Genomic DNA, 115343 nt, shown 5'->3' with positions numbered 1-115343 from the left:
ATTCACGATATTGATAACCCCTGGAGGTAATATGTCTTCGATTAATTCCATTAATACAAGAATTGAAGCCGGAGTTTGTTCAGCTGGCTTCAGTACTACACAGTTTCCAGCAGCTAGTGCCGGCGCAAGTTTCCATACTGCCATTAAGATCGGGAAGTTCCAAGGAATGATCTGCCCTACAACTCCAAGTGGCTCGTGGAAGTGATACGCTACCGTATTGTTATCGATTTGACTTAAGTTTCCTTCTTGTGCTCGAATCGCACCTGCAAAATAACGGAAGTGATCGATAGCAAGTGGTAAATCTGCATTTAGAGTCTCACGAACAGCTTTCCCGTTATCCCATGTCTCAGCAACGGCAAGTAGTTCTAAGTTTTCCTCAATGCGGTCTGCAATTTTATTTAAAATCACTGCGCGTTCTGCAACAGAAGTAGTTCCCCAACTATCCTTTGCAGCATGTGCAGCATCTAGTGCTAAGTCAATGTCTTCAGAAGTTGAACGGGCAATCTTCGTAAATACTTTCCCAGTTACAGGTGTTACATTTTCAAAATATTGACCCTTGACTGGAGCAGTCCATTTCCCATTAATGTAGTTATCGTATTGCTCTTTGAAGTGAACGACTGCGCCGTCCGTATTCGGAAACTTATAAACCATTCTTATCTCTCCCTTTGGTTAATTTGCGTAATGAATACGCTTACATTTCTCCCACCTTCTATTTTGTCAGATTATATGGAATATTTCAATAAAATGTTTTGAAGTCAAACAAAAACGCCTAATCGGTGGTTACCGATTAGACGTTTCGCATACTACTATTTCTCTTGTGAAGCGTTGTTTGGTCGTAGTAGCTCTATCCACTACTCTGAGGCCCGCCGCTTCAATCGCCGTATCCATAGACTCAATCGTCACGATAATTACTTTGTCCGCAAGTCGGGCGGCATGTCTAATTAAGTCGTGTTGTTGCGTTTCCGTAGAGTGCGTGTAGAGATTGTAGGGAAGATCTAAAAATGCCACATCATAGTGACCTTCTTCCTCTTGAATTGCTCGTATCTCTACATCAATAGGAACCGGGTAATTGTAGTGTTCAAGATTTTCACGCGCTCCGACACAAGCAAGTGGATTTTTATCTCTTCCTTTGACGAACATCCCCATTGATGCTGCCTCCACTAGAACCGTGCCAATACCACAACATGGATCGATTAAGGCAAGGTCGCGCGCATGGGGGTTCGCAATATTGACGAGCGTCCGTGCCGTTCTCGCATTTAAAGCCGTTGAATACCCTTGTGGTTTTGCTACGTGCTCCATCCAAACTGGCCGACTTCTCTCGAGTAGCCCGAAATACCATCGTCCCTCATAAACTGTAACGGCGTACACTTGATCAGGTGTCTTCATCTCTAGGGGACCCGGCATCTCATTCCCTATGGTACGTGCAAGTTGGAGGCGCTGTTCATTTAAAAATGATGTCGTCCCTTCGTGCTTCATGAATACAACTTTGTAAGACTCCTGTGCGTCTCCAAAGTCCTTTGCACTCTCAATGATTTCGTCAACACTTACCGCTGATTTTAAGACATGTAACTTCTCCCGAATGAACACACTTCGAGAAGGGTCGATGGATACAGAAGATCCGATCACTTTGCCCACAGTTGATTGACCGAAAAAAGCTCGAATCTCTATTTCTGCAAGTGCGCCCTCTTCTGGATTATATCCATACGTATAAATATAAAATGGTGCCATCATCTTACTGCCTACTTTCTATAATCCAATATTGGCGAAAAACTGGCGAATCACATCTGCCCCACCAACAATTGTTCCAATCGAGCCAAAGATATTCGTTAATACAACCACCAATAGAACACGTGTTACTTTGTTACGCCAGAAACCTTTCACGGTGAAGACATCTTCAGACAATCGTTCAAAGTCTCCCACTGTTGGCTTGCGCATAAACGCTTGAACAAGTCCCGACACCCATCCTGAAGCCAAAATCGGATGCAAGGCTGTGATAGGTGCTGCGAAAAATGCAGATAGAACCGCTAATGGGTGTCCAAAAGCAACAGCAGCTCCAATTGCAGCCATCGTGCCTGTCCAGAGTATCCAGCTCAGCGCTTGATTTGCGCCAGCTTCGGGATTCACAAAAAATGTTGCTACAATCAACGCGATGATAATGGCAGGCAAAGCCCAACCTAAAATCGTTGGGACAATCGATTTCGGTGGACGTTCAGACAGCTTTTCTAGGTCATGAGTATGGTGAATCTCTTTAGTAATACCTGGAACGTGAGCAGCTCCTAATACGGCAACTATCTTGTTTCCGGGTGCTGTTTTGATCTTTTGCGCCAGATATTGATCTCGCTCATCAATAAGGGGTTGTTTTAGACGAGGGAATGATTCGGTAAACTCCGCAAGAACTGCTTGCAACGTATCTTGCTGCTTCATTTTTTCCATCTCTTCTTCTGTAATTGTATCTTTCTCAAAAATCCCAAAGACAACACCTGCTAGAAGTTGCGATTTGCCCCAAAACCCTAAGTTTGCCCAAATACGTGCAAACGTCACTTGAATGTCTCGGTCAGCTAGTACAAGCTCAGCCCCGACTTCTCTCGCACTTTCAATACCTTGAATCTGTTCAGCTCCAGGAGTGACATCAAATTGCTTCGCCATACGATTTTGAAAAGACGAAATCGCTAAGTTCATCAAAAGCATAGTTGCCTTCTTCTCTTTAATGACTTTGAAGATGTCCATGTTCTTCCACTTGTCACCTTGTTGTATAGACTGGTAGCGCTGTTGATCCAACTCAATACACACTGCATCTGGGCGCTCTCTCTCAATCACTTCTTTCACTTCAAGAGCACTGGCTTTTGAAACGTGTGCAGCACCAATTAGAATAATTTCTTTCCCGTCTATTTCCAGGCGGGTAATCGTTTCTTCCATTCTAGTTGCCCACCTTTTCATATTTTCATATAATTTTCAGAAATTTCTTATTATTATGAAAGCGCTTTCTTTACTAAACCATTCAGCACTTGTTGTTCTTCAGGTGTCCAGCACGTTAAAAATTCTTTATCTGCGCTTACAGCCGTATCGTTTAGACGAGAAACTTCTTCCTCACCTTTAGAAGTCAGAGAAAGTAGTTTTAAGTTCCCAGATTTCTCCGTTTGCACAAGTCCGACCTTTTCAAGTCTCGTTATCATTTGGCTTACATTTCCTTTTGTTACAGAAAGTAGGTCACTCAATTGTTGTTGGTGCAATGGTTGATGTTCTTTAATTTTCCGTAATGCATTGAATTGTGTAAATGTAATAGAATGATCAGCAAATGCTGCCTCCATCGCTCTACTCCACTCCAAAGTCACACGTTGAAACTGTTCTTGTATCTCTAAAGAAGATGCTTGTTGCATCGTCGTCAAGATTTGATTTTTAATTTTTTTACGTTTCTTCTTCATTTTTACCATTTGAAATCCTCCTTGATGTTTATAATTAAACATTTTACATGACTCTTTTCGTAGATGCCACTAAAAAAAGACGCCTCAGAAATTGAGAGCGTCTTGAGATGCAGGTTCTGCCTGTGGTCTTCCTATGTAATATCCTTGGAACAACACATAACCAGCATTTTTTAACCAGTCATATTCTTCTTTTGTTTCAATTCCTTCTGCCAATGGAATTGTTCCGATCTTACGAGCCTGTTGCAAAAATGCGTTAGCAACCCGTTGTTTGTTCGCATCTGCATGCACGTCTGTTACGAACTGACGATCCAATTTCATGTAGTGCGGCTCAATTCCTTTTAAGAGTTCTAGTGTGCTGAACCCTTCTCCTACATCATCTAGTGCATACATAAACCCTTTTTCCTTGTAGTACGTCAGTATGTTCTTTAGATGTTGGACATCATCAACTTGTTCAGTCTCTACAACTTCAAATACTAATTGCTGCGGATCCACATTTAATTTGCTGGCAAGTTGCATTGTGCTGCGCAAGCAAAACTCAGGAGAGTAGATAGATGTTGGAATAAAGTTAATAAAGGCTTTCACTCGATCCAATCTAGCAGCATGACGAACAGCTGCCATTCGACACATACGGTCTAAAGCGTATAAACGTCCACGAGATTTTGCAGCTGCAAATGCTTCGTTAGGAAAAATAGGATTCCCTTCAGAATCTGTAAAACGCGCTAATAGTTCATATCCAAACAATGCACCATCTGAACGGACGATGGGCTGAAAATGACACTCCACTCGCTCTTGAAGAATAATTTCATCGATCCAACCCATTTCAAGAAAACCACTTAAATTTGAGAGTGGAGACCAGTCCGTTTGCTCTGTTTTGAACACTATATGTTCTAATTCAAGATGATCCTCAAAGAAGTTGACGACTTCCGGTACGTGATGTTCGGGAAGAGTCACTTCATTTTCATGGGAATTGACAGGTACTTCATTTCTTTCTAAGAAAGCTATTACAGCTGGAACTAATAGAAGATTATGTTGTTCTTTAAATCGAAAAGTGTAGTTTAGATTACTCACTTGACACCCCTGACACCCCATTGAGGTCACCCCTTAATTTTTATTAGCTGAATTTTATCATTTTTCTGTAAATCAAGTTACTGCTCGTTTTCTGACTGTCTAAACAATTTCTTGATTGCAGAACGATTCGTTTTCGGTACCAATACATACAGTACATCGCCTGCTTCAATAAAAGTGTCTCCACGAGGTGTAATTACACGGTTACCACGAATTACCGCGGTAATGAGTGTATCGGTCGGAAGCTCTACATTCTTTAGCTCTTGCCCGACAATTGTAGCATTCTCTTCAATCACGACTTCAATGATTTCTGTATTTGTTTTTCCTATTGAGACCAACTCTAAACTATGCGGTACTTGAATAGTTTTCGCGCCCACTAAACTCAATTTCTCTGCAAAGGGCGTTAAAGTGGCTCCTTGGAATAATGCAGAAAGTAAAACTACGAAAAATACAACATTGAACAATAAATCAGCATTCTCTAATCCCGCTAGTAGTGGATAGGTGGCCAATACGATTGGGACTGCTCCGCGTAAACCTGCCCAGGAAATGAAGAGTTTTTCCTTTGCATTAAATTGGCTAAACAACAAACTAATGTAAACCCCAAGAGGTCGTGCTACGAACATTAAAATAAGAGCAAGTAAAAGCCCCTGCCAAATCACGTCTCGTAACTGATTTGGAAATACGAGCAGACCAAGCAATATAAACATACAAATTTGCATCATCCACGCAAACCCTTCATTGAAACGGAAAATTGAGTGGCGATAGGTTAGATCCATATTTCCAAGGACCACAGCCATTACATAAACTGCAAGTAACCCACTTGCTCCGATCGCAGTTGTAAAAGCATATGTGAAAATAGCAAACCCCATTGCGAGAACAGGGTAGAGACCAGAAGAATCGAGATTGATCTTATTGATGGCCCATACCGAAAGTCGCCCAATTAAGAGACCGACTAGTAAACCGATTCCCATCTGCCAAAAGAATGAGCCAATTAATGAGAGCAACGGCCCCGCCTCTGCTTGGATCAAGCTAATAAATGTAATCGTTAAAAATACTGCCATCGGATCGTTCGTTCCGGATTCTGCTTCAAGTGTAGATGTGATGTTCGGTTTGATATTTTTATTCCCAAGAACAGCAAAAACAGCTGCAGCATCCGTAGATCCTACAATCGCACCAAATAACATCCCCTCTAACCATGAGAGACCTAGAACAAACTTGGCTACAACACCAATCCCGACTGTTGTAAGGAGCACTCCAATAGTCGCGAGTGAGGTTGCAGCAGGAAGAACCGTTCGCATCGTCCGCCATTTTGTTTGCATTCCTCCCTCAAACAAAATAACAATAAGCGCAAGGATCCCTACAAGTTGTGTGATTTTTGCATTATCAAAATAAATGTATTGACTTGCAATCATTCCTACACCAATAAAAAGAACAAGAGATGGTAATCCAAGACGAGATGAAAATTTAGTTGTCGCTACACCTACTATCAGTAAAATTGATAACACAAATATTGCTGAGTCGACGGTAAATGTCATTCGTCATCCCCTTCCTAAACATTTAGATACCTGTAATTATACCGCTCTAAGGTATAGGAAACAATTGATAGTCCTCTCGACTTAAAGCAATTATTGTAGGGATATATCGAATTGAGTTGACTTTAAAATCACTCAATAAGAAACGCCTCCTACGATTGCAGGAGGCTTACTAGTTATAAATTCTCCGTATTGATCCGCGGTTGAGGATCTACTACTTCCGTGTCTTCATTTTTGTCAGCATCCATATCATTTGAAGATAGCTTGAGTTTTTTATCCTCAAGTTCTCTGATCACTCGTTTTTTATGTTCATCTTCATTCGTGGTGTAGTCTTCATTTTTCTTTTCTTCTCCGAACATCCAATCACCTCACCTAAATTAGTTGTTACCAATTACATACCCATTTTCACTAAACTTTAATCGTTTATTAGTTTCTATCAAATAATTGTTTAAATAGTTTAAATAATAAAAAAATAAGTTGACTGTGTTTTGGGAAACCGCTTACAATCAAAGAGACTTTTTAAAAAGCAATGGGGATTGCTTGGTCTGATTTTGAGCGAACGCTCAGTTGTAAACTGAACGAACGCTCGGTCACATCTTGGAGAAAGTACATATGAACAAGGGGGAACACTATGAAAGCTTACAAAAAAGAAGTTCGCTTTACGATTTGGATGGCACTCGCCTTTGTTGTCATGGGGAATGCTGGCCTATTCTTCTCTATTTTTCCAACGGATGCCATGTTATTTGGCTTTCCAGTCACGTACATCATTCCTATTCTGATGGGTTGGTTCGGAGTCTTCTTCTTAACAATCATTGCTGGTAAAATCGGCAACCGGATTGATGATGAAATTGATGCGGAGATTGAAGGAGGCGTGAAACATGACTGATGGCACATGGCAGTTATCCAATCCGATTTTAGGGTTGGTCGTGGTAGCACTAACTTTCTTACTTTTTTATGTAGTAGGGTATTTATCTAACCGAAAAGCAAAGTCAGCAAAAGACTTGTACTTAGGTGGCGGAAATGTTGGAGCCTTTACAAATGGACTTGCCATGGCCTCCACTTATATGAGTTTAGCCACATTCTTAGGAATTACCGCACTTATTTTAAACTTGAAAGTTCCATTTATCATGTTATGGATTCAATTGATTTTAGCGATACCATTGATCACTATCATTTATGGAACATCACTTCGCCGTATGGGTGCCTTCACACCGACACACTTTGTACGTGAACGTTATGGAGTGAAAGCTTCTATCATCGCCGCTCTCTTTATGATTTTAGTCTCTATCATGTATGCACTTGGACAGATGATCGGGATTGCGGTTACGTTTGAAACGCTTCTCGGCATTCCGTATTTAACAGGTTTGTTTGTAGGTGGATTAATTATTGTAGGTTACATAACTGTCGGCGGAATGGCTGGTGCAACAAACAATGCCGCTATTCAAATGGTCATCATGACGCTTATGTTTATCGTACCTCTCGGCGCTATTATGAAAGCTATTGGAACAGAAGGTTGGTTCTTCCCACCACTTCTTTATGCAGATATGGTCCCTGCGATGCTGCAAGCCGTACCGGATTTCTTTGACTACCAGTACCCAACAAAATGGTATTTCTCAGTTATTCCTGCATTAACAATTGGTGCTTTAGGGTTACCTCACTTAGCAATGCGTGTTTATACATCCTCGAGCTTAAAGAGTGCTCGTAGCGCAATGGTGTGGTTTGCCTTTGTTCTTGGTCTTGTGTTCTCCGCTACGTATGCGATGGGCTTCACTGGCGTTTATGCAACAAGCGTTGAAGGTCTGAATATCGCGGAAGGTGATGCAGATAAATTAACAATCATTTTGAACCTTGCTTACAATCCGGAATGGGTCACTGCTCTTGTAATTGCAGGTGCGATTTCAGCGGGGGTATCAACACTAAGCGGAAACTTGCTAGCAATCGGAGCCCTTCTTTCTCAAGATATTATCAAGACGCTTAAACCGAATATTCACGAACGCTTAAACTATCGTCTGAGCTATATCGCAATCTTTGTAGGTGGGTTCATCAGTATCTTGTTAGCAATTGAACCACCTGCCTTCCTCGTTGTAAGTATATTATGGGCATTTGGATTAGCAGGTGTCACCAATGCACCTTTGATCATTGTCGGCGTTTGGTGGAAAGAAGCAAACAAGTACGGGGCCATGGCTGCTTCTATTGTCGGGGGAGCGATTTATATTGCCGTCTCACCTTTCGTGTTCCCAAGTCTTGCTTTGACTGGGCACGCTGTAACGGATGGCATGGGCTTATCAGGTGCAATGCTTGCTGTGCCAATCAGCTTTATCTTATTGATTGTTGTCTCATACATTACGAACCGTATTCCTGCACTTCAAAAGAATTTAACGCGCGATCGTGACGAGAAGTTGGTTGAATCGATTCACGGATGGAAAGATGTGCAGTCGTACCGCTACAACTCTACGATTGGGGCATTCATTACTGTAGCAATTTCATTAGCTGTAGCAATTTGGGCCCTTTTACCGTGGGGCATGTAAAAAAAGGAGGAACCATCATGATCTTACAACTGTTGACGCTACGTGATTCTGCGTTCAAGAACTTTTCCTCTTCTGAAAAGTCACACGTCCAGGGCGGCCTTGTGTTGCTCTTGACGGGGCTTTTATATGGGAGTCTTTTACTCATAGCCAACAGGTCTTACATCCTGAGTTTTGAAACACCTGCACTCAAATGGGCAATTGTCCCATTGATTTTCATGGTTTCAGGACTGATGATGGCATGGCTTACCCGAATAGGTCTGACTTTAGTTGTCTGGGCAGGTGCTCGAGGCTTTGGTGGCGAAGGTGTGATGGGGAGAATTCGTCCCTTCGTTTCCATCAGCTTGCTCCCAGGACTTCTAGCTGCCCCGCTTTTAACTGGATGGCAGATGAACGCACTCGGCATTGTACTTGCAACTATTGGCGTGTTTTGGATGCTTATTTTCCATTGGAAAACATTGCAGACGACACAGCAGTTCTCAAAAGTAAAAGCAGGTATTGCCGCCATTACTGTATTTGTTTTCTTCGTTAGTATTTATTATTTAGTCGTGCCAACAGGCGCTATCACATCATGAAACTGGAGGAATCACCTATGAACTTTGACCACTTACTTGCACCAGAACAGTACAATATCACAAGTGAATTAGAAGCCTACAGAAACGATGAATCACGTCTTGCTATTCGTTGGATGGATGATCAAGGAAACCGCCGAGACGTTTCGTACAAAGAACTTTTTAGTAAGATGAACCAGTATGCGCAAGCTTTTAAAAGTCGCGGAATCGAAAAAGGAGATCGTTTATTGATTATCCTTCCACGAATTCCAGAGGCCTACATGACTTATCTTGCTGCATTACGTGCGGGTATTGTCGCTATCCCGTGTTCGGAGATGCTTCGTAAAAAAGATTTAACATACCGCATGGAACATTCCGGTGCAAAAGGTATCGTTGCGTTTCACAAAACGACTGCTGAAACGAACTTAATTACAGAGAGCTACCCTGCGCTAGACAACAAGTTCATCGTTGGTGGTCAAGAAGATGGCTGGGTATCATTAGAAGATCTGGCTACTAGTCAGCCAGAAGACTATTCTGGGGAAGATACACATCGTGAAGATATGGCATTCCTCTCTTACACTTCAGGCACGACAGGAAATCCAAAAGGCGTGGTACATGTCCACGCTTGGGGATACGCTCATGTGCGCACAGCAGCAACAGAATGGTTAGGCGTTCAACAGGGAGATGTCGTCTGGGCAACTGCAGCACCTGGTTGGCAGAAATGGATTTGGAGTCCATTCTTATCGACTATCACACTTGGCGCAACCGCTTTTGTTTACCACGGTGGTTTTGATGCAGAGACCTATCTACAGATTTTGCAAGACGAGAAAATCAATGTTCTTTGCTGTACGCCAACAGAATACCGAATCATTGCCAAAGTAGAGAATCTAAAGTCCTATGATTTACATGCCCTTCGCAGTGCCGTATCTGCAGGAGAGCCACTGAACCGACAAGTCATCGAAGCTTTCCAAGACGCATTCAACTTAAACGTGCGTGATGGCTATGGTCAGACTGAAAACACATTACTTGTTGGGACTTTACAGGACATGGAAGTTCGTCCAGGTTCAATGGGGAAACCAACTCCAGGCAATCAAGTGGATGTCATCAATGAATTTGGGGACCCTGTAAAATCGGGAGAAGTGGGAGACATCGCAGTGCATAAGACAGCACCTGCTTTGTTCCGAGGGTATTACAATGATAAAGACCGCACGTCTGCTGCTTATCGCGGCGACTGGTACTTAACGGGTGACCAAGCAACGAAAGACGAGGACGGTTACTTCTGGTTTGAAGGGCGTAGTGATGATATCATCATCAGTTCTGGTTATACAATCGGTCCTTTCGAAGTCGAAGATGCTCTTACAAAGCATCCAGCAGTTCGCGAATGTGCGGTAGTAGCCGCTCCGGATGAGATTCGTGGAAGCGTCGTGAAAGCTTTTATCGTTCTTCGTGATGCCGATCAATACCCAGATAAAGACGCTCTTGTGAAAGAACTTCAAACGCATACAAAAGAAATCACAGCCCCTTACAAATATCCACGTATCGTAGAGTTCATTGATGAACTTCCGAAGACGACTTCCGGAAAGATTCGTCGAGTGGAACTGCGTACACCTGTGAAGTAATGAAAAACCAGTTTGGCCACTTAATCGGCCAAACTGGTTTTATGTTTTTGTTCATGCTCAAGGAGCCATTCTTTTCGCCATAGGCCTCCTGTGTATCCGACCATCTTGCCACTTGCTCCAATGATGCGATGACAAGGCAGTACAACTGTAAATGGATTTCGTCCATTGGCCCCACCAACTGCGCGCACGGCTTTCGGGCGGTTAATGGTAGTGGCAATTTGAAGATACGAACCCGTCTCACCATACGGAATCGTCTTCAAACTTTCCCATACTTCTCGTTGAAAAGGTGTTCCAGTTTGAGGAGCCATTTTAAACGTGAACGCCTTCCCTGTCCCCTGAAAATACGCATCTATCTCCTCATACGCTGTTTTTAGTGGAGTGGAAAGTCCATCTGTTACCGGATAGTCAAGTGTCTCTCCCTCTTCAAATAGCACACTATAGACGGCTTCCTCGTCTCCTGTAATCACCAATCGACCAATTGGTGTGAGGTAATCGACTTGTTGCATGTAGACCCTCTCCCTTTTCTTTGTTAGTTAGATTTAGTATACTATGAGCAACTGAAAGACACGAAAGTTTTCTAGGGTTCCGGAAGCACTGCTTTGACTGGTCCGAGAGAAAACGCATGGCTTGGCCATGTACACGGAGGGACAAAAGCCTGGGAGATACTGCGGAAGCAGTGTCTTTCAGGCTTTTACTTTTGAGAGGAGACGGAAAAAGATGAAAGAATGGGGTTTATTAATCATCGCTGCTGTATTTGAAGTCGGCTGGGTAATTGGATTGAAGCACGCGGCAAGTTTTGGAGAATGGGCATTAACGATTGTCGCAATCATAATTAGTTTCGGTCTATTAATACGATCTGGACGTTACTTACCCGTAGGCACAGCGTATGCAGTTTTTGTAGGACTCGGGACGGTAGGAACTGTCCTAATGGACGCAGCATTGTTTGGCCAGCCACTTGGATTTATGCAAGTGGCTTTAGTCGGAGTATTGTTACTTGGAATCATTGGACTTAAACAGACGACACAAGGAGCTGAATCATAATGGCTTGGATTGCTTTGATTGTTGCTGGACTACTTGAAATGACGGGCGTCGCTATGATGGCTCGTCTCCACGAAAAGAAGAATCTCTCTTCTGCCTTACTTTTAGTTGCTAGCTTTAGCGGTAGCTTCTTATTTTTATCCATCGCGATGGAAACATTACCAATGGGAATGGCCTATGCGATTTGGACAGGGATTGGCGCAGCAGGAGGCGCGATTTTAGGAATGATTTTTTACAAAGAGTCTGTCGCACCGATGCGCTTATTCTTTTTAGCATTGATTATTGCAAGTGTCATTGGATTGAAGCTTGTCAGTCCATAACAAAAGGCGGTCACCGTTCTCAGGTGACCGCCTTTTCTTGTTGTAAAAACTGCAGTAGCTCTAACGGATTTCCCGCTAGATCTTGTAATGTGTAGTCATCTAATACAGCCAAATAAGCTTGAAGCGCTTTTCCTAATGCGTGTTTTAATGAACAAACGGGCGTAATTGGACAACTATTCCGTTCTCGATCAAAACACTCTACTATATGAAAATCGTCTTCCATCTGCCGCACGACTTTTCCGACATTGATTGCTTGGGGGTCTTGAAGTAGTCGGACGCCTCCTCCTCTTCCTCGCGTACTCTCTATGTATCCAAGTTTCGCTAAATGCTGCGCTACTTTCATCAAATGATTTTTAGATATCCCATACGATTCGGCGATTTCAGGCACCGTCGCTTTTTCTCCTGTTGGTCGAATCGCTAAATAGATAAGCAGACGTAAAGAAAAGTCCGTATACATCGTCATTCGCATGTTTCTCACCTCTTTCTCTCACTATCGCACAGGTGAACAACTTGTGACAACAAATGTGTCTATTTTTTTAAAGTGGTATTTTTAATATTTGTTTCGGCGTTGAATAGGAGTATGCTGAAATCAATAAGAGAAAAGGAGCTGTTTTACACATGTTATCACTAGAAACAAGATCAATCATTAAAGCAACTGCACCTGTACTCGCTCAGCACGGCACTACAATTACAACTGAATTTTACCGTTCACTGTTCGAGGCACATCCTGAACTACTAAATGTATTTAACCATGCAAATCAAGCCAAAGGACGTCAACAGACGGCGCTTGCTAACACGGTTTATGCAGCCGCTGTTCATATTGATAATTTAGAAACTATTTTGCCATCTGTTGTGCAAATTGCGCATAAACACGTTAGTCTTGGAATCGTCCCAGAACAGTACCCAATAGTTGGGGAATATTTACTAAAAGCGATTAAGACTGTCCTTGGAGACGCCGCAACACCAGAAATCATTAACGCTTGGGCAGAAGCGTACGGCGTTATTGCAGACGTATTTATTTCTGTAGAAGCAGGCATGTACAAAAAAGCAGAACAGCAACAAAATGGCTGGAAGTTATTTAAAGAGTTCAAAGTCGTCGGTAAAGTTCAAGAGAGTGACGCAATCACTTCATTTTATTTACAACCTGCTGACGGCTCAAAAGTACCTGCATACAAACCTGGACAATACATCTCCGTTCGCGTTCATATCCCAGGTGAAACATATATGATGATTCGTCAATACAGTCTGTCTAAAGCGGCAGATGAAGAATCTTTCCGTATCTCTGTAAAACGTGAAAGCGACCAAGATCCAAACGGAAAAGTCTCCGTGTACTTACACGAACAACTTGAAGTAGGCGGCACGATCGAAGTGACGCCTCCAGCTGGGGAATTTGTGCTAAACGAAGATCGCAGCACACCTGTTATTATGCTTGCAGGAGGTGTCGGTATCACGCCACTAATGAGTATGACAGAACGCTTGTTGCAAAGTGCGTCTGCTCGTGAAATTACTTTCCTACACGCAGCGCGCAGTGAGAAAGAAGCTGCATTTGTAAAAGAACTTCAACAACTCTCTGCATCACATGAAGAACTGACGTATCAATCTTTCTTCTCAGATACAGACAACGCCTTCATCACACGTGATGTACTCGCTGAGCTTCCGAAAAGTGCAGACATCTACGTTTGTGGACCGGTCGGGTTCATGGAAAGTATGATTGCCAATCTTGTTGCACTTGGCTTCTCCGAAGAGCAAATTCATTATGAGTTTTTCGGCCCGGCTATGCCAGTCAAAGCGCTCACTACTGCTTAATTTTCTTGCCTTCTCTCCAAAACGTGAGAGAAGGCTTTTTTTCTATAGAAAGGTATACTAATAGAGATGACTTGAAAAGGAGGAACTGGAATGTATCGTGTAAAAGAAGATTTTATTACAGACTGGCAACGAAGCTCTGAAGGAACAACGGCTGTGTTGCGCGCGATGTCAGATGACAAACTCGGACAGTCGATCGTCGAAGGGCATAACTCTCTTGGCTGGCTCGGTTGGCATCTGACGACAGCGCTCAGCTATTTCATGGGACAGATTGGACATAAACTTCCTGCATTAAAATCAATGCAACAACCTCAAACAGCTTCTGAAATTGCTGATCAGTATGAACTATATGCGGCTCATATTTTAGAGCTTGCAGTACAAGAATTCTCAGATGCGTTTTTAACTACTGAAGTCAATATGCATGGAGCACTCACTACTAACGGTCAAGTTCTGCGCATGATGATTGATCACCAGACGCATCACCGCGGACAAATGACGGTTTTACTTCGTCAGGCTGGATTACCGGTACCCGGTGTAATGGGACCAACGAAAGAAGAAGCGAAAGCTTAATATGAATGCTTTAGAAGTCGTTGGAAGTTGTGTACAGTGTGGCAAAACTGTTTATTGTGACGCCGGTTTCTTACAAGGCGTGCAACTTGATGGTCAGCTGTACTGTCTTGCGTGCGCAGAAAAGCAATAGACAAGACCATAAAGAAGGAGTTTCTCGTTTATGAGAAACTCCTTCTTTGTGTGGTATATAGCACGATTGGGTGCCTGTCATCGCTTGACACCACAAATTGACCTCAAATCCCCATCTAACAGCATTCCTGTATTCCAGCAGTTCCCTAAAGGTGCCCTGTTATCTTTTTCTAACCGTTTCCAATTAAACCGTTGAGTGGAGGGCAGGGCTGCTTTCCGAGGGCGCGGCGTCGAGCCTCCTCGGCGTAGGAGCACGCCTGTGGGGTCTCGCGTTCCGACTTTTAATCCCACTGGAGTCATCCCTACCCTCCACTCAACTCAGTTACTGTCATAATGGAATAAACTTCCGTTTTGGACCTGGCAACGAAGTAAGACTAAGAGAAATTCAATGATTATACTAGTTAGTGGCAACTAAGCCCGGAACCCAGGTCGTCATTTCCCGGGCTATCAGGGTTTTCCCGAGACCCGGCAACGAAGATGAAAGTGGCCTTCTTTCATCTTACGTGGGGAGGCTCGGGGAAATCCTCCCAGGAAATGGCGACCTGGGTGGAGGGCTTTCCAGTTTAGAGTGGCGTTCTCCACATCTAAATGGAATCGAGTTACGAACGCCAGAAACACACTCCGGAATCAGCCGCACCCGCAAAGGCTGAAGAGCGCCTTCACGGCCACGTCTGATTTCCTCGGAGTTTCTAGAGTGGCGTTCTCCACATCTAAACTGGTTTAAATGGATTTCTCCATTCCATCAGCATCGCCATATTGTGGGATTCTTCATCCTCTAGATAGTCTCGTACAATTCGTACCGGAGTTCTACCACTGCGTAGCATAAAGGTGATGACTGGGTCTTTCAATTCTCCTTCAAGTACGCACTCAATGTATTGTTCTGGTGATAACTCATCTGCATATTGGTGATACCCTGACATCCTGCCCCCACCAAGCAACCGATCAAGACCGTCTGCTATGACACGTTCATACAACCCTTGCAGTAGTAACCTGCCAAGATCTAGACTTCTAAATTCCGGTCGTACACATAAATCAACAACATAGAGTGTGTTGCCATCCGGTTGATGGGGAGAAATATCCCCACCCCCTGTGACTTCTTCCCATGTATGATCCGGATCCTCATAAGAATAGTTCACACGTAAACCTGTAACTGATCCCGCAAGCTTTCCTTCTACTTCGGCGCAAAGAGCCCCTTCTGGATAAAGACGAAGGTGGTTCTCTAATTGCTCTCTGGTCCATAACAATTCATCAGGAAAAGGTGGCGGAAAGCTTTCACGTTGTATCTGGATCAATTCCTCAAAATCCTGTTCCGTATAGGTACGAACTAGTACTTTCCGCGGTGTTTGGTTTTGATAAACAAATTGTTTTTTTTGATACACCCTATCTCCCCCCTATCGATTTGCGCGAATCAAGACATTCGCAACATTCATACCAGACATGGTGACCATCGGTGAGCCACCCCCTGGATGGGTACTGCCTCCGACAAAATGGAGATTGTGAATATCACGACTCCTATTACGAGGTCGTAAAAAAGCATCTTGTTTTCGGTGACTTGAAAGCCCGTAGAGAGCTCCCCGATAGGCACCGAACGTTTCTGCAATTTCAGAAGGCGGAATGATGCGTTCCACTACTAAATGATCTCGAATCGGCAGCCCCTTCTTTTCAAGTAAGTCGTAAATATGCTCTTTGTATTCATGTATGTCATAGGGCTCTTTCTCCCCTTTTGGAAGTGGCGGAGCATTGACTAAGATAAACAAATTGTCCCCATCTGGTGAGCGATCACGGTCGGTCACGCTTGAGTTACATAAATAGATTGTCGGGTCTTCTGGCATCTCTTGTCGGGTGAATAAAGCATCAAACTCGGCTTCATAATCGTGTGAAAAGTAGACCGTGTGGTGATTCACATTTTTCAAACGAGTAGACAATCCGGCTAAGATGACAAAGGCTGAAATGGACGGTTCCATAGCATCTCTTTGTTTATCTGTAAACGAAGGACGATCGCGCTCTGCCACAAGTTCTGGATACGCTTTTAAAAGATCAGCATTCATCACAACCTCGTCACCCGACCACACCTGCTCACCTGCACAATACAGTGCAGTAATTCTCTTATCCGTGATTTCTACTTGATCGATTGTTGTGTTTGTGTGAAAACGGACACCTAGCTCTTTTGCTACTTTATGAAAAGCGCGCGCAATACAAACCGTTCCGCCTTTTACTGTGTACACGCCTTGGACCAGCTCAAGGTAGGCAATCATACTAAAAGTAGCAGGTGCTCGGTACGGTGAGGAACCGATGTACGTAGCATACCTGCCGAAAGCCTGCAGTACATTGGGATTGGAAAAATAGCGTTTGAAGAAGTGATCCATTGGTTCTAACGGGCGAACTTTTGTTAGTGCATACCCCAGATTTGGGGATAGATAGTCTGTCCAAGACCGAAATGTCTTTGGAAAGAAATGAGTCTCCGATAATTCATAGAGACGTGTCAGCTCTTTCAAGAAAGAAAAATAATTTTTGGCTCCAAGTGGATCTATTTTCTCTAGTTGTTCAATCATGAAGTCTTTATCACGACTAAAGACAAGAGACGATCCGTCCTGGAAATGATTCGTCGTATGATGCTTCAATGGGATGAGCGTAAAATAGTCATCCGATTTCCGTCCTGTTTGTTCAATTACCTGCCGGAATACATGCGGCATTGTAATCGTATTTGGACCAAAATCAAACCCATATGTGCGGAGTTGAACAGGCATCAATTTTCCACCGACATGCGTGTTCTTTTCAAACACATCGACTTCAAATCCGGCATTGGCAAGAGTAATAGCCGTTGCCAAACCTCCTAATCCTGCGCCAATTATGGCTACTCGCTTCATCCGTAAAACCTGCCTTTCCATTCCACTTTCTGCCCTTGCATAGAACGAATCATTGCGTTCGCCAGTAGAGCAATTAAAGCGAGTGCAGATGCAGGTAAGGCGAAGGCCAGATACAGCGGTTCTTTTGTTGTAGCGTAAACAATCAATCCTTGAATGCTAATCAATGCATACGGAATCAGTAAGCTTGGGTCTGCAACTACAACCGCACCAACTAGCAAGAAAAATGGAAGCACATAGAAGCTCGCATAAAACACCATAATAACAGCAGCAAGTGGTACCGATTTGCCAATCCCGTTAAAGATGTTTTTTGAGAAGCCTTTCCAAACGTCTTCATTTGTTTCGTACATCGTGCAACTAGCAAAAGCGGTAATATTGGCAAGCCACATTTTGTGCCCATGTGCTTTCATACGTTTTGAAAGCGCCATGTCCTCCACAATCTCGCCTTTTACTGATTCATGGCCACCGATTGCTTCATAGGCACCACGTTCAAAAAACATAAATCCACCGTGCGCTGCAGTAGCAGGAGGCCATTTTGTGAAACGCGCAAGCCCCATCGGAAGGTGAAATAAGACAATGAAGTGCTGCATCGGAACAAGCAGTTTGTTCAGCCATGTTGGTAATAGAAAGCGAGAAAAACCGGATACCAGTGCCAAGTTATTGTGTTGCATAAAAGCCAACACATCTTGTACTGCATTCGGTTCAATTCGTACGTCAGCATCGACATATAACAAGTAATCGCCACTTGCGTAACCTGATAGTTGATGGCAAGCATATACCTTCCCGACCCAGCCATCTAGCTTAGGAGCGCCAGGCTTAATTGTAAATCGACTGTCGTGTTCGGTACTCGCTTCAAGTGCTTCACGCGTTCCGTCCGTCGACTCATCGTCTAAAACAATCACTTCAAATTTGCTATACGTCTGTTTTTGTAGCGAACCAATCAACCCTTCCACATTCGCCAATTCATTGCGCATTGGGATGAGGATGGAAACGAGCGGTTCTCCTTTTGTTCGTGCATCTCGTTTCGGTCTTGGTAAGACGACGGCATGCAGAAGCGTTATTCCTATAAATAAGAGAAGAAGTGCGCTGAACCATAGATCCCATGTCATCTCCATTCCCCCTTATAGTGCACGGTATGTATCTAAACTTTCGGACACAACATCTTGTTTCAGTAGTTCCAGTTGCTTCTCTAAATGTTTTTCTAACGCTTTCATCTTCTGTTTACGAGTCTCCCCTGGAAGAGAAGTAAATAAAAGTGGTTCGCCTGCTAAAATCGCCACTTCCGCTTTTTTATGATGGCCAAACCAGTAGTACAGTGTAATCGGTATAATAGGGGTTTGCGGGAGTTGATTGGCTAAGTGCCCTACACCCGTCTCCAAGACAAGCGGGCGTATTTCTTGTGAAAACTCTTCTCCTTGCGGGAAAATCCACACACTGGACCCTTGTTCAATCACTTCTTTTGAATAGTTCAATGCTTCTATAATATCCCTACGAGACTGTTTGTTCACAGAGTACGCCCCTGTATAGCGAAAATACCAAAACTTTTTTAATCCTTTTTCGTGCATCATAATATGTGTCGATCGATCAATAACAGTATGGCGCAAATGATAATATAGCAAACCGTCCCACCAAGAGGAGTGATTGGCGATATATAGTGAAGGCGTGCCATCAAATTCTGGCCCTTTCCAATAAACAGCATGAAATTGTTTACGAATTTGAGGAAGCGTCACTTGGCGCATCACACGCTCAAATACAGGATTTCGCTTTGCTTTAATCATGTCGTGTCCTCCACTCTGCCCAACTATAGAGAATGACTGCGCCAACCAATGTTACGCCTATTGCAAGCCACAGACCGGCTGCCCCGGCAGTAACCATAAACATGAAAATCATCATACCGTATAAGTAATACACACGTTTTTCCCACTTCGGAAATGATTCAGTTGCAGGATTTTCAGAATCCATCACCCAAATTAGTGCTTGCAAAATGCTCGCCACAACAAACCAGCCCATAAAATTGGTCCACGGGATGTCATAATATAAACCACCCTCAAACCAAATCCAATATTCATTGGCTTTGAATGCTACCGGATCAATGATTAAATCCATCACAACAGCTGATAAACTTGAAATAATTACTGTGGCAATACCGGGTCGCTTTGTAATACGCATTGCGAGCGCGTGCGTCGTTGAAATAACGAGCAACCAAGCAAACCCGATTGTAAACGGAATATCAAAAATCTTTGCACCGAACCGTTCGGTGTAGTCGTACTCGCCAAACAGAATGCCATACGCAGAGCCCAAATATTCCATAAAAGATGAAAATATATAAATGATGAGTGTGATGACGAGTGCTTTTCCTGGAGAAAATAAAGCAAAGAAATAAAAAATCCCCATCACACCGGCCAACACTAAAAATACAGTATTCGCCCATTCTAACCACGACGGTAGGAGATCAAACCCTACCAGTATGACTCCCACTGCAAACCAGAAGAGAAATAACTGATATGCTCGATCTTTCCACTTTTCCATGAACACAGCTCCTTTGATGACTAGTAAAAAACACCCGAATCGGGTGCTTAGTGTAAAACAGCTAGAATTTCTGCTTTTTGCTCGTCGGATACAAAGTGTTTTGTATCAAACACACGATAGTCTTTCTCCCGAATTGTAGAAAGAATATGACGATAGAAATGAGAAGCACTCTTTAATGGGATTTGAGAGCGTTTTGGATACAGGTGAATAGACTGGTTCGCCTGGTCATAGTAGCGCTCTGCTAAAACAGCTAGCTCTTCCCACGACTGTATAAACCCTTTACTAATCACACCTTTACGCATACACCATTCGGATACTTCAAAGTGTGCCAAACGATCGGTTGGCATATAGATGCGCCCACGGCCAAGGTCTTCTCCAACGTCTCTTAAGATATTTGTAAGTTGCATCGCAAGACCAAGTGCAATGGCATCTTCGCGTAGCTCATTTTTACGAGCAGGCGCCAGGATTGGTAGCAACATCAGACCTACTGTACTTGCCACGTGATAGCAATACACTAATAGATCATCGATTGTTTTATAGCGATGAATAGTGAGATCCATTTCTTGACCTCTCAGTTGCTCTTTAAACGGCTCCGGGTCCATGTCATAGCGTTTAAACACGTCCGCCAGTGCAACCCACATTGGGTCCGCTTCATCATACTTGCCATCTAAGAAAGCCTGGAACTCCACCTCAAATTTATGCAGACTTGAAACTGGTTCGATTCCCTCATCCACCAGATCATCGACGCGGCGACAAAATGCATAGACTGCCCATACAGCTAGACGGTCGGCTTTAGGAAGTAAGGAAAAGGCCTTGTAAAATGTGCGGGAATTTTCAGCAATGACACGTTCACACTCTTGGTAGGCTTGCTTGACGTTCATCCGGTTGTCCCCCTTTTACAGTCAAATCATTTAACACAGTCTGTGCGGTCAAATAAGCACCTTGCATCACGATAGGAATTCCACCACCCGGGTGTGTAGAAGCACCTACAGCATACAAGTTATTGAATTTTGTTGGTTTTGCTTGTGGTCGAAATACTCCAGATTGGCCAAGTACAGGGGCAATTCCAAAGTTTCCACCTTGGAAATAGCCTTCTGCTTGGGCAGTAGCCGGTGTACGTATCTCCATCCACTCGGTGCGTTCACGCAAGTTTGGAAATCCATTTTCTTCTATACGATCTAAAATACGCTCTCGCCAATCATTTACATTCTCCCATTCAATGGCAGTACCCGATGGTACCGGAACGAGAATATAAAGAACACTTTTCCCTTTCGGGGCCAGTGAATCGTCCATGACACTTGGGTTGAATACATAAATTGAAGGTTCGTTTGGCAATTCTTTTGTTCGAAAAACAGAATCCATATGACCTTTGAAATCCGGCCCCATCAAGTACGAATGTACAAGTCGGTTTTCATACTTGCTATCGACACCAATGTACATTAAATAGCAACTAGAAGAAGGTATATAGGTACGATTCGGCACAGAAGGTAAAAGTTCCTTCAAAAATGGCATTTCTCCGTTAAAAACTACTGCGTCATGTGAAATGGATCCATTTTTCGTTTTAACGCCAGTAGCTCTCCCGTCCTCTAAGTGAATCGTTTCAACAGCACTATTTAAATGAATAGTCACACCACGCGCTCGTAGCGTCTTTTCTAATAAAGGAATTAATGAGGCATACCCGCCTTGCAAATAGTAAACTCCATGCTCATGCTCTGAGAAAGAGACAAGAGAATACATCGCTGGCACTTGATACGGGTTTCCACCAATATAAAGAGATTGTAATGCATACGCTTGTTGGAGGCGCGAATCTTTGAAATACCCTTTCATCAATCCACTTACAGATTGATATGGTTTTAATGCAAGAAGCTTTCGTATAGAGGTAAACGTCCAAAAGTCTTTTTTCACGGAAAACGATTTAGTTAAAAAGGATGTCATCCCAATGTCAAAACGTTGCTTGCCTTCTGTTAAGAACTGCTTGAATCCCTCTGCATCTTGAGGAAATAAGCGCTCGATTTCTTGTTGCTGCTGAATAGGATCTGCATATTTCGTGTACACTTCTCCGTCCGAGAACTGCATGGAATAAAGAGGGTCGCAACGCAATAAACGTAAGCCTGTCGTGTCCACCCCCGCTTTTTTCAACAGGTCTAAGAACATATCAGGTAGCAAGACAATCGTCGGACCTTCGTCGATTCTGTACTCTCCATTTTTCACAAAGGCTAATCGACCGCCTAGTTTTGAACTTTTTTCATAGATAGTAACTTCGTGTCCTGCTTCTGTCAGATAGAGAGCTGTCATGAGACCGCCTACTCCACCACCGATTAATGCAATCGTCATGCTGTTCCCTCCCAAGCAGGTAAAAGGCCTACAGGTATACGCTCTTTGCCTTCTTCCGCTAAAATTCCATTGGTTACTATGCGTGCAGACTCTAAAATTGTCGGTAAGCCACTGCCAGGGTGAGTACCACCACCGACTAACCAGACGCCGTCTAGTTCTTCAAATTTATTGTGTGGGCGGAATACCATCATTTGAGACAGTTGATGGCCCAAATTGAATGTTGCGCCTTTAAAGACAGAGATATCTTCTTCCCAGTGAACCGGGGTCAACACTTTTTCACTTACAATATGCTTAGATAGATCCTTGAATTCAGATTTCTCTTCAATTGTACGGATGACCAAGTCACGGAAGGCTTGCTGTTCTTCTTGCCAACCGATATTACTATCGTTGTTCGGGACAGGGGCTAAAATATAGAGTGCAGATTGTCCTTCTGGCGCTAATGTCGGATCTGTCACACTTGCATTTTGAACATAGATAGATGGGTCTGCAGAAAGTTTTTTTGTGTGCGTAATTTCTTCAACATTTGTTCTATAGTCTTTAGCAAAAATAATGTTATGATGCGGCAAATCATATACTTTATCGAGGCCTAAATAGAGCATGAATGTGGAGCAAGAGTATTTTTTCTTATTTAGATTCTCACGTGAGTATTTCTTTAAGACACCTTCATCAACAAGGTTTGTCATCACATGCCCAAAATCTCCGTTAACCACTATTTCATCGACTTCTACTTCTTCTCCAGATTCTAAGAGCAGTCCCGTTACTTTTTTGCCATCTAATTTAAACTTTTTGACGCCTGTGCCAAGGTGTACTTTCCCACCGTATTCTTCCACCACTTTCGCCATGGATGTAGACAACTGATTCACTCCACCGATTGGGTGATAGATACCGTATGCGTGTTCCATATAGGAAAGGATTGAAAATGCACCTGGACACTCCCATGGTGACATCCCTAGATATTTTGATTGGAATGTAAAAGCAAGTTTGAGCTCTTCATGATTGAAATAACGACTCAGTACATCATAGAGCGTTTTTCCAATTTCAAGCTCTGGCAATGCTTTCACAACAGAGGGACGCATATAATGAATCAGTTTATCCATACGTGATTGAAGAATAGGCGTTAAAGCGGCTAATTTCTTCCCACTCTCATATAAAAATTGATCATATCCTTCGTTATTTCCAGGATACGTAGCTTCAATGCGTTCTTTCATTTTTTTTCGGTCACGCGTCATATCGAGCGTTCTCTTCCCGTCGAACGTTAATTGATACATTTCAGGTAGTTCGATTAAGTCCATATAATCGTGCATATTACGGCCTGCCGCTTCAAACAATTCATCTACGATATGAATCATACTTAAAAATGTCGGACCCATATCAAAGCGGAAACCGTCCATCTCGATGGCAGCGTTGCGACCTCCCACAACCTCATTCTTTTCATATACATCTACTTGAAACCCTTTAGAAGCGAGTAACATAGCCGCCGCAAGACCACCTGGTCCAGCACCGACTACTGCTATTTTCTTGCTCATGATGGCCCCTCCTCTTTATACAATACTTGTACAATGATTATACAACCGTTTTTGATTTTTGGCTATTGATTCGCTGTAAAGTTTTGTTTTTTTGTCTAACCTTCGCATAATGTGACTGTAAAAGAAAATTAGACATAATGTATATACAAAAAAGAGAACTCCCATGGGAAGTCCTCTTGAAACTTATAAAAGTTAGTTAGAGCAGACTGTAGACAGAAAAGAAATGACAGACACTTGCTGCAAGTACAAAGACATGCCACACTGCATGGTGGTATAAAAACCCTCTCCACACATAAAAAATAGCACCTACTGTATAAAGCACTCCCCCAGCAATTAATAAGAAGAGACCTTCTTGTGTCATTGCGGCTGTGAGTGGGTTCCAAGCAAACACAATCAACCAACCCATCACAACATATAAGAAGGTAGACAATTTGACGAACCGTTTTACAAAATACAATTTAAATAACGTTCCTCCAATTGCCAGACCCCACACGATGCCAAACAATACCCATGCTAAAGGACCTTTTACTGCTAAGAATAAAAAAGGTGTGTAGGTTCCTGCAATAAACCAATAGATTGATGAATGATCTAGCCATTCAAACCAGTCTTTCGCTTTTCCTTGTGGAAAACTATGGACCAATGTAGAGGCCGAATACAAAATCAACATCGACACGCCAAAAATTGTGAAACTCACGACGTGCCAAGCGCTCCCCGTTTTTGCACCTGCAACAATTAGCACGACAAGTGCCGAGATGCTAAGTAGCATACCTAATCCATGAATAAGTGCATTCACGAACTCTTCTCTTTTAGTAAATGTATGTGTTGTATCCATAACCGTCATCTCCTTCTCTCTAGTTTAGAGGAAATAAACGCCAACACCTAGTGACCTCTGTCATCACTTTCTCTGACATCTGTCTGGTGAATCTCAATTTGCTTTTCTAAAACTTCTTGCAAAGAAGAAAACGAAAACCCTTTTCTAGATGCATGCTTTGTCGTCTGAGCCAAATCAAATCCTAAATCATAAGGACTTTGATTGTGTAATGAGTCTTCCGCGAACGAATAGTTCTTACCAAGATGTCGGGATATATACTCCAACAGTTCTTGCAATGAGATGGAATCATCTGTCCCCGCATTTATCGGGCCTTCATAATCGGAAAGCGCACAGGCTTTTAAAAACTCAGCTGCTTCCACAGAATCAATAAACCCGAAACGAGCGTCTGGATTTTTCGTCCCTATCGCTTTCCCCTCTTCTACAGCCCGAACATGAAATGCAAAGCGCTCCGTGTAATCATCTTCCCCAACCACATACGGAAAACGCACTGTTACAACCGGACAAGGTGCTTGTTGATAAAGGACTGCCTCCGCTGCTCGTTTGGCTTCTTGGTACCCTTCCATACCAGCATATTCATGGCGAGATTTATAGTAAATGTCAAAGTGACGTGGATCAAAGTCGGATTCTTTAAGATTCACACCCGCATTATAGACTGCTACTGAAGAGATGAAAATATACTTTCCAATTCTCGTTCCAAGTGCCTCTAAAACTTCTCGCACTTCTATCGGTGAATAGCACGTGTGATCAAAAACATAATCATATTCCTTATCTTCAAGTGCATGTTTTATCGTTTTATCATCAGTGCGGTCCAGCACCAATCGCTTTACTGAGTCTCCAAAGTCATCTGTCATGCGTCCTCTCGTTGCGATGGTGACATTCACCCCATCTTCCACTAGTAGCTTCACAAGACGCTTCCCGACAAATTGTGTACCGCCTAAAATCAATGCAGTTGTCATGGTAAACTCCTTTCTATAATAAAATTTGCTGTTTTGTATACGCGAGTTCGACCGGACCAGAAAATTCTTTTTTCGCTTCGGCAACAAGAATTTCTCTATCTCCGTATTGAGGCAAGTGTGTCAGTACCAAACGTTCAACACCCGACTGTTCCGCTAGTAAGCCAGCTTGTTGTCCTGTCAAATGACCTTGTATCTTTCCGGCATACTGCGGGTAGACATTTGATTCACTAACTAATACATTCGCTCCTTGTGAGAACGTCACAAGTGCATCTGTCCATTCGGTATCTGCCGTGAAGACGACAGCCTTTCCAGCCGCTTCGATACGAAAAGCTAAACAATAGACCGGATGCACAGTGGGGCAAGTGGAGACTTTAAAGGGGCCAATGGAGTAGCTTGCATACGCCTCAAGCTCCATTCCTGTTGTCACACCTTTGTAGCTGAGCTTTGAAAACTCTACAGAATCCTGTGCGTGTGCATAAATCGGGATCGGGTGATGAAGATTTCCTAATTGTTTATGAATCATTGCAGCATGTTGTAATACGCCTACGTCCGCGATATGGTCGGGATGATAGTGACTAATGAGAAATGCATCCAATTCATGCACGTCTTTCATAGTTAATAATGTAGACAATACAGCGCTCCCACAATCAACGATTAAACTAAAGCCATCCTGTTCAACTAAAAAAGAAGAGGTCGCTTCACCTTTTTCAGGATAACCACCCCACATACCGATTGTTGTAATCTTCATCTGTTCACCCACTCTTTTCTACTCGTTTTTTCTAGTGTACCCATTTTCCGAATTCTTTGCATTCTTCCTAGCTAGTGAAAATGGTATAATACTAAAATTACTAGAGATGTGAGGAGGATATTTTAGTGGATGCACTTCAAATTATGGACCAACTAGATCGTGTCCGCCCAGCCCTTCAACCAATCGTCAGTGCAATCACCCATGAAATTGCCGGCTACGAACTACTTGGCCGTTACAGAGAAGATGACCACTGGACGTCTCTCGGAGATTTTTTTCTAGATAGCGATATTCCAACAGAGTTTAAAAATGAACTGGATGACCATTTAATCGGTTTGGCTGTTGATTATCTTTTAGAGAATGACTTGCCTGGTTACCTATCGATTAACCGGTCCGCGCAGCAATTGATTGATGAGGAAGATGAGACATTTCTTGCCTTTCTACACGTGCAGGAAAAGAAGGGGTTTGCATTAAAGCGATTCGTATTAGAGGTAACAGAACATGACATTGAGGAAGAGTTCGAAAGCCTTAATCATCTTTTGCGCTATTATAAAACTTACGGAATCCGCTTAGCGATTGACCATATAGGTGGTGCCAGTTCAAACATTGATCGTATTCGTGCTCTTCGGCCGGACATCTTAAAAATCGACACCAGTTTGACTCGCTCTGCCAATCTCGAAAACTTCCAAGACATATTGCATACGCTATCGGTTCTTGCCCGACGAATCGGTGCGGTATTATCCTATGAAATGATTGAAGATGCCAATCAACTGTACTTTGCGTGGAAAAACAACGGTCACTACTACCAAGGCTTTTATTTAGGGAAACCGAGTTGCGAACAGCAAGAATCCATTCAACTCAACGTCTCTTTGCCTTCACAAATTCAGTCTTTTGTCGAACGAGAAAAAGAACTAATCACACAGCGATTGAAATTCACAGAAGCCTGTCATCACAAATTGAAAAAACTATCGAAGTGGCAAGATGAAGTGTATGCAGATCAATTACTCCAAGAAGCGCAGGAACTTTTTGATAAGCAAACTTTCCGTCTCTACATTTGTGATGCGAGTGGCAAACAGGTGTCCTCAAACTTCCGTTTGAAGGACGGTTCATGGAGATACGAAGAAACTGTGCGTGGCTCCAACTGGGCGTTCCGACCGTACTTTTTAGAAAATATGATGCGCATGCAGCGAACAAATCAAGGACGCTTATCCGATTTGTATTCCGATATTGAGACACGTGAATATGTACGTACGTTTAGTTTCCCGTTAACAGCGAATTACTTTTTATTTGTCGATTTAAGCTATGAATTTATAACGATGAACGATTTCTTATTTATGAATTAGAAAGGAATGAGTCTTTGTACGAATTAAATCGACCCACTAATTCTGTTTATTACGGCATCACACTGCGCGACGGTACATTACCTGAAGCAAACAATATGGCTCTGCATAGTTGTGAGAATCCGGCATCTGTCTTGGCAAACCGCAGGAATCTTGCCAATCAACTTGGTATACCTTTACATCATTTTGTACTTGCTAATCAAACGCACAGCAATCACTATTATGAAGTAAAAACTAGCGATAAAGGACGCGGTGTACTTGAGACCGCGACGGCGATTCCGGATACAGATGCGTTGTATACATATGAACCTTCTATTGTTTTAGGTACATTCACAGCAGACTGCGTCCCACTGCTTCTTTGGAGTTCGAAGTCAACATTGATTGCCAGCGTCCATTCCGGTTGGCAAGGTACTGTAAAAGAACTAGTACCCACACTTCTCGAACATCTGCTATCTGAAAAAGGAGAAGATGCGTCCTCCCTTCACCTCTACATAGGTCCCGCCCTAAGTGAGGAGCGTTTTGAGGTCGATACCGATGTAGCAGATCGTTATAAAGCACTTGGCTACGCAGATGCCTTTATTCGCTATAAAGAGTCCACGCATAAGTTTCACATCGACAATGGCCTTGTTGTCAGAGAGCAATGTCTACGAGCAGGTATTCCTGAAGAGAACATCATGCAATCAACTGTTTGTACGTACACTAGTGAACAAGGGTTTTCGTATCGCCAAAATCGACATGCAGGACGCCATCTAGGGTTTATTTACCGACTATAAAAAACGCACCCTTCCTTAGAGAGTGGGTGCGTTTTTCCATGTCAGTCCTTCTTGCCGTTCGATTACTTCTTCGAGTGTCGCATCCCATCCATCCACAAGCGGGTTCCAGACGCGAACATAGGTCATATTCTCTTTCGTATCATGCACCAGAAATTCATAGCACGTGACCCACTGAAGCTCGCCTTCATCAAAATCGAGTAGATGATTGACGGTCTCAACAAAGTCTCCTGAATGCTCCTCTTTATCTGCGAGTGCTTCTTGGACGCCTGTCAGTAAAAACTGCTCGCCTGCTTCCACTGCGTTCTCTTTTGCGTATCGAAAGGGGTCTCCAGTGTGTTCATCAAAATCTACATCTGCTTCATTGGGCAAGAACCTTGTATGCAATGGACTAAAAACAAGTTGCATATAAGTTTCTGCTTGTTCCTCTTCAAAGACTCCCGCTGCAAGTTGACGAGAGCCGTGTGACGTCAACGCGTACCCTTCTTTCCCTAGCTCAATCAAACCATTTCGAGTCATTTTCTCAAGCAAATCTTCAATAAACAATTCTTCCACATAGAGTAAGTCTGCAATGCCTCTAGCTCGTCGAACAGATACGGTCTCGATGACTTGCAAGATCATGCGCATCAAAATATCTAAACGAAACCTGCGTACCGGACTAAACGCAACTTCAAATGTATATACCGGTAATTGCCAACTGCGTTGTTCTTTTAAAGTGAGGACTGGATTTCTGAGCAATTGATTGCGTAGTTTAGTTTGGAACTCTGACATGGGTCAGCACCTCCTCCGGTAAGCGATGGCCACCTAGCTCCTGTACGGTTTGATAGACATGGGAATACATCTCTTTAGTAGCAGCACGTTTCACACGTTTTGTGAACATCTCACTACTTCCAATCAATACAAGAAGCTCCTTCGCACGAGACAGCGCTACATTTAACCGTCGGTAGTCGTTGGCAAATCCAATATCCCCTCTTGACTCTTGATGGTTTCGTACCATGCTTAACAGAATCACTTCCATCTCCATCCCTTGGAAGCGATCGACCGTTCCAGTTCGAATGTGAAGATGGGATAGTCGTAGTTCTTGCTGAATCAAACGGTCGAGCTGTTTTACTTGTTCTCCGTAGAAGCTGATGACACCGACTGACTTTTGATAGTCGTGTGGATACTTTCCGGCTTCTTTTGCCTTACCAATGGCTTCATTCAAATCGAGTAAGGCTTGTTTCGTCAAGCCGAGCTCTTTAGGGTTCCAAAGACTACGTCCCCCTTTCACTCGCTCTTCAAAGTACTCTTGTTGGTTCGGGGTATCAAGCCACACCACATGATTGTTTGCAGTGACCCATGGTAAATCGAGACCGTGGGCTCGCATCGCATCCGAGTCCACAAGTCCGCATTGGAGTTCGTCTTCTTCGTATTGATAGAACGGACTGATTGTTCTCATAATCGATTCATGCATTCGGTACTGAATCGCAAGCATCGTTTTATGTGTAGACGGTAAGTTTTTATATAAACGTTCAAATAGAGACTCTTTTAATAGATTCTCGATTTCTTGTTTTCCAGCAAACTCTGGTTGTTCTACTACCATCTTTCCTAGGACTTCTTCTAACGTATCATCGCCGAGCAGTGGCGGTAGTTGGTGATGATCTCCAACAAGAATCACTTTTTTTCCTTTTAACATCGGAAGCAGCAACTCTGGTGGTGTTGCTTTGGAAACTTCATCAATAATGACTACATCAAATGATGGATAATTTTCTACGAAGTCTTTACGCGCAGACGCTACACAAGTCGTTCCAATAACGTTTGCATATTTGACGTTCAGTTTACGGATCTCATCGACATCTTCTGCCGACGCATTTTCGAGGAGTTCCTGCCACTGTGACTGAAGCTGTTGGTGCACCGGTGCCTCTGCGTTCTCTTTTTCAAGCCTTCCAAGTTCGAACTGCAGAGAGAGCCACTCTTTCTGAACGGCTTCCAATTGCTCTTCTGGTGTAGTAACTAGTAAAGGCTCCAAAAGCCCTCGTTCTTGTTCAAGTTTGAGAATATCTGTATCGTAGCGGGATGAGCTCTCCAAAAACTCAGCTAGATTCACTTGCGCTTGTTCATACGCTAATTTAGCCGTCCCCGTGTTTTCTTGCGCTTGTTGATAGGTAGCATCAAATTCTTCCATCGTTCGCTTTATTTTTATAAGCTTTTCAAGCTCTCGTTCAGTTGTAAACATTGTGACATCTTCAAGTGCTTCTACTTTCTCTAGGTAGTGGTCCCCGTTTAGAGAAACCCATTGCTCTTGCCAGTCCTCCTGAACTTTCCTCAAAGTGGCAAATTGCTCTTGCAAGCCCGCTGTTTCTTTCAAGAGCTGTTCATTATGCAATTTGTGAATGTGTAGGAGTTCTTGCTTTAAAAGATCCAGTTCAGATTCTCCTCGTTCTACTAATTCGTCATAATAAGACTTTACGGCTGCCATATAACGCATGCGACCGTATAACCCCTGAACGTATTCTGCAATCCCAATTTGGTTAGGCAACTCGCCGAGCCTGATCCAATTCCTACCTTGATCCAAATAACTTTGCAGCTCTTCTTTTCGGTACACGGGTTCCTGTACTGGTCGAATTGGTCGCCGTTTCTCACCAAGTCGTGTTATGAAGTAATCCAGCGCCTTTTCGTAGAGTGCTACTAGTTCTTTAACAGGATGATACGTTTTAATTAAATCTCGAATTCCTTGAATACCCTTTAATTTAAACAACACACGAGATGTTGCATACTGCGGGTCACTTTCAAGCACATCTTGAAAAGATGCCACAGATTTTAAATTTCGTATAGTTTGTTGGTGCTCCTCTACAGAGTCGAGGCCAGCCTGCAGTTCCTGTAATCGTTGTTCAACTTCAGCGAACCTAGTTGTAGCTTGCTGAATTTCTTGGTGAATTTTCTTTAGTTCTACCAAACGTGCCATTTCACCGAGCAGCTCATTTTTTTGGGCAATTTCTTGTTCAAGGTCGACCATCTCTGGAAATGCTGCTGCTTGTTCATTTAATTTTTCAAGTTGCGCCATACGTTCAGACACTTCTTGATCTTTCATCTGCACTAACCCTGATAGCCGTATCCGATCTTCTTCGAGTTGCTGTACTTTCAGCTTTAACTCATCAAGTTGCAAAGTAAGATTGGCATGTTCAGCAACAGCCGTCTCTTTCTTTTTCACTTCTTGTTTCCATTGTTCGATTTCTAGAGAGACCTTTTCGAAGCGTGGACGAATCACTGCTAGTTCACTAGTTAACTGTTCAAGACGCTCTTTTCGCTCATTCACTGTCGAAGTGACCGTTTTTAACGTTACTTCCCTCCAATAATCTCCGATGTTCTCTTCTATAAATCGTTTTCCCTCTTCTTCAATACTCTCCGTTCGCCCTACACGTAAAATACGAATGTCTTTGTTTGCTAGTAAACGACTTAATGCATTATCTACTGCAAGATTTGATTGTGAAGCGACAAGTGTTCGTAATCCAGCCTTTGCGTTCTGCAAACAAATTTCGGAAATAACGGTCGTCTTGCCTGTACCTGGTGGGCCTTGTATGACATACAAGTCTTCTGCTGCGAGGGCACCTTCAACTGCACGGCGCTGAAATTCATTCAGTGGGTGAGAATAGGAAATCTTCGGAATTTCTTTTAAAGGTGCAACAGGTGGGCTTTCTTCAAACAAGATTTGTTCGAGCAAGGGGTTCTCAGCATGCCCTTTCTCAAGCTGTTGGAACCCTGAACGCAGTCTTCGAATTTGACTGACTGATGCGAAATTCGTAAATACCGCATCCGTCCCAAAACGATCGAGGGGTGTGCGACGAAGTACATCTTCCATATATGGGAGAACTGTCACTTCAATCGTGCGATCTCGCGGTGAGACTTTCGTCACCTTCCCGATCTCGCGACCAATACTTAGAAGTTTTACATCCATTTCCCGCAAATTCTTCCACTGGTCATTTTTCACTACAGCACCATAAAGGGTTAGTTTTCGGAAATCTTTTTGAAGCGACACAGATTCATAGCTCGCTCGTATGTCCGCAATATCTAACTGCTGTTCTTGGATGGCCAAATAGCCTTCCCAACCCGCAATTCGCCTCTTCACATAAGCGGTTCGCTCATTGGCATGGGGCAAGTCTGCGAGCCATTCCCGAAAGGCTAGTGGAATTGGGTTTCGGACGCGCACATCCGGCACGAACGTCAAATTGACTTCTCTTCTCCAATTTGTTGCACGGCTTGCTTTCTTTGGTGCCATCATAAAGTGGACAGCTGTCAGAACATTTTCTTCAAGCAGTAGAGTCAAAACAGGCACTTTATGGTCTGCTTGTGCGTGTGAAAACGCCGTAAAATAGAGCAGCACCTTTGTTGCGGTCTGCTCTGGGTCTTTATTCTTTTCGATGAGAACACTATATGTCTGCTGGTCCGATAAAAACCCCGTCTCACTCCATCCAAATCGTTTAAACGCGTCTTGGACAGACTTCGTGAGGCGGACAGGACATGAAAATGTACGAAGCGTTGTCATGATATCCCTCATTTATTTCTGCTTCCTTAATAGTACACTGAATAGGGAGGAGATGAAACCGTCAGAAGTCCTTAGTTTAAAGATGTCATTTCCCGGGAAATGCTTTACTCCCAATTTGTTTACCTACTATACATATGAAAAGGCACCCAAAATGGATGCCTTTTCTAGTACTAATTAGTTTAAATCTTCTGCTGCTTGTTCTTGAAGATCTTGAAATGCTTTCGATACACGTTCAAACTCAGCATCTTCTTCAATTTCATACAGCTCTTCTTCACTTTCTACACGAAGGAAGAAAACATCGATGTCTTCTTTCGAATCATCTTGTACATCTTCTGAGAATGCAACGGCTGCATAATTTACTTCTTCAACAGTAACGAGTCCAAGAACTTCAATTTCTACTTCTTGTCCGTTCTCATCTTCCATTGAAAAAACATCGCCTACTTGTACTGTACTCATGTGGGTTCCTCCTCGTAATCTATTTCACTTTCACAGCATAGCATAATTGCAGCTGTCTATACTTATCTTTTCCCTAGAGAAAATGCTTTAAAACGATTTATTGAAGGTTAGTTGGTTTCCCACGTATGCAAGTGTCTCTCGCAGGACGAATGGAAACTGCTCACCCCAACTTGTGTAAACGCTTTGTGGTGTGGGCGCAGCCATCACTTCCAATCCAAACACGTCTGCCATCATTAACGCACGTTTCATATGGAATGGGTCGCTCACTAAAAGAAAGTCACTAAGATTTAGCTCTTCTGCAAGTTCTTTTGTGAACAACATATTCTCTCGTGTCACAAGTGATCGGTCTTCTACAACAATCACGTCTTCTGGAACCCCTACAGATAACGCGTACAGTTTAGACGCTTCCGCCTCACTAATGAGACCCCCTTCTGTCAGGCCACCCGTGAATACGATGCGCTCCACCAGTTCATATTCATAGAGCCAAATCGCGTGATCAATGCGTTCTCGCAAAGCATAGGATGGTTCTTCACCGTCTAAACGTGTTCCTAAAACTAATGCTGCATCTGCTTTTGTATAGTCTGCTTCTGCCGTGAAGGTCCAAATCCCATACATCGAAACAACTATATAAACTACCAAACTCGTTAATACTAATTTTGCCGTAACGTGCATAATGCCCTCAAATCCCCGTCTCTATAGTCTCTAATTACTTTAGTATAGAAGATTATTGGGATTTATCTAGTGACGACAGACCTACATCATGTGTCTAAATCTTGAAACAGCTCTCGGAACATCCTATTAGGATTTTCTAAAAACAATTTTGTCACTTGATAATGGTCGGTTTCTTCAAACGTTGTTGGTGTAATAGCAGTTTCATCAAAGTTGAAAATAGTAGCTCCAGGATAACCTAGTAAGATTGGCGAATGCGTGGCAATCACGAATTGAGCAGTAGGCTCTAACTCCTTCATGATTCGCAGCAAGCTCAATTGACGAATCGGCGATAAGGCAGCCTCAGGTTCATCCAAAAAATAGATAGCTTTTTTATTGAATGCGTGTTGGAATAGCCGCATAAATGACTCCCCATGCGAGGCTTCATGAAGAGATTTATCTCCATATCTACTATATTTCCTCGGATCTTCAATAGAATCAATAAAACTAGCAAATTGATAGAAGGACTCTGCACGCAAAAAGAAACCTTCGTATATTTTCTTTGTCCACGATAGGCGGATAAAAGGAGCAAGTGGCACTTCATCCGCATGTATCGAAAAGGAGTGTTGCCTACCACCTCCTGCAGAATTGAAGCCAGCTACGTTCGCAATAGCTTCTAATAATGTAGATTTACCAGCACCATTCTCTCCCACAAAGAAAGTAATAGGCGTGTTCAGTTCCAGCTCCTCCAGTGTTCGCACAGCAGGAATGGAAAATGGATACTTTTCTACGGAGGGCACTTCATCTCGTTTATATATAATTTTTTTCAAATACATGCGTTAACCTCCAGTCATCATTCCTTATTTATGGCATAGACTAATTCGGTAGGTCAAACAATAAAAGCCGCCCACTTGGACGGCCCTCTGATTAGTACAATTCATCTAATACTTCCTCTATAGTCTCATTTCCATACACATCGTAAATCGTCATACCATCCGGACCCGCTTGTTCTGGATCTGCTCCATACTCGAGTAAGAGTTCTGCTACTTCACGGTCTCCATAGTACACTGCGTTCACTAAAGCAGTAGAAGAAGCGTCCGAAGTGTTCGGGTCTGCCCCTTGTTCTAACAAATAGTTTACAGTAGCTGGTTCTTGTCCATACACGGCATACATCAATGCGTCAGCTTCGTCTATATCTTTGTCAGACATAGATTCTCCTCCTGCAAGAGCCTGATCTATCCCTGCAATGTCTCCATTATATGCAGCTGTCATCAATAGTGTTTCACCTAGTGTCTCGTCAAACAAAGACTCTTCATAGCCTTCGCTAAATGAAGTATCCAAAGCGTTGGCGAATAAGCCACCTAATAATACCCCACTCGTCGTCAACAACACTATAGAACCAATATAGATCGCGCCGACAACAGCTGTAATAATCGCCATCCCACCAATGATTTTTCCAGTGTTCGGGAAATATGGGCGCTCTCCTGTTTGTGCAAATTGCGAAATTGCTTGCACTCGCTTTGGAATGCGAGGGTGTGTAGAAAGTACTTCCGCCAACCAAACGATTGCATTTGATTCCGTTTCAATCTGCTGGACGTAAGCATCCTCATTTACTTCTTTGTACATTCCTTTCCCCATGCCAAGCAACGTCAAGGCACGTTTAGCAGCAGCTGGATTTTGAATCATATACGCTGCATGGCGATCACATGTGTACTCACATGAACGACTATACGCTTGAGAGAGGAATGGGATGAAACCTGCAGGAAGAATTAAGAGATTCTTCCACACATGACGACGTTTGACGTGTGCCAACTCATGGGCAATGATGAAATCTAATTCATCTTGGCCTTGTTCACGCGCAAGTTCAAAAACTTCCGAGTATAAGACAACCATATCGCGCCCTAAGAAACGAGTAGCAAATGCATTTAATGCACCTTCAGATTGAACCACGAAAATATCTGGTGTTTTCGCTAGCCCCATATCGCGTGCTAATTGTTGGGTACGAGCATAGATTTCTGGGAATTGGTTTTGATGAATCCGGACTCCGTTACCTCGAATAGAACCGAGCATCATTAATTGTATGTATACTATGAATGCTGCAACAAGAAGTGCAATAGCGATTCCTACCACTGATACGATCGCTGCGATGTAGATCAAAATACTAAAAAGCAAACTAATGATAAAATATAGAGTTTCTCGACTGGATTGAATTTGACTGGATTGCATGTTTCTTCCTCCTTTTACTTTATCAGAATAGCATGTACACCTATGAAAATCATCACTTATTTTCGACATTTTCTAACAATTAATTTTCTCAAAATTCACCATTATCAATTAATCAATATTTTTTGATGAAATAGTTGACATACGGTTTTAGTGGTCGTATGATGAACATATCAAGAAAATTTGATTGATTACTAGAAGGTGAATTCGATGCAAGAAACGACATATTGCACACTTTCTTCCGATACGTTAGCTACTTTTGAAAAAAAGTTTAAAGCAATTAGTGATCAGAAGCGTTTGCAGATTTTAAACATCCTATCGAATAAAGGCGCTATGTGTGTAGGAGACCTTGCACCTCTCGTCGATATGACACAATCAAAACTGTCATACCATCTTAAAATTCTTTTAGACGCCGACTTACTTTTAAAAGAAACGAGCGGCACATGGAGTTTTTACGAATTGAACCAGCACGAATTAAATCAACTGCTCTCCGATGAGCTATGCTGTATGTTCAAACCGGAAAATTGATTTCCGGTTGTGCTTTTAATCAAATTGTCTTGTTTAATTAATAATTCAAACAATTTAGGAGGAATTACTCATGATGAATGTTTACACAATGCACCAGTCCGTGAAAGCACACCAAGATTCCGTTCAATTTTTAGCACAGCAGCGTTTGACAAACCAAACAGCAGCTCATTCTAAAAAATCGTCTTGGACACAGTGGTTTTCAATCAAATCTAAACGAACGGCTTAATTTTAAAGTTTTTATCAAATTGTCTTGTTTAATTAAAAATTCACACAATTATGGAGGAATAAAAATGATGAACTATTATACATTTGGAGAATCAGTAAAAGAACAACAATCAGAGACAGCTTTCCATGCAGAACAGCGTCTTGAAAACACAACAGCTTCATTTACAAGCAAAGTGAAAGGCTTGTCTAAATGGAACATCTTCAAGTCTACTCAAAAGTCTGCTTAATCCATGCGTATTGAACGATCAAGAAAGTTCGCTTCAAAGCAATCGTTTGGGCAGTGGTTAAAAGAAACTTTACGAAAATTGTTCTCACAATGAAGAACCTCCCTACATCATTCAAGATGCAGGGAGGTTTTTTTCGGTGGGTGTGGTTCGGGTCTTTCACGTGGCGTCATATTAATGATGAAATAACCCCCGATCAAAATGAAGATTACTACAGAATTCAGCAATGTATGAACAGGATTATCATGTTCAACGATGATTACTCGTGTCATCGCAGTAATACCAATATAGATAAAGTAGCGTAAAGGGAAATGATAGTCCTCTTTAAAATATTTCACTATCATTGCAATGAACTCAAAATATAAAAAGAACAATAAAATATCTGCTAAAAACAATTTATAGTTGTAGGATTCCATCGTCCATAGGAGTTGGATGAATTCAATCAGTGACCGCATGAGCAAAAAGCATAAAGTGATCGCCAAACCGATCAACGCACTATTTAAGAAAAGCTGTAACACTTTCGGTACCATTACTGCCAAAGGTTTTCCTTCTCTTTTCATCTCACTTCCTCCTCTACTCACCTCAACTGTACGCTTACTTCATGAAGCCATTATAAACGCCATGTAAACTTTCCTCACAATCAAAGGATTAGTCTAGTTATACGTGGATTTCATGCGCTCGTCAACACTTATTTTTGGTAAGCGTTTCCATTTCATGGGTTTGACATTACAATTTTACAGAGACCTGCTATACTGCCAAGACAAGAAGGAGGAGTTGCATGTTTACATTTGGTTTTGCCGATTTTCTCTCTCTGTTGATTTCAGCTTTCATTATTCTACCAATCGTTGTATTCATTCGTGAATTTGCCTATGTACTTGTTGGATTTTTCTTTGGCTTAAAAAATCCACGGATCACCATTGGAAGTGGCCCACGCTTACTAAAATTCGGAATGTTTGATATTCGAAAGTATTATCATCTCTATAGCTGGTTTTCATACGATGACCTAGCCCATAAAAATAGATGGATTTATATTGTTATCTATAGCGCGCCTATCCTTATGAATAGCTTTGTCGCCATTGGACTGAATCTTTTACTCGTGAATGGTGTCCTTGAAGTATGGCCTTCGTTTTGGGATCGGTATATTTTCTATAGTTTTTACTATGTGTTGTTCGATATCGTCCCTATGCGGATGGTAAATGGAAAACCGAATAATGGCTTACTCATTTATGAAATGGTCCGGTACGGGAAGAGAACAGATTATTGCCCTGACCCATTTTTACCAACAACATCGGATGCAGAAAAAGATTTACTACATTCGCAAGACAAGCGTCATTAGTTTTACAAACACTAAAGTCTCGTGTTACAAGAAAAGCGATGACGCTAGTTGACGTCATCGCTTTTTATTTCTACTCATATCTCCCACTTAAAAATGACGAACAACAATCTCAAGTTGTTTGAACCGACTGTTGAGCGCTTCTGCGAATTCTACCGCATGCTCTCCATCTCCATGAATGCAAATCGTATCTGCTTGAATGGGAAGTCGCTCACCTAGACGAGTCTTTACAATCCCTTCCACGACCATACGTTCAACATGTTCAAGCGCTTCGTTGGTATCTGTAATCAACGCATCTGGATGAGAGCGTGGGGTCAAGTTTCCGTCAGCTTCATATCTACGATCTGCAAATACTTCCTGCGCATACTTCATGCCCTGCTTTTCGGCTGCTCGAATCCAGTCACTACCCGCTAGTCCGACAATTACAAGTTGTTCATCACAACTTTTTACTGCACGGACAATTGCATCTGCTAATTCTTCATTGCGTGCGGCCATATTGTAAAGTGCGCCATGTGCTTTCACATGCTTAACAACCGCACCACAACTTTTTGCTATAGCTTGCATAGCACCGACTTGATAAACGGTATAATCAAACGCTTCTTGTGGAGAGATCTCGAGTGCTCGTCTGCCAAACCCTTGTAAATCCGGTAGCCCTGGATGCGCTCCAATACTGACATTGTTTAGTAGTGCCTGCTCTACTGTTATACGCATGACGTGTGCATCTCCCGCATGAAATCCACATGCAATATTAGCAGATGAAATATAGGGCAGGATGGCAGGGTCATTTCCCATTTGATAAGCCCCAAAAGATTCTCCCATATCACAATTTATATCAATAGAGCGCACGTGATTTCCTCCTCATCTCAATACTAGCTTGTACTTCTTTTGTCCAATGATGAACTGCATAGGATAGCTTGCGTGCCTGCTCGAACTCTACCCATTCAAACTGGACAGTATCCCCCGGTTTCTTCTGTGCCAGAACACACAAATCTGCTCGTACGACCTGCGCAATGCGCGGATACCCTCCTGTAGTCTGCCGGTCTGCCATTAAAACAATCGGTTGTCCGTCCGACGGTAATTGAATGGTGCCAAATGTGACAGGCTCTGAAATCATCTCTTCAGACACTTCCTTCTGAATGGCTTCTCCTGTAAGTCGATAGCCCATTCTATCCGACTGAGAAGAAACTGTATAAGGTATACTCGTAAACCGACGAATTTGTTCAGATGTAAACCGATTGATTTCTGGTCCTTTCATCACACGCACAAAATCGCGTTTCCACCAGTGGTCGGATACTGCATGCCACTCCACAGATAGCGATTGTTCTCTTTGCTGAGTAGTATACGGAATTGTATCGCCTTTCCGAAGTATTCTTCCTTCAAAACCACCTATGCCCGCTCGAAGAAACGTACTTTTGCTTTGCAAGACAGTGGGGACACCCCATCCCCCTGCAACAGCAAGATATACACGACAGCCTGATTTCAGTTTTGAAAAATGCAGCACACTACCTGCTGAGACATAAACAGGGCGCCCACTTTGAATAGCTTCACCACTTACTAAAGGCATCATGTTTCCTCCAGCGATAGCGATGAGTGCAGAAGTATGAAACTTGAATTTGGCACCTGAATAAGTAATTTCGAAGGTTGCTTCATCTGGCTCATTCCCCACTAGCAAATTGGCTAAAGTATGCGACTGGATATCCATGACCCCTGTCACGCTAACACCGTAGCGTTGATAGCCGTGCCGACCCAAATCTTGAATAGTAGTAAACGGACCAGGGTGTATGACTTCAAGCATTTTCATCCCTCCCTAACGCCACAAATCTTACTAAATCGCCTGGCTGAAGAAGGCTAGGCGGGTCTTCATTGGATAAAAACAATTCTACTGTTGTTCGCCCGATGATCTGCCAGCCACCGGGTGTAGAAATTGAATAGATACCTGTCTGAGACCCTGCAATCCCTACGCTACCTGCCACTATTTTTTCACGTGGTGTTTCTTTGCGAGGAGCAAAAATTTCTTCGGGTAATCCCGCCAAGTATGGAAATCCTGGTGCAAATCCAATCATCTCTACGGGGTATAAAACAGATGTATGTTTTTCCACAACTTGTTCTTCGCTCAGTCCCGTATGCTCGGCAACAAATGCCAAGTCCGGCCCTTCTTCTCCACCATAAACTACAGGAATATCAATTATTCTCGGTTGGTGATCCACATCAAAAATTGCGGTTTGTGCTAGGGCTTCCCACTCGTGTTCGAGTTTATTTATTATTGTCCTGGGTGATGTAGTATGCACATAGATACCGAGGGTGGTTGTAGTAGGAATGGTTTCACGAATTACATCCTGAAAACGAGTAGTAATTATTTTTTCAAAAGCTCGAATATGGGCACTCGTTGTTTCTGATTGATTGAAACGAATAATCCACAAGTCTTCCGACAGCCAAAATGACTTCACATCATCACCATCCCATCATTCAAAACTTTTTCTTATCTTATAAGATAAGTCTTCTCGTTACAATGTTTCTTATCCCAATTCTGAAACTTACAAGAGCAAATTAATTGGGCATCGTCCTAGAACTCATTATACTGAAGAGAGAGGAGGAGTTTTTATGTCACTGACTCAAGTAGGCTTCACAGATCAACCATTTGACCATCTCTATCTACTACCGATAGGCGCTGAACTACCCTCATCTGCATCTAAATCATTTTTAAATCAATTAAATGCAACCATTAAAGAGTTACTTCATGCATTCCCCATGGAAGATCAACATCGAATCGCAAAGCTGACTCAACTTCCCGTCGGCGTCTTTCCACTAGCAGTAGTTGGTGAGACGAGCTCGAACAAACAAATCAAGCTATAGTTGAGGTTCCTAAATCTGAAGTCGTTTATTTCTCTACGAAGGGATATGTGCTGATGGAAGAAGAAGTCGATGTCATTGAGGATTACTTAGCACGCGATGAAAATATGACATTCCATTTATTGATCCAAGTATTAAAAGGTGAAGCGACTAGCAAAGTACGTAGTTTAAACCTACACACTTCACCGATTTTTGGGCTCCTGCGACCGTGGCCTAAAAAATTGATTCCCCAGGCTATCAAGAGCTTTTGGTAATAACAAAAGACCTGTCCCATTTTTCGGGACAGGTCTTTATTGATTATTCTGCGTGTGCGTTCAAGAATTCTTTCACTTTGTCTGCATCCGCTTCAAATGTTAGACCAGTGTCTACTAAAGGTGAAACTGTAGATACAGCTGGTTTTTTGTTCCCTTGGTAGTACGTGATGAAATCTTGTTGATTGATTGAGTACAGAACCGCTTTACGTAGATCTGCTGATTCTGACACTTCACGACCTGACATGTTGAACTGTAAGTAGCTCACGCCGTTGCTGTCAGCTTGTTTCAATGTCAAGTTATCATCTGAAGACACTACGTCATACTTCGTATCTGGAACTGTTTGAAGAACGTGAATTTCTCCGTTACGAAGTGCCGATAATGCACTGTCGTTATCATCGATGAAACGAACATTTACTGAATCAATTAGTGGAGCATAGTCAGAATCTGCACGATATGCTGGATTTTTTACAAATTGTGCTTCGTAATCATTTTTCTGAACTAAGATATAAGGACCGCTCGCAAACAATTGGTTGTCATATGAACCGCCTTCTGTGATTGTAGACTGGTCTCCGTATGCGATATCACTGTTTGGATCAAAGCTTGCCACATCAAATGTGTTGATTGCAGATACTTGTTGCTCAGATACGATACCACCTGATTGGTGTGCAAGGTAGTTTAATACTTGTGGGAAAGGTTGAGTCGTTGTTACTTTTACAACTTGATAGTTTCCAGCAGCGTTGTCAACTTCGTCTTCAGAAGCAACTAGTGCTGTGATATCAGCCGGTAACTCTTGAGATAATGCTTCTAAAATACTGTCGCCATCCGGAGTAGATGCTCCTTCAAGTTCCGCAAGGTCTGTTACAACTTCTACAGTCTCCATGTTTTCATGCAAGCTGTATGTGCGGTGATCCGGAACAGATTCAGGATTCTTTGCACGGTTAAGGGAGAATACAACGTCCTCAGCAGACACTAAATCCCCTGTGTCGACCGCTTGCCCGTCTTCTACTGAAGCAAAGTTAATATCGTCACGTAGGATGAAGTAGTAGTTTGAATTATCATCTGTCATAGCATAGTTATACGACAAGGAATCTTCTGAAACCACTTCGTCTTCATCTGTTAAGTTCACTAAACGAACGTACATATTTGTGTTCAATGTATTGATAGAACCGTCATTTGCTTTAATTGGATCAAGCGATGTCAATGAACCGATTGCTTGGTGCAAAACCAATGTCTCAGATGCATTGAGTGATTCGTCGTTGAACGAAATCTTTTCCCATGCCTGTGCACGTGATTTGGATAAACGCACTGTATCAGGGTTTACTGCTGCAGAGTAGATCCCTTGTGCTTTATTTGAAATGTAAAGAGGTGCAATATACGCTTGGTCAAATACAAGTAATTCTTCAACTGCTTTATATGCCTCTACTGCTTCGTCGCCTGTTACAGCACTTGCAGCATCAATCAATTCATCTAGTTGCTCATCCGCAATGACACTAGATGCACCGTCTGACTTAAATAACCCACGTACTGCATAATCTGGGTTCCCTGTTACTGTCGTCCAAGATGAGATGGCCACATCATAATTCCCGGCATCTTTTTGAGAAGAGAATGAACCGTAGTCTGGCTGAATGTTCAATGTCACTTCAAAACCATTTTTTAATAGTTGGTCACGAACGATATTCATATCTTGCTCATTCGATGCCATCCCTAGTACTTCAATTACCGGTTTTTCAGCTGAAGCCGTTTCCGACACTCCACCTGACTCACTTCCCGATTTTGTTTCTACACAGCCTGCTAATACGAGCGTTGCTGCTGCAGCAACCGCAAAAAATTTCTTCATGTTGTCAATTCCTCCTATAGGTTAATTTGTTTTTGGATCAAGCGCATCGCGCAGGCCATCTCCAAAAAAGTTAAATGATAAAACAAGAAGCATAATACAGATTCCTGGGAAAATGGCGACATACGAATGAGTCTCTAGGTATGTGCTCCCCACCTTCAAAATATTTCCCCATTCTGGGATATGAGGTTCAATCCCAAGTCCTAAGAAACTAAGACTGCTCGTTGCAATAACAGCACCACCAATAGTAAGCGTCGCTTTTACAATCATTGGAGCTAACGAGTTTGGAACAATTTGCTTAAAGATAATGGACGCATCCGATGCCCCCAGTGCGCGAGCTGCTTCTACAAACTCAAAATTCGATAGTTGCATGACGGTCGCACGCATCGTTCGTGCGTAAGTAGGAATCGCTCCTACACTCAACGCAATAATCAAATTGACTGTATTCGCACCAAATGCTGCAATGATGGCAATCGCCAAGAGGATTCCTGGAATTGCATATAAAATATCGAGCAAACGCATGATAATGGAATCTGTCTTTCTGCCAAAGTAACCAGAAATTGCCCCAAGCGCTCCTCCAATAAGTGCCGGAATAACAGTCGATGCAAATCCGACAATTAATGAAATCTGAGCGCCGAATACAATACGAGAGAACAGGTCACGTCCGAAGTCATCTGTACCCAGTGGATAAAGTAAGGACGGGCTCTGTAAAATCGCACTGTAGTTATTCTGCGTTGCGAAATCATAATCAAACAGCCATTCACTCACGACAGATAGCGAAAAGATAAAGGTAATAAAGAACATCCCAAAGATCGCCATGGTGTTCCGCGTAATCTTTACCCACATGGAATTCCATTTCTCAATGGACGATGGGTTGTTAGAAATGATTTTTTTAAGCAATGAATACCCTAGCAAGAATGCAAAGAAGTTCCCCGTTAGAACAGTTGCTATGAGCAAGATACTTGGAATGAGCATCCATCTAGGAGCTGCATCTGCCGTTACAAATTTTGCAGTCAGTATGATTAACACGAAGTAAATGATAGCTGCTATCAGCAACACACCCATCGCAAGGAGGAACGTATCGACCACGTATGGCTTGAACAAGTTAAATGCAGAGACGCCTACTACAAACAATTGTGTAAGAAGTGCATAAACTGCAAATGTATACTCGGGTGTTTGGTTTCGACTCGCAAAGGAGAATGCAAAACCTGCAGCAAAGATATTTCCGACTACCACTGTAAGTACCAGTGGATATGCTAGAAGGCGTGTTGCTTTTGCAACTTCCCCTTTTGTTACTACGTCTTTTTTTATCTTCCGCGCAACAAATACGACATAGATAGTCGTGAGAGCATACACAATCAGAAAACTAACGACAGGGATACGAAACTGAGCTTCCGAGAAGTCGTAGCTGTATGCTAAAAACAAAAGTGTAAAAAGTAAGGTGAAAACCCATGTGAAATTGGCGTTACGATAGTCTTGCGAGAGTTTCAGACGCAGGGCGTCATTTGTGATTTGTTTCAATGTCGCCCCTCCTATCCTTTCTTCTTCATCGTCGAGCGAATACGTGGATCATAAAATGCGTACAAAATATCAATAATCAAATTCACAAGAGAGATAGCAATTGCGATATACACAACGCCACCAAGCAGTGCTGGAATGTCTGGAATGAACTGTTTATCTACGATGTAACTTCCGATACCACTAATATTGAAGACTTTTTCCGTAATGGCAGCACCGCCAAGCATTCCACCAAACAGCAAACCAATGACAGTAATAATAGGAATCATTGCATTTTTCAGTGCATGTTTCGTCACAATGTGGCGTTCAGACAATCCTTTTGCTTTCGCTGTTACGATGTAATCTTCATGAATGACTTCCAACATCGATGAACGTGTCATCCGTGCAATTGATGCAGCAATCGAGGTCCCGAGAACTGCTATCGGTAAGACAAGAGACAACCAATTGGATGTACTGTATGTCGCTGGGAACCACTGCAAGTGAATGGAGAACCCTAAGATGAAGAGTAAACCTTGCCAAAAGCTAGGAATAGAGAGTCCAATGAGTGCCACAATCATAAACGTGTAATCCCAATACGTATTTGGACGAAGAGCTGAAACAATCCCAGCTGGAATCGCAATACTAATCGCCATCAGCAAGGAGAAAAATGCAATCGTCAACGTGATAGGAAACTTGGATACGATGCTTGCTGTGATATCTTCTCTTCCAGCAAATGAAGTGCCTAGATCAAATGTAAATAAGCTGTGAAGGGCATTCCAAAGCTGTACAAGATACGGTTGATCTAATCCATAGATACGATTGAAGTTGGCGACTTGCTCTGGTGTTGATTCAACTCCAAGTATGTTTCGTGCGGGATCTAGAGGCGATATGTAGAGTATTGTAAATACGAATGCAGCGACTCCTAAAATAACGAACACGGTTTGAACGAGACGACCAAACACGAACCAAGCAAACGACTGACTTCTCCCTGCTAGATAGGCATACATGATCAATCCAAGTATAGAAGTTAACCAAAAGAAGAGCGGGCGTCCAATCCAATCTGCTGTAAAATCAATGTAGCTATTAGGTTTGACTCCCTTTTTCTCTAGCTGGGTACCAATTAAGCGATTCTCATGGTCTACTGTAAGTTCACGAGCTGTTTGCTCAAGCACTTCTGGAGACTGACCAAGCTGAAACGCTTTGTTTTTTGCCTGTTCTTGTGCCAGATAATCCAAGAACCATTTTTCGCGTAAGTCCTCGGATAGTGTGTCTTTCTCTTTAGCAACGAGCTTTTCATAGTCGCTAGAAGGACGATGAATCAGATATAGAAAGAATGTAATGAGGTGGAGAGGCAAACCAAGAAGAATAATGAAAAGGCGCATTCCTTTATCGCCTGTTGCTTTGCGATAATTGGATTCCATAAATTGAGCAACGTTCACCTGACCGCACTCCTTTCTTAGCAAAAATTCAACCCCCCTTCCAATTGATAGAAGAGGAGTTTTCTATAGACTGTATATATTGTATAATTCCTAGTGGTATAGTAGAGTATGAAACATATTCGAAAAAGAGTCAACTAGTTTTTCTTACTTTATGATTGAGGTGTTTAAAATGGTCCAACCCATTGTTTCTATAAAAAATCTTCGCGTCTCTTTTTTAGCGGGAGAGCGTGAAGTAGAAGCCGTTAAAGGTGTAAATTTTGAGGTGTTTCCTGGAGAGACCGTTGCAATTGTAGGGGAATCGGGAAGTGGCAAAAGTGTGACAGCCCGCTCTATTATGCGACTTCTTCCTTCTCCTCCTTCATTTGTAAAAAGTGGATCAATCGAGTGGAAAGGTGAAGAGTTACTGGGTGCTCCTGAAAAAAGACTGGAGCAATTGCGGGGACGCGAAGTCTCAATGATTTTCCAAGACCCTATGAGTTCTCTGAATCCCACTACTCGTATCGGAGAGCAAATTGCTGAGAGCTTGACGAAGCATAAAGGTCTGTCGAAACGGGACGCGCTTGAACAAGCGATTTCTTTAATGGAACAAGTCGGTATCACAAAAGCTCGTCAACGTGCAGCGCAGTATCCGCACGAATTTTCTGGAGGCATGCGTCAACGAGCGATGATTGCTATGGCGCTAGCCTGTGAACCCGAGCTGTTACTGGCTGATGAACCGACAACTGCTCTTGATGTGACGATTCAAGCGCAGATTTTAGCTCTAATGAAAAAGATGCAAGAGCGTTTAGGAACAGCGATTATTCTCATTACCCATGACCTAGGTGTTGTGGCAGGAATGTGTGACCGCGTGATCGTCATGCAAAAAGGTGAAATTGTTGAGACAGGAAGCACGGAAGAGATTTTCTATTCACCCAAACATCCGTACACAAAAAAATTGCTCGATGCCCTTCCAAAGCTTCATGAACCGAAAAAGCCAAAACTTCAGAGTTTAGTTGAAACAGATCGAGATCCTTCACAGCCCCTAGTAGAGGTTCGTTCATTAGTGAAAGAGTTTGATTTAGGTCGCGGGGAGCGTATGCGAGCAGTCAACAACATTAGCTTTTCCATTTACCCTGGTGAAACTCTAGGGCTCGTTGGAGAGTCGGGTTCTGGTAAATCAACAACAGGTCGTACCCTCTTACAACTACACCAAGCGACTTCTGGTGATGTACTTTTTGATGGTATCCCACTAAACCGCTTGACGAAAAAGCAATTAAAGCAGATGCGCAGACGTGTTCAAATCATTTTCCAAGACCCGTATGCCTCATTAAACCCACGTCAAAAAGTTGTAGATATTATTGGCACGGCCTTGGATTTACATGGTTTAGCGGGTTCCCGGCAACAACGTCAGGCACGTGTAGAGGAACTGTTGGAACTTGTTGGTCTTGAGAAAGCTCATGCGATGCGCTATCCACACGAATTCTCTGGCGGTCAACGTCAACGTATCGGTATTGCGCGTGCCCTCGCAGTAGAGCCAGACTTTATTGTCTGCGATGAACCACTGTCCGCTTTAGATGTGTCGATTCAGAAGCAGATAGTAGAGCTACTTCAAGAGCTGCAACAAAAACTAGGTCTCACGTTCTTGTTTATTGCCCACGATTTATCGATGGTGAAACATTTAAGTGACCGTGTAGCTGTCATGTACAAAGGAAAGATTGTGGAACTGGCTGAGAGTGAAGAACTTTATACAAGTCCACAGCACCCGTATACAAAAGCACTTCTTGCAGCAATCCCTCTTCCAGATCCACATGTGGAGGTAGAGCGACGAGCTGCACGTGCCGCTTCTGCTGAACAAGATGCGACCACTCACTACGATGTGGAAGATGCCCTTTTAACAGAAGTAAGCCCGAACCACTGGGTAGCTCTACAACAGGAGCTGACACACCATTAAACAAAAAAAGCAGGTCCACTAGGGCCTGCTTTTTGTCAATTATTGAGCTGTATACCCGCCGTCTACTACTAAACTTGAACCTGTCATGAAGCTTGAATCGTCAGATGCTAAGAACAATACTGCTTTCGCCATTTCGTCAGCTTGACCCAAACGCTTCATCGGTGTCATATCTTTCAAAACCGCTTTACTTTCTTCCGGAATAATCGGTGTATCGATAAATCCAGGACATAATGCGTTCACACGAATGTTCTCAGATGCATACTCAAGACCGATTGAACGTGTAAAGTTTACTACTCCACCTTTGGCAGCATTGTAAGCAGCAGATCCCGGTGAACCGACCCAACCGTACATAGAAGCGGTATTTACAATGACGCCTCCATCCTGCTCTTTAAATGCACGAATTGCTTCACGAGCAACCAAGAAAACGCCATCTAAATCGACAGCCACTGTCTTTCTCCACTCATCATACGATAAATCGTGCGTCGGTGTAACACGACCAATTCCTGCATTGTTAAAGACAACGTCTACTTTGCCATACGCTTCTTTTGCTTTTGTAAATACAGCTGTCACTTCTTCTTCACTCGTCACATCCGCTTTTACGAAAATCGCGTCTGATAACTCTTTTGCAAACGCTGTACCCAAATCTTCTTGTAAATCAACTAGCACAAGCTTCGCCCCATGCTCACTAAATAACTTTGCAGTTGCGGCACCAATTCCAGATGCTCCACCTGTAATTACGGCTACTTTTCCTTCTAATTTTGCCATTTGTTACTCCTCCTTTAATGTGTGGTTGCGACGACTTAGCAATTGTGGGATGCTAAAGATACTGCTCTTACTTTTAGTCTATAGGAAGCGATTTCAAAAGCACTCACTAGCTTTAAGTGATGTGTCGAGAATATCGACACTTCCTTATCTTGTGTCGATTGGAGGAGAGGTATGAAAGAAGATTCCGCAGCAGCTCGCAGAACCAAAAGAAACTTTCAATTAGCTCTGATGGAACTGGTGCATGACAAAGGTTTTCATGCTGTGACGATCAAAGAACTCGTCGAGAAGACAGACTACAACCGAACGACCTTTTATCTCTATTACCATGATAAATACGAGTTGAGCGAATCACTTTTGCGTGAGAAACTGACCGGTCTAGAAGTTGCAGTTGGTACCTCCTATTATTCTGGTCAATTGGTAGACACTAAGGAAATGGGCCACGAATCATTTAGCCTACTAACATATATCCGAAAAGAACGATTATTTTTCGATTTGCTATTTGTTGCCGATACTTTACCCGGCTTGCTTCATGCCTTCCCAGAGACAATCGAACGGATTTATGATGAGCAATTTAGATTTCAAACCATCGATCATCAACCAGTAAATATGAAGATTTTTAAGCGCTATATGGCAAATGGACTCTACGGTCTTATTCGCGAGTGGATTCAAAGTGGCTACTCGAAAGATGAGAACGAATTCATTCAAGATTTGATTGACTTAACGCGAACACACATTGCTTCTTACACATTTTTTGGACAAACAAAAAAGAACCAAGATTTATGAACTTGGTTCTTTCGGTAAAGAAATGCGATAGAGGTATAAACCAATGGCTGCTAGCACAAGTGCAGGGAAATAAAGCGGTATGTGATAGATTGGGTCTATATCTTGCAAATACGGCCATCTTTGTACGCCTATAAACAATGCTATACTGAATACTAAATAAATAGTTCCAAATACACGATTTTTCATACTGAACTCCTTACTATACGTATTTATTTGAATGGAGGCTACATGCATGCCAGCTCATAAAACACTGACAGTACGTTCTCTTGTAACCAAACACAAAGGAATCTTCCAAGAGTATGCCACAGTTGTACCTGAAAAAGCACGGCTTTTTTTAGAAAAATTACACGATACCGACTATCAATCCCATGTAGAGCTTGCTCTTTTCGAACCACAATCTACCGTCGATCAAGTAGAAGGCACATTTTTCGTAGGCATCCTTGTTTCTGAACAACCGCCACACCCGCCAGCAGGTATGGAGTATATGGAAATCACCCGTGATTATGCTTTTGCTAAAGGGACGATTGATGAAATCGGTGAGTTGCATGTGACACTCTCTAACTGGATGCTTGAAAATGAACTACAATTTGATTTGACTGGCTACATTATCGAAATGTACTTCCCTACTGATAAAGGCGAGGAAGTAGAAATCTACTTACCGATCAAGACGAAATAACCCCTTCTAAGAAGGGGCTATTTTTATACAACAGGTCTCCACCAAGTTTTTGTTTCATACGCATCTAACGTTGCGACATCTAGTGTCTCTCCGATTTTGGGAATCACTACATGAGCACCTCGTTGTTTACCGAGCTCCATCATTTGTTCAGGTGGGTCATCCCACTTGTGGAATGCCAATGTAAAAGCTGCCCAATGAACCGGTAACACATGTTTCCCTTTTACATCCAAAAATGCCTGCATACTCTCATCAGGATGCATGTGAACACCCGGCCAGCGCTCATCGTATTGTCCACTTTCCATAATGACAAGATCAAACGGCCCATATCTGCGACCGATTTCTTCAAAATGTTTACCGTATCCACTGTCGCCACTATAGAAAATCTTTGTATCTTCCCACTCAAAGACCCAAGAGCACCATAACGTTTCTCCGTAGTCGATACCTAAACGACCGGAAAAATGACGAGATGGGGCAGCTGTAAAGCGGATACCCTCTTCTTGTAAAGATTCCCACCAATCGAGTTCAAAGATACGGTGTTTCGGAACACCCCAGCCCTCTAATCGGTCTCCAAGACCAAGTGGTACGAAGAACTTACGCACTCGATCTTTGATATGCTGCAGCGTATCATAATCTAAATGATCATAATGGTCATGCGAATAAACGACGTAATCTATATCTTCTAAACAATCGATATCGAATTGTTCTACTACCGGATAGCGCATATCTTTTACTTTGAATGGAAGAGGTACTTTCCCTAGCATCGGGTCGACTAGGATAGTTTTATCTTTCCATTCGATTAAAAAGCATGAATGCCCTAGCCACGTGACGTGCGGTGTTTGGACATTATCGTGACACGCAAACTTCACCGTTGGTAGTGGATTAGCAGGATGTAGATCGGCTTTTCCTACAAAGTAATCTTTTGCTAGACTTTGAAGGGTTTCAAATCCCCCAGGTGATACAATCGGCGGGGTATTGCGGAACTTGCCGTCTTTGTAATGTGGTAATTGTTCAAATTGCTTCTTCTGTTTCCGTGAAACACGTTTGCCAAACGTCGGGTTTGCGACAATATAAGCGGCCACCGCCGCGACTGCTGCACCTGCAATCCATCTTTTCTTAATTTGCATACCGTCCACCTCTTTCTATAGTGTGAATTCCCGTAAATAGTATAAAGATAAACTATGCGGTGATAATTTCCCAGCCTTGCTCTTTTGCATAGGCTTTCAAATCTGCATCCGGTTGAACGGCTACTGGATTTCCAACAAGTCCAAGTACGTCAATATCGTAAATACTGTCGCCGTATGCGTAGCTCTCTTCCCAGTCGACGTCGACTTCTTTCAAATTTTCTTCAATGCGCACAATTTTTTGGCGTTCGTGTACATGCGACAACTCTGTGACTTTTGTTAGCATACCGTTCGCTAGAGGTACTTCTGTCCCGAGTTTCGCATCAATCGGCAAGTCACGGAGCACTTCATCCAGCATAATATCAAATGCACCTGAAATGACGAGCACGCGATGTCCTTGTTCATGGTGCCAATTCAAGCGGTCAATTACTTCTTGATTAAAGTCCCCTGACATTTCCTCGGCCATTTCTCGAAAATAGCTTCGTAATTCTGCTTCTGAAGCTCCTTCAAACGTTTTCAAATAAATTTCCATCGCTTTTTTGCGCATCGTTTTTTCCGGAGTCATTTTCATTTTATATAATAAATAAATGGGCATGAGCCGGCGCATAAACTTCTTGTACCGCTTGCCATACACGTCATGATTTTGAAGAAACCGCATCAGTAATGAGTAAGTTTCATATTTGTAAATCGTACGGTCAAAGTCAAACAAAGCCACTTTCATAAATCGTTCCTCCAAGTCCATTGCTGTTTCTTTTAGTGTACAGGAATTTACTGAGAAATGAAAAAACGAAACCGACAAAATCGGTTTCGCACTGGATCAATAGACGATATGAATTTCGTTTCCTGCAGCGTCTGCTGTGATTAAGATATTCTCATTCCAGTCAACACGCGCACCAAAGGCTTGTAAACGTTCTGCAAGTTGCTGTTGTTTGTCAGCATCTTGCACATCGAGTGTATAGTGAACAAGGCCTGCTGAATGCTTTGCCGGTTGCGGAGCACCAACACCGTTCCAGACATTCAAACCGATGTGGTGGTGGTAACGATTGTCTGAGATGAAGAGCGCTTGGTGACCATATCGTGTAACCACTTCAAAATCGAGACCTTGTGTGTAAAATGCTTCTGCGCGCCCAATGTCATCTACATGCAAATGAATATGCCCCATGACTGTATTTGCAGGAAGACCTGTCCATTCTTCCACAGTTTCTTTTGTTAATAAGTCTTCAAAGTTTAATGGATCGACCGTCATTTCAACAGAGTCTCCGTGCCACGTCCACTCTTCCGGAAGGCGATCGCGGTAAATTTCAATCCCATTTCCGTCTGGGTCGGCAAAGTATAATGCTTCGCTGACTAAGTGATCAGAAGAACCCAGCTGTACTCCTTGATTCACTAGATGTGGTACGATGCTGGCTAAAGATTGGCGTGTCGGAAGTAGGATAGCAAAGTGATATAAACCTGTTGTGCGTGGCTGTTTCGGAGTGACACGTTCTGGCTGAACAAGTGTCAAGAGCACATCTCTCCCATTCGCTGTTAAGGTTGCGTCTGACTCGGTTTGACTTGAGATTTGGAAACCGATGACCCGAGTATAAAAGTCTAGGGAACGTTTTAAATCTGTGACATTGATTGCGACACTAGCTACAAAAGTGGTAGGTTTTTGATGAAAGTTCATGTAAAGTCTCCTTAGTTACTATTTGTAACTTAGTTTATAATAGTAATCTAGAATTGTCAATACTTGTTGTCTCATAAGAAAAACCACTCGTATACTGAGTGGTTAAAAGGTATCCTGTGGAGCCTTCTGTCGATCTAACTTCATTGAAATCTCTTCGAGTACGCGTACTTTTGCGCGCTGCGTTTGAATGAGTTGCACCATGAACCAAATTACAAAACCAACGATGGCTAGTACAAATACTAAATAAAAAAGACCAAACAGACCAAATCCTACCGTCGTTATTCCTTGCATCACTACCGCCTCCTTGAACAGATTTACGTTTCATAAACAAAATGGTTTCAAAAAAACCGACTCCCTAAAAAGGAAGTCGGTCAGTTTCACTCTTCTGTATCTACGAGCGATTTATTTTTTTGGAATTTGCGTAATACTTCATAAACAACTGGAACAACAATTAGCGTTAATAGGGTAGACGAGAACAACCCGCCAATTACAGTAATGGCTAAGTCTTGCGATACAAGACCGCCTCCACCGCTCGACAACGCCATTGGAACCATTGCTCCAATTGTCGCAATCGCCGTCATCAAGATTGGACGAAGACGAGTAGCCCCTGCTTCTAATAAAGCATCACGTACAGAGAGTCCTTCGCGTTCCATCTGGATCACACGGTCAACTAGTACAATCGCATTCGTGACAACAATACCGATCAGCATTAGAAGACCCATCATAACAGAAACAGAGATAGTTTGCCCTGCAATAAAGAGCCCGGTAAAGGATCCGATTACTGCAAACGGAAGGGAGAACAGAATCGCAAATGGTGCGAGTCCACCACCGAACGTCACGACTAGAATAAAGTAGACAATCGCAATCGCTGCTGCCATCGCAATTCCAAGCTGCGTAAACGTTTCGTTGATGTCTGCGGTGACACCACCTGTCTCGACTTTTACACCCATAGGCAAGTCAAGCGTGTTAATGGCTTCTTGCGCATCAGCACTTGGGCCAGATACGTCATTGCCAGCAATCGTACCTGATACGGAAGCGTAGTATTCTCCTTCCGAACGACTCAACGTATTTTGTGTCGTCCCTTCTTCTACTTCTACCAGTTCTCCGATTGTCATCGTCGTACCCATAGCAGTCGGAATCGGTGTTTCAAGTAATGCTTCAAATGTCTCAGCAGTTGCTGCTTCTTCACGCTGAACGATAACATCCAAATCGCCATCATCCGTGCGAATGGTTGTAATGACTTCATCCTGACCAGTCGATGATAAGGCCATTAGAATTTGCCCTGCTGTTAACCCGTACTGTAAGACATCCTGCTGCTCAATACGTAAAATGTTTTCAACATATGGATTTTCAACACCTGAAGTGACTTCTTCTAACCCGTCTACTTCCGTCATGGCTTTTTCAACTTCTTCCACTGACGTTAGTAAGTCATCTAAATCTTCACTATATAGCGTATACGCGACTTCATTCGATGACATCATACCGCCACCCATAAAGTCTTGTTCGCTCCACTCACCCGACTGATCGAGTTGCGATAAGTACGTCGTAATCTCATTTCTATACTCTTCAAACTCTTCTACTGAGATTGCATCGTCAAAGATTAAGTAAAGAAGCGCTCCGTCACTTCCTCCCGCCATCATGGCCGCCATATCAGCAGAAGAGGCATCCGTAATAGAGAGTTGAACGACATCAATTTCATCACGTGTCAGCAACTCTTGTTCAACTTCTTCAATGTTCGCAACCGTCTCATCCTGCAATTCTCCCGCAGCTGGTGAGTACGTCACATACATCATTTTCTCCGTTTGAGACCCTAAGAACGAGAAGCCAATCAACGGTGTAAGAGCAAGTGATCCAACAAGAAGTGCAACTGCAATGATGGAAGTGATCCATTTATGATTCAATGCTTTTTCAAGTACACCTTTAAACCACAATGCTAATTTCCCGACTTCTTGATGGGAAGAAGCAGTCTTCTCTCCGTATAACTTTTTACGGAATAAACTGTGCGACATCGCTGGAACAATAGAAATCGCTACAGCAAGGGACGCAAGCAATGCAAACGACATGGTCAATGCAAACGGTAAGAACAACTCACCTACCATACCTCCGACAAACACGAGTGGTGCAAATACTGCAATCGTAACAAGTGTAGAAGACAAGATCGGCTTGAACATCTCAATTGTTGCGGATTGAATGAGCTTTCTACCCGACAACTTCTCTTCTTTCAAATGCATGCGTCGGTAAATATTTTCTACCACGACTATGGAGTCATCGATGACTCGACCGATTGAAACCGTAATCGCTCCGAGCGTCATAATATTCAACGTGATATCTAACCAGTTTAATAAGAGTAATGCTACAAAAATTGAAACTGGAATGGAGACAATCGCAATCAATGTGGAGCGGAAGTCGCGTAAGAAGATTAAAATAATCGCAACAGCAATCAATCCACCGATTAATGCTTTTTCAATCATGGCAAATACAGATTCTTCAATCGGATCTCCCTGATCCAGTGTAATATCAATGACAAGACCATCTACTTCACTTTCAAATTCGGTCATCAATTCTTTCACAGCATTGACGACTGTGACCGTATTGGCTTCTTGCCCTTTCACCACTTGAATGGCAATCGCATCTTCTCCATTTGTGCGAGCAATCGACTCGACTTGACCGACAAGTTCGATCGTCGCTAGTTCAGAAAGCTCTACAAAAGGTGCTGGGTTCGTTTCTGAAGGCGTAACCGGAATGAGTAGTTCTTGCAGCTCTGCAAGAGTTGTGAGGGCACCGTCAATATAGACAGCCTCTTCCCCTTCTTCAAACTCATACAAACCTAAAGAAACCGCTAAGTTACTCGCGTCTAACATTTGTTTGACGTCGTCTTCTGTCACTCCATATTGTTCAAGTGCTGCTTGATTATACGTCAAATGAATCTCTTCTATATGTTGTCCATTGACTGTAGCAGACGCCACACCATCGATTTTTTCAATCTCTGGCAAAATAGAGTTTTCAACGCGCTCTGTTAATTCAACAATCGATTCCGATTCACTACTCACAGAAAGAGCAACGACTGGGAACATGTTTAAACTAATTGCTAAAATGGAAGGTGTTTCTACCTCTTCTGGTAATGTGACACCATCCAGAGCAGATTCAAGCTCTCGCTTTTTCTGGTCCATATCGACCCCGTATTCATATTCAATCTGTACTTGGGATACATTCGCAGATGAATTTGAAAATACAGCTTTGACATCTTCTAAACTTTCTACAGCTTGTTCTAATGGAATGGAGACTTCATCCATTACTTGTTCTGCAGTGGCACCTGGATAGACTCCTGCTACTATCAAGTAAGGAATTGAAATATCCGGAATCGACTCCATTTTCATTTGTGTAGTGGAATAGATTCCTGCAAAGGTTACAATTAGAGTAAGTAACCACACCGCAAATTTATTTTTTAAGACGAAACGTACGAAACCTTGCACAACGAACTCCCTTTCTTTTTGACGAATTTCAATCACTACTTTATACTAATGACCGATTGGTCAACAGTCAATCTATCGCATTCGAAATGAGGCGTAAAATATGTCAAAAAAACAACAGATTCTTGAAACCTCCATTCAGCTATTTGCCAAACAAGGTATTGAAGCGACTTCAATCCAACACATCACTCGTTCTACTGGAATTTCAAAAGGCGCTTTTTATCTAGCCTTTTCTTCCAAAGAAGAGCTTATAAAAGAGATTATCGATACATTCATGCAACAGTTTGTTGCCGATATTGACCAAGTGGTCACATCACTAATTCCAGCATCAGAAAAACTTCAGAATTACTTCGCAGCGCACCTGGATTTACTTGTGAAACATGCAGATTTTGCGAAAATGTATGCGCAAGAGCAAATGCATTCGATCAATGAAGACATCTTATCGGATCTAATTGTGTACGATACACTCATCGACCGATCCTTGCTCTCTCTGTTTCATGAACTGTATCCAACGCACACAACTGACCAGTCTGCGGACTTATTAGTAGCGGTCAAAGGACTTGTGCGTATTTATTCACAACTAATTTTGTTTCATCCCTATCCTCATGACACGAAACAGATTCTAGATAGTTTAGTGGAAAAGACGGAAATTTTAGCGAAACACTCTACAACGTGTTATATCACGGAAGAGATGATGCGTATTCCGGTTCAAACCGATAAACTAGCAACTACACCTGCTCATCTCAAAGCTGTAGTGAGCGAACTTCTTTCTGATGAGCATCCAGTACTCATCCAAGAATCCTTTGCAATTTTAGTAGAGGAGTTGGATCAAGAATTCCCACGCCAAGCGCTACTTCAGGGTCTTGCTGCAAACTTCATGACCTACACGCCAACAAAGTGGCTTGCTTACTTGGTGAAACACTATACACACAAAAAAGACGCCTAATCGGCGTCTTTTTTACGTAAGAAGCTGCGCATTTTTTACGAGTTCTTGGTAATAGGTATTGGTTTCTACAAGGTGATGATGCGTACCGACACCTTGTATCTGCTTGTCTCGCAAAATGACAAGTTGATCTGCGTGCTGTACAGTCGACAAGCGGTGCGCGATGACCAGCGTCGTTCGTCCACGCATGACAGTTTGAAGCGCCTCTTGTACAAGTCGTTCCGATTCCGTATCAAGACTTGAAGTTGCTTCGTCTAGTAGTAATATACGCGGGTTGCGCAGTACGGCTCGAGCAATTGCAATTCTTTGACGTTGTCCACCTGAAAGTTTGATCCCGCCTTCACCTACTGGCGTCTCAAGTCCTTGCTCAAGTTTCATTATAAACTCCCACGCATTGGCTTGGCGTAGAGCTTGTTCTATAGCTGTATCCGTAGGCACTTGTTCCACACCATATAGGATATTGTCTCGAATCGTTCCGTTCATCAAAGGACTTTCTTGAGAGACGTACCCAAAGAGACCCCGCCATTCTGCCAGTTTAATCTCTCGAATATCTGTGTCCCCGTAGTTAATACCTCCGTGTTTCGGTTCATAAAAGCGCTGGAGCATCGAAAACATCGTCGTTTTTCCTCCACCGCTTTCGCCAACAAACGCTGTGACTTTTCCTCTTGGAATACTTAAGGAAATATCTTCGAGAATCACTTTCTCTCCGTAAGCAAACGTCACATCGTGGAGAACGACATCTTGCTCTGTAGAAGGAAGCGATTTCCCCTCCGCATTTTCCTGTGCCCGCTCTAAAATATCTTGAATGCGTTCTGTTGCACCTACCGTCTTTTGATACGCTGTGAAAAAGCTCGCCATTTGAGTGAAGGGCACAATGATTTGAATCAAGTAAAATATAATCGCGACCAAGGCCCCTGCAGATAAAGCTCCAGAAGCGACTTGAGCTCCTCCATACCCAAATACAACAATTAACACGAGGGTCATAATAAGGGTCATAACGGGAGAAAGAATCGATACGAGTTTTGCCTCTTTTAAATAAAACTTATAAATCCGGTCCACTTGTTGTTCTCCGTGAATCCGCTCCCTGGCTTCAGACTGGCTGTATTTGACGAGACGGATGTTTTGAAGAACACGACCTAGCTGCGCACTAAACGTTGCGACTTCATCTTGTGTCGACTTCGCCACCTTTGACATAACACGTCCGATCGGAAACATGACAGCGAGTGTGACTGGAACTGAGACTAATAGAATCAATGTCATTCTCCAGTCGATCCAAAGCAAAATACCGACAGCTCCGATGACCGTCAAAATGCTCGTGAAGAATGTAATCAAATGATCGGTAATAAGCGATTTGATTACACTCGTGTCTTGTAAAATACGGCTCATCAATTCTCCAGATTCTTCATTATCAAAAAAACCGACAGGAAGGCCAAGGACATGACGCCAGACACGATTGCGAATGTAAGCTACTACATATTCTCCAATCTTCCGCATCAAATAAAATGCGATTCCAGATAAGACGGCTTGAACAATTAATAATAGCGCAACGCCACCTAGTAGAAGTGGACTAATTCCTCCTTCTGTGAAACTATCGATGAAGTTCATAGTAAGTAAAGGAATGACAAGACCAAAGCCTGTTTCCACTAAACTAAAGAGAAATGCGAAGGCAATCATCCACTTCGGCCACCTCATTCCATCCACTAACGATTTCATTTTCATTGTGCATCCTCTTTCTGACCACTATATTTTATTTAAAACTGATACTTTTTGAGGGTTCAGTTCCCTGGTAAAGTAGGACTAACTCAATTTGAAGAAAGAAGGAATTTGTATGCAAAACCCTCAATCGCTGTCTCGACCGATTGCTCGTGGCAAGACGTTTGATTTAATTCTAACATCAATGCTCGTCGCATTAGTATTTGTATCCACTATGTTATTGAATATTCGTATTCCGTTCTTCGCTGCAAACGGTGGATTAGTTCATTTAGGCACTGCGATGTTGTTTATTTCTGCGATGTTGTTTGGTCCGAAAAAAGGAGCAGCAGCAGGTGCACTCGGTATGGGGCTGTTTGATATCATGGGTGGCTGGTTACTGTGGGCACCTATCACAATCGTTGCACGTGGTATCCAAGGGTATGTAGTCGGGAAAGTGGCTTGGTCGAAAAATCGAAATGGCACTAGCATCGGCTGGAATATTGTGGCTGCTGTCATTTCAATACCGTTCATGCTAGTCGTTTACTACATTGGAGAAGCTATCATGTTCTCAAGCTTTGTGATTCCGTTAGCTTCTATTCCAGGGAACCTGATTCAGAATGCAGTTGGTTTATTAATTGCCATTCCAGTAGTCATTGCTTTAAAGAAATTACCATATTTTAAATAACAAAAAACACGGCCACTTCACTGAATGGCCGTGTTTTTGTTTATTACGAGATGAATAAAAGATACGTTGTTACGAAATAGACGATAACAGTAAGTATAGATGGAATTAAGTACATTGCTAGGCTCGTAGTTGGCCTACGGCGAATTCCGTAGATGACCAATAGAGACAAGAATGTAATACTGATACCCGTCGTGATGTGACTTTCTGCTGCAGCATTTAAGATAGAGCCATCTCGGTAAACGAAATCAGACATAACAAGAATCAACATGTTGAAGATGTTACTACCTAATATTGAACCGAATGCTAAGTTTACATTACGTAACCGGAGCGCTACATAGACTGAAACAGCTTCCGGTAAGGAAGTCGTTGCAGCGATTAAGAAACTTCCGACGAAACTTGAACCAAGACCTGTTAAAACAGCAATCTGATCACCTAGGATGGATAGGGCTGTACCTGCACCCATGATGACAAGGGCTGAAATTGCAAAGCCAATGATGGCTTTCTTTAACGAAATATCTGAATGAGGATTCCCAGGCTTTTTCTTAGACTTCTTCTCCGTTGTAGGTTCCACTACTGGTTTCATTGAAGAAGATTTTTTGTTCATGTAAATTAAACCCGCGATATAAATTACTAGAATTCCAATCATGTCGATGCCGACTCCAAAGACTGCAGGAGTTTGGCTATATACTAAACCTGAAAGGGCCAAAGCGGTAAGAATAATTGCTAATACTGCAGAATACAGGTGTGTACGATCAATTTTTTCGTATAATTTTGTGCTTCGGAAATACAAGTCAAACGTTGCTAAAACTAGTAAATTAAATAAATTTGAGCCGAGTACGTTTCCGACTGCGATGTCGGGATTTCCGATTAGCACTGCTGAAAGACTGGTAGTTACTTCGGGTAATGAAGTCGCACCTGCAAGTAAGATTGTTCCTACTAACATGCCTCCCATAGATGTTTTGGTACTTAATACATCTGCAAATGTTGATAATTTCATTGCTGTGTAAAGCGTTATACCTGCTACAAGAATAAATAAGATATAGACCATTGCGTTCACTCCTTATAATGTGGAAAGTAGAGACAAAAAAAGACCTTTTTATAAAAACACCTGAATACATCAGTCTGTTTTCATAAAAAGGTCTTGTGCGCTCAATTCGAGCGGGACGATCCGGGTACATTGTACCGAATTGACGAATGCGTCGCTTGCCACTACTCCCCTATTTATAAAAACAGTATACAACCTCTACCCGCTGTTGTCTATTCTTAATCCTTTGTGAAACTTTTTTAGCGTCGTCTCCGTCTAATTAGTACGAGAAAGGTGGGACTACTATGAAGAAAATTATAATTGTCATAGGGATGCTCACGGTCTCCATTAGTCTATTTGCACTTTATGAGCGGCTCGCGCATCCGCCATTACCATTTTCTTCATTAGCTCCTCCTGAAGTGGCACAAAAAATCTCCGCTTCTAATGCACCTCTCGTTTATTTAACGGAAGAAGAAGATTCGTTATGGTATGCGGTGAAAGAAACGCGGACGGATCTAGCAAATCAGCGTATCGAAGAATTTATGGCTTCATATGGATGGGAGTTGCGTGAGCTAGATGGTAATGGCCTATTTTTTTCTAATTCAGACGCAAAGATCATTCTGACAACACAAAAATGGACAAAAAATTATACACTTGTGCAGGTCCCGAAAGGATAACTTTTCCTTTGGGGCTTTTCTTTTTTTGCTGCGTATGAAACCATGGAGAAACGTGCGTTGTCTAACGAGTAGGAAAGGATGCGATGATGTGACAGAAGACCAAAAGAACGACAGGTTGAACGAAGCTATGCAGGAGCATGGTGACATGATAAAACGCGTCATCTATTCCTACGTTCGAGATTTGCAAAAAGCTGAAGATCTCACGCAAGACACATTTCTTAAATTTTATTTAGGGATGGAGCGTTTTGAAGGGCGCGCTTCTCTAAAAACGTACTTGTACCGAATTGCCGTCAATGAAAGCTTGAATTACTTGAAAAGTTGGCATGCACAAAAAGTGAAGTTCAGTGATAAACTCAAAATTTTTGGCAAGCGTGCAAGTAATGAAGAGACGTTCCTTGAGAAAGAAAAAACATCGGAATTACATATCGTGCTTGAATCAATGCCGCTTCATTATAGAGAATCTTTGTGGCTCCATTATTACGCCGAGCTCTCGGTCAACGAAACAGCTGAGGTCTTGGGTTGTTCTCCAAATACTGTGAAAACTAGGCTTGCAAGAGGTCGCGAACTACTACGGAATGAATTGGAGGTGGAGTGGAATGGATCTGAAACAGCTTCTAAATGAAACACTGCCGAAAGACATCTCGTTCAGTGAACGTGAGCAGCAACTTGTACGAGAGCGCGTTCGGAAAAAGAAAACGCCCGCAACTTTGAAGTTCTTACCTTTAGCCGCTTTACTTTTCATTGGAGTGATTGGGTATGCGCTGTTTACGAGTTTTACTGAATCTACGGCATCACCATTCACTTCTCATGAAGAAGTCATTGTACCGGACACGTACCAAAGTGCCCTGCATTGGTCGGTTTATGTTCCAGAGACACATGAACTCATTTTCGCGAAAGAAGATGGTGCCTATAGCTATTCGATTGATGAAAAATTCACAGAGAAAATTGCGAATTTTGCTTCCCTAGGACAGTTCAATTTTGTGGCGAATGACAAATGGTTTGTTTGGGGAGATTTTGACAATGAAGATTACACACTCAATATACTGAATCGTAACAATAGAGAACTAACGGTCATTCCTTCTATCAATCCTATTGAACTAACTTTAGAAGGTAACTCACTTTTTTATTCGAACTTTTACACAAACGATCATCATTATTATGTAATGGATTTGAAATCACAAAAGAGTGAAAACATTCTGCTTCACACTTCTCAAGAATTTGACTCTATGAGAGGGCATGCACAAGATGGGAAAGCTGCGATAATGGAAGTATTTGAAGGCATTGCTATCGTATCTATCTATGATACACTAACCGGCAAGTTGATTCAGCAGCAATCGAATCTTCCGTACACTTCTTTATATAACATGTATGTGGTAGAAGACCGGGTGTATTTTGACTTTGCAACTGAAGAAGGCCGACTTGAACTTGGGTATATGGACATCCAAACAGGTGCTTTCCAAATGATTGAAACACCTGAATACAGCTATTCAGCGATTCATGGGAACTATCTAGCACTCAGTGTCGTAGATCGTTGGGGGGAAGATACCGATGACGTAGAACTCTTTACAATCGAAAACAACAAAGCAGTTCCATTCAGCGACTTTCCGAAAGTAAAAGGGCGTCTTGTTACGCCGCAGTTTGCTCCAGACGGCACGCTTCAGATGGTAGAAGAAAATTATTTTGATGGTGGCCCAACTATTCATTTAATCAAACCATAAAAAACCTCGGCGCAATCGCCGAGGTTTTAGTTTGTCTCCATTACCGCAAACTAGTTGTCTATACATCTCATAAGAAAATCTTTTGAGGACCTGCTACACTAGTACGTAGAACCAATTAGACGAAACGAGGGATTTGAGTGATTGATTTACGTAGTGATACAGTGACCAAACCAGACGAACGCATGCGCCGTGCCATGTATGAAGCGGAAGTCGGCGATGATGTGTACGGGGAGGATCCGACTGTTAACCGATTAGAAGAGAGAGCAGCAGAACTACTCGGAAAAGAAGCGGCTTTATTTGTCACAAGTGGCACACAAGGAAACCAAATTGCAGGACTGGTGCATTGTAGACCTGGTCAAGAAGTCATCTTAGAATCACAAGCACACATCTTTCTCTATGAAGGTGGTGCGATGTCCGCACTTGCTGGTCTTCAACTAAAACCAATTGATGGCCTCCGTGGCGCAATGGACCCCATTCACGTAGAAGCAGCGATTCGCGGAGCAGATATTCATGAACCGGAAACAGGTTTGATCTGTCTCGAGAACACGCATAATAAAGCAGGTGGTGCGGTACTTCCCGTTGAACATATGAAGGCAATCTACGAAGTCGCACAAAAACATCGCATTCCAGTTCACTTAGACGGAGCTCGTCTATTTAACGCACAAGCTGCTACTGGAATCCCCGTTTCAGAGTTTGCCAAGCATACGGACACTGTCCAGTTCTGCTTGTCGAAAGGGCTTGGGGCTCCTGTAGGTTCCATTATTGCAGGATCTGCCGATTTTATTCGGCATGCACGAAAATGGCGGAAACGTCTAGGCGGTGGACTTCGCCAAGTCGGAGTACTGGCTGCCCCTGCACTTATTGCACTGGAAGAGAATCCTGTTCGTTTACAGGAAGATCATCGGTTAGCTAAACAGCTGGCAGAAGGAATTCAACAACTAGATACGTTTCATTTAGTAAATGCGGTCGAAACAAATATCCTTCTGGTTGAACTGACAAATTCGGCACATACAACAGAGGCATTGTTAGCACATTTAAAAGAACATGGAATTTTAGCGGGTGGTTTTGGTCCAGGCATTATTCGCTTTGTCACAAATAACGGAATTACAGAAAAAGACATCCAGCTAATACTGGATGCTTTGCATCAATTTACTGAGTAGCTCACGCAGCTACTCTTTTTTAATTTCCATAAACGTCGTCATAACTATGATACCCATCCTGAATTACTGTAGAATCAATGGTGTCGCGCATGACAGCAATTGGTTCAATCAATACGGATGGCACCTCTTTTTTGCCGTTGTTTACATAACTACTGGTCTCAACCTCTTCCCCTCTTCGGCAGCCGTTTGCGACAGCTGCTAATAAACTAGCCCATTTCCATACAGATTTCTTGTTCATTTCTTAACCCTCTCCCTTACCTGAAATGATTTCTACTTCAGTATAGAAAGCGAAGAGTTCTTATGTAAGCGCTATCACGGGTAATCTTTTATACTCTTCTGTATTTTTTTAAGAAGAGTGTCTGAAAATTAAAAAAAGAGCCTGACACTCATGTGTCAGACTCTCGAATTTCTATACCCATTTTGCTAAGTCATCAATTGGAAGGCGTACAGATTGATATCCCTCTTCAGCAGCTTTACCGATTGAGATCAGCATAACCGCTTCAAAGCGTTCTTTATCTAGGCCATATGCTTCTGCGATATGGTCTTTATCAAATCCACCGATTGGATTTGTCGCATACCCGCGCGCTTGCGCAGATAACATGATTTGCATTGCTGCTAGGCCTGCATCTAGGAAGTTCATTGTTTTCAGGCGCTCTTTTGGAATGTCCTTCAACATCCCTTGAATAGCCGGAACTTGTCGATCACGAACATCTGCTGGCATAACGCCTTTTTCTACAGCTAAATCATAAATTTCCTGAGTTGTTTCTACTAGTTCATGCATTTCTTGCTTTGAAATTTTCACTTCTGGATCATATACACGAATAGAACGACGCTCTTTTACTACTTGTTCATACGTCGGTTTTGTCATAGTTGTCATAATAGGTCGCTCACTTTTAGTCTTTGAATGGAAATTAGTCTATCGCGTTTCAGGCGTAGTCGTCAATTTGTCTGCTTGAAGTTCCGGTTATACCAAATCTTCGAAGCTTCTACTTCACTACCTGTTAACTGATGACCATATGGTTCCACATGCATGTCCACTTCTGCCCCGTGTTCGAGTAACATGGCTTTTAATCCTTCTGATTCCGTATACGGTACCATCTGATCATTGACCCCTGCGCCAATGAATACAGGTAAACCAGTTAACTCGGGAATTTTTGCGTCTTGGTTCGGAATCATTGGATGATAGAGGATTGCACCTGCTAAACTATTTTTCTCTGTCATCACTAAGTTTGCAGCGATGTTGGCTCCATTCGAGTAGCCTACAGCCACGACATTTTCGCGATCAAAACCGTACTCTTCTGACGCTTCTTTTATATAGTCATGCAGCTCTTTCGTGCGAAGGGCTAAATCCTCTTGGTCCAACACACCCATAGCTAACCGTTTGAAAAAACGCGGCATCCCGTTTTCTAAAACATTCCCGCGGACACTCAATACATTTGCTTCTTCGTCAATCATCGATGCAATTGACAGCAAGTCATGTTCATTGCCTCCTGTCCCGTGGAGCATTAGTAGTGTAGGTGCTGTTGCGTTTGTTCCTTTTTTAAATACATGTTTCACGTCTATCTCTCTCCTTTACGGGCGGCTTTGCCCAGTTTTCGTGTAATTTCTAACCATTGCTTGAACTCTTCTTCATCAAGTCCACTAAAGTAGGCTTTCATTCGTTCTAAATGTTCAGGAAAAGCTGTTTCCATAAGAGCTTGTCCTTTATTGCTTAGTTCTATATAAATTACCCTTCGATCGTCTGAACATACAGTGCGTGTGATAAATTCTTTCTTCACTAGTTTGTCTAATACATAGGTTGTACTGCCACTTGTGATCAAGACATGCTTCGCTACTTTCTGAACTGGCTGTCTTCCTTGGTGATATAACAGTTCCATCACTGAAAATTCTGTGGCATGAAGACCATGCTTTGTTGCATCTTCTTTAATGCGTTGATGAAAGGCGCCAGACGTTCGAACGAGTGCTTCAATTGCTAAACCAACTTGTTTCGTGTCCAATGCAATACGCCTCCTTTATCTTGATTTCAAGATAATTGTAGCAGTTTTCAAATGTAGCGTCAAAAAAAGAGCTTGAACGGATGCCCAAGCTCTTTTCTTTATACGTGCTCAATAATCATTGCAATTCCTTGTCCTCCACCAATACATAAACTCGCCACACCGTATCTCAGCCCGCGCTCTTTTAATTCATACGCAAGGCTAAGCACAATGCGTGCCCCACTTGTTCCCACAGGGTGTCCAAGTGCGATGGCCCCACCGTTGACATTCGTTTTTTCTCGGTCTAGACCTAACTCTTTTTCTACAGCCAGATACTGTGCAGCAAAGGCTTCGTTCACTTCAAACAAATCGATTTGTTCAAGTGACATGCCTGCACGGTCGAGTGCTTGTTTGATAGCTGGTACAGGACCAATTCCCATAATTTCAGGATCCACTCCGGAAATCCCCCAAGATACGATGCGCGCCATCGGTTTTAATCCGTGGCGATCCACTGCATTTTTGCTTGCGATCACCAGACTCGCGGCTCCGTCGTTGATGCCACTTGCATTTCCTGCTGTAACTGTTCCATCTTTCTTGAAGGAAGGACGCAGCTTTCCAAGTGTCTCGGCCGTTGTCTCTGGCTTGATGTGTTCGTCTTTATCCACCACTAGCGTCCCTTTACGGGTTGCCATTTCAAATGGCACAATCTCTTTGCCGAAGCGACCTGATTCACGGGCAGCTGCAGCACGCTCATGGCTCAGTGCTGAAAACGCATCTTGTTCGTCACGTGAAATGTCGTACATCTCGGACAGTTTTTCTGCCGTCATCCCCATGCCATTTCCAGTGTAATCATCGGTCAACGTCGATAACAGCATGTCTTCAAACTTCATCGGACCGAGTTTGGCTTGATGGAAGCGGCTGCTAAAATTCGCATAAGGTGCCATCGACATGTTTTCTGCTCCCCCTGCCAGCACAATTTCTGCTTCTCCAAGTTGAATCATCTGTGCCGAGGAAACGACAGCTTGTGTTCCCGAGCCACACAGGCGATTGAGTGTCAGTGCTGGAACTTCTTTCGGGACGCCTGCTTTTAGTCCAATGTGACGTGCAAGATATGCTGCATTGGTGTGCGAGTGAATGACGTTGCCGTAAACCACGTGATCAATTTGTTCTGGCGTGACGCCTGACCGTTTCATCGCCTCTTCTGCTGTGACTTTTCCAAGCTCATCCGCTTGAATCGTTGAAAACGATCCCCCGAACGCCGTAAAGGCTGTACGTGCGCCATCCAATATGTACACTTCTTTCATGTTGAAACATCCCCTTTGCTCATCCTATATACGATTCAATTACTTTTTAAGTATATCGATTTTCTAGTGAAAAGAACACGACAACAGACGAACCTTTATTCATATGAATAAAAGCCTCGTCCTGACTTTCTTCCGTAGTGACCTGCTCTCACTTTCTTCTTCAATATGAGTGGCACTCGATATTTGGAATCTCCCGTCTCCGTAAAGAGGGTTTCACACACAAATTGAAGTGTATCTAGACCAATCAAGTCAGCTAAAGCTAATGGTCCAATCGGTTGATTCGTTCCGAGCATCATGCCTCGGTCAATGTCTTCTTTTGATGCCAGACCTTCTCCGTAGACAATCATGGCTTCATTCAACATGGGTACCAGAATCCGGTTGACGACAAATAGTGGTGAGTCGAGAACCGTGATCGCCTCTTTCCCAAGAGATGTAATCACGTCCTTCACCGATTGAAGCGTCTCTTCTGACGTTTCTTCCGCTTTGACCACTTCGACCAGCTTCATCAGAGGCACAGGGTTGAAAAAATGCATGCCGACCACTTGCTCCGGACGTTCACTGGCTGCCCCCAATTCTGTCACACTGAGTCCTGATGTGTTCGATGCGAGAATGGTAGATTCTTTACAGATGTCTCCTAGCTGTTTGAATACCGTTTTTTTGATTGCCATCTGCTCCACAATCGACTCGATAATCAAATCGCTCTCTGCCAATTTTTCTATTTCCGTGACGTAGTCGATGCGTTGTACTACTTCTTCCGTCGCCTGTATTTCTTTCCCTTGTTTTTCGTGGATTTTTGATACACTCTTGTGAATACTTTTCTTTGCTTTATCTAAGCTGGTTTGTTCGATATCAAATAATTTCACTTCGTATCCTGACATCGCAAAGGCTTGCGCGATGCCATGTCCCATTGTGCCTGCGCCTAGTACGCCGATTTTCATTCCATTCAACTCTCCTTAAAGAAATCTGGTAAATCACTCGTTGTTAGAGGGAAATTCGGATGACGCTTCTCTTTAAAAGAAGCAATTCCTTCTTTTACATCCTTTTCTCTAGAAGCCCAGTATAAAAACTTGGATTCAATTAGGTGCGAATCCTCTGGATGGTCGGCTTCCCACATCTTATAAAATAGTTGCCTAGTAAAAGAGTTAGAGACAGGGGAAGTGTTTTCTATGATTTCTTTGGCTAGAGAGTGGGCTTTTTCATATGCATCTTCCACGACATAGTTTGCTAATCCTGAAGAAAGCAATTCCTCAGGATAAATCATTCTCCCTGTATAGACCCATTCTAGAGCCTTCGACATGCCTACTAGTCTCGGTAAAAAATAGCCACTTGTAGCTTCTGGACCGATTCCACGTTTTCCAAAAACAAATCCAACTTTCGATGTTTCAGAGAAGATCCGAATATCTGTCGGTAACAACATGGTCGCGCCAATCCCAACAGCCGCTCCGTTCACGGCAGCAATGACAGGTTTTTTGACTTTGTATACCTCTAAACTCACTCTTCCGCCAGTATCTCTAAATTCTTCCAAACTTTCTTCAGATGCAAACACGTCATCACCTGAAGATAAGTCCATTCCAGCACAGAAAGCCCTTCCTTGCGCAGTTAGAATAACGACCCGAACCGCATCGGATTGATCGGCTTCTTTATAGGCCTGGATCAACTCATGCATCATTTGTTCATTAAATGCATTGAGTGCATCCGGTCGATTCAATGAGATGGTTGCGATGGATTCCTCCACATTATATGTAATTGTATTAAACATGGACTGCCCACTTCTCCTTTGCTTTCATATATTCACCTTTCAACGTTTGAATAAGTGTAGATACGGGTTGCGTTTCCTTTACCACCGTCACACCATGTCCAGCAGACCAGATATCTCGCCATGCTTTAGGGTCAATCATGTGTCCGAGATCAACCGACTCTTTTTTCTTTAATGTGGACGGGTCAATATGATTGTTCTTCAAACTAGGTATTAGATAATTTGCATGAACTCCACTGAACGCATCCGTATAGAGAATATCCTCTGTTGTTGATTTGGTAAGCATTTCTTTGTACTCAGGAAATGCGATACTCTCTTGGGTTGCGATAAAGCGTGTCCCCATATAAACCAGGTCTGCTCCGAGTACTTGCGCCGCTAATATATCCTGCCCCGTAGAAATACCACCCGCCAAAATAAGTGTGCCACGCCAAAACTCTCTTACTGCTGAAACAAACGCAAATGGATTAATGATACCTGCATGACCACCCGCACCTGCACTTACAAGAATGAGGCCATCTACGCCGGACTCCGCAGCTTTTTGAGCATGTCTTAAATTCGCTACATCCGCAAACACTTTTCCACCGTATGATTGAACAACCTTAACTACTTTCCCTGGATGACCCAGTGAAGCAATGACTACGGGTGGTTGATATTTCTGAATCAACTCTAGATCTTCTTCTAATCTTCTATTGGTACGATGACAAATATAATTGACTGCCCAAGGTAGTTCGGAAAGCTCTTTTGAAAGCTGCTGCAACCATTCCTCACATTGATCTTTCGTTCGAGCATTTAATAAAGGAATCGATCCTATCAAGCCATTTCGACAGCTAGCAATTACTAATTCTGGACTAGATACGAGAAACATCGGCGCGACAATGACTGGCAATTCTAAACGAGCGTACATCATGCAACCTCCCTTGCTTTTTTGAAGTATGTTCGGTAAATCGATAACAGTATCTCAACGACCACTGCTGCAAAGCTGATTGGTACGATGATGTAGAGCGGATAGACTGGCAATAAATTCCCTGCAACTGGAATAGCCATCTGGTCCTGTATCCCTGATAAAGCAAAGAGGATGCTATAATACGTCAAAAATAAAAATACAACTAGTTCAATCACGTAAATGATGATGCGATTGATTTGTTGAAATCGCTTCGGTAACTTTTCCACCAGTTCACTGAGTCTTGGCAACACCCCAGACTGATAGGCAAATGCAAGAGTCGGAAAAATAGCTAAGGGCATCAAAAAGTATTGAACAATTTCATATGTTCCTTGAATTGGAATTTTAAATACATTGCGCATGGTTACATCTACAACAATCATAAGAACCATGGCGGCTATAGCAAAACTTGCTAAACTTATTCCAACAACACGGAACCAATGTGCGATTTTTTCAATAGTCTTCACTCAAATTCCTCCTATCGCATCTGACTCGGCAACCAAGTAACCAGTTGCGGAAATGCAATCAATAATCCAATGACAACAATGGTTGCCACTACGGCGAACACGGTAGATGTTTTGAACAATCGCTCGATAGGAATTCCCGTGACACCACCGACTGCATACACGCTGATTCCTACTGGTGGGGTCAACATCCCAAGAGTACAAACAACTGTCAACATAATACCAAACCATAATGGATCCGCATTTATCTGATCTAGAATTGGTGTGATGATTGGGACGGTCATTAAAATGACGGCTACTCCTTCGATGAACATAAATAAGAAGAAGTAGAAAACCATAATAATTGTGATAATTAAAAGTGGTGATTCCATGAGAGGTCCTAATAAATCGATAATTTTTCTTGGCACCAGTGACAATGAGATAAATCGGCCAAATAGGGAAGCACCTACTACGATAAACATTGCCATAGTTGTAACTTTAATCGTTTCAACGAAGGAAACTTTTAAAAATTTAAAAGATACCTTTCTTAATACAAGTGCTAATAGAAAAGCGATAAAAGCTCCTACAGCTCCCGCTTCGGTCGGAGTAAAGATCCCCATGTAAATTCCACCAAAAATCGCTGCCACGATAAATGTTCCGGCGAGGACAACTGTGACATATCGCATCACGGGAGTTTCTTCGTTGTTCTCATTTTGGATGGCGTTGGTCGCAAACTCTTTTCCATAGAGTTTTAAATAAACCAATGCTGTCCCAGCAAATACGAACATCATGAGAATCCCTGGTATCATGGCGGCCGTAAAGAGTTGTCCTATTGAAATTTGTGCCACCACACCGTATAAAATCAAGAATACACTTGGCGGAATAATCGCAGACAAAGATCCTGAGGCAGCTGCGAGTGAACCCGCTAAGTGTGGCGGATAGCCTCTTCGAATCAGCTCCGGCACCGCAATCTGCCCAAGAGCAGCAGAAGTAGCCGTTCCCGATCCAGATACACCGCCTAGAAGACCCCCGATGAATACGGTAAGAACCCCTAAAACGCCACCTCTTCCTTTTGATAACTTATACGCGAGATCATAGAGGTCTTTTACAATTCCAGCTTGCATAATAAACTGTGCCATGAGTATGTAGAGTGGAATTGTTGTTAATGAATAACTAGCGACACGGGCAAAGGGTTCACCTTGTAAAAAACCACTCATAATTGTCGTTCCACCGATGAGATAAATGCCAAGAATACCAACGAAAAACAATAATGAACTAATATACATACCTGTAGTTAAGAAATACAGAAAAATTAAAATGACGATAAACAACACAATATTTTCTGTCATACGCTGCCCCCTACGCCTAAAAAGAAGAATAGGGGCTATGGAGCCCCCAAACCTTCTTTTTTCTATTTAATATCCATTACTTCCTGAGGTACTTCTGCACCCGCTTCTACTAAGCTATCTCTCCAAAGGATGGCAATTTCTTTACCTGCATGTCCTTGTGATTCTAAGTTTTCAATCCAGTCTAACCATGTTTTTGTAATAGCTGCCTCTATGTGTACTCGAACGTCCTCTGGAACTTCTGAAAGGTGTTTAAATTCTCCACCTTTGTCGATATTACTTTGACGATTTTCTTCCGTCTCGTCTTTCGTCAACTGCGACCCTTCGACAATCAATCGCTCTGCATTGCTGCGGAAGATATCTTGCGTTTCAGGCGTTAGTTTTGCCCATGTTTCTTCTGTCATCGCTGTATGACCTACGAAATGTCCGAAGTTAGCCCCCTCAATGGTATGCTTGATTAATTCATCAAAACCGAAAGCCATCCAATCTGGAACGTTATAGAAGAAGCCATCTAAAGCATTTCTACTTAATGCATCGTATGCATCTGTAATCGGCATAGATTGTGAAGTAATCCCTAAATTCGTTGATAAGATTTCATGTACGCGTGAAGCGGTGCGCATGCGAACATCTCGACTAAAATCCCCTACCTCATCAAATGCTTTATTCGTCGTAGAAATCACATAAGGTTGTGTTGGTGAGTTTGCGAAAGCCACTAACCCTTTGTCCTCAAATTCGATTTGATAATAGGTTTTCCCATCTTTAATTTCCTGATCACTGTTCATCATCGCTTTCATGGCTTCAGCCGCAATCGTAGAATCCGACTCAAGAAGAGGAAGCATGACTACTTCTGTGTACGGGAAACGCTGTGGATCGTAAGGCGCCATGAGTGTCAAAGCTACATCGATTGTACCGTTCGTCAGTGCGTCATATTCTGTCCCGAGTCCTACAAGCTCCCCAGAGGTAAACGCATTGAAGCTTACTTTTCCGCCTGTCTCTTCATCCACAGAATCCATAAGTGGCTGGAAGAAACCTCGATGCCAAAAGTGTTTATCATTTACCCCTGAAGAAGCATTAAACGTGAGCGACTGTTGTTCTCCTGAAGCACTTCCATCGGCTGTTGCAGAAGATGATGAACCCCCTCCATCCCCACAAGCACCTAAAACTAGAGCAGACATTGCTACGACAGAAAGCCATTTTTTTGAAAGTTTCATCCCATTATCCCCTTTGAATTGTATTTACTTTCATTTGATAAAGTGTTTATGTTGTTTGATGTTCTCGTAAAACATTTTTAAGAACTTTGCCACTTGCATTTCGTGGTAATTCATCTAAGAAATCTATTTCTTCCGGAACCTTATACTTTGCAATATGATGACTACAGTAGGTTTTGACATCTTCTTCCGTGACGTTTTGATTACTCTTTAACACAACATATGCTTTTGGTACTTCTCCATAAATCGGATGAGGGACGCCTACTACCGCAGCTTCTAGAATTTCTGGAATTTGATAGAGTACTTCTTCTACTTCTACCGGATAGACATTTTCACCACCCCTAATGATCATGTCTTTCTTTCGGTCTACGATATAGAGAAGCCCGTCTTCATCGAACCTTCCTAAGTCTCCACTGTATAACCAACCATTGCGAATCGCCTGGTTCGTTGCTTCTTCATTTTTTAAGTACCCATTCATCAATTGCGGACCCTTCACAACAATTTCTCCTACCTGTCCAACAGGCAAGGATTCACCAAACTCATCGACTACTCTGACATCCGTTTGTGGCAGTACTTCTCCCACTGATCCAATCTTGTCTAATGCATAGTGATCTTTAAGCGTGGTAGCCGCTGGTGAATTTTCTGTTTGACCATACAAGTTCTGGACTTTTACGTTTGGATACATTTCTTTTACTTTCTTTACTAATTCATAAGGCATAGGTGCTGCACCATAAGTAAAGAGGCGAAGTTTTGGTAAATTCAACTCTTTCATGCGCGCATTATTCAATAGGATGCTGTACATGGCTGGGACCCCAAAGAAAATTGTGATATCTTCATTTTCTAGCGTATCCATTGCTGTATCTGGTGAAAATGCCTCTTCAATGACGATGGTTCCTCCGGCATAAATAACAGGGATACTAAACACGTGGCTAGCAGCACAATGAAACAATGGTGTCACCACTTGCATGCGATCCTCGGAGTTTAAGTTCATTGCTTCTCCCCAGATTTGAGCGGTCGCTTCTGTCGCTCCGGCACTTAACATGACTCCCTTAGGTCGCCCTGTCGTCCCAGACGTATAAAAGATGACATTTACATCTTTTGCTGTAAGCTCTACAGGTGTATAGACCAAAGAAGTATTATTTAAGACGTTTTCAAGAGATTCCTCTTCGCCGGTCTTTAACACTGTTTCGAACTGTTGAACAGAAGTAGGGATTTGCTTTAACGTTTCATCAAAACGAGTGTCATAGATAAAGTGTTTTGCTTCTGAATGCTCTAGAATGTATTGAATTTCTGGAGGAGCAAGTTTATGGTTGATTGGAAGAGCGGCAAATCCACCTAAATGTGCTGCATAATAAGAAACCAAAAAGAAGTCACTGTTAGGTAATAAGAAAGCGATTGGATCCCCTTTTTTTAACCCTTTGGATTGATAAAAAGCTGCTAATCGCTTTGCCTTTTCATAAAATTCTTGATAAGTTAGCTCTCTTCCATCAAACGATGTAATAACCTTGTCCCCTTGAGCTGCTGCATGCTTTGCTAATTGACCCGTAATAAACATGACTCTACCCCTTTACTTCAATAGTTTGATTAAATAATCTGCATACACTTGTTGAATTTCTTCAATCGATTTTTTTCCATCCTCTTTGTACCACTGTTGAATCCAGTTCATCGCACCGAGTAAAATCATCCGCACCATTCGAACATCCACTTTTTCAAATTCTCCCGATTCAATCCCTCTTTCAATAATTTCATCAAAGAAGCGAGAGTAAATCGCACGTTTTTCAAACAAAGGTTGTAACTGGTCTTCCGCAAACGTTTTGTCTGGACGTATGATCATATTGAATGTTTCTTTTTCATTAATGGCGTAATCGATATGCAGCGCAATCATTTCTCGTAATCGTTCTTCGTAACTTTTATCGCTACTTACAACTTGTTGTATATCCTCATTGGCTCGTGACAGGACCAAAACGTGACATTGAAAAATGAGATCTTCCTTATTGCGGAAGTAATAATAAAGAGATCCTTTCGTCATAAGAAGCTCTGCAGCAATCTGTTCCATAGTCGCTCCTTTAGTACCTTGGCGATTCATTATGGCTATAGCAGAAAGAATGATATCTTCTTTCTTTTTCTTCACTTTCATCTCCGAGCGCTTCATAGCACACCCTCTTTTCTAAAGCTCCAGTTGTTTCGCAATGATGGTTTTCATAATTTCAGTCGTACCTGCATAAATACTTGCAACTGGAATATCTCGATACCTGCGAGCGATTTCATATTCTTCCATGTATCCGTATCCTCCATGTAATTGAAGACATTCAGCAGCGGTTCTTTTGGCCATTTCGCTTATCCACCATTTCGCCATAGAAACCTCTTTCACAATATCTTCTCCTTGAATATGTCTATGGGTTACAGAATTCAGATAATTTCTACCCAATTCTAATTCAGTTGCTATTTCGACTAACTTGAATTGCGTGTTCTGAAATTGACTGATGGACTTGCCAAATGCCTTTCGCTCTTTTACATAATTTCGCGTGATGTCAAACATGACCTCTGCTTCAATTTGGCACTGAATGGCGACTACTAGGCGCTCTTGTTGGAGATGCCCCATTAAATAATAAAATCCTTTGTTCTCCTCACCTAAAAGATTGCTAATTGGCACTTTCGCATCTTCAAAAATCAACTCTCCTGTATCCCCACTATGTATTCCCATCTTGTCGAGTTTTTTTCCTTTTTTGTATCCTTGTGTGCCTGTCTCAACAACTATGAGACTAATGCCTCGATGAGCAGGCTGAGCAGTAGGGTCCGTTTTACAAACAACAATAGCTAAGTCAGAATCAATTGCATTGGTGATAAAGGTCTTTTCTCCGTTTAGAATGTAGTAGTCTCCTTCTTTTCTTGCAGTGGTTTTAATGTTGGCAAGATCTGAACCTGCACCAGGTTCTGTCATAGCGATAGCAGTAATGAACTCTCCACTAATACACTTTGGAAGCCATCTATTCTTTTGTTCTTCGGTTCCCAACTCCACAATGTAAGGGCTTACAATTTCTGAATGAAGACAAACGCCACCAGCTAATCCTTGTCCCACCCGTTCAAGTTCTTCAATCATGATCATTGAGTAAGAAAAATCTAGCCCCAGCCCCCCATATTCCTCTTCAACCCAGGGAAGAAGAAATCCATTTTCCCCCAACTTCGTCCAAATCAATCTTGGAATTTGACGTTTTTCTTCCCACTCTTCATAGAATGGATAAGCTTCTTTTTCTAGCATTTTTCGTAATGACTTTCTGTATAATTCATGTTCGCTAGTGAATTGCAAACTCGTCAATGCTAACTCCCCCCATAATTGTTTAATAACATTTAATTTTCTGATAATTAAGTAAAGTATAAATCGCCTTAACTTCGAAGTAAAGAACTTTTTGAACAAAGTTCAAATTTTAAACTGAATTATAAATTATATATCAAATAGCAATTAGCTGAGCAATACCAATGACTGACTTTTGTTTAATAATTGAACAAATAAAAAAGACCAGCTATAATAGCCAGTCTGTTAATAGTTATTTACATAAATTAAGGACGTTCTTTACCGATTCAGCAGAACGATTAAGGGCTTCTTTTTCTGCATCTGTCAGCTCGAGCTCAATGATTTTTTCAATACCGTCGCCACCTAAAATCGTTGGAACGCCGAGATAAATATCCGAATAGCCGTATTCACCTTCCAAATAAGCAATGGCTGGCAATACTCTCTTCTCATCTTTCAAAATAGCCTCTGCCATCTCTACTAAAGAAGCCGCTGGTGCATAATAGGCACTCCCGTTACCGAGCAAGGAGACGATCTCACCGCCACCTTTTCTCGTCCGTTCGACGATAGCTTCCATGCGATCAGGTGCAATCAAGTCACTCAGTGGAATTCCACCGGCATTCGAATAACGCGTCAATGGAACCATGTCATCCCCGTGGCCACCTAACACAAATCCTGTGATGTCTTTAGCAGAAATGTTTAATTCTTGTGCGACAAATGTTGAGAATCGGGCTGTATCTAATACACCTGACTGGCCAATCACTCGATTTTTAGGGAAGCCTGTGGTTTGATAACAAACATACGTCATGGCATCCACTGGATTACTCAAAATTAACACATAACTGTTCGGTGCATACGTCTTAATGTTTTCAGAAACCGAACGCATGATGGACGCATTCGTCGCCACAAGGTCATCTCGACTCATGCCCGGTTTTCGCGCAATGCCTGCCGTGATGATGACAAGATCTGCATCTCGAATCGATTCGTAATCGGACGCGCCCGTAATATGCGTGCTAAATTTTTGTACAGGACCCGTCTCCAACATATCTAGCGCCTTGCCCTTTGTCGGGTTCTCTTGCTCTGGAATATCGACCAACACGACATCCCCTAGTTCCTTCTGCGCCAGTAGAAAAGCGGTGGTTGCTCCGGTAAATCCTGCTCCGATGACGGCTATTTTGGTACGTTGAAAAGCCATTGTAACGCCTCCTCTGTTTGTAATGAGAAACTACGCCTTCCTATTCATTGTAGACCTTTTCATGTCTTTTCGCGAACGCAAAACGACCCACCCAAAGGGTGAGTCGTTAGCTGACGATGATACCTGACATCATGCCAATATAGGCACAGGCCACAGAGGCTACTCCGAACAAACCGCCTGCTACGATGGGTGCTCGTTTGATAAACGCCGTCACGACCAGCCCGCCGAAGATAAACGCAAGGCCGCCGAAGAACAATACAGGAAGCCCTAGTTCAAAGCTCAGCGCCTCTCCTGTGATCAATGAACCCTCAAGGAATAACAGAGATAGCGCAGAAAGATTGCCCTCCATGACAATTGAACTTGGGGGTGCCTGATGACTGAAGAAGGCGGTCACCATGAAAATGGCAAACAAAATGACGGATTCTGCACGAACCCACGGAATCGGATTCAGTTTACGTGCGCTCAACCAGCGTTTCATAAAGAAACTATTGATCACAATATACGCAATCAAAGGAATCATAAGCAACTGTTTGATGAACAGACCTTGTCCGTACGACGTGCTTAGTCCAGTCACATAATTGGGTACGGTCAGGTCCATCAATAAGAACCCGCTGACCCCCATCGTGATAAAACAAATGAAGGCTACCGGGGAAAACCATTTTAGCCAGTTCAGCCAATTGGTTGTCGTCGTGGCGAACCAGGCAATAACGAGAACCACGCCGACCCAGATGGCAGCGGCAAGCAGATGGAGAAAATCACCCACAAAGCCTCTCACTGGTGCAATGGAGCTGGCATGACTTGCCCAGGCGATGGTGCCAATCATAAACACGGTGAGTGCAAGATACGCCGCTTGAAAGAACCACTCGTTTCGGTGCTGGAATAGCGCATACAAAACAATTAGCAGCACGCCACCTAAGAGTGTGAAATCCCATGCGAGACCTGTGCGATACGATAGCACGACCATCTCAAATGCTTCCGTAAATGACAAACGCGGCATCAGTGCAAATGTAATTTGAAGTATCGGAATAAACGCACCAATCACCACAGCCAGTGTACTGATCAATATGACAATTGGAGACACTCGCAAAGCGGGTCGTTTCGTTACAGGTACCGCCAGCAATAAAAAGCTTCCAACAAGTACAGCCAGTCCAAGCGACAGTACCAGCTGCCCTGCCATAACGAGGAGTTCCATTACGCTCTCTTTCTTCTAGTAATAGTAAGGATGCTAACCGCTACTAGCACGACCGCAAGTGCGGCAATTTTCCAGATGAATGGAGAAGTGCTTTCTTCTTGAGCTGTCGCTGTTGTAGAAGCCACTTCTGTCGCTTGGGATGTCTCATCGGTTTCTTCTTGTTCCGCTGCAACTGGTTCTTCCTCTTCTGTTGCTACCTCTTCCTCAGTAGCTACCTCTTCTACTGATGCATTAATACTAAAGGTAAATGTCCCGTTTAAAGGATGTCCGTCTTCACTTATTGAATTCCAATTGACTGTGTACATGCCATTTTCAAGAGGTTGTTCCAATTGACCAGTTAGAACGCCGTCTTCAATCGTAAATCCTGTTACGCTTATTTCTTCACCTGATTCAGTGATTACCTCAAACACACTACCTTCTTCAATTTGGCCAGAGTAAGTCAGTGTAACTGTATCAATTGTTTCTGTCAGTTCCGACCCGTCTTCTGGATTTGTCGTACTAAGTTCAGTGTGTGCAAATGCAGTTGTTGCAAAAAATAAAGTAATTAAAAATGTGACTGATAGAAGTATTTTTTTCATAGAAAGGCCTCCTTTACATTCGGTTTAAGTATACGAAACGTTTGTGAAATATGAATGAACTCTATGAGGCTAACGCTAAAACTTTTTAAATGGTTCAACTTCTTTTAGACATGCACTTGAAATTCTGTCATCATTGTAAAGGGGTGTAGAGCTAATGAAGCGAAAAAAACAACCGGTGAATAGTGAACCTATTTTATTAAGTTCCGGAATTTTGTTGCTTATCTTCTCTTTGTTTATACCTATACCTATTATTTTATTTATGCAAGATTTACTATTTTTCAAGGATGATACATTATCGGTTATTCGCCATGATGAAGCTTTTAAAGGGTTGGCTGCTGCTTTTACTTGGCTGGGAATTGTTGCACTAGGCGCGTATGCGACTATCGTTTATGCAGATAAAAAGAGAAAGCCTTATCGTCTAAAATGGGTGCATTTGATTTTGGCCTTCCTCAGTGTACCGATTGCCTTGTTTTCGCTATTCAGTTATTCATCTATTCAGGAAACCTATATAGAAACTCAGAATTTTGGGGAGTTCAGTTCTGAACGTATAGAGTTGGATGAAGTTCCTCAAATTATGCGTCATTATGAACCCAATCCCACCCGAGTTACGTCTATTACATTTAGAAGTCCCGATAAAGAAATTACCATCCCATTCAGTGCAGAAGATGGACGGACGTCTCGCGCTATCCAGAGAATCATTGGTGATTATTCGATCCCTGTGATAGAGGATGGGCTTTAACAGTTAAGGAGTTGGCTATGGAAGAGTTAATCATTTTACTAAAGTACATATTTTTAGGTTCTTTACAGGGGTTTACGGAACCCATCCCTATCTCGTCTAGTGGACACCTTGTCATAGCTCAAGAGCTATTTGGGTTAAACATGAGTGTGGACGATTTTACGTTTGAGATTTTAATGAACTTTGCATCACTTCTTGCTGTTCTCGCGATTTACCGAAAAGATCTTATACGTTTAGTTACAAACTCATTAAGTTATGTACGTGTTAAAACAGAAGAAACAAAAAAAGATTTTCAGTTTGTGCTCTACTTAATTATTGCCACAATCCCTGCAGGGGTGATTGGACTGTTGTTCGAAGATACCATCGCCTCCGTTTTTAGATCGTCAAAAACTGTAGCTGTTTCTTTAATCGCTACAGGTATCGCGCTATTCTTTATTCGGAATTTGAAGGGGCGCAAAAATGATGGGGATTTGACGTGGAAAGATGCAGTTATTGTAGGGTTTGCACAAGCGATCGCTTTAATCCCAGGTGTGAGTCGTTCTGGTGCTACTATCGTTGCAGCAATGGGTCTTGGCATGAAGCAAGAGACCGCTCTTCGCTTCTCGTTCTTATTGTTTATCCCAATTAGTTTAGGTCTCATCTTAGTGAAAATACCGGACCTTGCTCTTGGAGATATGTGGCTACCTTATTTACTTGCCTTTATATTCTCATTCGGGTTCTCCTACTTTGCTTTAAAGTGGTTCATGAATATCATGGCGCGTGGAAACCTGATTTATTTCACCATCTACTGTTTAGTCGTAGGATTTGGATTCTTGATTTTTGGTTAACAAAAAAGAAGCCAGGACAAAAGTCCTCGCTTCTTTTATTTTGTTTCACGATGCAGTGTCACACGCTTTAAACGTGGGCAATATTTTTTCAACTCAATACGCTCCGGATTGTTACGCTTATTTTTCGTTGTGATGTAGTTACGGTCTCCTGTTTCAGTACATGCCAATGTAATATTTACTCGCATTTGTATTTCCTCCTAATTTTGAATAATCGTCTCTGCACCTGGCAGAGTGTCGTTAAATGACGACCAGTCTTGTTTTAGTTCTTCTTCGGTCAACAAACAGCTAGTAAGATCTTGACGAATTGTCTCTTGCTCCATCTGGATCCCGATTAAGACAAGCTCTGTTAAATACGCATCTGTGTCTTCTTCCCACTGCCCAATCTTTTCAATCGTCATGGCTGGACCAGCTTGTGAAAGCAAGATAGCATCTTTTGGTCGAGTAGCAATCCATAAAAATCCTTTCGCTCGAACGACTTCAACTGGCCATTCCATCAGCCAATCCATTAAACGTTCCGGATGGAAAGGACATTCAGCTCTAAACACGAAAGATGAAATCCCATACTCTTCAGTTTCTGGAATATGCTCTTCATTTAGTTCTTTGATCCAACCCGCACCTTGGCTTGCTTCTTCAAAATCAAATAAGCCTGTGTCTAGTACATGATCTAATGGAATTTTCGAATGAACTGTCTCGTAAATCTTTGCCCCAGGATTTAGTTTACGAATAACACCTTTTAACTCCGCGACATTTTCTTCTTTCAACATATCGACTTTATTAATTAAAATGACGTTCGCAAATTCAATCTGATCAATCAATAAATCCGCCACTTCGCGCTCATCATCTTCTCCAACGGCTTCTTTACGGTCAAGAAGTGTTTCGCCTGAAGTGAAATCGTGCCAGAAACGATTTGCGTCAACAACTGTCACCATTGTATCCAAGCGGCTAATTTGCCCTAAGTCGATGCCAACAGTTTCATCGATGTAAGTGAATGTCTGAGCCACTGGAATCGGCTCACTGATTCCTGATGATTCGATGACCAAATAATCGATGTCTCCTGCTTCGACCAGCTTCTGCACTTCAACAATCAAATCTTCGCGTAGTGTACAACAAATACATCCATTCTGCATTTCTACGAGTTTTTCTTCTGTATGGCGAAAGCCACCTTGTTTCACAATTTCCGCATCTATATTCACTTCGCTCATATCGTTTACAATGACTGCTACTTTCAATCCTTCGCGATTTGCGAGGATATGATTCAGTAGTGTTGTTTTTCCAGCTCCAAGATAACCGCTTAATACTGTAACAGGAATTTTTCTCATTTATATAAAGCTCCTCACTTAACAAATCGTAATGATTACGTTTTATAGAATACTTTATTGGAATGAAAAGTGCAAGCGAAACTTTTACATCAATTTTCCGTAAATGATGTGAAAGGGGGGTTACTCATGAAAAATACAGGAATTTGTCCAAAGTGCAACTTCTCTCCCCCTAAAAAAAAACCTCCCCCGCTATGACGATGCAGAAGAGGATTTTGTTCATTTAGTTTAACTTCTCTTTACCAGGCAACTCATTGATTTGCAAAGATGCATAGGTGTTACAGAATTTAAAGACTGTCTCGACAACCACTTTCGCACTATATTCCATGAACGGTTTCATAGGTTCTCGATTGTTTGGATGGTAGAATGTCGTTAAGAAATCGAGCAGCAAGTCATTCACAATCTTCGTCGTCATATACGCAAGCTCTGCGTGACGCGCCCGTTCTTCTACAGTCTCACCTTTTAAAACGAAGTCCCGCTGCTTCTCCATCATCTTTTGAAGCTCTTCCGGATCTTTCACCATCGTCCGGAGATTCCCTAAATACACTTTAAAGCTATCCGGTGAATAAAACGTCTCTTTATCAATACTTTGAAAGAAAAAGTTGTTCATCCCATTTGTATGATTGATATAAAACGCAACGTTTTGCAGCAAAGACTCAAGATATACTTCATCTGACTCTACTTTCGCGCGCTTCTCCACAAGAATCTTTTGAATTCCTTGTTGGAGTGTCTCTTTCTCCCATTTCGGTTGCTTTGTAACCGCATTGATCACGCCAGCTGTCTGCTTCGTTAGTAACTCCATTGACATGTTCGAACACTCCCATATAGTTTCTGACAATTTTGATAATACCAGTCTACCATAAATAAATCCGCCTTGCAGGGTGCTTTAAAAAATAGCCCAGTAGACCAAATGAAAAAAGACGGGTGCTGTGTATGTTAAGCTATCCACTTTATTAATCGTCTTACTTTCAACCACTTGTCCATCTACTGTCTCCCGTAAAAAGAAGTTTCGCTTAAGCGCTGACATGACAGCAGTTCCAAAGAAGCCTGTCGCGCCAATCAAGAATCCAGCGAAAATACTAAATGGAACAAACATCGGAGTAATCCATGGTGCTATCACTACCGCGAGCAAAGTTGTTCCGAGTACGCCAGCCACAACACCCTCCCAGGTCAAATCCGGATTAGCCACTGGCAATACTTTTCGTTTGCCCCATTTTTTTGAGACCATATACTGAATCACATCATTGGCCTGCGTCAACGGAATCAAGAACAGGACCATCAATGCACCATACTGTGTAGCAATTCCAACATCATGACGCGTGATTTCTGGCATTTTAGCAAACAGAGCTAAATGACTTAAACCAAATACTAAAAGCATTAGCCCCCACTGCGTCATACTGACAGATTTTAAAAATCCTGCACTGCTTTTTTGAAATAGACGAGCGAGTGGCAGAAATAAGAATACATAGATTGGAATAAAAACAATAAACATGCCGTACCATCCAATATAAATCCAGTAAAAGTTGATAGGGATTGCAAGGTATGCCCAGATAAAAAGTCTACGGTCATGCTTGCGTGTCTCGAGCATTGAAAAGTATTCGCGTAATGCTAAAAAGCATAGCACCATTAGTGACAACAATGAAACATTCGGATGAACTAAAAATGATAGTCCAAAAATTGTTGCCATCCCCCACCACAGCTTTGTGCGGATCACTAATTCTTCATATTTATTTGCGCCCTTATTTTTCCTCTTTTGAAAATATGTTATAACTGATACAAGAAGACTTACTGCAATCAACACTAGAAATACTACATAGACGACATAAAATGTCGAATTCATAAAATACTCCACCAACATTTGCCCACACCCCTGGTATCAAACAGAAGGAGAGGATCCCCTTTGAATGAACGATTTGTCTACATCTTATTAACCGATACAGGTACTGTTTTTACAAAGACTATCAAAACGTACACGAAAGCTCCCTATAATCATTCTTCTCTCTCTCTCGATAAAGAGCTGACTCAATTATATAGCTTTGGGCGCAAAAAACCCAACAACCCTTTTCAAGCAGGTTTCGTACAAGAAGACGTGTTAAATGGCACTTACAAAAAGTATCCGAATACTACTTGTGCACTTTACGAGATACAAGTGAGTCCACGTCAGTATCAAAAGATCGAGCGGATGATAGCATTATTTCAGAGAAACAATAAAAAGACGATTTATAATTTATTAGGTGTCTTTGGTGTTGCAGTAAAAGCTCCGTTCGAACCAAAAGGGTCTTATTTTTGTTCACAATTTGTTGCTGAAATTCTACATCGTGCTGGAATTCGCTTTTGGCCCAAGCTCCCTTCATTAGTTGAACCAAATGATTTTCGAACAATTTTATCGTCACACTTAGTCTATGAGGGATTACTACAAGAATATGTAGCACAAAAAAAGAGCTAGTTGACGAACAAATTAATTTCCAATGTATGGTTTCCTAATTACCGAAATGGTATACTATTCTAAATAATTGAACTTATATGGATGTGACCCAATGGAAGCTATCGATTCCTATACACAGATTCAAAGCGCTTGGTCCACTGTGCACTCTGACGCAAAAAAAGCTGCACGCATCAGCCAAAATATTCTAAATACTACTACTAAAAAAGAAAATGCACTTCTATATGCACAAGCTGAAATCACGCTTGCTTTTTGTCATGCCCATGAAGGGAAAAACGCAGAGGCATTAAGTCTCGTCAATCAAACCCTGCAAGTCGTTGAACACTATCAATCTATTGAATGGATCGTCAACGCAAAACGAGTAATTGGATATGTATACTCTAGCTTAGGTGACCTGAAGCGTTCAGGGGATGCATTTGAAGAAGGGTTATATCTAATCAAGAAATATGATTTGCCAATTGACCCACACTATTTAAACAACCTTGGGTTTATTTATTATGAACTTGGGGAGTTTAAACAAGCACACAATCAGCTCTTAGAAGCACTAGCTGTGGCGCAAGAGCAACAGCATGATATTGTCCCTTTATTGCTATCGAACGTGGCAGATCTTCATCTACAGTTTGGAGAAATAGATGAAGCAGAAGAATTCAATAAACAAGCCTTTACAATACTTCAAACGAAAGTAGAAGATCGCAACTCATTGGCACATTGTCATAGTATCTTTGGATTGATCTCGAAACATAAAAGGCATTGGGAAGAAGCTTATGAATCGTTTGCACTCGCTTTAAAAATGTATCAAGAGCAAGATGCAAAGTATGCAGTAGCTACAATTCTGATTGATATGGGTGGTCTCTATTCAGATCAAGGCCACTACACACATGCATTAGAAAATTATAAAGAAGCATTAGAAATCGCCGAATCCTTAGAAGCAGTCTTATTAACTCAAGAAATCTTACAAAGGATGTCGGATGTCTATTATGCATCAGAAGAGTATAAAAGAGCTTACCAATATCTACTGCGTTATAACGAAGTGACGGAACAAATTAAAACAAAAGAAGTAAAAGATCAACTCTCTCGTTATATGACAGAAGCCCAAGTAGAACGCATGCAACGAGAAGCTGAGATCGAGCGATTGCAATTGAAGCGTGAGTCGGAAGAAGCTTCAATTCGAGCGCAAGTACTAGAAGACTCCTACCAAGATTTGAAGACTGTCAGTGAGATTGGTCGCCGTATCATCGCGAATCAAGAAGATGCAGAAGCGATGTATTCTGTTTATCTTGATTTAAATCGCTTGATGGATGCAGATATCTTTGGTTTATGTCTATACAATAAAGAAACCCAAGAAGTCGAGTACCGTGCATTTGTTGAACAGGGTATACTCCTTTCCCTTAGCAATAAAAGCATTCAAGACACCTCCAGTCTGTCAGTGCGCTGCATTCGGGAAAACCAAGAAATTCATATTAGAAAAGCTGTCGTAGACGAAGACTATACACTTCGAGAATCTGGCTTTCCGGATAAAAATCCGCGTTCTATCCATTTCTTACCGCTCAGCATGAATGATGAGACGATTGGCTCTATGACAGTGCAGAGTTATGAGCAAGATGCCTTTAGTGAACGTCAGATTGAAATGCTGCGTTTACTGGCTTTGTATCTATCCATTGCAATGAGTAATATGTTGAAGTCAGAAGAATTGCAACTTCAAACTCGTAAATTGGAACATCTGGCAAAGACAGATCCTTTAACAAACTTGTACAATATGCGCCACATGAAACAGTTACTTACGCAGTCCATGGAGACGTACCATAAATCCAATAAGTCGTTCTCTATCTTAGTCATTGATTTAGATCACTTCAAAGAAGTAAACGATTCACACGGTCATAGCTGCGGTGATTTCGTTCTCCAAGCACTCAGTCGGCACTTCCAGTCCTTCACCCGGCAATCGGACGTTACAGCTCGTTGGGGTGGCGAAGAGTTTTTAATGCTCTTGCCAAACACAGATTTGCAGGATGCACGAACGATTGGAGAGCGTTTACGTCAATCCATTGAAGAACTCGAGATACGTTTCAATACGATTTCGATTCATATTACAGCAACGATTGGTATTGCTACGTATTCTTCAAAAGATTGGCATGTAGATGAACTCATTGAACGTGCAGACAAAGCACTTTATATTGGGAAAGAAGCAGGACGAAATCAAGTCGTGGCCTATGGTAGTGAATAGAAAAGTGCTTCCCTAGTTTTTCTAGGAAAGCACTTTTTGTTTATGGCAGACGGTTCCCTGCTGCTTGGTAGATTGTATACCAATCTTTTCGCGACAGTGTGATTTCTGCTCCGGCAACGATTTCTTTGATACGGTTCACTTTTGTTGAGCCTGCAACGACCTGCATATTGGCAGAATGGCGGAGAATCCAAGCTGCTATAATCGCTGATTTTGTTACACCGTAATGTGTAGCAAGTTCCTCTAACACTTTATTGAGTTCAGGGAAACGTGGGTGATCCAGATATACCCCTTCAAAGAAACCAAACTGGAACGGTGACCAGGCCTGAATGCGAATGGATTGTTGTTGGCAATAGGTTAATACACCACCATCTCGATCTATGGCTCCTGAAAATTCCGTGTTTGCTTGAATTCCTGTAGTCAACAATGAAGAGTGTACAGGACTAAACTGTAATTGATTGATTTCAATTGGCTGATGTGTCGCTGCTTGCAACCATTCTAGTTGATAGCGGTTGAAATTACTTACACCGAATGAACGAACTTTTCCAGAACCGGCAAGCGTATCAAATACATCGGCAATCTCATCAAGCTCCATCAATGCATCAGGTCTATGTAGCATAAAGACGTCGATGTAATCTGTCTGAAGACGTGAAAGACTTGCATCTACTGATGATAAGAGGTGTTCTTTAGAACTATCATAATATCCCGCTCGAATAGAAGCTTTTGTTTGTAGCACCATCTTGTCACGCAACGATGGTTCGTTTTTGATGACGTTTCCGAATCGTGTTTCACATTCCCCGCGGGCATAAATATCGGCGTGATCAAATGTATGAATTCCTAACTCAAGTGCATGTTGTACCCATTCTGTCAGTTCCTGATCCGTCAACTCGTTGATGCGCATACAGCCCATTACAAATGGATTATCCTTCACTGCAATTCCTCCTTCATACGAAAAGACGCTACTCTTTTCTTATTAGGAAAAGAATAGCGTACTCTTACAAAATATCCAACCAAATTTTTATAGCTGTCGCTAAAATAAGCCCTGCTAGAATCCATTGGAGGTATTTCGTATTCATTTTTTGACCAATTTTTGCCCCGAGTGGTGCTGCGAGAACACTTGCTACAATCATGACCGCTGCAGGTCCATAGAGGATCTGATCAGTTGCAATTTTTCCGATGGTAGAACCAATGGATGAAATAAATGTGATTGCTAAGGATGTTGCAATTGTCATTCGCGTTGGAATTTTTAAGACGACAAGCATGATCGGAACTAAAATAAATGCTCCAGCTGCTCCCACAATTCCTGCTGCAATCCCTACTATAAAAGCAAGCCCTGCAGCCAACCATTTCGAAAAGACAATTTCTTCGACTGGACGATCATCTAAGTTTTTCTTCGGTAAGAACATCATGATGACAGCCAAAGTCGCAAGTACCGCATATACGATGTTGATTGCGCCTTCTGAAATTAACGTAGAACCGTATCCTCCAATAAAACTACCAATTAAAATAGCTCCACCCATATACGTAATCAGTGTTTTATTGAGATACCCACTCTTACGGTACGCCCAGACACCTGCAATTGTTGCAAAAAATACTTGGATGGCACTGATTCCAGATACTTCATGCGCTGAAAACGCTGCGAATCCTAGCATCGGTGGAATATAGAGAAGCATAGGATACTTGATAATCGAGCCTCCGATGCCGACCATTCCTGAAATAAATGAACCGATGAACCCGATTAAAAAGATGACAACGACAAATTCGATACTCATCTCTATTCCTTCTTTCCTTACGCTTTTTTAATCAAGAATGTAAGCACTTCTGCCTCTTCTTGCACATCTAACAATTCATGTCCTCCTGAACGAGACCATGCAGTTAAATCTGCTTTGGCACCTTTATCCGTGACTACTACTTCTAGGATTTCACCTGACTCGATATCGTTCATCGCTTTACGTGTTTTTACAATTGGCATCGGACAAGCAAGTCCCTTTGCGTCTAGTGTTTTTGCTATATTCATGTATAAACTCCCCTCTTTAGCGGACAGCACAGCGGTTTGGTCCAATTTCCATCTCACGCTGTACTTCTAGATCCGGTGTGATTTTCCCCATGTTCATATGGCGAATATCTTGGTATGCATTTGGTTGTGGTGGTAAATTCTTTGTTACTAACTCACGAAACTCTTGCTCATCTTGAATGTTGAGTCCATGGTTGTCACGGAACAAATCACCTAAACGTTTTGCCACACTGCCGTCTTCATTCAGTTCTTCCATAATCATGAAATGGGCAGGTGCAACGAGTAAGTCATCCGTTAACTTTTGATAGCGAGCATAAAGTGATTCTCTTAAATCGCCTACCCAATCCTCTGCTAAACCAGCAAGGTCTGGACGGCCAATCGAATCGATAAAGAGGATATCTCCCGTCAACAGGTAACTTGCATCAATCACAAATGACGTCGACCCAATCGTATGTCCTGGTGAATAAAGAGCTTCTACTTCTACGGATCCTACTTTTACAGTAAGACCATCTATTAGATGTTCGAACCCAAAAACCACTTCTTCTGCATCTGCAGGTGGCAAGTAATATGTTGCTCCTGTTTGTTCTGCAATTTGGCGTCCTCCCGAGATATGATCCGCGTGAAGGTGAGAATCGAAAACGTGTTTGATTTCGAGTCCCTTTTCTTTTGCAAAGTTTAAGAATACGTCTGTCATACGCGTAGCATCCACTACTAAGGCTTCGCCGTTTGATAGGATCATATACGATAAGCAGCCTTTTCCTAAACGGACAAATTGATAAATCTCTCCACCTGAAGGTAAGTCTCCAAGTTTCACAGGTTCTAAATGTTCACTCCATGCTTTCATTCCACCTTCTAAATACGCGACGTCAACGCCTTCTTCTGATAGCATTTCGGCAACCATGATTGAAGAGCCTTCTTTTGCACAGACAACTAAGATATCACGGTCTGTTGGTAGGTCTTTTACTACCTCTTCCACTCCATCTAATAAATCAAAGTAAGGTACATTCAAGTACTGAATGTTGCCTCCTTCGATTTTCCAATCTGCGAAGGCATCGCCGTTCCGTACATCTAGAATGAAAAGAGGTTGATTTTCTATAATTTTACGGGCAACTTGTTTTGCCGGCATTGCATGTACTGTCATTTACAAACTACCCCCCAAGGTATATTTTTAATCAAAAAAATTTAGAACGTTAGTGTAACGTCAGCATCTTGTGCAAAGTCTAGGAAAGTTACAGCTCCACCGACTTCAATTCCATCTACGAAATGTTCTTTTTCTAGTCCCATTACGTCCATTGTCATTTGACATCCAATAAATTTAACACCAAGATCTTGTGCCATTTCAATCAATTCTGGAATGCTTGGAACATTCGCTTTTGCAAATCCTTCTGCAAAATGTTCTTTACCAGCAGGCATTTCAAGTTGTTGATTCCCTTGTTTATGAATTAAGTTCAATCCTTCGAACGTGAAGAAAATTTGGACTTCATGATCGGTAGCTGCTGCTGCAGTTGCAATGTTGAATACCTTGTATGCGTCGAATAGTCCACCGTTTGCTGCGATAATTGCTGTTTTTCTAGTCATTAAAAATCTCTCCTCTTTTATAGTGATGTTGTTTTTCCTTTATAGTCCCGCATTCCCGGAACAATATTGTACAAGTTTTCATATCCAGCTTTTGCGAGGATATTTCCTGCAATCGCACTTCGTCTTCCAGAATGGCAGATCAAATAGATGGTCTCATTTTTGGGAAGTTCTTGTGCACGTGTTTCAACGTCACCTAGCGGAATATGAAGAGCACCTGGAATATGTGCGTCTTTGAATTCTTGTTCTTCTCGAACGTCTAGTATTGTTAGTGAAGAATCGTTAAGTAGTTCTTCAAAAGATAAAAGTGAAATTTCCGGAATCTCAATCGTTTCCTCCACTTCACCTAGGCCATCTTTTTTTAAGTAGTGGCGTAATGTTTCTCCTTCAGTATCTGTACCGAGATACAGGTGTCCAGAACTTTTTGCCCAAGCTTGCAAATCAGCCGTAGAGCCTTTATCTGTTGCTTGTATTTCTAGCACTTCGCCTGTTTGAAGGTCTTTCATTGCTTTGCGTGTTTTGACTATTGGCATTGGACAAGCCAGTCCTTTTGCGTCCAACACGAAATCTGTGTGAATCATAACGAGCCTCCCTTATACCTTAATGGGTATATTTTAATTGAAATAAAAAAAGAATTTTATATACCCCACTAGGTATATTAAAGTGTATGCGACAAAATGTCAACCTATGCATTTTACTAAAAAAAGCTGCCCTTTTGAAAGGACAGCTAGGAGTATTACTTCTCTTCTTTATTAAACCAAAGTTCGTCTTGATCATCGACATCGCCATTGTAATTGATGAGAATCTCTTCTCCTTCAGCAATATCCGTATACGCATAAAAATCAAACGTTTGGTTGTCAAAATTGATTTCATACGTCGCATTTGGTGTATACGAATGATTAAACAGCATCCCGTATCCAAGCAAGATCGCAGAACGGCCAATCCCATATTCAAATGCATAGTCTGCAAGATGCGTTTTTTCAATATACTGATGTTCTTCATTCGGATAGGCTAAGACCGGGGCTTGATGGAACAATGTACCCTTTGTGATCGTTTGTTTTGCAAACACGCCTCTGTTCATTTCACCTTCGCCTAATGGAGACCATTTAATTTCAATCATACAAGTACCTGCTTTTCCTAGATTTGTCTTCCCTACTGTACCACGTTCGTTCAATTGAGTCTAAATCTTAAAAAATCGGGTATAGAAAAGTACTTTGTTTTTGAGGAGCGAATGCCAATGATGAAATTAGTACGAGACAAATGTCCAGAACTGAAGACGGAAAAGCCTGAAAGGTTAAGAGGAACAGCTTATCGAGTTGCTTTGAAACAACGCCTTCTTGCTACTGCAGAAAATTACCAAAAAGCTGAGACAGACCGGAAGGCTGTTCAAGAACTTGTTGATTTAGTAGAGCTTGTTCACGCACTACTTCCCGCTCATAATATGACATTTGAAGAACTTGAAATGGTACGCAGACGTAAAAAAACAGAACAAGGTGCTTTTGATCAAGGACAAGCTATACCTAACACAAGCCTCGATTCCTAACTTTGGAAACGGGGCTTTCTCGTTGTCACAGTTCCTTCAAATCCTAGTCCATTTCTAAGCCCTGAGAAGCGTATAGACAGCGAAGAATCCGTATAATAAGGAGTAAGAGGTGAAGCCAATGAAAACGCTCCAAGCGTGGGCCTTTCAATATCGAACGGTACTATTCATTCTATTTCTTCTTACAGGCGTTTTAGCCGCAGCTATTATCGTACAAAGCTATGCTATCGTGCAAGTAGTCGATGGTGTATTTGTACAGGACGTCTCTTTTGAAGAAATTAGTTTTTTTCTTGTCATTCTAGTTGGGGCATTGCTCATTCGTTCAGTAGTAAACTACAGCAATGCTCGTTTAGGCCTACACTTATCATTAACTGTCCGAAAATCGATACGTAACGACTTATTATCGAAATGGACAAAACAACCAGTATCTGAAAAAGGACGCAATCAAACTGGAGAAAAATTAACGACATTAATCGATTACGTGGATCAGCTTGATCCCTACTTCAGAGAATATGTTCCGCAAGTGATTAAAACAACGATTGTTCCTTTGGCAATTTTAATTAGTGTATTTATAGTGAATCCTAACAGCGGATGGATCATGTTGATCACCGCTCCATTTATACCGATTTCGTATATTTTAGTTGGTTTAAAGACACAACAAAAATCCGACCGCCAATTGGCAGAGCTCTCATTCTTTTCTGGGAAGTTTTTAGACATCTTGCAAGGACTTCAAACCTTAAAGCTTTTCGGACGCGGCAAAGAACAGGCTACTGTTCTAAAAGAAACCAATGCGGGCTTTCAAAAAACGACGTTGTCGATTCTGAAAATCGCTTTTGCTTCCTCGTTCTTTATTGAACTGATCATCACATTGGGAATTGGATTGCTAGCTCTAGAGATCGGCTTCCAGATGCTCGTGTTTGAAACGCTCGCATTTGCTCCAGCATTTTTTGTATTAGCAATTGCGCCTGAGTACTACAACTCCTTGAAAGAGCTTGGGGCCGCATTCCATACAGGTCGTGGGAGTTTAGCGGCTGCCGAAAAATTAAAAGAAGAATTGGATGCTAAAGAGAAATCTGTGAAGTGGGGCTCATCACCTCTCCGCTATCCGGTTCGTTTAGATTTAAACCAGGCTACTTACTCATATGGTGGTGAATTTACCTTACAAATTGATGCACTTGAAGCACTACCGAATGAACGGCTCGTTATTATAGGCCCTTCAGGACAAGGGAAAACGACACTCCTTGGCGTTTTAGCCGGACTTTATGATCCACTTACTGGAGCAATAGTGGTAAACGGAAAGGAACGCAATACAGTCGATGAGTCCAGTTGGTGGGATCAGACAACGTATATCTCTCAACATCCTTATCTATTTTCAGGGACAATCCGCGAAAACATTGAGATGGGTACTGTTTCATCCGATGATGAATTGAAGCACGCTATTGAAGCGTCCGGTTTAACAGAACTGATCAGCACCCTTCCACAAGGTTGGTCAACAGCGGTTGGTGAAGGCGGGCGCGGATTATCCGGTGGCGAAAAGCAACGAATTGCTTTAGCCCGCTCCTTTCTCAAGAAGCCCGCTCTCGTCTTTTATGATGAACCGACTATCGGTCTTGATGTGAAAACCGAGCGTATCCTATCACAATCGATGGAGAGCCTTTCTGAAACGGCCACTGTGATAACGGTTGCCCACCGCCTACCAACCATTCGGAAAGCTGATAAAATCGCTGTGCTTGAAGACGGTCGTCTTGTTGCTTTTGGGCCTCCTGAACATGTGATACGCGAAAATGCTTATGCGGCTTCTTTATTAGAAGGAGGCGATGACGTATGAAAGAACTAATTAGCTTACTGGCAGAAGAACGAAAAGATGTAGCGATTGCCATAGCTCTAGGAGCAGTTAGTGGATTAACATCCATTGCGTTGTTTGCTCAAAGTGGATTTTTGATTTCTCAAGCTGCATTGTCCCCACCGTTTTATACGATTTTAATTTTAACTGCATTTCTTAAGTTGTTTGGAGCGGTGAAATCATCCAGTAAATATTTTGAACGCTTGATTTCGCATCGCGTGACGTTTCAAGCGCTCAGTCGTATTCGCGAGCACTTCTTTGCACAGCTGAGTCCCCTAGTGCCGCAAATTTTCACACGCTATCGCAGTGGTGACTTACTCAGCCGCTTTGTGAGTGATGTCGAGATTATTCAGAATTTCTTCTTGCGCGTGGTCTATCCACCACTTGTCACGGCTGTCGTATTTTTAGCGACCGTGTTTTTCACGTTGTTCTTCTCAATCTGGTTAGCTCTCGTTATGATTCTCGGGTTTCTGCTTGTCGCCCTTGTCATACCGGCACTATTTTCCGAAAGACTAAGAAGAAATGATGTGTTAGTGAGACGGGCGGCTGTTGCTACAGAAGCCGCGGAGTACATTGCCGGATTTCGGGAATTGAAATTGCACAATCAAGTGAAACAAAAAGAACAGGCAGTGCAACAAGCACAAGAGGCGTATATACGCGAACAACGTCAAGTTGGAAACGTGCAATTGTGGAGTCAGACATTAAATGCTTCTGTTGCTTCCTTAACAGCGTTTGGTATATTAGCTGTCGGTGCTTACTTAGTAGCACAAGGTGAATTGAATGGGCTGTTTTTAGCCATGCTGACACTTGTTGCATTGACGTCGTTTGAAACCGCCGTACCGATTGCCGGTGTGCCAGGACATCTTCATGAAAGTCGTCAGGCACTGAACCGACTTCAAGTGGTTGTAGATGAACAACCGCCTCACCACTATGAAAAGTTAAATCAAGCGTCTGCGTATTCACTTCATGTACAAAATGTAAACTATCTTTACCCAGAAGCCGACCGATTCACTTTAAAAAATTTGGATCTGGAATTGATAGCTGGAACACGGACGGCATTAGTAGGGGCTAGTGGTTCTGGTAAATCGACACTTCTTCAATTACTTGCAGGCATGGCATTTCCAACGAGTGGAGACATTCGTGTGAATCACCAGTCTCTCACCGCTCTTGACCCTGAATCCTTATGGAATGTGATGGGTGTTCAGTTACAAACTAGCCATTTCTTCTACGGAACAATTCGAGAAAACTTGGCGATTGCAAACCCGAACGCACAAGACCAAGAACTTCAGGACGCTCTCGAAAAGGCGCAGTTCATAATTGAACTCGATGAACCAGTGTTTGAACGTGGGGAGAACTTATCAGGTGGAGAAAAACAGCGATTAGCACTAGCTCGTCTGTTCCTCACGAAAAAAGCGATTTACCTTTTCGACGAACCCTTCACAAGTCTAGATTATCAAACAGAAAAAAACCTAACAGACGAATTGTGGAAACATAGTATGGGGTCTACAATTGTATTAGTCAGTCATAAACTCTCAGGTCTCGAACAAATGGACCAAATCGTAGTGCTAGATCATGGACAGATTGTCGAGAAAGGGTCCTATGAAGAACTGATGACCCAAAAAGGTGTGTTCTATGAAATGAAACAAATTGAAAGTACCATTCTATGAAAAAAGCTGTCCTTCTGTCGAAGGGCAGCTTTTTACTTTCCAAATAATTGTTCAATCAAATCTTCAGGAGGGAGCGGCCGACTGTAATAATAGCCCTGGAAGACATCGCACCCAAGTTCCCGTAACTGATGAACTTGATAAGGTGTCTCTACCCCCTCAGCAACAACTGTCATATCTAAGTGATGGCCTAAAGAAATAATCGTGGCGATGATAGCGCGCCCTTCCTTCGTCGATAGTTTATCTGTAAATGCTTTGTCGATTTTAATATGATCAATCGAAAAGTTCTGTAAGTAGCGAAGCGAACTATAACCAGTCCCAAAGTCGTCCATTGCAATGCGTACTCCTAACGCTTTCAAGTCACGTAGTATTTCCGCTGCAATGTCTTCTTGCATAGCAATTGTCTCTGTGATTTCAAGCATCAGACAGCGGGGTCCCAATCCAGTTCGTTTTAAAATCGCTTTGATTTTTTCTTGAAGATCGGCTTGATAGAATTGACGAAGAGAGAGGTTGACAGCTATAGGAGTTGCCGGAAAACCCTTACTTTGCCACTCTGCATTTTGACGACAAGCCTCTTCAATGACCCATTCTCCGATTTGGACGATAGCGCCCGTTTCTTCAGCAATTGGAATAAAAACATCTGGAGGAACCATTCCAAGCTCAGGGTTGTTCCAGCGAATCAATGCTTCAATTCCATGAATTTTGTTTGTATTTGCATGGTACTGGGGCTGATAGTATAAAACAAATTCTTTATTTTCGAGTGCTTGATGCAAAAGATTTTCCATGCGTAAATCAGAATGTGCTAATCCTTCAATGTCTGAACTATACAGTTTAAATGTATTTCGTCCGTACTTTTTGGCGTGATACATCGCATGATCTGCTGCCCGAATCAACTCCTGTTGTTCCTTCCCATGTCGTGGGTAGAAGCTTATACCTACACTAGCTGTCAAAATAGTGGAGAATCCATCGATATCATACGATTTCGTCAGCTCGGAGATAACCTCTACAGCCATCAATTTAATGGCAAGTTCGGATTCCATCGGTGTGAGAATAGCAAATTCATCGCCTCCATAGCGAAACACTTGACCACGATCTCCAATGACAGCTTTCAACCTCTCCGAAAAAGAAGTGATCAACCGGTCACCTGCTTCGTGCCCTAAATGGTCATTGATGAATTTAAAGCGATCAAGGTCTACAATCCATAAGGCAAACTCTTGCTCAGTGGATGGGTCTACCTTTTGCTTTAGTTCTTCGTTGAAAAGACGTTGGTTTCCTAAACCCGTTAAGCTATCACGGTATGCCATATAATGCATCATTTCTTGATGTTTTTTGAGCAGTGTGATGTCTTTACCAAAAGTAGCGTTTGCAAATCCTGTTTTGAAAAATGCGTTTCAAATGCGTGCGTCTGATTTTTGTTTTCCATACCTACCCACCTTTTAGTTGCCAACTTGAAAGTATTTTTAGTCTCCTAATTATATCAAAGGATAGCTGATTTGTAGTAAATAGAAGATAAATACATAAAAAAAGGCCTGAAGATGTCAGACCTTAGGTACTAGAGACTAAACGAGAGTAGTTGTTCCATACATAAAGTAAGATGATTTTGTATCCGCTTTGATTGTGTACATGGCTTCATCTGCGAAACGAATCAGTTCTTTCTGATCTTGGGTATGGTCTGGATAGACAGCAATCCCAAGGTCTACTTTAAATTCAATAGTGTATCCATTAATTACACAAGGCTCTTCAAAAACTTGAACGATACGCTCTGCAATTCGAATTGCATCGCTTTCTTTAATCAATTCGGGTAACACAATTGCAAATTCGTCTCCTCCAAGACGTGCGACGGTATCAACTTCCCGGACTGATTGCTCTAAACGGGATGCTATCTTCACGATAACTTCATCGCCGACTTCATGTCCATAGGTGTCGTTGATTCGTTTAAAATTTCGTCCGTCCAGTAAAATCAGCCCAACACGTTCTCCATGACGACTTGCATGTCGAAGGGCCATGTTTAATCGATCTTCGAATAGGCGGCGGTTCGGAAGACCTGACAAATAATCATGAAAAGCCATTTTAGCAAGCTTCTCACGATATTCCATTCGTTCAGATATGTCACGTGCAGAAGTTACGACTTGGGTCACTTGCCCATCTTTTAAAACGGGAGTCGCAATAATTTCCATCCAAATAAAGTGACCTTGTTGATGACGGTGTTTCACTTCAACTGTAATGGGTTTCGCCAGCAGTGCGACTTCTTCAAATGATTGCACAATTCGATTTTTATCTTCATCAGCTAGAAATTCACTAAAATGATGACCTAAATAATCTGATGGTTGGAATCCCACAATTTCTTCACTGGAAGGAGACACATAATCAATAATTCCTTCAGGACTAATTAATTTAATTACATCTAATGAGTTTTCTGCAATGAGTCGATACCGCTCTTCGTTTTCTCGGAGTTTTTGTTCTAACTGGTACTTCTCAGTGATGTCTTTTACAATCGCTAAAATATACAAACATGTTCGGTCTTCATTTAAGACAGGGTAAAGGGTAGTGTCTCCGATAAATTTGCGGGTAGGATTAACAAGTTCATGAATAAACTTTACGGGTTCTCGTGAAGTAGCTACTTGCATGTACTGGGCATGAAGAAGGTCAGCTTCTTCTTTATTTGAAATGACTTCTTGCAGAATTTTGTTGATTTTTGATTCATCAAACAACAAAATATCTTTTACAGCTTGGTTAATATATTGGTAGGAAATTCCTCGTGGCTCTACTTTCATTAAAAACACCAAGTCATCGACATAGTCAAATAAGCGTATCATTTTTAATCCTTCAGATAGATACGAATCGAAGAATTGTTGCATACCCATTTCCCCTTTTCCCAAAAAAACAATAATTGGTTTGATTATATACTATATACCCTTTAAAAATCGAATTTTTCGCAAATAAAGTGAGTATTTTGTGACACATTCTATTATATTTATGATTATTACCATAGAAATATGCGCAACAAAGCCCTTCTTCCTTTATTTTGAAGAAGGGCTTCATTTATTCCCATTCATAAAGCTGTTTCAAGTTTGATTGAACCTCTTCAATGGTTTTCGCCTGCATAGGTTTCTTTAACCAACGATCCACAAAGTACAAGGCATCTTCTACAGGAATCGCATATTTGATTTCTCCAAAGTCACCACCAGTTTGCGTAATGACTCCAATTACTTCACTTGATTTCGCATCAAATAGTGGCCCCCCACTACTGCCTGATGCGACTTGTGCATCAAACTGAATGAATTGGTTATAGTTTGACGCACTTTCCATTTCTACGGATCTTTTACGGCCCGTGATATACCCTACAGCTCCTGTGTTCTGGTTATCGTAAGGAGTACTAATTGTAAGGATAGGGATTCCTGGCTGAACATTTAATTCTCGGTTAATCGGGACGCCTTCATTGCCTTCATAATCTGGTACGTGAATCAATGCAATGTCCATGAATTCAGATATCCCTACCACGGTTCCGTCAGAAGGATGTGAGAAGGAGTTCCACACGGTAACGTCTAGACCATCCGTGACGACGTGAGCATTAGTGATCACGTATCCACCATCCGTATACAAAAATCCAGAGCCCCATCCAGTTTCTCCTTCAATCACCATGACAAGTGGATCTAAGGCTTTAAAGTTACTTGAATAATCCGGCAGTCCATTCATTTCTAGTTGAGATGAAACAGGTAAGGCAACCACCGTTTCTTGTTCATTAAAATAGAACCCACTTAGATTGAGCCCCAACAGAACCCCGATGACAACTAGTCCTGTTGCTTTGATGCGTGATTTCCACGGTGATGTTTCTTTCTCAGATGTTTGATGATTATCCATCTTCTTCCTCACAGTCGTTTTCTTCAAATTATATAATCATATTAGGATACTTCATAGGGTTATTCTTCTTATTTTTCTAATTCTTTCTCAATCGACCTTTCCAAATTCATAAACCTATTGAATAGTTCTTGAGCAGTTTAATAGTCAGGGTCGTCAGATTAAAATGTATATGTCTCTACCAACTCTTCAAATGACATGTCTTCCCCCCTTTCTTATATAACGGTTGTCACGCATCATTGGATTTCCAAGTTGCCATTTTTTTCAAAAAAGAACCTGTGCTTTATGCACAGGTCCACAATTAGTTGGTTTGTAAGGATTCGAGCCACTCGTCAGTGCCTTGGAAGTAGAGTCCACGTTTTTCTAAGCGTTCGATTGCCTCTGGATGACTCGGATCTTCACGTAACAATTCTAAAGTAGAATGTAAGTGCTCCGTTTCTAATGATTTAAGCTCGATTTCTCCATTCATGGAGTCTTCCAAGATGGCAATGGCTCCGTCCAAATCCCCTCGTCCTGCGACAATGATTGCCCTATCATAATTACTAGCTTCAGGACTATAGGATAAATCATAGGTCAACCGTTCCTGTAAGATTTTCTCCCCGGCATCGAAGTCCAGTTCACCCAGAACCAATCTGCGTAAACTAGATAAATATTGTCCGTACATCGGAAAATAGACCTCTTCTTGAAAAGCCGTCCATTCTTCCTCCCATTCACTTGCCGGAATTTCATAGGTCCGATCAAAATATGTTCTATCCTTAGCCAGCGTCTCTTCATAACGGTCAATTAGAAAACTTTGTGTCGTCACGTCTTCTGGGATTTGATACAGGTCACGAATTTCTTCTTCAATTACTGCGTAGTCATCCGTGAGAAGCCACTTTTGAAATTGTTCCGTGCTCGCTCCATGAATCAATTCCGACGTTAAAATTTGCCCGTATGTATAGACATCTTGCGTGTGATTATTCATTTGCAAGATTTTACTGGATGCATCTGCAAACGAGAGATTTTTATAGTTATCAAATGGTCCAAGCATCAAGGAACCTGTCATTGCTTCGGCAAATCCTTCTTCTAGCCAATGAGGAATCCTTACGTGTTTTCCCGCTTCTTGCAATTGGAACTGGTGGACGCGGTAATGCGTGTACTCATGAATGAAGATTTTTTCCCAGTACAGTGTATTCTCAAGCATGTCGATGCGCCCCGTAATAATTGAATATACGCCAGCCATATTGCCGTCCATTTCTAAAAGCTGAAGAGTCGAAGCATTTCTATGTAATTCAATCTCTGGTTTTTCTCCTTCTGCTAGAGGGGAAAGATAACGATCAAGCTGCGCTTCCATACGCGGGAATAATTCTTCCATAATGGCGACTTTATGTTCATTGTCTTCTGTTACATAATACGTCGCATACTTCCCGTCTACTCGGTATGAATCATCTTGCATCGTCGTCTGTCCTGTCAGACGCGCATACCAACGCACTTTCTCTTTCACTGATTCGTCCACATTCCCCGCTTGGATCACAAACGCATTGCCGAATGCCAACAGCACAATGGCGAGTCCGGCCGCTAACGATGTCACGAGAACGACCGTCCCGCTCCAACGGGAACGAATGCCAAGCCGTGGCAATTTGCCAACGACAAGAGCGACAAGTGAGATAATAAATATCGCAAATGGCACAAACCAAAGCACAATACCCCAAAGCATGCCGATCAATTCATCATACGAAAAAATAAGGTAGCCACTTCCACCTAAAAACAACACCATGACGACTAGGAACAACAAAAACTTCAAAAACCCCTTCATCCAACCTTCCTTTCATTCCCCCTTAATTTGTACGAAGGATTTCTAATATAGTGACGAGCCATAAGATTCCGAGGATACCAAAGCCAATCCATACTCGAAAACGTATCGCTGCTTTTCCTGCATCACTCAGCTGCGGATCTTCTTTGTATTTCCAGCGCTCGAAGAGAAACTCTGCCTCTTCTGGGTGGCGAAGCGCAAAAATCCCTAGCAGTACAAACACGATTGTTATACACACCAAGAAAAACATGGAGGGTACCCCTTTCCATCTCTTATTTCTAGTGTATACGATTCAAGATGGACATTGTTTCAAAAAATAGAATCATTCTCAGAATCGTAGAAAAAATGTTCTTATCGAACAATGCTATTGACTTTTATGTTCATAGGTAACATAATGATGTTTGAAGTGAACAATAAAGCGTTTTCATTAGGTGGAGGTTACGGTATGTCTATGAAGAGAAAAAAACACATTATGGAATTGTTACAACAGCAAGGCACCTTAGAAATCGCTGAGTTAACAGAACATTTCCAAGTGTCTTCTATGACCATTCGCCGGGATTTAGATCAATTAGAGAACGAAAAGAAATTGATACGTACGTATGGAGGAGCTACCTTAGCCCATCCACTAAAGTCTGAGCGTAGTTTTTCTGATAAACAATTGGAAATGCTTGAACAGAAACAACAAATAGCAGAACACGCCATTCCGTTCATTCAACCAGGGATGACATTATTACTTGACTCAGGAACCACTACACTTGAAATTGCGAAGCGACTTTCCGATATCGAACATCTTACAGTGGTAACAAACGATATCCAAATTGCTGCTGTTCTTATGAATTCGAAATTAGACGTCTATCTACTTGGAGGGCGCGTTCAAAATGATGTAGGCGCTGTATTTGGCAATCATGCCGAAGAAATGCTTAAAGAATTGCATGTCGACCTTTTCTTCCTTGGGGCACATGCTATCCATCCCTCCTTTGGGATTACAGCACCTACAATTGAAAAAGCCGCACTAAAGCGTGAGATGATTCGTGCAGCTGAACAAGTCTACCTCGTCGCAGACACGTCAAAATTCAATCAGAAAGCTTTCGCGAAAGTGTGTGACCTCTCTTCGATTACTGGAATTATTACAGATGATTCGTTACCGAAAGAGATCTATACACAATATAAGGAACTTGCGGAACTAAAAAAGGTTGTGAAGAAATGAAGATTGGAATTATAGCAGATGATTTAACAGGGGCGAATGCAACCGGTGTTCGTCTTGCCAAAAATGGATTTTCAAGTGCGACGGTCGTTTTTGGTGGGCCTATCCCTCAAAATGGGGGCGTATCCGCCATTTGTATCGACACAGATAGTCGGTATGTCGATCAAGAACTAGCAAAAGTGCGCGTTCAAGATGCCTATCACAAGCTCGCTGCTTGGGACGCTCAGATATTCGCAAAGCGAATTGATAGCACCATTAGAGGTAATTTAGGAATCGAGACGGACACCTTACTAAATGAGCTCGGTCCGGAAGCGGTAGCTATTGTAGTGGCTTCCTATCCCGATTCAGGTCGAGTGACATCAGGGGGGTACTTACTAGTTGATGGTATTCCTGTTCAAGAAACGGATGTTGCAAAAGATCCTATGAATCCCATTACACAATCGCATGTCCCTACTCTCTTTAGTGAGCAAAGTTCTCATCCAGTAGCTCATGTAGGACTAGACATTGTTTTACAAGGTTGTGCTGCAATCAAACCTAAGTTACAACAACTCGTGGAAGCAGGTTCTCGCATCATTGTTTTAGATGCCGTAACGAACGAAGAAGTAGACCATATTGCGGAAGCGATGGCAGAACTCAGCACCATTTCTTGGGTACCTGTTGATCCAGGTCCCCTTACAGCAACTTATGGAAGATTAATGGCACATCAAAGTGTAGCTCCAAAAAAGTGGATCTTTTCTATTGGAAGCATTACCCCGCTTACAGGGAGACAACTCCGCTATCTAATTGATAAGACGAACGCGAAACCTGTCTATGTGGACGTGAAGAAACTGGCATCCACAACTTCAAGTTGGGACACAGAAATCGAACGTGCCATCAAGGAAGGCTTAACTCGCTTGAACCAAGAGGACGTTTTAATTATTACTACGTATTCACCATCGGGTCAGGTGCTCAATTTAACAGAACTTGGACAGAAGGAAGGCGTGACGTCAACCGTCCTTGCCAAACGTATTACAGAAGGCCTCGCAACTATCAGTACACAGATTATGACACAGACCAATCATGTAATCGGAGGAACCTTCTCAAGCGGCGGGGATGTAACAGCTGCGATTTGTTCCGTGAGCCAAGCGGAAGCCATCGGTCTTGAAGACGAAGTTATTCCTCTGGCTGCCTATGGCACATTTATCGGAGGGCTTCTAAATGGCATCTCTGTCGTCACGAAAGGCGGAATGGTTGGCGATAAACAATCGATTTATCAATGTTTCACATTTCTAAAAACTAAAAACCAAGAAGGAAGTGGCGAAGAATGACAAACGAACGCGCAATTATTGCAATCCCAATGGGAGATGCAGCAGGAATTGGACCAGAAATCACGGTAAAATCTCTAGCTAAACAAGAAATTTATGATGCATGTAAACCTCTTGTCGTCGGAGATGCAAAAATCATCGAAAAGGCAATCGAAGTAACAGACGTGAAATTGTCTGTTCGTACAGTAACCTCACCTGCAGAGGGGAAATATGAATTCGGAACCGTAAATGTTTTAGATTTAAACAATATTGACCTTTCTACTTGGGAGGCTGGTCAAGTATCTGCACAATGTGGTCAAGCTTCTTTTGAATACATCAAGAAGTCTGTCGAACTAGCAAAAGCTGGTGAAGTCGCTGCTTTGGCAACTACACCAATCAACAAAGAATCTTTAAAAGCTGCGAATGTACCATACATTGGACATACAGAAATGTTAGAGGACCTTGGAAACACGCCAGACCCACTAACTATGTTCCAAGTGCATGACTTACGTATCTTCTTCTTGACGCGTCATGTATCTGTAAAAGAAGCCATTGATCAGATGACGAAAGAGCGTGTGAGAGACTACTTGAACCGTTGTGATAAAGCATTGCAACGCCTAGGTCTTGAAAATCGTAAACTTGCTGTAGCTGGATTGAATCCACACAGTGGAGAAAATGGACTTTTCGGTCGAGAAGAACTAGATGAAATTGCACCGGGAATTGAGGCAGCACGCGCGGATGGAATTGACGCACATGGTCCAGTACCAGCTGATTCAGTCTTCTTCCAAGCTTTACACGGGAAATACGATGCCGTCCTCTCTCTTTATCATGATCAAGGGCACATCGCCGCTAAAATGACGGACTTCCACCGTACGATCTCTATTACGAATGGCCTTCCTTTCCTTCGTACATCTGTTGACCATGGTACGGCATTCGATATCGCATGGAAGAACATTGCATCAAGTGTCAGCATGGAAGAATGTATCAAACTCGCTGCAACATATGCACCGAAGTTCACAGCAGATTCTATCTAACTAGTAGGAACTTGGAAGGGGTTCTCCCCTTCCTTCCCATATATTAAAAATGAAAGGGGTTACATGGGGATGACTCTTGAGACTCAAATGATGTTAGGATTAGTTTTAGGTGTTACTGTTCTTATTTTACTCGTTTTAAAAACGAAGATTCATGCATTTCTAGCTTTAATCATTGCTGCTTCCATTACAGGTTTAGTGGGGGGAATGGCTCCACTGGATGTAGCAGATTCGATATCTTTAGGATTCGGGAATACACTCGCTTCCATCGGGATCATTATTGGTTTTGGTGTAATGATGGGACGAATCTTAGAAGTAACAGGTGCCGCTGAAAAGCTTGCCTATACATTGATCAAATTTGTTGGGAAACGCAAAGAGGAATGGGCAATGGCAATTGCCGGTTATATTGTATCCATTCCAATTTTTGTTGATTCGGCTTTCGTTATTTTAAATCCTTTAGTACGTGCCTTATCATCAAAAACAGGTAAATCCGTTGTTACGTTAGGTGTAGCTTTAGCCATCGGTCTCGTTGCGACTCACCACGCCGTCCCTCCAACTCCAGGTCCATTAGGAGTTGCTGGTATCTTCGGAGTTGATGTCGGTTTAATGATTTTATGGGGATTAATTTTTGCTGTGCCGATTATTATTGTAGGCGTATTTTATGCTCAATGGGTCGGGAAGCGCATCTATCAAATTCCAAGTGAAGATGGATTAGGCTTCGTCCGTCCTGAAAATGTTTCTGCCTATGATGAATTTATTGCTCTTTCATCTGAGCGTGAAAAAGAGCTTCCGTCGTTATTCAAATCAATTTTACCGATTTTATTACCGATTGTTCTTATCTTTATTAATACCACTTTAACCGCACTCGAGATTTCGGGTGGGGCAATTGATTACCTTCTCTTCTTAGGAAAGCCAGTCATTGCGGTCGCATTAGGTTTAGTGGCTGCCATCTATGCTCTAGCGAATCGCTTGAAACGTGAGGAAGCACTCGAGCGTATGGAAGAAGGAATGACAACTGCTGGTATCATTTTACTAGTTACCGGTGCCGGTGGTGCGTTGGGGCAGGTTCTGCGTGAAAGTGGCGCGGGTGACTATATTGCGCAAGTGATTGCAGACTTACCGCTTCCAGCCATTTTGATTCCTTTCTTCGTTGCTACTTTGGTTCGTCTGATCCAGGGAAGTGGAACGGTTGCTATGATTACAGCGGCATCTATCTCTGCACCGATCTTAGCGAACCTAGATGTGAACTTAGCATTAGCTGCGCAAGCGGCGGCATTAGGTGCCATGATTTTCTCTTACTTCAACGACTCCATGTTCTGGGTCGTCAACCGCATGCTCGGCATCAAAAATGTCAAAGAACAAATCATGGTGTGGTCAGTCCCAACAACTTTAGCTTGGGCAACATCATTAGTTATGCTTCTCATCGCCAATATGTTCTTTGGTTAATATCTGTATATCAAAAAACGCCTTTTCCGTTTAGGAAAGGCGTTTTTTACTATTAGATGTACGTCGTCACAGCCCCAAATCCAAGAGCAAGTAAAATCACAACTGCCGGATGCAGTTTTACACGTTCCAATAAGATATAAGCGCCAATCACTAAAAACACGGTGATCCACGCCCCATTTATTTCATAGGAATCAAAAAAGAATTGAAAGGTAAGGACGACCAACAGAACCGCAATAACCGGACGAACCCATTTCGTTAGGTTTTTCACATACGGCGAATTTTTGTAGCGCCATAGAATGTTTAGTAGCACAATCATCATCAGGAGGGAGGGACCGACACTCGCAAAGAGAGCAACCATCGCCCCGAGCACACCTGCTTGATCATACCCTACAAATCCAGCCATCTTCGTCGCAATCGGTCCCGGAAGCGCGTTTGCGGCAGCAACCATTTCCGAGAACTCCGGGTTGGTCATCCAGCCGTAGCGATCCACGACCTCCACTTGTACGAGTGGAATAGCAGCAGGTCCTCCTCCGTACCCGAGAATTCCCGGAATCAAGAAGGCGAGAAACAGTTCCCAGTAAATCATAGGCGTTTCCTCCTTTTCGTGAGAAGTGGCGAGAAGATGAGTGCAAACACTGCAAGAATCACAAAGGCTGGGTGAATGTTCAATACATACATGGCAACATAAGCAATGACAATCGCAAATATGGCTTTTGCCCAGCCAATCGAATCCCCAGATTTTTTCACAAAATCCCATGCGAGGACCCCAAGCATGACAGTCACCACTGGGATGACTGCGCTGGCCATATTGGTCACCACCGGTAGATCTTTATACGCTGCTAATAAGTTGAGCAACAGAATCACCGCAATGACTGTAGGCACTACATTGACCACAAGGGCAATCAGTAGCCCCAGCATGCCCGCCACGCGGTACCCGATATAGCCCGCCATCTTCGTGGCAATCGGTCCCGGCATTGTATTGGCGAGGGCAAGGATATCACCAAATTCGTCATCGGTCATCCATTTATATTTCTTCACTGCCTCTGTATGAACTAACGGGATAGAAGACGGTCCGCCTCCAAATCCGAAGATCCCAACGCGGAAGAATCCAAGCGCCAGTTCTTTGTAAAGACGACCAGTCGAGCGTTCATCTGCTGTCTTTACATGTTGACGTGCTACCAAGCAGCGACTGATCCATCTGTCCGTGATTCGGTCCCACCTTGGAGTACGCCCGTTTCAGGATCTCGCCAAATGATTTGACCACGTCCAAAACTTCCTCCATCCGGTAAGACCTGTACTGTATGTCCTTTGCGAATCAATGCCTGAACCAAGTAGTTCGGGAATTCCGGTTCGACATGAATCGTCTTTCCTTCAATCCACTGCCATCTTGGCATATCTAGTGTCGCTTGCGGATTCAAGTGATGGTCTACTGTACTTGCAACGACCTGGAAGTGTCCTTGTGGCTGCATGTATCCACCCATGACACCAAACGGTCCAACGGCTTTGCCATCTTTTGAAAGGAATCCAGGTATAATCGTGTGATACGTTCGTTTCCCTGGCTTTAAGTAGTTTGGATGTTCCGGATCCAGCGAGAAATCATGCCCACGGTTCTGTAGGGCAATCCCTGTACCTGGCACAACTATGCCTGAACCGAAGCCCATATAGTTACTTTGAATATAAGAAATCATGTTGCCTTCATTATCTGCCGCTGCTAAATAGACTGTACCTCCGCGCGGAAGATCGTATGGTTCCGGTTGAAGTGCTTCGTCACCAATAAGTTTCGCACGTTTCGATGCATACTCATCTGAAAGCAGATGCTGCGGGTCAACTGGCATTTCACTCGGTTCCGTAATAAATGCTTTGCCATCTGTGAACGCAAGTTTCATCGCTTCGATTTGACGGTGTAAGCTGTCGACATCCTGCCAATGATTTTCACCTGTTTTCTCGAAGATTTTTAATGCCATTTGTGCAATCATGCCTTGTCCGTTAGGAGGAATTTCCCACACATCATAGCCTTTGTAATTGGCCGATAACGGTTCTACCCATTCGGGTTCATACGCAGCAAGATCTTCTTTTGATAAATACCCGCCGTGTTTTTTCATGAAAGTATCCATCTGATCGGCAAGTTCACCTTTATAAAAGGCTTCCGCTTCCGTTTCTGCAATCGCACGTAACGTCGATGCATGTCCTGATGAAGACCATAGCTCACCAATCTTCGGAGCTTCCCCAGATGGCGCGAATGTCTCGAACCAACCTGCAAACTCTTCCGACGTATGCGTTTCTTTAAACTTCTTATGCGCAAGGCCCCAGAACTTTCCGAGGATTGGGGAGATCGGGTACCCTCCTTCTGCGTAGCGGATGGCAGGGGCCAACACGTCTTTTAGCGGCAGCTTTCCAAATTTCTTTGATAGGGCTACCCACCCAGCAGGAACGCCAGGAACCGTCACAGGAAGTACGCCAAACACAGGGACATTTTTGTGTCCCGCTTCTTTCAATTTATCAGCAGAAATGGACTGTGGCGCAGGTCCGGAAGCGTTCAATCCGTGTAACTTGTCCTTTACCCAGACAAGAGCAAAGGCGTCGCCACCGATTCCATTTGATGTCGGTTCAACAACTGTCAATGCGGCTGCAGTTGCAATGGCTGCATCAATGGCGTTTCCACCTTGTTTTAAAATATCTAGTCCTGCTTGGGCAGCAAGTGGTTGAGATGTTGCCACCATGCCGTTTTTTCCAAATACGGTATTTCGTTTCCCTGGAAAGGGATGGTATAAATAATCCACTATACGTCAGCTCCTTCGAGTATACTCTTTCCTGCAAAATGACAGGCTGCAAAATGCTCTGGTTGATATTCTTGCCATTCTGGTTTGGATTGGACACAGACGTCTTGGGCAATCGGACAACGTGTATGGAATGGACACCCACTTGGTGGGTTTGCCGGATTCGGTAAATCCCCTTGTAAGCGCACTCGTTTCACGTTGGCATGGACGGATGGGCGTGGAATAGCTGAGAGAAGCGCTTGAGTATACGGATGAAGAGGGGTTTCAAAAAGTTCTTCTACTTTCGCTAATTCTACACTGTTTCCTAAATACATTACTAAGACGCGGTCACAGAAATATCGTACCACACCTAAGTCGTGAGAGATGAATAGATAGCTAAGGTTATATTTCTCTTGAATGGTTTTTAATAACTTTAAGACTTGCGCTTGAACGGAAACATCGAGCGCGGAGACCGCTTCATCACAAATGATAAACGATGGATTTAATGCGATCGCTCGTGCAATTCCGATGCGTTGTCGTTGTCCTCCACTAAATTCATGAGGATACCGATCAAAATGTTCTTCTTTTAGACCTACTTCTTTCAGCAGATCTACGACAGCATCTCTTTTTTCTTTCGCAGAAAGATTTGTATGCATCGAGAACACTTCTACAAGGGCATCGCCTACACGCTGTCTAGGATTTAAAGAAGCATAAGGATCTTGGAAGATCATTTGCATTTCTTTCACAAACTTCTTCTTTTCATGGCGTTTTAAATTTTGGATTTCCTGGTCACGATAGTACACTTGACCATCTGTAATCTCTTCTAATCCTAAAATGGTTCGACCTAGAGTGGACTTCCCACAACCGGATTCTCCGACGACACCCAAACTTTCGCCTTCCATCAGTTCAAAGGAAACGGATTCAACGGCCTTCACATGCCCTTGAACGCGCTTAAGTAAACCACCTTTAATCGGAAAATACTTTTTAACGTTGTGCAACTTTAAGAGGGGCGTCTTCGCTTCTTGTTGCTGTTCCTTCGTCGTTTGTGCCAACACCATCAGATACTGCCTCCTCTCTTGTTAACCAACAACTTACATAATGCCCGTTCCCTAAGTCATCTTCCGGGGGAACCTGCTGGCGGCATCGGTCCATTGCAAATAGACAACGCGGGTGGAACCGACACCCTTGAATTTGCTCGGTCAAACTTGGCAAGGTTCCAGGAATTGGGTGAAGCTCAAATGTTGGGTCATCCACATTTGGCACCGAACCAAGTAATCCTCTTGTATATGGATGCTTCGGTCGATCAAAGATTTCCTCTACTGGACCTTCCTCAATTTTTTGGCCAGCATACATGACCATCACACGGTCTGCAACTTCAGCCACAACACCCATATCATGAGTAATAAACATGACCCCCATATCCAGACGGTCTTTCAGTTCATTAATCAGATCTAAGATCTGCGCTTGAATCGTAACATCTAACGCTGTTGTCGGTTCATCTGCAATCAATAACCCCGGGTCGCCGGCTAATGCAATGGCAATCATCACACGCTGGCGCATTCCCCCACTCAGTTCATGCGGGTATTGATTCATTCGCTTTTCTGGATAAGGAATCCCTACTTGATTCAGTAATTCGATACCACGAGTCGTCGCTTGTTGCTTCGACATTCCATGATGAATCATCAGTGGTTCTCTTAGTTGATAGCCCACCGTCAAAACTGGGTTTAAAGCCGTCATAGGCTCTTGAAAAATCATCGATATTTCAGAGCCGCGCATCAATCTCTTTTTTTCCGCTGAGAGATTGTGGATGGCTTCGCCTTTATACCGAACTTCTCCATTAGCAATACGTCCATTTTCAGGTAAAAGTCCAATGACGGAAAGAGATGTAATACTCTTTCCGCAACCAGACTCCCCTACGATACAGAGAGTTTCTCCTTTTCGAACTGAAAAGGTGACATCCCGAACCGCTTGGACTGGACCTTCCTTTGTACGGAATTCAGTAACCAAGTTGTTAACTTCAAGTAATGTCTCCTTCATCGAATCTCCTACTTTCTTGTTACATCTTTAAGTGTCCATTTTCCATTTGGTTCGAGAATTAAATTTGTATACTCACTGTTCATCGCCCCAGTTACGACACCATGGTACATGACGACGACATCATTCTGCTCGAGCAATAATCCATTCGCTTGATCCAAGTAGTTTAAACGCTCTTCTTGGTCAACCGATGTACGAGACGCATCGACTAACTCATCAAACTCGGCATTCGAATATTGTGCACGGTTAGAAGAACCGATATTGTCAGTGTGCAAGTTCGGATAGAACATTTCTGATCCATCTTGTGTTAAGTTCGCCCAACTTAAGAACGTAATGTCAAATTGGCCAGCACGAGCTGTATCTAAGAATGTTGCCCATTCCATCGTTTCGATCTTTACATTAAATCCAGCTTCCGTTAACTGAGCTTGAGCAATTTCTGCCATCAAAACAAAATTATCACGGTTCGCAGTGAGTAGAGAAATCGTTCGATCACCATACCCATTTTCTTCAACAAGTTGCTTGGCGAGTTCCGGATCATAAGCTTGCCCTGCTGCGTTTTTTGATTCATTGTAACCAAATACCATAGGTCCTAATACGCTGTCGCTTCGAAGACCTAAGCCATTTAATTTACCAACGAATGCATCACGGTCTACAGCAGCCGCAACCGCTTTACGAAAATTCTCATCTTGATTCTCTGGTCGTGATTGGTTGAAAGCCAAATAGAAGACAGATGTTCCATCTTTTTTCTCAATATCGACATTTTGGATAGATTCAATTCGTGCAATCTGCTCACTTGGCAAGTTATCGATAAAATCAACTTCTCCTGTTTGAAGCATAGAGATTGCTGTTGATATTTCAGGGACAACTTTGAAAACGAGCTTCTTAATATCTGGTGCGCCGTCACGGTAGTCTTCAAATGCTTCTAGAACAACTTGGTCACCTGGTGTATAGCTGACAAACTTAAATGGACCTGAACCTACAGGGTTGCTCATCAAGTCTTGCGCTTGGTCAGCTGTTGGACTTACAATAGCTGCGTTTGAGTGTGCCAAAGAAGCTAAGAACGGCCCGTATGGATACTTTGTTGTGATTTTTACAGTGAATTCGTCTTCTACAGTAATTTCATCCACTGGTTCAAGTAAAGATGCACGTGGTGCAGCAGTAGCTGGATCACGCAATTTATCGAATGTGTACTTAACAGATTCTGCATTAAGAGGTGTCCCGTCATGGAAAACTACATCTTCGCGAATCTTAAAAATCCAAGTTAACTCATCAGGGTTTTCATACGATTCTGCAAGAGATGGAATCAACTCCCCTGTATCCGTATCGCGTTCAAACAGCGTTTCGTAAACATGTTCTTGGACATTGGCTGAAACCGAATCGTTTGTCAAAATTGGTGAAAGGCCGGCTACATCAGAAGTCGAAGCGTACACAAATTCTTCAATTTCTCCACCCCCTGCTTCTGTCGTTCCTCCTTCATTTGTTTGGCTTGGTGCAGAGCTCGATTCCCCTCCACAAGCCGCTAATACCACTGCTGCGATAAGTGCTACAAAAAGTACCCATACCTTTTTCATTCTTCATTTCCTCCCTTTTATTAGTTAATTCAGATCCATATTTGGATCCAGTGCATCCCGTAATCCGTCACCTACTACATTGAAAGCAAATACCGTTAGCATGATAGCAATCCCCGGAATTACAGTTAAGTGAGGGGATGTCCACATATAATCCTGACCTTGCGCAATCATTGCGCCCCATTCAGGTGTTGGAGGTTGAGCACCAAGGCCAAGGTAACTGAGTGCAGCCGTGGAGAGGATGGCGGTTGCCATACGCATCGTGGCAAAAACAATGATCGGTGCTAAAGCATTCGGAAGAATATGTTTCACCATGATCCGAAGGTCCGAAGCACCCATAGACTTCATCGCCATGATGTATTCCTTTTCCTTAATAGAGAGAACCGAACCGCGCACAATTCTCGCACACGTCGGAATGGACCAAATACTGATGGCAATAGCGACATTTATCAAGCTTGTTCCTAAAATTGCGATAATCAACATCGCTAGTAAGATACCTGGAAATGCGAACAACAGATCGACAAAACGCATAATGACGGCATCCCATTTTTTGTAGTAACCAGCCAGCATACCGAGCACTACACCACCGAGGAGTCCTAATGTAACGGCAGTGATCGCCACCACAAGTGAAATTTGTGCGCCATAGACAATGCGTGTCCATACATCTCTTCCATAATTGTCTGTACCGAGGATATGTCCTTCTGACATGACAGGTAATTCACTCTTAGTCAGTTGTTGTGTCGCAGGATCATAAGATGTAATCCAAGGTGCGGTGAGCGCCATAATAACTTGAATCGCAATGATGATCAGCCCAACTACCGCCAACTTGTTTTTCAACAATCGTTTCATTGTAGATACAACAAATCGATCTTTCTTCTTTGTTCGGACTTGAGGAGTCTCTACGGAGAATGTGGTAGACATCGTCAGCCTCCTTTCTATTCGTATTTGATTCGAGGATCTACGTACGTGTAAACAATGTCAACAATCAAGTTCACCACAACAAAAAGTGTGGCGACGAGTAGTACCGAACCTTGAACAAGTGGAAAATCTCGCATTGCGATGGCATCAATCATTAATCGACCTACACCGTTAATCGCAAATACTTTTTCTGTAATAATGGTCCCACCTAGTAAGAATCCAAAATTCAATCCAATGACTGTGATGACAGGAATCATGGCATTTTTCAGTGTATGGACCCAAATGACCTTTGTCTCTTTTACACCTTTCGCGCGGGCCGTTCGAACATAATCTGCACGAACCACTTCTAACATAGAGGACCTGGTCATTCGAGCAATCATGGCCGCTGAACCCGTTCCTAAGGTGATGGCTGGTAAAATCAGTTGTTTAAACCCTTCAGCTGTATAGAATGGTTCACTTAACCCTCCGACCGGAAGCCATTGTAAATTTACCGCAAACACTAAAATTAATAGAGCGCCTAACCAAAAGTTCGGAATTGATATACCGGCTAGTGCAAATGTAGTCGATGTGAAGTCTAGCCATGAGTTGTGCCGCAGGGCCGATATCAGTCCTGCAACGAGACCAATCACAACAGCGACCACCATACTAGCAATGGCTAACTTTAATGTGTTCGGAAAGCGAACGGCTATGGCATCCGCTACCGACTGTTTGGTTTGATAGGAGTATCCAAAGTCTCCTTGTACGGCATTTCCTAAATACCGGCCATATTGGACCAAGAAAGGATCATTCAACCCCAAATTTTCTCGTATGTTTTCTAAATCAGCTTCTGTGGCCGTCGGACCCCCAATCATGCTAGCCGGGTCCCCTGGAGCAATATACATGGAACCAAATACTAGAAACGAAATCCCGAGTAGTAGAAGAAGCAATTCTCCTACACGACGAACGATTAATGTGATCATTCCGTACCCCCTTATACATTTGTTAATCAATAATTATGTTTAAATTAACAAAAGTTAATTATTTATTGTTTTTGAGTATAAAACAGATAATTCTAAAAATCTACACTATTTTTCAAATAAATTTGAATTTACACATTTATTTTAATTAATATCGTATTATTTGTTCATTTAGTTACGTTTTGTTGTTAATTCTAAACTTTTCAGATACAAACGTAAGTAACAAACTATTCATTATAAAAACTTAATCTATACAACCTGTTTGTATAAAATTCTAAAAAATG

Annotated in this window: 119 protein-coding genes and 1 riboswitch (1 of these 120 running past the window's edge); of the genes, 36 read left to right on the top strand and 83 right to left on the bottom strand. The window is 42.4% G+C overall.

The window, feature by feature from the left end; genetic code table 11:
- The 7 genes from adh to ACF3OH_RS01230 form a co-directional block, all read right to left on the bottom strand.
- On the bottom strand, positions 1-651 hold the beginning of the coding sequence (adh, locus tag ACF3OH_RS01260) for an aldehyde dehydrogenase (RefSeq protein ID WP_204591428.1). Its footprint begins 870 nt before the window's first position; only the first 651 of its 1521 coding nucleotides appear in the window; its start codon is at positions 649-651; the stop codon falls past the left edge of the window.
- 129 nt (positions 652-780) lie between these two features.
- Positions 781-1731 (bottom strand): TRM11 family SAM-dependent methyltransferase, encoded by a 951-nt coding sequence (locus tag ACF3OH_RS01255; RefSeq protein WP_392455445.1) that lies wholly within the window; start codon positions 1729-1731, stop codon positions 781-783.
- A 15-nt stretch (positions 1732-1746) separates the two neighbouring features.
- Positions 1747-2916, bottom strand: a complete 1170-nt coding sequence (locus ACF3OH_RS01250; protein ID WP_204591424.1) for a TraB/GumN family protein — start codon at positions 2914-2916, stop codon at positions 1747-1749.
- A gap of 53 nt (positions 2917-2969) precedes the next feature.
- Positions 2970-3431, bottom strand: a complete 462-nt coding sequence (locus ACF3OH_RS01245; RefSeq protein WP_204591422.1) for a MarR family winged helix-turn-helix transcriptional regulator — start codon at positions 3429-3431, stop codon at positions 2970-2972.
- A 75-nt stretch (positions 3432-3506) separates the two neighbouring features.
- Positions 3507-4490, bottom strand: a complete 984-nt coding sequence (locus ACF3OH_RS01240) for an EAL domain-containing protein (RefSeq protein ID WP_392455444.1) — start codon at positions 4488-4490, stop codon at positions 3507-3509.
- Between the two features lie 77 nt (positions 4491-4567).
- Complete coding sequence (locus tag ACF3OH_RS01235) at positions 4568-6022, bottom strand: potassium/proton antiporter (protein WP_392455443.1); 1455 nt, start codon at positions 6020-6022, stop codon at positions 4568-4570.
- Positions 6023-6195: 173 nt separating this feature from the next.
- Positions 6196-6378 carry a hypothetical protein gene (locus ACF3OH_RS01230; protein ID WP_392455442.1) on the bottom strand — a complete coding sequence of 61 codons (183 nt, stop codon included), beginning with the start codon at positions 6376-6378 and terminating at the stop codon, positions 6196-6198.
- A gap of 272 nt (positions 6379-6650) precedes the next feature.
- Between ACF3OH_RS01230 and ACF3OH_RS01225 the strand changes: the two genes are divergently transcribed.
- The 4 genes from ACF3OH_RS01225 to mbcS are packed head-to-tail and all read left to right on the top strand — an operon-like array spanning position 6651 to position 10714.
- Complete coding sequence (locus tag ACF3OH_RS01225; RefSeq protein ID WP_204591412.1) at positions 6651-6905, top strand: hypothetical protein; 255 nt, start codon at positions 6651-6653, stop codon at positions 6903-6905.
- A complete protein-coding gene (locus ACF3OH_RS01220) occupies positions 6898-8547 on the top strand; it encodes a sodium:solute symporter (RefSeq protein WP_204591410.1) in 1650 nt (549 codons plus the stop codon). The genes ACF3OH_RS01225 and ACF3OH_RS01220 overlap by 8 nt, the downstream gene beginning before the upstream one ends.
- 17 nt (positions 8548-8564) lie before the next feature.
- The gene (locus tag ACF3OH_RS01215) at positions 8565-9119 is read left to right on the top strand and encodes a hypothetical protein (protein ID WP_392455440.1); all 555 of its coding nucleotides are present in this window, start codon (positions 8565-8567) and stop codon (positions 9117-9119) included.
- Positions 9120-9136: 17 nt separating this feature from the next.
- On the top strand, positions 9137-10714 hold the full coding sequence (gene mbcS / locus ACF3OH_RS01210; RefSeq protein WP_392455438.1) for an acyl-CoA synthetase MbcS: 1578 nt from the start codon (positions 9137-9139) through the stop codon (positions 10712-10714).
- A 20-nt stretch (positions 10715-10734) separates the two neighbouring features.
- Here mbcS and ACF3OH_RS01205 read toward each other — a convergent pair whose 3' ends face one another.
- On the bottom strand, positions 10735-11220 hold the full coding sequence (locus ACF3OH_RS01205; RefSeq protein WP_392455437.1) for a methylated-DNA--[protein]-cysteine S-methyltransferase: 486 nt from the start codon (positions 11218-11220) through the stop codon (positions 10735-10737).
- A 60-nt stretch (positions 11221-11280) separates the two neighbouring features.
- Positions 11281-11378: riboswitch (guanidine-I (ykkC/yxkD leader) on the top strand.
- Positions 11379-11431: 53 nt separating this feature from the next.
- Between ACF3OH_RS01205 and ACF3OH_RS01200 the strand changes: the two genes are divergently transcribed.
- Positions 11432-11755, top strand: a complete 324-nt coding sequence (locus ACF3OH_RS01200) for a DMT family transporter (RefSeq protein WP_392455436.1) — start codon at positions 11432-11434, stop codon at positions 11753-11755.
- Entirely contained in the window at positions 11755-12072 is a 318-nt protein-coding gene (locus tag ACF3OH_RS01195) for a multidrug efflux SMR transporter (RefSeq protein ID WP_204591403.1), read from the top strand. The genes ACF3OH_RS01200 and ACF3OH_RS01195 overlap by 1 nt, the downstream gene beginning before the upstream one ends.
- A gap of 19 nt (positions 12073-12091) precedes the next feature.
- Here the strand turns inward: ACF3OH_RS01195 and ACF3OH_RS01190 are convergent, their stop codons facing one another.
- Complete coding sequence (locus ACF3OH_RS01190) at positions 12092-12541, bottom strand: RrF2 family transcriptional regulator (protein WP_392455435.1); 450 nt, start codon at positions 12539-12541, stop codon at positions 12092-12094.
- Between the two features lie 149 nt (positions 12542-12690).
- On the opposite strand from ACF3OH_RS01190, the gene hmpA reads away from it, so the two are divergent.
- On the top strand, positions 12691-13878 hold the full coding sequence (hmpA, locus tag ACF3OH_RS01185) for an NO-inducible flavohemoprotein (protein WP_392455434.1): 1188 nt from the start codon (positions 12691-12693) through the stop codon (positions 13876-13878).
- Between the two features lie 90 nt (positions 13879-13968).
- Complete coding sequence (locus tag ACF3OH_RS01180) at positions 13969-14445, top strand: DinB family protein (RefSeq protein ID WP_392455433.1); 477 nt, start codon at positions 13969-13971, stop codon at positions 14443-14445.
- Between the two features lie 839 nt (positions 14446-15284).
- Here ACF3OH_RS01180 and ACF3OH_RS01175 read toward each other — a convergent pair.
- From ACF3OH_RS01175 to ACF3OH_RS01125, 11 genes are all read right to left on the bottom strand, one after another.
- Positions 15285-15953 carry a GNAT family N-acetyltransferase gene (locus ACF3OH_RS01175; protein WP_392455432.1) on the bottom strand — a complete coding sequence of 223 codons (669 nt, stop codon included), beginning with the start codon at positions 15951-15953 and terminating at the stop codon, positions 15285-15287.
- A 12-nt stretch (positions 15954-15965) separates the two neighbouring features.
- Positions 15966-17441 (bottom strand): NAD(P)/FAD-dependent oxidoreductase, encoded by a 1476-nt coding sequence (locus tag ACF3OH_RS01170; protein ID WP_204591394.1) that lies wholly within the window; start codon positions 17439-17441, stop codon positions 15966-15968.
- Entirely contained in the window at positions 17438-18547 is a 1110-nt protein-coding gene (locus tag ACF3OH_RS01165; RefSeq protein ID WP_392455431.1) for a glycosyltransferase, read from the bottom strand. The genes ACF3OH_RS01170 and ACF3OH_RS01165 overlap by 4 nt, the downstream gene beginning before the upstream one ends.
- 12 nt (positions 18548-18559) lie before the next feature.
- Positions 18560-19216: a lysophospholipid acyltransferase family protein gene (locus ACF3OH_RS01160; protein ID WP_204591390.1), complete on the bottom strand. Its 657-nt coding sequence runs from the start codon at positions 19214-19216 to the stop codon at positions 18560-18562.
- Entirely contained in the window at positions 19209-19967 is a 759-nt protein-coding gene (locus ACF3OH_RS01155; protein ID WP_204591388.1) for a carotenoid biosynthesis protein, read from the bottom strand. Before ACF3OH_RS01155 ends, ACF3OH_RS01160 begins: the two co-directional genes overlap by 8 nt.
- Before the next feature lie 47 nt (positions 19968-20014).
- Positions 20015-20848 (bottom strand): phytoene/squalene synthase family protein, encoded by an 834-nt coding sequence (locus tag ACF3OH_RS01150; protein ID WP_204591385.1) that lies wholly within the window; start codon positions 20846-20848, stop codon positions 20015-20017.
- Entirely contained in the window at positions 20817-22301 is a 1485-nt protein-coding gene (locus tag ACF3OH_RS01145; protein WP_392455430.1) for a phytoene desaturase family protein, read from the bottom strand. The genes ACF3OH_RS01150 and ACF3OH_RS01145 overlap by 32 nt, the downstream gene beginning before the upstream one ends.
- Complete coding sequence (locus ACF3OH_RS01140; RefSeq protein ID WP_392455429.1) at positions 22298-23827, bottom strand: phytoene desaturase family protein; 1530 nt, start codon at positions 23825-23827, stop codon at positions 22298-22300. The genes ACF3OH_RS01145 and ACF3OH_RS01140 overlap by 4 nt, the downstream gene beginning before the upstream one ends.
- A 196-nt stretch (positions 23828-24023) precedes the next feature.
- Positions 24024-24659: a hemolysin III family protein gene (locus ACF3OH_RS01135; RefSeq protein ID WP_204591378.1), complete on the bottom strand. Its 636-nt coding sequence runs from the start codon at positions 24657-24659 to the stop codon at positions 24024-24026.
- 47 nt (positions 24660-24706) lie between these two features.
- Positions 24707-25615, bottom strand: a complete 909-nt coding sequence (locus ACF3OH_RS01130; RefSeq protein ID WP_392455428.1) for an NAD-dependent epimerase/dehydratase family protein — start codon at positions 25613-25615, stop codon at positions 24707-24709.
- 13 nt (positions 25616-25628) lie between these two features.
- Complete coding sequence (locus ACF3OH_RS01125) at positions 25629-26363, bottom strand: MBL fold metallo-hydrolase (RefSeq protein ID WP_392455427.1); 735 nt, start codon at positions 26361-26363, stop codon at positions 25629-25631.
- Between the two features lie 125 nt (positions 26364-26488).
- On the opposite strand from ACF3OH_RS01125, the gene ACF3OH_RS01120 reads away from it, so the two are divergent.
- Together ACF3OH_RS01120 and pgeF are read left to right on the top strand one after the other, a co-directional pair.
- Positions 26489-27703: an EAL-associated domain-containing protein gene (locus ACF3OH_RS01120; protein WP_392455425.1), complete on the top strand. Its 1215-nt coding sequence runs from the start codon at positions 26489-26491 to the stop codon at positions 27701-27703.
- Positions 27704-27717: 14 nt separating this feature from the next.
- A complete protein-coding gene (gene pgeF / locus ACF3OH_RS01115; RefSeq protein WP_392455424.1) occupies positions 27718-28473 on the top strand; it encodes a peptidoglycan editing factor PgeF in 756 nt (251 codons plus the stop codon).
- A 15-nt stretch (positions 28474-28488) separates the two neighbouring features.
- On the opposite strand, the gene ACF3OH_RS01110 is transcribed toward pgeF, so the two are convergent.
- The 6 genes from ACF3OH_RS01110 to ACF3OH_RS01085 all read right to left on the bottom strand — a co-directional run bounded on the left by ACF3OH_RS01110 (position 28489) and on the right by ACF3OH_RS01085 (position 36322).
- The gene (locus ACF3OH_RS01110) at positions 28489-29241 is read right to left on the bottom strand and encodes a hypothetical protein (RefSeq protein WP_392455423.1); all 753 of its coding nucleotides are present in this window, start codon (positions 29239-29241) and stop codon (positions 28489-28491) included.
- On the bottom strand, positions 29222-32992 hold the full coding sequence (locus ACF3OH_RS01105) for a DEAD/DEAH box helicase (protein ID WP_392455422.1): 3771 nt from the start codon (positions 32990-32992) through the stop codon (positions 29222-29224). Before ACF3OH_RS01105 ends, ACF3OH_RS01110 begins: the two co-directional genes overlap by 20 nt.
- A gap of 174 nt (positions 32993-33166) precedes the next feature.
- Positions 33167-33448: a DUF1292 domain-containing protein gene (locus tag ACF3OH_RS01100; protein ID WP_204591364.1), complete on the bottom strand. Its 282-nt coding sequence runs from the start codon at positions 33446-33448 to the stop codon at positions 33167-33169.
- Positions 33449-33535: 87 nt separating this feature from the next.
- Entirely contained in the window at positions 33536-34120 is a 585-nt protein-coding gene (locus tag ACF3OH_RS01095; protein ID WP_392455420.1) for a YdcF family protein, read from the bottom strand.
- Between the two features lie 86 nt (positions 34121-34206).
- Positions 34207-34932 carry an AAA family ATPase gene (locus ACF3OH_RS01090; protein WP_392455419.1) on the bottom strand — a complete coding sequence of 242 codons (726 nt, stop codon included), beginning with the start codon at positions 34930-34932 and terminating at the stop codon, positions 34207-34209.
- A 91-nt stretch (positions 34933-35023) separates the two neighbouring features.
- Positions 35024-36322, bottom strand: coding sequence for a M48 family metallopeptidase (locus ACF3OH_RS01085; RefSeq protein ID WP_392455418.1), 1299 nt, complete (start codon positions 36320-36322; stop codon positions 35024-35026).
- Between the two features lie 207 nt (positions 36323-36529).
- Between ACF3OH_RS01085 and ACF3OH_RS01080 the strand changes: the two genes are divergently transcribed.
- The 3 genes from ACF3OH_RS01080 (at position 36530) to ACF3OH_RS01070 (ending at position 37299) form a co-directional block, all read left to right on the top strand.
- Positions 36530-36847 (top strand): ArsR/SmtB family transcription factor, encoded by a 318-nt coding sequence (locus ACF3OH_RS01080; RefSeq protein WP_392455417.1) that lies wholly within the window; start codon positions 36530-36532, stop codon positions 36845-36847.
- 70 nt (positions 36848-36917) lie between these two features.
- Positions 36918-37073, top strand: coding sequence for a hypothetical protein (locus ACF3OH_RS01075; protein WP_392455415.1), 156 nt, complete (start codon positions 36918-36920; stop codon positions 37071-37073).
- A gap of 64 nt (positions 37074-37137) precedes the next feature.
- A complete protein-coding gene (locus tag ACF3OH_RS01070; protein ID WP_204591354.1) occupies positions 37138-37299 on the top strand; it encodes a hypothetical protein in 162 nt (53 codons plus the stop codon).
- A gap of 107 nt (positions 37300-37406) precedes the next feature.
- On the opposite strand, the gene ACF3OH_RS01065 is transcribed toward ACF3OH_RS01070, so the two are convergent.
- Positions 37407-37856, bottom strand: a complete 450-nt coding sequence (locus ACF3OH_RS01065) for a phosphate-starvation-inducible protein PsiE (protein WP_392455414.1) — start codon at positions 37854-37856, stop codon at positions 37407-37409.
- A 218-nt stretch (positions 37857-38074) separates the two neighbouring features.
- Between ACF3OH_RS01065 and ACF3OH_RS01060 the strand changes: the two genes are divergently transcribed.
- On the top strand, positions 38075-38632 hold the full coding sequence (locus ACF3OH_RS01060; protein ID WP_204591350.1) for a hypothetical protein: 558 nt from the start codon (positions 38075-38077) through the stop codon (positions 38630-38632).
- An 87-nt stretch (positions 38633-38719) separates the two neighbouring features.
- Here ACF3OH_RS01060 and ACF3OH_RS01055 read toward each other — a convergent pair whose 3' ends face one another.
- The 3 genes from ACF3OH_RS01055 to pxpB are packed head-to-tail and all read right to left on the bottom strand — an operon-like array spanning position 38720 to position 41076.
- Positions 38720-39475 carry a 5-oxoprolinase subunit PxpA gene (locus tag ACF3OH_RS01055; protein ID WP_204591348.1) on the bottom strand — a complete coding sequence of 252 codons (756 nt, stop codon included), beginning with the start codon at positions 39473-39475 and terminating at the stop codon, positions 38720-38722.
- Complete coding sequence (locus tag ACF3OH_RS01050) at positions 39462-40424, bottom strand: biotin-dependent carboxyltransferase family protein (protein WP_392455413.1); 963 nt, start codon at positions 40422-40424, stop codon at positions 39462-39464. Before ACF3OH_RS01050 ends, ACF3OH_RS01055 begins: the two co-directional genes overlap by 14 nt.
- Positions 40417-41076, bottom strand: a complete 660-nt coding sequence (gene pxpB / locus ACF3OH_RS01045; protein WP_392455412.1) for a 5-oxoprolinase subunit PxpB — start codon at positions 41074-41076, stop codon at positions 40417-40419. Before pxpB ends, ACF3OH_RS01050 begins: the two co-directional genes overlap by 8 nt.
- Positions 41077-41230: 154 nt before the next feature.
- Here pxpB and ACF3OH_RS01040 point away from each other — a divergent pair, with 154 nt between their 5' ends.
- Both ACF3OH_RS01040 and ACF3OH_RS01035 read left to right on the top strand, forming a co-directional pair.
- Entirely contained in the window at positions 41231-41482 is a 252-nt protein-coding gene (locus ACF3OH_RS01040) for a hypothetical protein (RefSeq protein WP_392455411.1), read from the top strand.
- 53 nt (positions 41483-41535) lie between these two features.
- The gene (locus tag ACF3OH_RS01035) at positions 41536-41733 is read left to right on the top strand and encodes an RQC domain-containing protein (RefSeq protein ID WP_392455410.1); all 198 of its coding nucleotides are present in this window, start codon (positions 41536-41538) and stop codon (positions 41731-41733) included.
- A 43-nt stretch (positions 41734-41776) separates the two neighbouring features.
- Here ACF3OH_RS01035 and ACF3OH_RS01030 read toward each other — a convergent pair whose 3' ends face one another.
- Genes ACF3OH_RS01030 through ACF3OH_RS01020 form a run of 3 tightly spaced genes read right to left on the bottom strand, consistent with a single transcriptional unit; the run spans position 41777 to position 46485 of the window.
- Positions 41777-43570 (bottom strand): ABC transporter substrate-binding protein, encoded by a 1794-nt coding sequence (locus ACF3OH_RS01030; RefSeq protein WP_392455409.1) that lies wholly within the window; start codon positions 43568-43570, stop codon positions 41777-41779.
- A 21-nt stretch (positions 43571-43591) separates the two neighbouring features.
- On the bottom strand, positions 43592-45088 hold the full coding sequence (locus ACF3OH_RS01025) for an ABC transporter permease (protein WP_392455407.1): 1497 nt from the start codon (positions 45086-45088) through the stop codon (positions 43592-43594).
- A gap of 11 nt (positions 45089-45099) precedes the next feature.
- Complete coding sequence (locus ACF3OH_RS01020) at positions 45100-46485, bottom strand: ABC transporter permease (protein ID WP_392456668.1); 1386 nt, start codon at positions 46483-46485, stop codon at positions 45100-45102.
- Between the two features lie 187 nt (positions 46486-46672).
- Between ACF3OH_RS01020 and ACF3OH_RS01015 the strand changes: the two genes are divergently transcribed.
- The gene (locus tag ACF3OH_RS01015) at positions 46673-48433 is read left to right on the top strand and encodes an ABC transporter ATP-binding protein (protein ID WP_392455406.1); all 1761 of its coding nucleotides are present in this window, start codon (positions 46673-46675) and stop codon (positions 48431-48433) included.
- A 39-nt stretch (positions 48434-48472) separates the two neighbouring features.
- Here the strand turns inward: ACF3OH_RS01015 and ACF3OH_RS01010 are convergent, their stop codons facing one another.
- Entirely contained in the window at positions 48473-49198 is a 726-nt protein-coding gene (locus tag ACF3OH_RS01010; RefSeq protein ID WP_392455405.1) for an SDR family NAD(P)-dependent oxidoreductase, read from the bottom strand.
- Between the two features lie 171 nt (positions 49199-49369).
- Between ACF3OH_RS01010 and ACF3OH_RS01005 the strand changes: the two genes are divergently transcribed.
- Entirely contained in the window at positions 49370-49981 is a 612-nt protein-coding gene (locus ACF3OH_RS01005) for a TetR/AcrR family transcriptional regulator (RefSeq protein WP_392455403.1), read from the top strand.
- On the opposite strand, the gene ACF3OH_RS01000 is transcribed toward ACF3OH_RS01005, so the two are convergent.
- Positions 49976-50167, bottom strand: coding sequence for a hypothetical protein (locus ACF3OH_RS01000; RefSeq protein WP_204590782.1), 192 nt, complete (start codon positions 50165-50167; stop codon positions 49976-49978). The two genes, ACF3OH_RS01005 and ACF3OH_RS01000, sit on opposite strands and share 6 nt — an antisense overlap.
- Before the next feature lie 46 nt (positions 50168-50213).
- Between ACF3OH_RS01000 and ACF3OH_RS00995 the strand changes: the two genes are divergently transcribed.
- On the top strand, positions 50214-50657 hold the full coding sequence (locus ACF3OH_RS00995) for a GyrI-like domain-containing protein (protein ID WP_204590784.1): 444 nt from the start codon (positions 50214-50216) through the stop codon (positions 50655-50657).
- Positions 50658-50680: 23 nt separating this feature from the next.
- Here the strand turns inward: ACF3OH_RS00995 and ACF3OH_RS00990 are convergent, their stop codons facing one another.
- The 5 genes from ACF3OH_RS00990 to ACF3OH_RS00970 form a co-directional block, all read right to left on the bottom strand.
- Positions 50681-51781: an MBL fold metallo-hydrolase gene (locus tag ACF3OH_RS00990; protein WP_392455401.1), complete on the bottom strand. Its 1101-nt coding sequence runs from the start codon at positions 51779-51781 to the stop codon at positions 50681-50683.
- 52 nt (positions 51782-51833) lie between these two features.
- Complete coding sequence (locus ACF3OH_RS00985; protein ID WP_392455400.1) at positions 51834-52499, bottom strand: HAD family hydrolase; 666 nt, start codon at positions 52497-52499, stop codon at positions 51834-51836.
- Positions 52500-52595: 96 nt separating this feature from the next.
- Positions 52596-53444, bottom strand: coding sequence for a VOC family protein (locus ACF3OH_RS00980; protein WP_392455399.1), 849 nt, complete (start codon positions 53442-53444; stop codon positions 52596-52598).
- A 102-nt stretch (positions 53445-53546) separates the two neighbouring features.
- Positions 53547-53735 carry a hypothetical protein gene (locus ACF3OH_RS00975; protein WP_392455398.1) on the bottom strand — a complete coding sequence of 63 codons (189 nt, stop codon included), beginning with the start codon at positions 53733-53735 and terminating at the stop codon, positions 53547-53549.
- A gap of 86 nt (positions 53736-53821) precedes the next feature.
- Positions 53822-56917, bottom strand: a complete 3096-nt coding sequence (locus ACF3OH_RS00970) for an efflux RND transporter permease subunit (protein ID WP_392456665.1) — start codon at positions 56915-56917, stop codon at positions 53822-53824.
- Between the two features lie 100 nt (positions 56918-57017).
- Between ACF3OH_RS00970 and ACF3OH_RS00965 the strand changes: the two genes are divergently transcribed.
- Positions 57018-57860, top strand: coding sequence for a TetR/AcrR family transcriptional regulator (locus ACF3OH_RS00965; protein ID WP_392455397.1), 843 nt, complete (start codon positions 57018-57020; stop codon positions 57858-57860).
- A gap of 12 nt (positions 57861-57872) precedes the next feature.
- On the opposite strand, the gene ACF3OH_RS00960 is transcribed toward ACF3OH_RS00965, so the two are convergent.
- Positions 57873-59576 (bottom strand): ABC transporter ATP-binding protein, encoded by a 1704-nt coding sequence (locus ACF3OH_RS00960; protein WP_204590799.1) that lies wholly within the window; start codon positions 59574-59576, stop codon positions 57873-57875.
- A 109-nt stretch (positions 59577-59685) separates the two neighbouring features.
- Between ACF3OH_RS00960 and ACF3OH_RS00955 the strand changes: the two genes are divergently transcribed.
- A complete protein-coding gene (locus tag ACF3OH_RS00955; RefSeq protein WP_392455396.1) occupies positions 59686-60234 on the top strand; it encodes an ECF transporter S component in 549 nt (182 codons plus the stop codon).
- A 43-nt stretch (positions 60235-60277) separates the two neighbouring features.
- Here the strand turns inward: ACF3OH_RS00955 and ACF3OH_RS00950 are convergent, their stop codons facing one another.
- Complete coding sequence (locus tag ACF3OH_RS00950; RefSeq protein WP_392455395.1) at positions 60278-61282, bottom strand: sodium:calcium antiporter; 1005 nt, start codon at positions 61280-61282, stop codon at positions 60278-60280.
- A 281-nt stretch (positions 61283-61563) separates the two neighbouring features.
- On the opposite strand from ACF3OH_RS00950, the gene ACF3OH_RS00945 reads away from it, so the two are divergent.
- From ACF3OH_RS00945 to ltaE, 4 genes are all read left to right on the top strand, one after another.
- Positions 61564-61935 carry a hypothetical protein gene (locus tag ACF3OH_RS00945; protein WP_392455393.1) on the top strand — a complete coding sequence of 124 codons (372 nt, stop codon included), beginning with the start codon at positions 61564-61566 and terminating at the stop codon, positions 61933-61935.
- Between the two features lie 88 nt (positions 61936-62023).
- Positions 62024-62557, top strand: a complete 534-nt coding sequence (locus tag ACF3OH_RS00940) for a sigma-70 family RNA polymerase sigma factor (protein WP_392455392.1) — start codon at positions 62024-62026, stop codon at positions 62555-62557.
- Positions 62532-63653: a hypothetical protein gene (locus ACF3OH_RS00935; RefSeq protein WP_392455391.1), complete on the top strand. Its 1122-nt coding sequence runs from the start codon at positions 62532-62534 to the stop codon at positions 63651-63653. The genes ACF3OH_RS00940 and ACF3OH_RS00935 overlap by 26 nt, the downstream gene beginning before the upstream one ends.
- Positions 63654-63790: 137 nt before the next feature.
- Entirely contained in the window at positions 63791-64813 is a 1023-nt protein-coding gene (gene ltaE / locus ACF3OH_RS00930; RefSeq protein WP_392455390.1) for a low-specificity L-threonine aldolase, read from the top strand.
- A gap of 19 nt (positions 64814-64832) precedes the next feature.
- Here ltaE and ACF3OH_RS00925 read toward each other — a convergent pair whose 3' ends face one another.
- From ACF3OH_RS00925 to ACF3OH_RS00845, 17 genes are all read right to left on the bottom strand, one after another.
- On the bottom strand, positions 64833-65051 hold the full coding sequence (locus ACF3OH_RS00925; RefSeq protein ID WP_392455389.1) for a hypothetical protein: 219 nt from the start codon (positions 65049-65051) through the stop codon (positions 64833-64835).
- 171 nt (positions 65052-65222) lie between these two features.
- Positions 65223-65690, bottom strand: a complete 468-nt coding sequence (locus tag ACF3OH_RS00920; protein ID WP_392455388.1) for a nitroreductase family protein — start codon at positions 65688-65690, stop codon at positions 65223-65225.
- A 62-nt stretch (positions 65691-65752) separates the two neighbouring features.
- On the bottom strand, positions 65753-66370 hold the full coding sequence (locus ACF3OH_RS00915; protein WP_392455386.1) for an alpha/beta hydrolase: 618 nt from the start codon (positions 66368-66370) through the stop codon (positions 65753-65755).
- A 2-nt stretch (positions 66371-66372) separates the two neighbouring features.
- Positions 66373-66810 (bottom strand): MarR family winged helix-turn-helix transcriptional regulator, encoded by a 438-nt coding sequence (locus ACF3OH_RS00910; RefSeq protein ID WP_204590831.1) that lies wholly within the window; start codon positions 66808-66810, stop codon positions 66373-66375.
- Positions 66811-66908: 98 nt separating this feature from the next.
- Positions 66909-68090, bottom strand: a complete 1182-nt coding sequence (locus ACF3OH_RS00905) for an acetyl-CoA C-acetyltransferase (protein WP_204590833.1) — start codon at positions 68088-68090, stop codon at positions 66909-66911.
- Between the two features lie 95 nt (positions 68091-68185).
- Positions 68186-69028, bottom strand: a complete 843-nt coding sequence (locus ACF3OH_RS00900) for a 3-hydroxyacyl-CoA dehydrogenase family protein (protein WP_392455385.1) — start codon at positions 69026-69028, stop codon at positions 68186-68188.
- A gap of 5 nt (positions 69029-69033) precedes the next feature.
- Positions 69034-69849: an enoyl-CoA hydratase-related protein gene (locus tag ACF3OH_RS00895; protein WP_094942783.1), complete on the bottom strand. Its 816-nt coding sequence runs from the start codon at positions 69847-69849 to the stop codon at positions 69034-69036.
- A complete protein-coding gene (locus ACF3OH_RS00890) occupies positions 69842-70750 on the bottom strand; it encodes a nitronate monooxygenase family protein (RefSeq protein ID WP_094942782.1) in 909 nt (302 codons plus the stop codon). Before ACF3OH_RS00890 ends, ACF3OH_RS00895 begins: the two co-directional genes overlap by 8 nt.
- Positions 70750-71253 carry a TRAP transporter small permease gene (locus ACF3OH_RS00885; RefSeq protein WP_094942780.1) on the bottom strand — a complete coding sequence of 168 codons (504 nt, stop codon included), beginning with the start codon at positions 71251-71253 and terminating at the stop codon, positions 70750-70752. The genes ACF3OH_RS00890 and ACF3OH_RS00885 overlap by 1 nt, the downstream gene beginning before the upstream one ends.
- An 11-nt stretch (positions 71254-71264) precedes the next feature.
- Positions 71265-72578, bottom strand: coding sequence for a TRAP transporter large permease (locus ACF3OH_RS00880; RefSeq protein ID WP_392455384.1), 1314 nt, complete (start codon positions 72576-72578; stop codon positions 71265-71267).
- Positions 72579-72640: 62 nt separating this feature from the next.
- Positions 72641-73786 (bottom strand): TRAP transporter substrate-binding protein, encoded by a 1146-nt coding sequence (locus ACF3OH_RS00875; RefSeq protein ID WP_392455383.1) that lies wholly within the window; start codon positions 73784-73786, stop codon positions 72641-72643.
- Between the two features lie 46 nt (positions 73787-73832).
- On the bottom strand, positions 73833-75338 hold the full coding sequence (locus tag ACF3OH_RS00870; protein WP_094942776.1) for a class I adenylate-forming enzyme family protein: 1506 nt from the start codon (positions 75336-75338) through the stop codon (positions 73833-73835).
- 12 nt (positions 75339-75350) lie between these two features.
- Positions 75351-75935 (bottom strand): TetR family transcriptional regulator, encoded by a 585-nt coding sequence (locus ACF3OH_RS00865; protein ID WP_392455382.1) that lies wholly within the window; start codon positions 75933-75935, stop codon positions 75351-75353.
- A gap of 15 nt (positions 75936-75950) precedes the next feature.
- The gene (locus tag ACF3OH_RS00860; RefSeq protein WP_392456663.1) at positions 75951-77099 is read right to left on the bottom strand and encodes an acyl-CoA dehydrogenase family protein; all 1149 of its coding nucleotides are present in this window, start codon (positions 77097-77099) and stop codon (positions 75951-75953) included.
- Between the two features lie 229 nt (positions 77100-77328).
- Entirely contained in the window at positions 77329-78267 is a 939-nt protein-coding gene (gene mdh / locus ACF3OH_RS00855; protein ID WP_392455381.1) for a malate dehydrogenase, read from the bottom strand.
- A 106-nt stretch (positions 78268-78373) separates the two neighbouring features.
- The gene (locus ACF3OH_RS00850; protein WP_392455380.1) at positions 78374-79459 is read right to left on the bottom strand and encodes a copper resistance D family protein; all 1086 of its coding nucleotides are present in this window, start codon (positions 79457-79459) and stop codon (positions 78374-78376) included.
- Positions 79459-80037 carry a copper resistance protein CopC gene (locus ACF3OH_RS00845; protein ID WP_392455379.1) on the bottom strand — a complete coding sequence of 193 codons (579 nt, stop codon included), beginning with the start codon at positions 80035-80037 and terminating at the stop codon, positions 79459-79461. The genes ACF3OH_RS00850 and ACF3OH_RS00845 overlap by 1 nt, the downstream gene beginning before the upstream one ends.
- 154 nt (positions 80038-80191) lie before the next feature.
- Here ACF3OH_RS00845 and ACF3OH_RS00840 point away from each other — a divergent pair, with 154 nt between their 5' ends.
- Positions 80192-80776 (top strand): hypothetical protein, encoded by a 585-nt coding sequence (locus ACF3OH_RS00840; protein ID WP_392455378.1) that lies wholly within the window; start codon positions 80192-80194, stop codon positions 80774-80776.
- 17 nt (positions 80777-80793) lie between these two features.
- Positions 80794-81600 (top strand): undecaprenyl-diphosphate phosphatase, encoded by an 807-nt coding sequence (locus ACF3OH_RS00835; RefSeq protein ID WP_392455376.1) that lies wholly within the window; start codon positions 80794-80796, stop codon positions 81598-81600.
- Positions 81601-81635: 35 nt separating this feature from the next.
- Here the strand turns inward: ACF3OH_RS00835 and rpmG are convergent, their stop codons facing one another.
- The 4 genes from rpmG to ACF3OH_RS00815 all read right to left on the bottom strand — a co-directional run bounded on the left by rpmG (position 81636) and on the right by ACF3OH_RS00815 (position 84756).
- On the bottom strand, positions 81636-81785 hold the full coding sequence (rpmG, locus tag ACF3OH_RS00830; RefSeq protein WP_066461706.1) for a 50S ribosomal protein L33: 150 nt from the start codon (positions 81783-81785) through the stop codon (positions 81636-81638).
- Between the two features lie 12 nt (positions 81786-81797).
- A complete protein-coding gene (locus ACF3OH_RS00825) occupies positions 81798-82919 on the bottom strand; it encodes a GTP-binding protein (RefSeq protein WP_392455375.1) in 1122 nt (373 codons plus the stop codon).
- Positions 82920-83139: 220 nt separating this feature from the next.
- The gene (locus ACF3OH_RS00820) at positions 83140-83724 is read right to left on the bottom strand and encodes a hypothetical protein (RefSeq protein ID WP_204590874.1); all 585 of its coding nucleotides are present in this window, start codon (positions 83722-83724) and stop codon (positions 83140-83142) included.
- Positions 83725-83802: 78 nt separating this feature from the next.
- On the bottom strand, positions 83803-84756 hold the full coding sequence (locus tag ACF3OH_RS00815) for a phosphatidate cytidylyltransferase (protein ID WP_392455373.1): 954 nt from the start codon (positions 84754-84756) through the stop codon (positions 83803-83805).
- Positions 84757-84816: 60 nt separating this feature from the next.
- On the opposite strand from ACF3OH_RS00815, the gene ACF3OH_RS00810 reads away from it, so the two are divergent.
- Both ACF3OH_RS00810 and ACF3OH_RS00805 read left to right on the top strand, forming a co-directional pair.
- Positions 84817-85362, top strand: a complete 546-nt coding sequence (locus ACF3OH_RS00810) for a hypothetical protein (RefSeq protein WP_392455371.1) — start codon at positions 84817-84819, stop codon at positions 85360-85362.
- 91 nt (positions 85363-85453) lie between these two features.
- Positions 85454-87580: a diguanylate cyclase gene (locus ACF3OH_RS00805; protein ID WP_392455370.1), complete on the top strand. Its 2127-nt coding sequence runs from the start codon at positions 85454-85456 to the stop codon at positions 87578-87580.
- Between the two features lie 40 nt (positions 87581-87620).
- Here ACF3OH_RS00805 and ACF3OH_RS00800 read toward each other — a convergent pair whose 3' ends face one another.
- The 7 genes from ACF3OH_RS00800 to ACF3OH_RS00770 all read right to left on the bottom strand — a co-directional run bounded on the left by ACF3OH_RS00800 (position 87621) and on the right by ACF3OH_RS00770 (position 92286).
- Positions 87621-88487: an aldo/keto reductase family oxidoreductase gene (locus ACF3OH_RS00800; protein WP_392456660.1), complete on the bottom strand. Its 867-nt coding sequence runs from the start codon at positions 88485-88487 to the stop codon at positions 87621-87623.
- Positions 88488-88572: 85 nt separating this feature from the next.
- Complete coding sequence (locus ACF3OH_RS00795; RefSeq protein WP_204590882.1) at positions 88573-89349, bottom strand: sulfite exporter TauE/SafE family protein; 777 nt, start codon at positions 89347-89349, stop codon at positions 88573-88575.
- A 17-nt stretch (positions 89350-89366) separates the two neighbouring features.
- The gene (locus ACF3OH_RS00790) at positions 89367-89594 is read right to left on the bottom strand and encodes a sulfurtransferase TusA family protein (RefSeq protein WP_392455369.1); all 228 of its coding nucleotides are present in this window, start codon (positions 89592-89594) and stop codon (positions 89367-89369) included.
- Positions 89595-89610: 16 nt separating this feature from the next.
- A complete protein-coding gene (locus ACF3OH_RS00785; protein WP_392455368.1) occupies positions 89611-90732 on the bottom strand; it encodes an MBL fold metallo-hydrolase in 1122 nt (373 codons plus the stop codon).
- Between the two features lie 41 nt (positions 90733-90773).
- The gene (locus tag ACF3OH_RS00780; protein ID WP_392455367.1) at positions 90774-91169 is read right to left on the bottom strand and encodes a DsrE/DsrF/DrsH-like family protein; all 396 of its coding nucleotides are present in this window, start codon (positions 91167-91169) and stop codon (positions 90774-90776) included.
- Positions 91170-91186: 17 nt separating this feature from the next.
- Positions 91187-91747 (bottom strand): sulfurtransferase TusA family protein, encoded by a 561-nt coding sequence (locus ACF3OH_RS00775; RefSeq protein WP_392455365.1) that lies wholly within the window; start codon positions 91745-91747, stop codon positions 91187-91189.
- A gap of 155 nt (positions 91748-91902) precedes the next feature.
- Positions 91903-92286, bottom strand: coding sequence for an SET domain-containing protein (locus tag ACF3OH_RS00770; protein ID WP_204590884.1), 384 nt, complete (start codon positions 92284-92286; stop codon positions 91903-91905).
- 117 nt (positions 92287-92403) lie between these two features.
- Here ACF3OH_RS00770 and ACF3OH_RS00765 point away from each other — a divergent pair, with 117 nt between their 5' ends.
- The 3 genes from ACF3OH_RS00765 (at position 92404) to cydC (ending at position 96216) form a co-directional block, all read left to right on the top strand.
- Positions 92404-92709, top strand: a complete 306-nt coding sequence (locus ACF3OH_RS00765; RefSeq protein ID WP_392455364.1) for a nucleoside triphosphate pyrophosphohydrolase — start codon at positions 92404-92406, stop codon at positions 92707-92709.
- 118 nt (positions 92710-92827) lie between these two features.
- The gene (cydD, locus tag ACF3OH_RS00760) at positions 92828-94534 is read left to right on the top strand and encodes a thiol reductant ABC exporter subunit CydD (RefSeq protein WP_392455362.1); all 1707 of its coding nucleotides are present in this window, start codon (positions 92828-92830) and stop codon (positions 94532-94534) included.
- Complete coding sequence (gene cydC / locus ACF3OH_RS00755; protein ID WP_392455361.1) at positions 94531-96216, top strand: thiol reductant ABC exporter subunit CydC; 1686 nt, start codon at positions 94531-94533, stop codon at positions 96214-96216. The genes cydD and cydC overlap by 4 nt, the downstream gene beginning before the upstream one ends.
- A 32-nt stretch (positions 96217-96248) precedes the next feature.
- Here cydC and ACF3OH_RS00750 read toward each other — a convergent pair whose 3' ends face one another.
- From ACF3OH_RS00750 to ACF3OH_RS00730, 5 genes are all read right to left on the bottom strand, one after another.
- Positions 96249-97517 (bottom strand): putative bifunctional diguanylate cyclase/phosphodiesterase, encoded by a 1269-nt coding sequence (locus ACF3OH_RS00750; protein WP_392455360.1) that lies wholly within the window; start codon positions 97515-97517, stop codon positions 96249-96251.
- 255 nt (positions 97518-97772) lie between these two features.
- Positions 97773-99071 (bottom strand): diguanylate cyclase domain-containing protein, encoded by a 1299-nt coding sequence (locus ACF3OH_RS00745; protein WP_392455359.1) that lies wholly within the window; start codon positions 99069-99071, stop codon positions 97773-97775.
- Positions 99072-99255: 184 nt separating this feature from the next.
- Positions 99256-100074: a S1C family serine protease gene (locus ACF3OH_RS00740; RefSeq protein ID WP_392455357.1), complete on the bottom strand. Its 819-nt coding sequence runs from the start codon at positions 100072-100074 to the stop codon at positions 99256-99258.
- Between the two features lie 298 nt (positions 100075-100372).
- Positions 100373-101866 carry a hypothetical protein gene (locus ACF3OH_RS00735; protein WP_204590079.1) on the bottom strand — a complete coding sequence of 498 codons (1494 nt, stop codon included), beginning with the start codon at positions 101864-101866 and terminating at the stop codon, positions 100373-100375.
- A gap of 22 nt (positions 101867-101888) precedes the next feature.
- Entirely contained in the window at positions 101889-102113 is a 225-nt protein-coding gene (locus tag ACF3OH_RS00730; protein ID WP_204590078.1) for a hypothetical protein, read from the bottom strand.
- A gap of 195 nt (positions 102114-102308) precedes the next feature.
- On the opposite strand from ACF3OH_RS00730, the gene ACF3OH_RS00725 reads away from it, so the two are divergent.
- The 4 genes from ACF3OH_RS00725 (at position 102309) to ACF3OH_RS00710 (ending at position 106827) form a co-directional block, all read left to right on the top strand.
- Positions 102309-103070, top strand: a complete 762-nt coding sequence (locus tag ACF3OH_RS00725) for a DeoR/GlpR family DNA-binding transcription regulator (RefSeq protein ID WP_204590077.1) — start codon at positions 102309-102311, stop codon at positions 103068-103070.
- Positions 103067-104374 (top strand): four-carbon acid sugar kinase family protein, encoded by a 1308-nt coding sequence (locus ACF3OH_RS00720; RefSeq protein ID WP_204590076.1) that lies wholly within the window; start codon positions 103067-103069, stop codon positions 104372-104374. Before ACF3OH_RS00725 ends, ACF3OH_RS00720 begins: the two co-directional genes overlap by 4 nt.
- Entirely contained in the window at positions 104371-105384 is a 1014-nt protein-coding gene (gene pdxA / locus ACF3OH_RS00715) for a 4-hydroxythreonine-4-phosphate dehydrogenase PdxA (RefSeq protein ID WP_204590075.1), read from the top strand. The genes ACF3OH_RS00720 and pdxA overlap by 4 nt, the downstream gene beginning before the upstream one ends.
- Positions 105385-105453: 69 nt before the next feature.
- Positions 105454-106827, top strand: coding sequence for a GntP family permease (locus ACF3OH_RS00710; protein ID WP_204590074.1), 1374 nt, complete (start codon positions 105454-105456; stop codon positions 106825-106827).
- Between the two features lie 52 nt (positions 106828-106879).
- Here ACF3OH_RS00710 and ACF3OH_RS00705 read toward each other — a convergent pair whose 3' ends face one another.
- The 8 genes from ACF3OH_RS00705 to nikB are packed head-to-tail and all read right to left on the bottom strand — an operon-like array spanning position 106880 to position 115062.
- The gene (locus ACF3OH_RS00705; RefSeq protein WP_204590073.1) at positions 106880-107413 is read right to left on the bottom strand and encodes a chromate transporter; all 534 of its coding nucleotides are present in this window, start codon (positions 107411-107413) and stop codon (positions 106880-106882) included.
- Positions 107410-108009 (bottom strand): chromate transporter, encoded by a 600-nt coding sequence (locus tag ACF3OH_RS00700; RefSeq protein WP_392455356.1) that lies wholly within the window; start codon positions 108007-108009, stop codon positions 107410-107412. Before ACF3OH_RS00700 ends, ACF3OH_RS00705 begins: the two co-directional genes overlap by 4 nt.
- Complete coding sequence (locus tag ACF3OH_RS00695) at positions 108003-109607, bottom strand: gamma-glutamyltransferase family protein (protein ID WP_204590071.1); 1605 nt, start codon at positions 109605-109607, stop codon at positions 108003-108005. The genes ACF3OH_RS00700 and ACF3OH_RS00695 overlap by 7 nt, the downstream gene beginning before the upstream one ends.
- Positions 109607-110641 (bottom strand): ABC transporter ATP-binding protein, encoded by a 1035-nt coding sequence (locus ACF3OH_RS00690; protein ID WP_204590070.1) that lies wholly within the window; start codon positions 110639-110641, stop codon positions 109607-109609. Before ACF3OH_RS00690 ends, ACF3OH_RS00695 begins: the two co-directional genes overlap by 1 nt.
- Positions 110568-111620 (bottom strand): ABC transporter ATP-binding protein, encoded by a 1053-nt coding sequence (locus ACF3OH_RS00685; protein ID WP_204590069.1) that lies wholly within the window; start codon positions 111618-111620, stop codon positions 110568-110570. Before ACF3OH_RS00685 ends, ACF3OH_RS00690 begins: the two co-directional genes overlap by 74 nt.
- 8 nt (positions 111621-111628) lie before the next feature.
- Positions 111629-113188 carry an ABC transporter substrate-binding protein gene (locus tag ACF3OH_RS00680; RefSeq protein ID WP_392455354.1) on the bottom strand — a complete coding sequence of 520 codons (1560 nt, stop codon included), beginning with the start codon at positions 113186-113188 and terminating at the stop codon, positions 111629-111631.
- A 24-nt stretch (positions 113189-113212) separates the two neighbouring features.
- The gene (locus ACF3OH_RS00675) at positions 113213-114106 is read right to left on the bottom strand and encodes an ABC transporter permease (protein ID WP_204590067.1); all 894 of its coding nucleotides are present in this window, start codon (positions 114104-114106) and stop codon (positions 113213-113215) included.
- A gap of 14 nt (positions 114107-114120) precedes the next feature.
- Positions 114121-115062 (bottom strand): nickel ABC transporter permease, encoded by a 942-nt coding sequence (nikB, locus tag ACF3OH_RS00670; RefSeq protein ID WP_204590066.1) that lies wholly within the window; start codon positions 115060-115062, stop codon positions 114121-114123.
- Positions 115063-115343 lie beyond the last annotated feature (281 nt).

The organism is Chryseomicrobium aureum, from assembly GCF_043182735.1.
Taxonomy (GTDB): domain Bacteria; phylum Bacillota; class Bacilli; order Bacillales_A; family Planococcaceae; genus Chryseomicrobium; species Chryseomicrobium aureum.
The sequence above is the reverse complement of the archived record's forward strand: the minus strand, read 5'-3'. Positions and strand labels throughout refer to the sequence as shown.

Excerpts from the sequence above, each read along its gene's own strand:
- ACF3OH_RS01255 (WP_392455445.1), bottom strand. The coding sequence starts at position 1,731 with ATGATGGCACCATTTTATATTTATACGTATGGATATAATCCAGAAGAG.
- ACF3OH_RS01250 (WP_204591424.1), bottom strand. The coding sequence starts at position 2,916 with ATGGAAGAAACGATTACCCGCCTGGAAATAGACGGGAAAGAAATTATT.
- ACF3OH_RS01245 (WP_204591422.1), bottom strand. The coding sequence starts at position 3,431 with ATGGTAAAAATGAAGAAGAAACGTAAAAAAATTAAAAATCAAATCTTG.
- ACF3OH_RS01235 (WP_392455443.1), bottom strand. The coding sequence starts at position 6,022 with ATGACATTTACCGTCGACTCAGCAATATTTGTGTTATCAATTTTACTG.
- ACF3OH_RS01230 (WP_392455442.1), bottom strand. The coding sequence starts at position 6,378 with ATGTTCGGAGAAGAAAAGAAAAATGAAGACTACACCACGAATGAAGAT.
- ACF3OH_RS01225 (WP_204591412.1), top strand. The coding sequence starts at position 6,651 with ATGAAAGCTTACAAAAAAGAAGTTCGCTTTACGATTTGGATGGCACTC.
- ACF3OH_RS01220 (WP_204591410.1), top strand. The coding sequence starts at position 6,898 with ATGACTGATGGCACATGGCAGTTATCCAATCCGATTTTAGGGTTGGTC.
- ACF3OH_RS01215 (WP_392455440.1), top strand. The coding sequence starts at position 8,565 with ATGATCTTACAACTGTTGACGCTACGTGATTCTGCGTTCAAGAACTTT.
- mbcS (WP_392455438.1), top strand. The coding sequence starts at position 9,137 with ATGAACTTTGACCACTTACTTGCACCAGAACAGTACAATATCACAAGT.
- ACF3OH_RS01205 (WP_392455437.1), bottom strand. The coding sequence starts at position 11,220 with ATGCAACAAGTCGATTACCTCACACCAATTGGTCGATTGGTGATTACA.
- ACF3OH_RS01200 (WP_392455436.1), top strand. The coding sequence starts at position 11,432 with ATGAAAGAATGGGGTTTATTAATCATCGCTGCTGTATTTGAAGTCGGC.
- ACF3OH_RS01195 (WP_204591403.1), top strand. The coding sequence starts at position 11,755 with ATGGCTTGGATTGCTTTGATTGTTGCTGGACTACTTGAAATGACGGGC.
- ACF3OH_RS01190 (WP_392455435.1), bottom strand. The coding sequence starts at position 12,541 with ATGCGAATGACGATGTATACGGACTTTTCTTTACGTCTGCTTATCTAT.
- hmpA (WP_392455434.1), top strand. The coding sequence starts at position 12,691 with ATGTTATCACTAGAAACAAGATCAATCATTAAAGCAACTGCACCTGTA.
- ACF3OH_RS01180 (WP_392455433.1), top strand. The coding sequence starts at position 13,969 with ATGTATCGTGTAAAAGAAGATTTTATTACAGACTGGCAACGAAGCTCT.
- ACF3OH_RS01170 (WP_204591394.1), bottom strand. The coding sequence starts at position 17,441 with ATGAAGCGAGTAGCCATAATTGGCGCAGGATTAGGAGGTTTGGCAACG.
- ACF3OH_RS01165 (WP_392455431.1), bottom strand. The coding sequence starts at position 18,547 with ATGACATGGGATCTATGGTTCAGCGCACTTCTTCTCTTATTTATAGGA.
- ACF3OH_RS01160 (WP_204591390.1), bottom strand. The coding sequence starts at position 19,216 with ATGATTAAAGCAAAGCGAAATCCTGTATTTGAGCGTGTGATGCGCCAA.
- ACF3OH_RS01155 (WP_204591388.1), bottom strand. The coding sequence starts at position 19,967 with ATGGAAAAGTGGAAAGATCGAGCATATCAGTTATTTCTCTTCTGGTTT.
- ACF3OH_RS01150 (WP_204591385.1), bottom strand. The coding sequence starts at position 20,848 with ATGAACGTCAAGCAAGCCTACCAAGAGTGTGAACGTGTCATTGCTGAA.
- ACF3OH_RS01145 (WP_392455430.1), bottom strand. The coding sequence starts at position 22,301 with ATGACGATTGCATTAATCGGTGGTGGAGTAGGCGGTCTCATGACAGCT.
- ACF3OH_RS01140 (WP_392455429.1), bottom strand. The coding sequence starts at position 23,827 with ATGAGCAAGAAAATAGCAGTAGTCGGTGCTGGACCAGGTGGTCTTGCG.
- ACF3OH_RS01135 (WP_204591378.1), bottom strand. The coding sequence starts at position 24,659 with ATGGATACAACACATACATTTACTAAAAGAGAAGAGTTCGTGAATGCA.
- ACF3OH_RS01130 (WP_392455428.1), bottom strand. The coding sequence starts at position 25,615 with ATGACAACTGCATTGATTTTAGGCGGTACACAATTTGTCGGGAAGCGT.
- ACF3OH_RS01125 (WP_392455427.1), bottom strand. The coding sequence starts at position 26,363 with ATGAAGATTACAACAATCGGTATGTGGGGTGGTTATCCTGAAAAAGGT.
- ACF3OH_RS01110 (WP_392455423.1), bottom strand. The coding sequence starts at position 29,241 with ATGTCAGAGTTCCAAACTAAACTACGCAATCAATTGCTCAGAAATCCA.
- ACF3OH_RS01105 (WP_392455422.1), bottom strand. The coding sequence starts at position 32,992 with ATGACAACGCTTCGTACATTTTCATGTCCTGTCCGCCTCACGAAGTCT.
- ACF3OH_RS01100 (WP_204591364.1), bottom strand. The coding sequence starts at position 33,448 with ATGAGTACAGTACAAGTAGGCGATGTTTTTTCAATGGAAGATGAGAAC.
- ACF3OH_RS01095 (WP_392455420.1), bottom strand. The coding sequence starts at position 34,120 with ATGCACGTTACGGCAAAATTAGTATTAACGAGTTTGGTAGTTTATATA.
- ACF3OH_RS01090 (WP_392455419.1), bottom strand. The coding sequence starts at position 34,932 with ATGTATTTGAAAAAAATTATATATAAACGAGATGAAGTGCCCTCCGTA.
- ACF3OH_RS01085 (WP_392455418.1), bottom strand. The coding sequence starts at position 36,322 with ATGCAATCCAGTCAAATTCAATCCAGTCGAGAAACTCTATATTTTATC.
- ACF3OH_RS01080 (WP_392455417.1), top strand. The coding sequence starts at position 36,530 with ATGCAAGAAACGACATATTGCACACTTTCTTCCGATACGTTAGCTACT.
- ACF3OH_RS01075 (WP_392455415.1), top strand. The coding sequence starts at position 36,918 with ATGATGAATGTTTACACAATGCACCAGTCCGTGAAAGCACACCAAGAT.
- ACF3OH_RS01070 (WP_204591354.1), top strand. The coding sequence starts at position 37,138 with ATGATGAACTATTATACATTTGGAGAATCAGTAAAAGAACAACAATCA.
- ACF3OH_RS01065 (WP_392455414.1), bottom strand. The coding sequence starts at position 37,856 with ATGAAAAGAGAAGGAAAACCTTTGGCAGTAATGGTACCGAAAGTGTTA.
- ACF3OH_RS01060 (WP_204591350.1), top strand. The coding sequence starts at position 38,075 with ATGTTTACATTTGGTTTTGCCGATTTTCTCTCTCTGTTGATTTCAGCT.
- ACF3OH_RS01050 (WP_392455413.1), bottom strand. The coding sequence starts at position 40,424 with ATGCTTGAAGTCATACACCCTGGTCCGTTTACTACTATTCAAGATTTG.
- ACF3OH_RS01040 (WP_392455411.1), top strand. The coding sequence starts at position 41,231 with ATGTCACTGACTCAAGTAGGCTTCACAGATCAACCATTTGACCATCTC.
- ACF3OH_RS01035 (WP_392455410.1), top strand. The coding sequence starts at position 41,536 with ATGGAAGAAGAAGTCGATGTCATTGAGGATTACTTAGCACGCGATGAA.
- ACF3OH_RS01030 (WP_392455409.1), bottom strand. The coding sequence starts at position 43,570 with ATGAAGAAATTTTTTGCGGTTGCTGCAGCAGCAACGCTCGTATTAGCA.
- ACF3OH_RS01020 (WP_392456668.1), bottom strand. The coding sequence starts at position 46,485 with ATGGAATCCAATTATCGCAAAGCAACAGGCGATAAAGGAATGCGCCTT.
- ACF3OH_RS01015 (WP_392455406.1), top strand. The coding sequence starts at position 46,673 with ATGGTCCAACCCATTGTTTCTATAAAAAATCTTCGCGTCTCTTTTTTA.
- ACF3OH_RS01010 (WP_392455405.1), bottom strand. The coding sequence starts at position 49,198 with ATGGCAAAATTAGAAGGAAAAGTAGCCGTAATTACAGGTGGAGCATCT.
- ACF3OH_RS01005 (WP_392455403.1), top strand. The coding sequence starts at position 49,370 with ATGAAAGAAGATTCCGCAGCAGCTCGCAGAACCAAAAGAAACTTTCAA.
- ACF3OH_RS01000 (WP_204590782.1), bottom strand. The coding sequence starts at position 50,167 with ATGAAAAATCGTGTATTTGGAACTATTTATTTAGTATTCAGTATAGCA.
- ACF3OH_RS00995 (WP_204590784.1), top strand. The coding sequence starts at position 50,214 with ATGCCAGCTCATAAAACACTGACAGTACGTTCTCTTGTAACCAAACAC.
- ACF3OH_RS00990 (WP_392455401.1), bottom strand. The coding sequence starts at position 51,781 with ATGCAAATTAAGAAAAGATGGATTGCAGGTGCAGCAGTCGCGGCGGTG.
- ACF3OH_RS00985 (WP_392455400.1), bottom strand. The coding sequence starts at position 52,499 with ATGAAAGTGGCTTTGTTTGACTTTGACCGTACGATTTACAAATATGAA.
- ACF3OH_RS00980 (WP_392455399.1), bottom strand. The coding sequence starts at position 53,444 with ATGAACTTTCATCAAAAACCTACCACTTTTGTAGCTAGTGTCGCAATC.
- ACF3OH_RS00975 (WP_392455398.1), bottom strand. The coding sequence starts at position 53,735 with ATGCAAGGAATAACGACGGTAGGATTTGGTCTGTTTGGTCTTTTTTAT.
- ACF3OH_RS00965 (WP_392455397.1), top strand. The coding sequence starts at position 57,018 with ATGTCAAAAAAACAACAGATTCTTGAAACCTCCATTCAGCTATTTGCC.
- ACF3OH_RS00960 (WP_204590799.1), bottom strand. The coding sequence starts at position 59,576 with ATGAAAATGAAATCGTTAGTGGATGGAATGAGGTGGCCGAAGTGGATG.
- ACF3OH_RS00955 (WP_392455396.1), top strand. The coding sequence starts at position 59,686 with ATGCAAAACCCTCAATCGCTGTCTCGACCGATTGCTCGTGGCAAGACG.
- ACF3OH_RS00950 (WP_392455395.1), bottom strand. The coding sequence starts at position 61,282 with ATGGTCTATATCTTATTTATTCTTGTAGCAGGTATAACGCTTTACACA.
- ACF3OH_RS00945 (WP_392455393.1), top strand. The coding sequence starts at position 61,564 with ATGAAGAAAATTATAATTGTCATAGGGATGCTCACGGTCTCCATTAGT.
- ACF3OH_RS00935 (WP_392455391.1), top strand. The coding sequence starts at position 62,532 with ATGGATCTGAAACAGCTTCTAAATGAAACACTGCCGAAAGACATCTCG.
- ACF3OH_RS00925 (WP_392455389.1), bottom strand. The coding sequence starts at position 65,051 with ATGAACAAGAAATCTGTATGGAAATGGGCTAGTTTATTAGCAGCTGTC.
- ACF3OH_RS00920 (WP_392455388.1), bottom strand. The coding sequence starts at position 65,690 with ATGACAACTATGACAAAACCGACGTATGAACAAGTAGTAAAAGAGCGT.
- ACF3OH_RS00905 (WP_204590833.1), bottom strand. The coding sequence starts at position 68,090 with ATGAAAGAAGTGTACATATTGGATGGCGCACGTACAGCCTTTACGGCG.
- ACF3OH_RS00900 (WP_392455385.1), bottom strand. The coding sequence starts at position 69,028 with ATGAAAATCGGCGTACTAGGCGCAGGCACAATGGGACATGGCATCGCG.
- ACF3OH_RS00895 (WP_094942783.1), bottom strand. The coding sequence starts at position 69,849 with ATGTTTAATACAATTACATATAATGTGGAGGAATCCATCGCAACCATC.
- ACF3OH_RS00890 (WP_094942782.1), bottom strand. The coding sequence starts at position 70,750 with ATGTACGCTCGTTTAGAATTGCCAGTCATTGTCGCGCCGATGTTTCTC.
- ACF3OH_RS00880 (WP_392455384.1), bottom strand. The coding sequence starts at position 72,578 with ATGACAGAAAATATTGTGTTGTTTATCGTCATTTTAATTTTTCTGTAT.
- ACF3OH_RS00875 (WP_392455383.1), bottom strand. The coding sequence starts at position 73,786 with ATGAAACTTTCAAAAAAATGGCTTTCTGTCGTAGCAATGTCTGCTCTA.
- ACF3OH_RS00870 (WP_094942776.1), bottom strand. The coding sequence starts at position 75,338 with ATGTTTATTACGGGTCAATTAGCAAAGCATGCAGCAGCTCAAGGGGAC.
- ACF3OH_RS00865 (WP_392455382.1), bottom strand. The coding sequence starts at position 75,935 with ATGAAGCGCTCGGAGATGAAAGTGAAGAAAAAGAAAGAAGATATCATT.
- mdh (WP_392455381.1), bottom strand. The coding sequence starts at position 78,267 with ATGGCTTTTCAACGTACCAAAATAGCCGTCATCGGAGCAGGATTTACC.
- ACF3OH_RS00850 (WP_392455380.1), bottom strand. The coding sequence starts at position 79,459 with ATGGAACTCCTCGTTATGGCAGGGCAGCTGGTACTGTCGCTTGGACTG.
- ACF3OH_RS00845 (WP_392455379.1), bottom strand. The coding sequence starts at position 80,037 with ATGAAAAAAATACTTCTATCAGTCACATTTTTAATTACTTTATTTTTT.
- ACF3OH_RS00840 (WP_392455378.1), top strand. The coding sequence starts at position 80,192 with ATGAAGCGAAAAAAACAACCGGTGAATAGTGAACCTATTTTATTAAGT.
- ACF3OH_RS00835 (WP_392455376.1), top strand. The coding sequence starts at position 80,794 with ATGGAAGAGTTAATCATTTTACTAAAGTACATATTTTTAGGTTCTTTA.
- rpmG (WP_066461706.1), bottom strand. The coding sequence starts at position 81,785 with ATGCGAGTAAATATTACATTGGCATGTACTGAAACAGGAGACCGTAAC.
- ACF3OH_RS00825 (WP_392455375.1), bottom strand. The coding sequence starts at position 82,919 with ATGAGAAAAATTCCTGTTACAGTATTAAGCGGTTATCTTGGAGCTGGA.
- ACF3OH_RS00820 (WP_204590874.1), bottom strand. The coding sequence starts at position 83,724 with ATGTCAATGGAGTTACTAACGAAGCAGACAGCTGGCGTGATCAATGCG.
- ACF3OH_RS00815 (WP_392455373.1), bottom strand. The coding sequence starts at position 84,756 with ATGAATTCGACATTTTATGTCGTCTATGTAGTATTTCTAGTGTTGATT.
- ACF3OH_RS00805 (WP_392455370.1), top strand. The coding sequence starts at position 85,454 with ATGGAAGCTATCGATTCCTATACACAGATTCAAAGCGCTTGGTCCACT.
- ACF3OH_RS00800 (WP_392456660.1), bottom strand. The coding sequence starts at position 88,487 with ATGGGCTGTATGCGCATCAACGAGTTGACGGATCAGGAACTGACAGAA.
- ACF3OH_RS00795 (WP_204590882.1), bottom strand. The coding sequence starts at position 89,349 with ATGAGTATCGAATTTGTCGTTGTCATCTTTTTAATCGGGTTCATCGGT.
- ACF3OH_RS00790 (WP_392455369.1), bottom strand. The coding sequence starts at position 89,594 with ATGAATATAGCAAAAACACTAGACGCAAAGGGACTTGCTTGTCCGATG.
- ACF3OH_RS00785 (WP_392455368.1), bottom strand. The coding sequence starts at position 90,732 with ATGACAGTACATGCAATGCCGGCAAAACAAGTTGCCCGTAAAATTATA.
- ACF3OH_RS00780 (WP_392455367.1), bottom strand. The coding sequence starts at position 91,169 with ATGACTAGAAAAACAGCAATTATCGCAGCAAACGGTGGACTATTCGAC.
- ACF3OH_RS00775 (WP_392455365.1), bottom strand. The coding sequence starts at position 91,747 with ATGATTCACACAGATTTCGTGTTGGACGCAAAAGGACTGGCTTGTCCA.
- ACF3OH_RS00770 (WP_204590884.1), bottom strand. The coding sequence starts at position 92,286 with ATGATTGAAATTAAATGGTCTCCATTAGGCGAAGGTGAAATGAACAGA.
- ACF3OH_RS00765 (WP_392455364.1), top strand. The coding sequence starts at position 92,404 with ATGATGAAATTAGTACGAGACAAATGTCCAGAACTGAAGACGGAAAAG.
- cydD (WP_392455362.1), top strand. The coding sequence starts at position 92,828 with ATGAAAACGCTCCAAGCGTGGGCCTTTCAATATCGAACGGTACTATTC.
- cydC (WP_392455361.1), top strand. The coding sequence starts at position 94,531 with ATGAAAGAACTAATTAGCTTACTGGCAGAAGAACGAAAAGATGTAGCG.
- ACF3OH_RS00750 (WP_392455360.1), bottom strand. The coding sequence starts at position 97,517 with ATGGCATACCGTGATAGCTTAACGGGTTTAGGAAACCAACGTCTTTTC.
- ACF3OH_RS00745 (WP_392455359.1), bottom strand. The coding sequence starts at position 99,071 with ATGCAACAATTCTTCGATTCGTATCTATCTGAAGGATTAAAAATGATA.
- ACF3OH_RS00740 (WP_392455357.1), bottom strand. The coding sequence starts at position 100,074 with ATGGATAATCATCAAACATCTGAGAAAGAAACATCACCGTGGAAATCA.
- ACF3OH_RS00735 (WP_204590079.1), bottom strand. The coding sequence starts at position 101,866 with ATGAAGGGGTTTTTGAAGTTTTTGTTGTTCCTAGTCGTCATGGTGTTG.
- ACF3OH_RS00730 (WP_204590078.1), bottom strand. The coding sequence starts at position 102,113 with ATGTTTTTCTTGGTGTGTATAACAATCGTGTTTGTACTGCTAGGGATT.
- ACF3OH_RS00725 (WP_204590077.1), top strand. The coding sequence starts at position 102,309 with ATGTCTATGAAGAGAAAAAAACACATTATGGAATTGTTACAACAGCAA.
- ACF3OH_RS00720 (WP_204590076.1), top strand. The coding sequence starts at position 103,067 with ATGAAGATTGGAATTATAGCAGATGATTTAACAGGGGCGAATGCAACC.
- pdxA (WP_204590075.1), top strand. The coding sequence starts at position 104,371 with ATGACAAACGAACGCGCAATTATTGCAATCCCAATGGGAGATGCAGCA.
- ACF3OH_RS00710 (WP_204590074.1), top strand. The coding sequence starts at position 105,454 with ATGACTCTTGAGACTCAAATGATGTTAGGATTAGTTTTAGGTGTTACT.
- ACF3OH_RS00705 (WP_204590073.1), bottom strand. The coding sequence starts at position 107,413 with ATGATTTACTGGGAACTGTTTCTCGCCTTCTTGATTCCGGGAATTCTC.
- ACF3OH_RS00690 (WP_204590070.1), bottom strand. The coding sequence starts at position 110,641 with ATGGTGTTGGCACAAACGACGAAGGAACAGCAACAAGAAGCGAAGACG.
- ACF3OH_RS00685 (WP_204590069.1), bottom strand. The coding sequence starts at position 111,620 with ATGAAGGAGACATTACTTGAAGTTAACAACTTGGTTACTGAATTCCGT.
- ACF3OH_RS00680 (WP_392455354.1), bottom strand. The coding sequence starts at position 113,188 with ATGAAAAAGGTATGGGTACTTTTTGTAGCACTTATCGCAGCAGTGGTA.
- ACF3OH_RS00675 (WP_204590067.1), bottom strand. The coding sequence starts at position 114,106 with ATGTCTACCACATTCTCCGTAGAGACTCCTCAAGTCCGAACAAAGAAG.
- nikB (WP_204590066.1), bottom strand. The coding sequence starts at position 115,062 with ATGATCACATTAATCGTTCGTCGTGTAGGAGAATTGCTTCTTCTACTA.